Below are 108,643 nucleotides of genomic sequence, written 5' to 3' on the forward strand. Positions count from 1 at the left end.
AGGGCAGGAGAGCCCTGCCTGATCGGGATTGTAAAGGAAGTTTGCGCTGTGTGTCGCTGGCTTGATGAAGTTGTTGTGAAGAGGCCCTACGCCCTTTTGGCGGCAGCGCTTGTTAGCGTCCCGAAAGCCTCATGGCAGCTGACGTGGCACCACAACAAGAACGGGTGTTGCTGGTACGGCTGCCCTGCAATCCGATCTTTCCGATCGGGCCGATCTATCTAGCCGACCATCTGCACAAATGCTTCCCGGAGATGCCTCAGCGCATCCTGGATCTCGCTGCTCTGCCGGTGCTGGATGTCCATCGCGTGCTGGACGCCACAGTTGACCAGTTCCAGCCGACGCTGCTGGTGTTCTCGTGGAGAGACATCCAGATCTATGCGCCGGTCGATGGGCGGGGGGGCAACCCTCTTCAGAATTCGTTCGAGGTCTTTTACGCCCGTAACCCTCTGAAGCGTCTGCATGGAGCCTTGGGTGGGCTTCAGTTAATGAGCAGTCATTACGGCGAGCTGCGCAGGAACCAGCGTCTGGTGCGTCAAGGTTTGAAACGTGCACGCCGCCACCAGCCGACGGCCAGAGCAGTGCTGGGCGGTGGAGCTGTCAGTGTGTTTTACGAGCAACTCGGCAAATCGCTCCCCAAAGGAACGGTGGTCTCTATCGGTGAGGGGGAGCCGCTGCTCGAGAAGTTGATTCAGGGTCACTCCCTCGAGGGCGAACGATGCTTCGTGGTTGGCGAGAAGCCGCGTTCAGGCCTGATCCATGAGCAGCCGGAAAGTCGGCCCAAAACCGCCTGCAATTACGACTACATCGCTTCGATCTGGCCCCAGCTCGACTGGTACCTCGAAGGCGGTGACTTTTACGTAGGAGTTCAGACCAAGCGCGGCTGCCCCCACAACTGTTGTTACTGCGTCTACACGGTGGTGGAAGGCAAGCAGGTGCGCCTTAACCCCGTGGATGAGGTGGTGAAAGAGATGCGCCAGCTGTACGACCGCGGTGTTCGTGGTTTCTGGTTCACCGATGCCCAGTTCATACCGGCGCGGCGCTACATCGAAGACGCCAAGGAACTGCTACGGGCGATCAAGGCTGAAGGGCTGACCGGCATTCGTTGGGCCGCCTATATCCGCGCCGACAATCTTGACCCCGAATTGGCCCAGCTCATGGTGGAGACGGGCATGAGCTATTTCGAGATCGGCATTACATCCGGCTCGCAGGAGCTCGTTCGCAAGATGCGCATGGGCTACAACCTTCGCACCGTTCTGGAGAGTTGCCGGATGCTGGCGGATGCGGGCTTCCGGGATCACGTGTCGGTGAACTACTCCTTCAACGTGATCGACGAAAGGCCGGCAACGATCCGCCAGACCGTGGCTTATCACCGAGAGCTGGAGGCCATTTTTGGCGCTGATTTGGTGGAGCCAGCAATCTTCTTCATCGGTTTGCAGCCCCACACTCATCTTGAGCAGTACGGGTTCGATCAGGGTTTGATCAAGCCTGGTTACAACCCGATGAGCATGATGCCTTGGACGGCGCGAAAACTTCTCTGGAACCCCGAACCGATGGGGAGCACCTTTGGTCGGGTGTGTCTTGAGGCATTTGATCGCAATCCTGCAGATTTTGGTCGCACAGTGATGTCACTCCTCGAAAGGGACTACGGCGTGGCTCAGCTTCAGGAGGCTCTTCGTGCTCCGGTGGAGGGTCGCAAAGCTTTGGCAACGGCGACCCGTTGACTCATCGCCACCATCGGCGTCTGATCAGGATGAATCCCCCCAGTCCGGCCCAACCCAAAAGACCACTCACCGGGTTGGGATTTGCGCCACCTCCCCCAAGAAGCCAAGTTGGGCTCGTTCCAGGCAGGGTGATCAGACCGGCTTGAAGGGCGAACCACCCACCAACAAGCCCGCCGTGCAAGCCAATTGATCCCCAGAGCACTCCGTTGTCGGCTCTGCGTTGCAGGGCTAGGGCAAGACCCAGCAATACCAGGCCGATGAGCAGTGCAATGGCTTCGGTGGGAGGCAGCTGGTACCAGGGATGCACTAGGGCAAATACAGCCGCCTGAATCCCGATCGCCCGCTTTCGCCCTGTCAATAGCTCCAATTCGCCCCAGAGCCAACCACGAAAGAGCAGCTCCTCTGCAAAACCCACCAGAAGCATCAGGGCAATGGCATTGGCAAGATCACCTGTTGTGATTCGGCCCTGCCATAAGCCGTGTCCGCTGAGCAGGAGGACAGCAACCACTCCGAAAAGAAGGGCTGCGGCTTTCGTGAGACCACGCAGGAATGCGTGCAAGGCTTTGACGACTGGTCGAACCACTCCAAGTTGCTGCCAAGGGTGATTAACGCCCCAGGTCCGTCGCAACCGCCAAGGCAGTGAAATCAGCATTGCTGCAACGCTGGGGGCCGCCGCTAAGGAAGCCAGCTGAGCCGGGGGAACACCTGCGAGGCCAAGAAGTCCTTGCAAGCTCAGAAACAACGCCACCAAGGACGCCGGATACAGAAGAGTGCCTCGCCAGCAGGGCCTCATGCCTCAGGCTCGATGGAGCTGGTCAGGCCTTTGGATTTCAGCGTCTCGCAGTAGAACTCAGCCGGTTCGATGTCGCAGACGATCACCAAGCCCACGCCAGTGTTGTGGGCTTCTAGCATCACGGCCATGCAGTCCTGCTCGCTGAGTTGAGGCACAACCTGCTGCAGGGTGGCCACCACGTATTCCATGGAGTTCACCGGATCGTTGTGGAGCAGCACCTTGTAGCGAGGCGAGCGCTTGCGAACCCGTTCTGGCGCTTTGTCCAGAACAGCTGCACCACCTGGTTTTTGGCTGGGAGAGTCCATCGCCATGGCCATTGATCCGAAGCGATTGAAATCTAAAGGCAATGCGAACGGGGAGCGGCTCAAAGCGCCTTGATGCGAGCCATGGCTTCATCCACATTGGCCCGGCTGTTAAAGGCCGACAAGCGGAAATACCCCTCTCCAGCTGCACCGAAACCGCTGCCGGGTGTGCCCACCACGTTGGCTTTGTTGAGCAGATGGTCGAAGAATCCCCAGGAATCCATGCCCTCTGGGGTCTTGATCCAGACGTAGGGAGCGTGTTCGCCGCCATAGACGGTGAGGCCTGCAGCACTGAGTTCGCGACGAATGATCGCGGCGTTCTCCATGTAGAAGCTCACCAGGGCCTTCACTTCGGCCTGACCGGCTTCGGAGTAAACAGCCTCAGCTCCGCGTTGAATGATGTAGCTCACACCGTTGAACTTGGTGCTCTGACGTCGGTTCCACAGCCCCCAGAGTTCCACCGCTTCGCCGTTGGCCGCTTTGCCTTTCAGCCCTTTGGGCACCACGGTGAAGGCACAGCGGGTACCGGTGAAGCCAGCGTTTTTGGAGAAGGAACGGAATTCGATGGCACAGTCCCGGGCTCCTTCGATCTCGAAAATGGAGTGGGGGAGTTCAGGGTTCTGGATGAAGGCCTCATAGGCAGCATCGAAGAGGATCAGTGCGCCATTGGCGCGGGCGTAGTTCACCCAGGCCTGGAGTTGTTCCCGGGTGGCGACGGCACCGGTGGGGTTGTTGGGGAAGCAGAGGTAGATCAGGTCGACCGGTTCACTGGGAATCTGCGCTGCAAAGCCGTTGTCCGCGCTGATTGGTAGATAGGTCAGTCCCGCGTAGCGACCGATCTCTCCGGCTTCCCCGGTGCGGCCAGCCATCACGTTGCTGTCCACGTACACCGGGTAGACGGGGTCCGTGACGGCCACCTTGTTGCCCTCGCCGAGGATGTCGAGGATGTTGCTGCTGTCGCACTTGGAGCCGTCGGAAACAAAAATTTCCTCGGCACTGATGTCGCACCCTCGGGCTTGGAAGTCGTTTTTGGCGATGGCCTCCCGCAGCCAGCCGTAGCCCTGTTCCGGGCCGTAGCCATGGAAGCCTTCGGCGGTGCCCATCTCATCGATGGCGGTTTTCATGGCTTCACGGCAGGCCAGCGGCAGGGGTTCCGTGACATCACCGATGCCCAGGCGGATCAGCGCTGCCTCGGGATTGGCGCTGCTGAATGCTTTGACGCGTCGACTGATCTCAGGGAACAGGTAGCCCGCTTTGAGCTTGAGGTAGTTGCCGTTGACCTGAACCACGGAATCGGGAGCTATTTCTGCGGGGCATCCTGCCGTGTCGGCAGCTCCATACGATGACCTCAGGAGTCAGGACATCCGACGTGGTCGTCTCATCCCTGGATCACCCGGTTGATTTTCATGCCCTGGTGGACAGCGGTATCAACAAACCGGCCCGCTACATGGGGCACGAGTTAGGGGTTGAACCACGGGACTGGCAGACAGCGTCGGTTCGCTGGGCGCTCACCTACCCCGAGATCTATGAGGTTGGCTCCAGCAACCTGGGCCACATCATTCTCTATTCGATCCTCAATGCCGTCCCCGGGCAGTTGTGTGATCGCGCCTATCTTCCAGCGGCTGATCTGGCAGGCCGCTTGCGGGAACGCTCCCAGGCGTTGTTTGCCGTGGAAAGCCGTCGGCCTTTGCCGGCCTTCGACATCCTGGGTTTCAGTCTCAGTTACGAACTGGGCGCCACCAACATCCTTGAGATGCTGGATCTGGCGCAGGTGCCCATCCGCGCCGCTGATCGGGGCGACTTGCCCCTGAGTGATCCTGCAGCACCTCCTCTGATTTTCGCTGGTGGGCCCACCGCCACCAGCAATCCAGAGCCCTATGCCCCGTTTTTCGACTTCATCGCTCTGGGTGACGGTGAGGAGCTGTTGCCCGAAATCGGTCTGGTGGTGGCGCAAGCCAAAGCGGATGGATTGACGCGATCGCAATTGCTGCGGGATCTGGCCCAGGTTCCCGGCGTTTACGTTCCTGCGCTTTATGGAACGGGCGCCGATGGGGTCACCCTCGAGCCGCTTCATCCTGATGTCCCGGCACGGGTTCTTCGCCGTGTGGCGACGCCAATGCCCCACTACGCCATGGGTCTCGTGCCCCATGTGGAAACGGTGCATGACCGTCTCACGGTGGAGATTCGCCGCGGTTGCACCCGGGGTTGTCGCTTCTGCCAGCCCGGAATGTTGACGCGACCGGCTCGGGATGTGGAACCCGAAGCTGTGATCGAGGCAGTGGAGACCGGCATGAAACAAACTGGCTACAGCGATTTCTCGCTGCTCTCCTTGAGCTGCAGCGACTATCTGGCGCTGCCGGCGGTGGGGGTGGAGTTGCGCAACCGCCTGGCGGATCAGAACGTCACGCTTCAACTGCCCAGCCAGCGGGTGGATCGCTTCGATGAAGACATTGCCCACATCCTTGGTGGCACGCGGAAAGCGGGTCTCACCTTCGCCCCGGAGGCCGGGACACAGCGCCTCCGCGACATCGTCAACAAGGGCCTCACCGATGACGACCTGCTGCATGGCATCCGCACGGCCATGCAGAACGGATACCGCAAGGTGAAGCTGTACTTCATGATCGGCCTCCCCGGTGAGACGGATGCCGATGTTCTCGGCATCGCCGAGACCTGCGTGATGCTCCAGCAGCGCTGCCGTGACCTGGGTCGGCTGAATCTGAACATCACGATCAGTAATTTCACGCCCAAGCCCCACACCCCTTTTCAGTGGCACAGCGTCTCCACGGCTGAGTTTGAGCGGCGCCAGGTGCTGCTCAAGGAGGCCTTCAGGCGTTTGCGCGGCGTGAAGGTGAATTTCACCGATGTGCGGCTTTCGGCCATGGAGGATTTTGTGGGCCGCAGCGATCGGCGCCTTGCCCCGGTGATCGAAGCGGCCTGGCGAGCTGGTGCCGGCATGGATGCCTGGTTCGAGTCGCTGGATCGCACTTACGCCGCCTGGACCGGAGCCATCGCGGACGCCGGCCTGGAGGGGCGTTACCGGGAGATGGAGGTGGGGGGGTGGAGTGCTGTGGCTGCGCTGGATCGGGAGGATCTGAAAGCGTTCTGTGCTCAGCCACTCCCCTGGGATCACATCGACACCGGCATCGACAAAGCCTGGCTCGCGGACGATCTGCAACGGGCTCTGGCAGCGGCGGTTGTGCCCGACTGCTCCTTTGATGGTTGCAGCAGTTGTGGGGTCTGCGGCCCGGATCTCGGACACAACGTGGTGGTTCCCGCTCCTGAGGTGCCACCCCAGGTGCCAACCCAGGCGCCGCCCAGTGACCGGCTGTGCCGGATCCGGGTGCAATTCGCCAAAACGGGATCGATGGCGCTGCTCAGCCATCTTGATCTGATGCGCATGCTGGAGCGGGCCCTGCGTCGCAGTGCGCTTCCGATCAGCTTCACCGGTGGGTTTCATCCACTGCCGCGGGTTCAGATCGCTTTGGCACTTCCCCTCGGTGCTGAGGCCCAGAGCGAGTGGATGGATTTGGAATTCACCGAGGCCCTGGATCCCAACCACTTCCGTAAGACGCTTCAGCCGTTGCTGCCGGAGGGCATTCAGCTGCTGGCGGCAGCCGAGGTTCCCGTCAGTGGCAAGAGCCTTTCGCAAGAACTGACGGGGGCTATTTGGTGTTTTGATCTCGTGCCGCAGGAGCAGGACCCGATGTCATTGGATTGGAATGCGGCGGTTGATCAGCTCCTGCAGGCCACAACCTTGGTGTGGCACGACACCGATAAGAAGGGCCGCCCTCGGGAACGGGATTGCCGCCCCGCGTTGAAGGCGCTGCAGGTGACGGATCAGAACGCCAATGGATCCGTTCGGCTTCGCTTGGAAGCGGCGGTGGATGAGATGGGTCGAAGCTTGCGCCCTGCTCAGATTCAGCACTGGCTGGCTGAGACCGTTGGTCAGCCCTTGCAGGTGCAACGCTTGGCGCGAGAGGCCCTGCTCCTCAGTGCGCAGTGCTAATTTGGCTACAGAACAGGTGTTTCGTCCGTCGGGACCAACCTTGTTCCGGTCTTGTCTGATCCAATACGGATATCGAGGTCCACATCACGGCTTGCATGGCGGTCTTTTTTTGAAACCCCCAAGCCTGAGTCATAGGAGTTCTTGCTCCACAACCTTTTGGTCTTGCTGACCAGCTCAGATCTTTCCATCAACCCGTGAGGGGGAACCGGCAGGTTCCTCAACGGATTTGGCCCTCAATCGGGCTCAACCAGTCCTGTTATGCCCCAGCAAATTGTCATCGCGGAGCAGCTGCGCATAGCAGCAGTGCTGACCGATGAACGCGTTGATGAACTCATCGTCGCGCAGGGTCGCTATCAGATCGGAGATGTCTATTTAGGAACGGTAGAAAATGTTCTGCCAGGCATTGATGCCGCCTTCGTCAATATCGGTGAAAGTGAGAAAAACGGGTTCATCCATGTCACCGATCTTGGGCCGCTGCGTCTGAAGAAAGGTTCAGCAGGGATCACTGAACTTCTGGAGCCTCGCCAGAAGGTTCTGGTTCAGGTGATGAAAGAACCGACCGGCACCAAAGGCCCACGGTTGACGGGAAATCTTGCTCTGCCAGGTCGCTACCTGGTGCTTCAGCCCCATGGCCAGGGGGTCAACATCTCCCGGCGCATCAGTTCTGATGCAGAACGGAACCGACTGCGTGCCCTTGGTGTTCTGATCAAGCCGCCTGGAGCCGGTCTGCTGATCCGTACGGAAGCCGACGGCATCAGCGAAGAGCTGTTGATTGAGGATCTGGAATCCTTGCTGCGCCAGTGGGAGGCGATTCAGCAAGCCGCTGAAACGGCTGCACCGCCGGTGCTGCTCAACCGCGATGAAGACTTCATCCATCGGATTCTGCGGGACCACATGGGCCCGGATCTGGCCCGGGTTGTGGTGGACGATGCCGCAGCTGTGAACCGTGTGAGCAGTTTCCTTGGTGCCGAAGCCGGCAATGTGCTGGTGGAAGCCCACAGTGAACCCAGCGAGTTGCTGGAGCACTACAAGGTCAATGCCGCCATCCGCGATGCGCTGAAGCCGCGGGTTGATCTGCCGTCCGGTGGCTACGTGATCATCGAGCCCACCGAAGCGCTCACGGTGATCGATGTGAACTCGGGCTCGTTCACACGATCGGCCAATGCGCGTGAAACCGTTCTGTGGACCAACTGTGAGGCGGCGATCGAAATCGCTCGCCAGCTCAAGCTTCGCAACATCGGTGGGGTGATCATCATCGACTTCATCGATATGGATTCCCGTCGTGATCAGCTCCAGCTGCTGGAGCATTTCACGACAGCCGTCCGTGACGACTCAGCCCGCCCGCAGATCGCACAGCTCAGCGAACTGGGCCTAGTGGAACTCACCCGCAAGCGTCAAGGGCAGAACATCTATGAACTGTTCGGTCGGGCTTGCCCCAGCTGTGGTGGTCTGGGCCATGTGGCCGTTCTTCCCGGTAAAGACCTGCTTCAACCTCTGGCAACGGCCACAGGATTGGTTCGCTCGGCGGCCTCTGCCCGCGCCGAAGTTGTTGCGCCCGGAGAGAGCGGTGGCAATGGCCGGCGGCGGCGCGGTGGTCGAGGGCGTGGCAGTCAGGATGCCGTCCTTCCTGTCGAGACGTCCGACACCACTGCCCCTGAGGTGTCGACCCAAGAGGCTCAGGAGCCCGCAACCGCCCGTCGTCAGGACCCTGAATTGGTTGCCGTCCCGATGACCGACGAGCAACAGCAGCTGTTTGGTTGGCTGGGATTGAATCCTGCCCTGTTGCTGGAGGAGCCCCCTGCATCCGACAACGTCGTGGTCCGGGTTGTGCGTCCTGGCGAGGACGAGCAAGAGGTGCTGGAGGCGGCGCGTCAGCAATTGGCGGCCAGTTCCGGACGCCGCCGTCGTCGTGGCGGACGGGGTGGTCGTTCAGGATCACGCAACGGTGCGAGTCAGTCCACTGCGACTCCTGCCGCTGAGAAGCCTGTTCTCGTCACCTCGTCCGCCCCGGATGAGTCGGCTCCCCTGATGGTGGAGATCACCCCCTTGGAGGCGGTGACCAACCTGACGATCACCGAACCAGAACCTGCCCCCATCAGCGAAGCAGCTGAGCCCGAGCCTGTGGCCGTGGCGGAAACAGCTGAGCCTGATGAGCCTCGCCGTCGCCGTCGCCGCTCCTCGGCTGTCGCCACGGTCTGAGTCGGATGACCGCGCAGGACTCCCTCCCCCTCGGGCGGGACGTGGCTGGTGTGGATGAAGTCGGTCGCGGTTGCTTGTTCGGTCCTGTGTTTGCGGCTGCTGTTGTGCTCGAGAGCGCAGCGGCTCAAGAGCTGTTGAAGGCAGGGCTGACCGATAGCAAAAAACTGTCAGCCAAGCGTCGGGCTGCTCTGGTTCCGGTGATCCAGTCGCTGTGTGTGGCATCCGGTCTGGGCCAGGCGTCAGCGCGCGAAATTGACGCCTGCGGCATCCGCGTTGCCACGGAACGCGCCATGTTGCGGGCGCTGCAGCGATTGCCGCAGCGCCCCGGGCTCGTGCTGGTGGATGGCAACCTTCCCCTTCGGCTGTGGAAGGGCCCGCAGCACACGGTGATCGCAGGGGACAGCCGATCAGCGGCCATTGCTGCGGCGAGTGTTCTGGCCAAGGAGGCCAGGGATGCACTCATCCGGCGCTTATCGGCTCGCTTCCCTGGTTACGGCCTTGAGCGCCATGCGGGCTATGGCACTGCGCAACATCGTCAGAGCTTGATGGCCTCAGGCCCCACGCCCCTGCATAGGCACACGTTCTTGAGGCGTCTGCTCGGTTGAGCCTTGCCCGTCGGTGTCCCGGCACCAGCTGCGGTAGTCGTCGATCAGTTGCTGGCCAACCCGGGCTTTGATGCCGATGAGGATGCCACTCAAGATTGATTCGCCCGTTGATTCCAGCACCCGTTTAGGGATCAGCTTGAGCAGCGATGGCTGGCTGACGCTCACCGAAAGATGGGCATGTCCCTGAAGTCCGTCGGGTGTGGACGTCAGCCGTGCTTCCAGATTCAGGGCGAAGTCATCAACAATCCCCAGACCCTCCAGTTCGCAGTCGAGGGCCTGCATTACCAATGTGTCGCCTTCCATGTGGATCTGGAGGGACACCACGGGTTTCACGTGGAGCTGGAAGACCTGAAGGCTGGTCACCACATAGCGGTAGCGCCCTGACTGCAGGCGGGTGAGCTGTTTGGCGTCCAGCAGGGCCCCGAGGACGCGCTCCTCCTCCAAAAGGTAAGTGGGAAGCCGCTCTGCTCCGGTTCGGACAGGCAGATCAAGCTTTTGACTGGCTTCGAAGGCCAGGGGCATGGTCTTCACCTGACGCGGCATGATCTTATCGAGTCCATCCAGTGCGGCTTCGATGCCTACACGTCTCGCATTCCTTGGCCCAGTCGGGACCTATGGCGAGCAGGCCGCCCGGGTGTTGATCGAACAGGACGCACTCGAGGATGTTCAGCTCGTTCCCTGCGTGGGGCTCCGATCGGTGGTGGAACAGCTGGCTGGAGGGCAGTGTGATTCAGCCGTTGTCCCGATCGAGAACTCGGTTGAAGGGGGGGTGACAGCGACCCTCGATGCGCTGTGGTCCCATCCGGAGCTCTGTATCCGCAGGGCTTTGGTGCTGCCGATTCAGCACGCTCTGCTGGGGAGTGGGCCGCTCAGCAGAGTCACCGAAGTGCTCTCCCACCCGCAGGCTCTGGCCCAGTGCAGTGGCTGGTTGGCCCAGCATCTGCCCGACGCCTTGCAACTGCCCACCTCATCCACGGCTGAAGCAGCTCGCATGGTGGCGGGCAGTCCCTTCCGGGCTGCGATCGCCTCCCAGACCGCTGCCCGGGAACACGGGTTGGATCAGCTGGTGTTCCCGGTGAACGATGTTGCGGGCAATCGCACCCGTTTTCTGCTGCTGCGCCGTGGGCAGCGCAGTGAGCATGGCGATGTGGCCAGTCTGGCGTTCTCGCTGCATCGAAATGCGCCGGGAGCTTTGCTGGAGGCTCTGGCCTGTCTGGCTGAGCGTGGCCTGAACATGAGCCGGATTGAATCGCGACCGTCCAAACGGGAGCTGGGGGAATACGTCTTTTTTGTGGATGTGGATCTTCCGCCGGCTCCGTCAACGGCTCTGCAGGATCTGATCGCCCAATTGCAGCCTCTGTGTGAGCATCTCGCCCATTTTGGTGCCTACCCCAGCAGCGATTTGAGCGGCTGTTAAGGATCAGCCCTTTCTGATCCGGAAGACGCCGAACCGCATCAGACCGGTGGCGAAGGCCCAGTGCATCAGCAGCAACGTCGGCGTTTCTCTCAGGCCTTGCAGAACAGCTTTCGGTCCCAGGCTGAGCACCGCCCAGGGACGGCGGACGCCCTCGATGATCGAGTCAATCCATGAGGGAAGCGTGGCCTGGGTCCAGTCACCGGTGACGATCTCGCCACGGTGGTGCACGCTGTTGTCGAGGTTCTGGCGGAACCCGTTGATGCTGGCGAATTCAGGGTGGGCCCATTGGTTGAGCAGCTGACGCATCACCCAGCGTTCGGTTCGCGTCATGCCGCCGTCAGATGGATCCCGGCGGTTCCAGTCGGCCACTGCAAGCAGACCCCCCGGTCGCATCACCCGCAGCAGCTCATCGGCATAACGCTGCTTGTCCGGCATGTGGGGCCCGGCCTCCACACTCCAAACCGCATCAAAGCTCTGATCGGGCAGTTGAAGATCCAAGGCGTCCATCACCTGGAAGCGGCAGCTCAGACCTGATGGGGTGAGTTGTGTGGCTCGTTCCACCTGGGCAGGGCTGATGCTGATGCCGAGAACGTTCAATCCGTAATCCCGCGCCAGGATTCGGGCACTGCCACCGATGCCGCATCCCACATCCAGCACCCGGCTGCCGGCGGGGAGTTGGTCCAGACCGCTCCATCGCACCAGCTCGTGGACGAAGGCTTCCTTGGCTTCGCGGAAGTCGCAGGAGCCGGGCGGGTTCCCGTAATGGCCGAGATGGACATGCTCTCCCCAGAGCTGCTCCAGCAAGCGGTCTTCCGTCCAGGCGTCGTAGGCGGAGGCGACACTCTCCGACGATTCGTAGCGCCGGTCGCGGCGAAGCCACAGCGCAACTCCGGTGGCTCCAATGGCCCCGGCCACCACTAACAGAGATCCCAACATCACTTCAGATCCATCAACACAGTGCGGGCTGCCAGTTGGCGTCGGGTGTGATCCAACATTTCAAATTGCTGACTCAACCGTTCGTGGGTGTCGGTTAGTTCCAGAAGACTCTGCTGCTCCGAAGCTGCCTGATCCAGATGGGCGCTGATCCAGAAGGAGAGTTCCCGCGGTAGATCAGGCAGATCGTCAGGCAGTTCCACCTCTCGGTTCTGCAGTTTGCTGGTCAGCTGAACGACGTCGCTCAAGGCTTCGCTCACCTTGTCCCTCAGGCTGTTGAGCTGGTCGGTGTCGGCCACGGGCTCATCCTCCAGCCAGCTCACCATCCCTGTTCGGTAGGGCGTTTCACGCGTGATGTTGAGCAGCCGGAACCGCTGTTGGCCCAGCGAAACGATGTAGCTGCGACCGTCTTCGGTTGTTTGGTGCTGAAGCACCTCAGCGCAGCAACCGATTTCGGCCATTTCGCCGTTCTCGGGGTTGATGCGAACGATGCCGAATCGTTTGTCGGTCTCCAGAACCGTCTGGAGAAGCATCCGATAACGCGATTCAAAAATGTGCAGCGGCAGGAGCTGCTGCGGGAACAACACGACGTCCGGCAGGGGGAACAGGGGAAGCTCCCTCACAGAAAAATCGGACACGAACGCCGTGTTGTAGGCAACTGAATCCTAGGAAAATGAAGTTCTGATTGAACGGATCAGAGCTTCACTTCGATGTCCACACCACTGGGGAGATCAAGCTTCATCAGCGCATCGATGGTTTTGGCCGAGGGGCTGTAGATGTCGATGATCCGACGGTGGGTGCGGGTCTCGAAGTGCTCGCGGGAGTCCTTGTCCACGTGGGGAGAGCGCAGAACGCAGTAGATCTTGCGTTTCGTGGGCAGGGGGATCGGACCGATCGCGGTTGCAGCGGTGTTATCGGCCGTTTCAATGATTTTCTCGCAAGAAAGATCGAGCATGCGGCGGTCGAACGCCTTCAGGCGGATGCGGATCTTCTGCTGAGCGATGGCAGTGGACATAGGAAGGGAGCGAAAAAGCTTCGAGATCGAAGCAGGACTTCAGTTGTCGAGGTTCTGAGAAATGTAGGAGATGGGGGGCTGAGCCCCTCCATCTCCTGCCGTGTGGTTCAGCTTGCGCTGATCACTCGATGATCTTGGAGACCACGCCAGCACCGATGGTGCGGCCGCCTTCGCGAATAGCGAAGCGCATGCCTTGCTCGATGGCGACGGGGCAGATCAGCTCACCGGTCATCTGGATGTTGTCACCAGGCATCACCATTTCCACGTTGGAACCGTCTTCTGCGGTGAAGGCAGTGATTTGGCCGGTCACGTCCGTTGTACGGATGTAGAACTGCGGGCGGTAGCCAGCGAAGAAGGGAGTGTGGCGGCCGCCTTCTTCCTTCTTGAGCACGTACACCTGACCCTCGAACTTGGTGTGAGGGGTGATGGAACCGGGCTTCACGAGCACCATGCCGCGCTCGATGTCTTCCTTCTGGATGCCGCGCAGCAGCAGACCAACGTTGTCGCCAGCCATGCCCTCATCGAGCAGCTTGCGGAACATTTCCACACCGGTGACGGTGGTCTTGCGGGTGTCCTTGATGCCGACGATTTCGATCTCTTCGCCGACCTTGACGATGCCGCGCTCGATACGGCCGGTGGCCACGGTGCCGCGACCGGTGATGGAGAAGACGTCTTCCACTGCCATCAGGAAGGGCTTGTCCACTTCCCGCTCAGGCTCAGGGATGCTGGCGTCAACAGCCGCCATCAGTTCCTCGATCTTGGCTTCCCACTCAGCCTCGCCCTCGATGGCCTTCAGGCCGGAGACCTGAACCACGGGGATGTCGTCGCCGGGGAAGTCGTAGCTGGAGAGCAGTTCGCGGATCTCCATCTCCACCAGTTCGATGATCTCTTCGTCATCGACCATGTCGCACTTGTTGAGTGCAACCACCAGAGCGGGAACGCCCACCTGCTTGGCCAGGAGGATGTGCTCCTTGGTCTGGGCCATGGGGCCGTCGGTGGCGGCACACACCAGAATGGCGCCGTCCATCTGAGCGGCACCGGTGATCATGTTCTTCACATAGTCCGCGTGGCCAGGGCAGTCCACGTGGGCGTAGTGACGGGTCTCGGTCTCGTACTCAACGTGAGCGGTGTTGATGGTGATGCCGCGCTCACGCTCTTCAGGGGCGCCGTCGATGTCGGCGTAGTTCTGAACTTCAGCCTGACCCTTCTTTGCGAGCACGTTGGTGATCGCAGCGGTGAGGGTGGTCTTGCCGTGGTCAACGTGGCCGATAGTGCCGATGTTGACGTGGGGCTTGTTCCTTTCGAACTTCTCGCGTGCCATGGGTGTTTAAAGAATCGAGGGTTGGATTTGGAGGAGTTTAGAGATCAGGAATTGCCCTGATTCTTGGAAATGATGGCCTCGGCCACATTGCGAGGAACTTCGGCGTAATTGTCGAATTCCATCGAGAAAATGCCCCGGCCCTGGGTCATGGAGCGGAGCTCGGTGGCGTAACCGAACATCTCGGCAAGGGGCACCTTGGCCGAGATTTTGGACGTGCCGTCTTCGACGGACTGGCCCTCAACCTGACCTCGACGGGAGGACAGGTCGCCGATGATCGAACCGAGGAAATCCTCGGGAGCTTCGACCTCGACCTTCATCATCGGTTCAAGCAGCACTGGGTTGCACTTCTTGACGCCGTCCTTGAAGGCCATGGATCCGGCGATCTTGAACGCCATCTCCGAGGAGTCGACGTCGTGATAAGAGCCATGCACCAGGGTGCATTTCACATCGATGAGGGGGTATCCGGCGATCACACCGGATTCGCAGGTCTCCTTCATGCCCTGCTCGGCGGGCTTGATGTATTCCTTCGGAACGACACCGCCCACGATCTTGTTGACGAATTCGAAGCCGGAGCCGGGCTCGCCCGGTTCCATCTCGATCACAACGTGGCCGTACTGGCCCTTACCACCGGTCTGACGGGAGAACTTGCCCTCGCCACCTGCGGAACCACGGATGGTTTCGCGGTAGGACACCTGAGGTGCGCCGATGTTGGCTTCCACCTTGAACTCACGCAGCATGCGGTCCACCAGGATTTCCAGGTGGAGTTCGCCCATGCCGGCGATCACGGTCTGGCCGGTCTCGGAGTCGGTGTTAACGCGGAAGGTGGGGTCCTCTTCAGCCAGAGCAACCAGGGCCTTGGAGAGCTTTTCCATATCGCCCTTGGTCTTCGGCTCAACAGCCACGGAGATCACCGGTTCAGGGATGAACAGGGTCTCGAGAACGATCGGATCGTCCTGGGTGCAGAGGGTGTCACCCGTGGTGGTGTTCTTCAGTCCGAGCACCGCACCGAGGTCGCCGGCACGCAGTGCGTCGACTTCCTCACGGTCGTCAGCCTTGAGCACCACGAGGCGGGAGATGCGCTCCTTCTCACCTTTGGTGGAGTTGAGCACGTAGCTGCCCTTCTCGAGGATGCCGGAATACATCCGAACGAAGGTGAGCTTGCCGTAGGGATCTGCCATCACCTTGAAGGCGAGGGCGCTGAAGGGGGCGTTGTCGTCGGACGGACGCACCGCTTCGCTGCCGTCGGGGAGCACACCCTGGATGGGGGGAACGTCGACGGGGGCAGGGAGGTAGTCGATCACAGCGTCGAGCACCAGCTGCACACCTTTGTTCTTGAAGGCGGAGCCGCAGAGCATGGGCACCAGGCCGTGCTTGAGCACGCCCTCACGGATGCCTTTCTTGAGCTCGTCAACGCTGAGTTCGCCGGTTTCGAGGAACTTCTCGATCAGCGCCTCATCGGTTTCGGCGACGGTCTCCATCAAGGTGTTCCGCCATTCGGCCACCTCATCGGCCATGTCGGCCGGCACCTCGGCTTCTTCGATGTCGGTGCCGAGATCGTTTTTATAGATGTAGGCCTTGTTTGCAACGAGATCGATGATGCCGCTCAGCTCACCTTCAGCACCGATCGGAAGCTGGATTGGAACAGCGTTGGCCTTGAGGCGATCCTTGATCTGGCCGTGAACCTTGAGGAAGTCCGCACCGGTGCGGTCCATCTTGTTCACGAACACCATCCGGGGAACCGAATAACGATCGGCCTGACGCCAGACGGTTTCCGATTGGGGCTGAACCCCACCAACGGCGCAGAAGACAGCGATCACACCATCCAGCACACGCATGGAGCGCTCCACCTCAATGGTGAAGTCCACGTGGCCAGGCGTGTCGATGATGTTGATCCGATGGTCCTGCCAGGACGTCGAAATGGCAGCTGCGGTGATCGTGATGCCACGCTCCCGTTCCTGGGCCATCCAGTCGGTCACGGCGGCGCCGTCATGCACCTCGCCGATTTTGTGAACCACACCGGAATAGAACAGGATCCGTTCTGTCGTGGTGGTTTTGCCGGCATCGATGTGAGCAGCGATACCAATATTTCTGACGCGTTCCAGGGGGAAGTCGCGGGCCACAGGAAATTCTCCGGGGGTGGGGCGTGAAAAGGCGGGGAGACTCTACAGGCCAGCCATGAACATCTGTGTTGATGGCTGGCCTGCGAGGCTCAGTAGCGGTAGTGGGCGAAAGCCTTGTTGGCTTCGGCCATCTTGTGGGTTTCTTCGCGCTTGCGAACGGCGTTGCCAGCCTCGTTGGCGGCATCCATCAGTTCGCCAGCCAACTTCTGGGCCATGCTCCGGCCGTTGCGGGCACGGGAGAAGCTCACCAGCCAGCGCAGAGCCATAGCGGTGCCGCGCTCCTGGCGCACTTCCATGGGCACCTGATAGGTGGCACCACCAACACGGCGGGCGCGCACTTCCACTAGGGGGGTGGCGTTCTTAACAGCTGTTTCGAACAGTTCGAGCGGATCTCCGCCGGTGCGCTCGTTGATCAGGCCGAACGCGTCGGACAGGATCCGTTGCGCTGTCGACTTCTTGCCGTGCTGCATCAGGCGCACCACCATCATCGTGGCGAGGCGGCTGTTGAACTGCGGGTCGGGAAGAATCGGGCGCTTCTCAGCGGCGTTGCGGCGTGACATTAGGGATCAGAACTTGATGGGGATGAGGAAGAAACCGGTGATCACTCCTTCGGAGCCTTGGCGCCGTACTTGGAGCGGGACTGACGCCGGTCTTTCACGCCAGCGGTATCCAGGGTTCCGCGGATGATGTGGTAGCGGACGCCAGGGAGGTCTTTGACACGACCGCCGCGGATCAACACCACCGAGTGCTCCTGCAGGTTGTGACCGACACCGCCGATGTAGGCCGTGACCTCAAAGCCGGAGGTCAGGCGCACACGAGCCACCTTGCGCAGCGCCGAATTCGGCTTTTTGGGCGTTGAGGTGTAAACGCGGGTGCAAACACCGCGACGCTCAGGGCAGGACTTCAAAGCCGGGGACTTGGTCTTGGCCTTGAGGCGTGAGCGCTCAGTGCGGATCAGCTGTTGGATGGTTGGCATCGATGGTCGGTGAGCGGTCGGACTCCCGACCTGATTCGACAATCGACCACGATACCGGGTGACGGTCCCCCCTCAAAGGCGGCTGAAGGCACTGCCGCAGGCACAGGGTTCAACCCCATCGCTGTTGCGGATCAGAAAACCACCACCACTGAGGTCGCCGCGGTAGTCCAGGCAAAGGCCTTCAAGCAATTTGAGCTGTTCTGCAGGGGCGTGCAGGGTCACGCCATCGGCCCTTGCGATCGCAACGCCAGCCAGATGTCCTGCCCGGATGCGCAGCACATGTTGTGCGCACTCGCCGGGCGTGAGATCGAGATGCATCTGCCCCGGTGTTCCCGCAACGGCCGCCTGTCGCCCAAGCTCGGCAGCAGCGGCAGCGGTCAGCCGCAGATTGGCAGCCATGCTCAGTTCTTCGGGGCCCCCACTGTCGCAGGTCTCAGAGGGGGATGAGCCCCAGGCCGTTGTGGACTCTCGGGGTGCTGCTTCGGCCATTCATCACGGTGCGTCCGGCCACCACGAGGGTGGTGGAGCTGCCGCCATCCATGTTCAAGGCATCGCGCAGCCCCAGTTGCTGGGCTGCCAGGGCTGTTTCCACAAGGGTGGGATCACTGCCGGCAGCGCCACGCAAGGTCATCAGCCACTGACCGCTCGGCCCCTGGGCCACCACCGTTCTTGGTGCCGCCAAGCTCATGAAGCCAGGGCTGAATCCCTCCTGACGTCCATTTAGCACCACGTTGCCGTTCTGCATCAGCAGTGGACCGCCGCCCAGAACATTGGGTTGTTGCGCGAGGGGGGAGAGTGATCTTTCTGTCACCTGGATCCGATCACCAGGCCGTGCTGGCAGCGGCGTGCGTCCCCGGGCCACCACCAATTCAGCGTCTTTGGGGATGGCGATGCCGCGTTGCAGACTGTTCTTGTCGACCGTTGCTTCGACGCGGCCGCCGCGAATCAACAGTGCTTCCTCCTCGCCGCTCAGGGCCCGGTAGCGGGGCCCCCATGCAGGTGTGTAGAGGCTCAGCCCCTTCTGGACGTAGCCGCTGTTGAGGGCCATGAGGCTCCAACGGCGACCGTTGTTCACCTGCAGCGTCTGATTCAGACGCAGCCGGCCGAACTGCAGATCCCCTGAGGATCCCCAAGCGATCACACCGCGGTTCAGGATCGGACCGGACAGCCAGACCCCCTGATGCCGCACGGCCCCCAAGGGGAGTTGGTTGATCCGGTTGAAAAAGCCTCCGTTCACTGCGACCAGTGCCCCGGCGGGTTGGGAGAGCTGAGGCAGAAAACGCAGACCCTGTTGCTGCTCGGCTTTGACCAGAGGCTGAAGGGTGATGCCGAGACGGCTCAGCCGTCCGCCGGCACGGAACACCTGAATGGGTTTCACCCCCACCTTGATAGTGCGTTGCTCCAGGACGAAGCCCCGCCTCAGCCATTCGGCCACGGCTGGGTTGCGGAGGGGGAGACGTGCGCGCTGGACCGGGCGGCGACCACCGGTCTGCACACCATCCAGCACCACCCGCCAAGGGGACGCCATGCTCAGGCTCCTCAGCTTGGTGGCTTGTCCCTTCAGCACAAGGCCGCCGTGGAGATGCAGCTGTGGCGAGAGCCCCCATGCCTTGAGTTGACGTTGCTGGGTCCGCGACAGCTTGAGCTCCAGCAAAAGGTCGCCGTTCAAGCGCTGCACCAGGGCGGGACCGTTCAGGTCCAGCACCAACCGATCGGCTGTTGAACCCTTGCCGCGGCGCAGGTTGTTCACCTTTGGTAGGGGCAGCCGAAGCTCCAGGGTGTTTCCCCTCACTTGGGCGCGGACGCCAGTCGCGGCCAGCCAGTCGCTCACTTCGAGGCCGACCTCATCACCGAGTGAACGGGTCGCCAATGCGGTCAATGCGACCGTTCGACCAAACCATTCCAGTGCTTCTCCATCGAGACGGGACACCCGCCGGAACCCCAGACGGGATTCCAGAACCTCCAAGGGCAGCCAAAGTTCCTCCGGTTCTGCGTCGCTGCCCCGCCAGAGCCAAACCGCTTTGCTGCGCTCTCTCCCGATCAGCACCTCCTCACCGCTCTGGTTCGGCACAGGGCGAAGCTCAGGCGGTGGCGCGGGAAGTGGGGCAAAGGCCAGCATGAAATGCCTTGGCGGAGAGGCGCCTGCCTAGGATCGTCCCTCGAGATGGATTCTGCAGAGCTCGAAGCTGCAGGCCCATGCGATCGTCCGGTTGAGTTCCCTATGTCTGACGCCATCCGTTCCGCTGTCTGGCCTTACAGCGACAGTCCTGCACCCGATGTTGTTGCGGGCGAGAAGGATGCGTGTGGCGTTGGTTTCCTGGCCCAGCTCCAGGGGCAGGCCAGTCACTGGGTGCTGGAGCAGGCCCTGCGTGGTCTGGGATGCATGGAGCACCGTGGCGGTTGCGGGGGAGATGGCGACTCCGGAGACGGCGCGGGGGTGTTGTGTGAAATTCCCTGGTCGTATCTGAAAGCCGTCTGGCCCGAGGCGGCTGCAGCACGGGGCCTCGGCATGATGTTCATGCCGACCGATGCCAGCCGTCGTGCTGAGGTTCGGGGCCTGTGTGATGAAGAGGCCAAAGCCCTTGGCTTGCAGCCTCTGGGGTGGCGAACGGTGCCTGTCGACCCTGCGGTTCTCGGGCCTTTGGCTCGTGCCACAGCCCCCGTGATCGAGCAGTGGGTGCTGAATGGTGATGCCGACGACGCAAGCTTTGATGGCCAGCTGCTGCGGTTGCGGCGCCGTATCGGTGCCCGTGTGCGGGCCGCTCTGGGTGCTGAGGTGGCCCAGGACGTTTATGTCGCCTCCCTGAGCAGCCGGACGGTTGTTTACAAGGGAATGGTGCGATCCGAGGTGCTGGCGCAGTTCTACGCCGACCTGCAGGACCCACGATTTGAGGTGAGCTTTGCGGTGTACCACCGCCGTTTCAGCACCAACACCCTGCCGCGTTGGCCCCTGGCTCAGCCGATGCGGCTTCTGGGGCACAACGGCGAAATCAACACGCTGCTGGGCAACCTCAACTGGGCCAAGGCTTCAGAAGCCAGCCTCGAGAACGTATGGGGTGATGCGGCTGATGACCTGATTCCGGTGGTGAACCCTGCCTTCAGCGATTCCGCCAACCTGGACGCCACTCTGGAATTGATGGTGCGCAGTGGGCGGTCGATCACCGACAGCCTGATCACACTGGTGCCCGAAGCGTTTCGCAATCAGCCCGATCTCGACAGCCGTCCCGATGTGACGGCGATGTACGAATTCAACGCGGGCATTCAGGAACCCTGGGACGGCCCGGCCCTGTTGGTGTTCGCCGACGGCAAGCGAGTGGGTGCAACGCTCGATCGCAATGGGCTGCGTCCGGCGCGTTGGTGCACCACCGCTGACGGCTTCGTGATCATGGGATCGGAGACCGGCGTGGTGGATCTCAGCGGCAAGACGATTGTTCAGAAAGGTCGTCTTGGCCCGGGTCAGATGGTGGCCGTCGATCTCGAACGCGGCGAGTTGCTCGACAACTGGTCGGTGAAGGAAGACGCAGCGCAGCGCTTCCCTTATGCCGATTGGCTGCAGAAGCATCGCCGCGGCGTGGCCCCCCAGCCCTGGACCCAGGACCGGCAGGTGGGTGAACTCGATCTGCTGCGGTTGCAGACCGCGATGGGGTTCACCGCCGAAGACTTCGATCTGATCATCGAGGACATGGCTGCCCTCGGCAAGGAGCCGACCTACTGCATGGGCGATGACATCCCCCTGGCGGTGCTCTCCGACAAGCCCCACCTGCTTTACGACTACTTCAAGCAGCGTTTCGCCCAGGTCACCAACCCTCCGATCGATCCCCTGCGGGAAAAGCTGGTGATGAGTCTGGAGATGCACCTTGGTGAGCGCCGGCCCGCCCTGAAGCCCCAGCCGGAAGCTGCCTCCGTCATCCATCTGGAGACGCCCGTTTTGAACGAGGCGGAACTGGCGGCCATCAGTGAGCAGGGTTTGCCCTTCAAGACGGTCTCCACCCAGGTGGCTGTGGAGTCGTGTGCGGGAGGCCTGCAACAGGCCATCGCGGCGCTGTGCAGCGTTGCGGAACAGGCGGTGCGTGACGGAGCCCAAGTTCTGGTGCTGTCCGACCGGGTCGATGGCACGGGGGCGGCTGCCCCGCTGACCCCCACCACGGTGGCGATGCCTGCCTTGCTGGCCGTGGGTGCTGTTCATCACCATCTGCTGCGCCAGAAGCTGCGGCTGCAGTGCTCTCTGGTGGTGGATACGGCCCAGTGCTGGAGCACCCATCACATGGCCTGCCTGATCGGTTACGGCGCCAGTGCCGTCTGCCCCTGGCTCACCTGGGAGACCACCCGCCACTGGCTGGATCACCCCAAGACCAAGAAGCGGATCGAACAGGGCAAGTTGCCCGCCCTGGATGCCAATCAAGCCCAGGCCAACGTTCGTGAGTCGCTGGAGAACGGCCTGCGCAAGATCCTCTCCAAGATCGGAATTTCGTTGCTGGCCAGCTACCACGGCGCTCAGATCTTTGAAGCGATCGGCTTGGGAGCGGATGTGGTGGAGACCGCCTTCACCGGAACGACCAGCCGTGTTGCCGGCATGACGTTGGCCGAGCTGGCGAACGAAACCCTCTCGATGCACGCCAAGGCTTTCCCTGAGCTCAACCGCAGCAAGCTCGAATTCATGGGCTTCGTTCAGTACCGCAGTGGTGCTGAGTACCACCGCAACAATCCCGAGCTGTCGAAGGCGCTCCACAAGGCGGTGGCTCAGGGCCCTGGTTACGACCACTTCTCCACTTACCAGGCCTTGTTGGAGAACCGACCGGTGATGGCCCTGCGGGACCTGCTGGAGTTCAAGTTGGCTCCTATCCCAGTGCCCCTGGATCAGGTGGAGAGCGTCGAGAGCATCTGCACCCGCTTCTGCACGGGCGGCATGAGCCTGGGCGCTTTGTCCCGCGAAGCCCATGAAGTGTTGGCCGTGGCGATGAATCGCATCGGCGGCAAGAGCAACAGCGGTGAAGGCGGCGAAGACCCTGCCCGCTTCCAGATCCTCAAGGATGTGGATGGCGAGGGCCGTTCCGCTTCATTCACCAGCATTGGTGGTTTGCGCAATGGGGACACCGCCTGCTCGGCAATTAAGCAGGTGGCTTCAGGTCGTTTCGGTGTGACGGCGGAATACCTGCGCAGCGGCAAGCAGCTGGAGATCAAGGTGGCCCAGGGCGCCAAGCCCGGTGAAGGCGGTCAGCTGCCAGGGCCCAAGGTCGACAAGTACATCGCCTGGTTGCGCAACAGCAAGCCAGGTGTGGCCTTGATTTCACCGCCGCCACACCACGACATCTATTCGATTGAAGACCTGGCGCAGTTGATCCATGACCTGCATCAGGTGCATCCCGCTGCCCCCGTGAGCGTGAAGCTGGTGGCCGAGATCGGGATTGGCACCATCGCTGCGGGTGTGGCCAAGGCCAACGCCGATGTGATCCAGATCTCCGGTCACGACGGTGGCACTGGTGCCTCTCCCCTGAGTTCGATTAAGCACGCCGGTAGCCCCTGGGAATTGGGCCTCACCGAGGTGCACCGCTCCCTTGTGGAGAACGGTCTGCGCGATCGGGTTCTGCTGCGTGCCGACGGAGGCCTGAAAACAGGCTGGGATGTGGTGATCGCTGCCCTTCTGGGGGCGGAGGAATACGGCTTCGGCTCGATCGCGATGATCGCCGAGGGCTGCGTCATGGCTCGCGTCTGTCACACCAACAACTGCCCTGTGGGTGTGGCCACGCAGAAGGAGAACCTGCGCAAGCGTTTCACCGGCATTCCTGAGCATGTCGTCAATTTCTTCTGGTACGTCGCCGAGGAAGTGCGTCAGCTGATGAGCCTGCTCGGCGTCAGCCGTCTCGAGGAGCTGATCGGTCGCACCGATCTGCTCCAGGCCCGCTCGGTTGATCTGGCCAAGACCAAGGGTGTGGATCTCTCCAGCCTGCTGGCCCCGATCAGCGGCGCCGAAGATCGCTCTTGGCTTCGCCACAGCGACGAGGCCCACGGCAACGGACCGATCCTTGAGGATCAGCTCCTCGCCGACGCTGAACTGATGGCTGCCCTGGAGAACCACGGTTCCATTAGCCGCAGCATCGAGATCATCAACACCGATCGCAGTGTCTGTGCCCGTCTGGCCGGTGAAATCGCCCAGCGCCATGGCAACCGCGGCTTCAAGGGACAGCTCGATCTCACCTTCCGGGGGGCAGCAGGCCAGAGCTTCGGGGCCTTCCTGGTGCAGGGCATGCAGGTTCGTCTGGAAGGCGAAGCCAACGACTACGTGGGCAAGGGCATGAACAGTGGTTGCATCACCCTGGTGCCATCAGACGGTTGTGCCTCTCCCGGTGACCAGGTGATCCTCGGCAACACCTGTCTTTACGGGGCCACCGGCGGTGAGTTGTTTGCCCATGGCCGGGCAGGCGAGCGCTTCGGTGTTCGTAACAGCGGTGCCCGCACGGTTGTGGAGGGAGCTGGTGACCACTGCTGTGAGTACATGACGGGTGGTGTCGTCGTCGTTCTCGGCAGCACCGGCCGCAATGTCGGCGCTGGTATGACCGGCGGTGTGACCTTCCTGCTGGATGAAGAGGAGGGTGTCGCTCCTCGGGTGAACCCGGAGATTGTTGAGGTCTGCACCATCACCACCCATGAGCAGGATTCGCTGCTGAAGGGTCTGCTGGAACGGCATGTGGCGCTCACGGGAAGTGAGAAGGCTGCTGCTCTCCTGGCCGATTGGTCTGCGGCGAAGGGTCGCTTCAAGGTGTTGGTCCCCCCCAGTGAGCGGGAGGCGATGGGATTGGCTGACAAGCAGGCTGTGGCGGCCTAGCGCCGTCCCCAGTCCGTGGCCTGGTTCGTCAAGACCGAAACCTTCACGGCCGTCGCCGCCGCTCTCTCCGTTGAGCAGCGGAGACCCACCCTGGAGGCTCACCGCCATTGGGTTTCGGAGGAAGCTGCAGCAGGCCGCCGTCTACGCAGCGGCTACCTGGTGGATGGCGATCGGCGTCCGGGCGGCGGGGGTTTGTTGATCTTTGAAGCGTCGTCCTATGCCGATGCCCTGGCGTGGGTGCAGAACGACCCGATGATCCGCGATGGCCTTGTGGACTGGCAGGTGCAGGAATGGATCCCCGTCAGCGGGGATGGCTGGCCATGAGCCGTTGCACTTCGCCGGCGTGGTAACTGCTGCGGGTGAGTGGTGTGCTGACCACCTGGAGGAAGCCCAGCTCCTTTTCGCCCACGGTTCTGTAGGTCTCGAATTGCTCCGGGGTGACAAAGCGGTCGACGGCCAGGTGCTTGGGGCCAGGTGAGAGGTACTGACCGATGGTGACGATGTCGACCTTGTGTTTGCGCAGATCCCGGAGCGTCTCGATCACCTCTTCATCGGTTTCTCCGAGCCCCACCATCAGGCCCGACTTGCTGTAGGCCTTGGGCCATTGGTCCCGCACCCGTTGCAGCAGCTCGAGGGAGCGTTCATAGATGCCCTGGGGCCGCGCCAGGCGGTACATCCGCGGCACCGTTTCAATGTTGTGGTTCAGCACGTGGGGGGCGGCGGCCATCACCGTTGCCAAGGCATCCCAGTTGCCGCAGAAGTCGGGGATCAGCAGCTCAATCGTGGTGAGCGGTGAGCGTTGCTTCACCTGTTCGATGCAGGCCACGAACTGGGACGCTCCACCATCGGCGAGATCGTCGCGGTTCACTGAGGTGATCACCACGTGCTTCAGGCCCAGACGGGCCACTGCCTCCCCAAGCCGTTGCGGCTCGGTGGGATCGAGCTCGCGCACGCTCTTGTCGAAGTCGATGTCGCAGTAGGGGCAGGCGCGGGTGCAGCCGGGCCCCATGATCAAAAACGTGGCGGTGCCGCCTGCAAAGCATTCGCCGATGTTGGGGCAGCTGGCCTCCTGGCAGACCGTGTTCAGGTTCAAGTCCAGCAGCAGGTCGGCCACGGCGCCGATTCGCTCGCGCTGCGGAGCCTTAACGCGCAACCACTCCGGCTTGAGCACGGCGAAGCATCTTCAATCCATGACCCTAGTCGCTGCTGAGATCCGCCTGGATTTCGCTTCACTGCGATCTTTTAGGATTGCGTTGCCGGGATGTGGCGCAGTTTGGTAGCGCACTTCGTTCGGGACGAAGGGGCCGCAGGTTCGAATCCTGTCATCCCGATTCTTGGTTTGCATGGCACTGCCTGGTCTTGATGAAGGCCTGAGCTAGGCCGAAAAAGACTTGGCGCTCATTGGAGACTCGCCCCGGGGTAGCCCCGCGGCGTCACCATCCAGCCATCCTCTGCACGGCTGCTGCTGTTCCCGATCAGAACCAGCGTGAGCATGTCCACGGATTCCGGCTTCAAGCGCTCAAGGCTCGTGAGCTCACGGGATTCCTCTGCGCGGCCCAGCTGCCGCGCCAGCGTCACCGGGGTTGTGGGGGGGCGGTGTTTCAGCAGGATTTCCTTGGCGTGTCCCAGCTGCCAGTCCCGGCCCTTGGAGCGTGGGTTGTACAGAGCGAGCACAAAATCTCCAGCGGCGGCGGCCTCCAGTCGCTTTTCGATCACGGCCCATGGCGTGAGGCGATCGCTGAGGCTCACGCAGCAGAAGTCATGCATCAGTGGCGCTCCGGCCCGGGCGGCGGCCAGCTGGAAGGCTGAAATGCCTGGATGCACCGCGAAGCTGGGCCGCTCCTGCTCGGGTTGCTGAAGCAGCAGCTCCAGAGCCAATCCCGCCATGCCGTAGATGCCGCTGTCGCCGGAGGAGATCAGAGCAACCTTGGCCCCTTGTTGGGCCAAGCGCAGCGCTTCGGCACAGCGGTCCCATTCCCGGGTGAGCTGGCCATCGAATCGGACCTGACCCGGACGGCGCAGGGGCTCCAGAAGATCGAGGTAGAGGCTGTAGCCAACCCAGGCGCAGCAACGGGAGAGGGCCGCTTTGGCGTCTCCGCTGAGCAGGGACAGATCCCCTGGACCGCTCCCCACCAGATGGAGTTCGCCCCTCTCTGGCGCGTGGGGGAGGGCCGCCTCGGCAATGGCCACCGTCACGGCACCCTGCTCCCCTGTTGCCGGACGGCTGATTCGCTTGGGCTGGATCAGATGGCCTTGTTCGCCCGCAGCCAGCAAGGCCGCTGCTTCAGCCACCGACGCGGTCCCCATTTCCTGGCGCACCACTTCGGAGGGATTGGGCACGTCGATGGATGCAAGGGCATGCTCCGCAAAGGTTCGGAACGGCCATGCCCGGGTCTGGCTCAGATGCTGCAGGGCCGGTTCATCGGATTTCCGCGCTGCGCTGGCGATGCCGGCGATCGCCTCCTCCGCCAGTCCTGCTGTTGCCAAGGCCTCGGCAATGGCCTTCTCCACCAGCGAAACACTGGTGTTGCGCTCACAGCCGATGCCGATCCAGAGCGTGGCTGGATGCCACTGGCAATCACCCCGACGGCGCGCTCCGATCACGAGATCAGCGGCGTCTGGCACATCCTTGGGATCGATGTTGTGCAGCAAGGGATGGCCTTCAGGGCCACGCCAGGTGGTGGATCCACTGCTCTGGTGAACGCTGATGCTGGATCCCTGGGATTGCCGCACCATCAGATCGCGCCAATGGGCCACCGATCCGCTGCGTTTCCAGCCCCAGCCCTCGCCAAAGGCATCCAGGGGGAGACGTCCTTCATGGGCGCAGGCGCCCGTGATCACCGCCTGCCCGCCGAGATCCATGGCGATTTCCCGGGCGCGTTGTTCGGCCCCTGCGGAATGGCCTCCCAACAGCGGAATGATGAATTCTCCTTTCGGGTCAAGCACCAGAACGGCTGGATCCTTCTCCTTGCCTTGGATCCGAGCTGCAATCAGGCGCGTCACTGCTCCCACCGCGCCCACGAACAACACGACGTTCTCTGCCGTCCAGTGCCCATCAAGGGCGATGCTGATGTCTTGATCGACTGGCTTGATCCGGTCGATGTGGCCGCGCAGCAGCAAACGCTCCAACAGCGGCATGGCGCTGGGGCTCAGTCCTAGGCCCAGAGCGGGAGCGGCAGATGTGGGGTTCAGGGCAGGAAATCCGGATCAGGGCTTGCGCAAGCGCCCATCGCTGTTGAGCAACTCACGGGCTGATCCTCCCAGGCTGCTGCTTGGCTTCAGCTTGGGTTCCTCGTCGGCTGGCTGCTGAGGCTCCGCTGGCTCACCCGGGGCGGGAGTGGAAGGAGTGGGCCGAGCAGTTTTTGCTTTGGACGGCTGTTCAGCAGGTGGCTGCTCAGCAAGCTGCTGTTCAACAAGGGGTGGCTCAGGATCCTGCTCTTCGTTTTCCTCTGGTGCCGCGGGCTCGGGGGTGGCCTTGGGCTTGGTTTCAACCTCGTCCTTGACGACGACCTCTGCTTTGAGCTCAGCCTGAGGAAGGTCTCGGGGCTGTTCTGTCTTCTCCTGTTGTTTCTCCACAGTTTTTTGAGGAGGCTCTGGCGAGGATTCGACCACCTCCAGAACGTCAGGCTCAGGGGAGCCGCTCAGGCGCGCGAGCTGGCTTTCGGTGAGGTGTGGGCGCATCCAGCCCGGCTTGGCACCGGATGCGGCTTTCAGATGAATCAGCTGGTTGTTGAAGACCGGTGTGATTGGCTCGCCCAGCCCATTCAGCAGTTCCATCTGAATGTCGTGGCTGCCTGAGCCGTTCGATCCTTTGAGCCAAAGGGCTTCCTGGTGATCAACCAAAAAGCTGTCCCCATCAATGCTGATGCGGAGTCGCCAGCGTCCATCGCCCTCCCGCAGGTTTTGCAGCGGAGCATTCCAGATCAGCCAATCCACCAACAGGGGTTGCAGGCCCTGCTCTCCGGCCGGTGAGACAGGGACCAGCCAGGGGGCATCACGTTCGGGTTGTGTGCCCTGCAGTTTTTGCCAGAGGTGCACGCGTCCCTGGACTGAGGCCCCCGGTGCTTGAACGGCTTCTCCCCAGGGGTAAGCGGCCCAGGCGCTGAACCGGTGACTGCCCGCCTCCAGGTCATCGATGCGGACCCTCAGGCGGTTTCCATCGCTTTTGCTCAGTCGTAGGGGAGCACGGTTGTCGATTTGGAGCACCACATGGGGCCCCAGGCCCAATTCGGGGTCGCTGCTGAGGGGCCAGTCGTCGATTTCGAAACGCAGCTCAAGGGCGTCAGAAGAAACGATGCTGTCGGTGCTTGGATCGATCAGCCGCAGGGAGGGGCGGTGCTGTTGCAGGTTCTGGCGTAGCTGTTGCACTGCCCCTGGAGGAGCCACTTCCTGGAGCTTCCCGCTGGGGGCTGAACTCGGCAGCGGTTTGGCAGCGGACCCTGCATCGCGATTGAAGAATCCAGGGCGCGCATGAACAGGTAAGCCGGCACCAAGAAGCAGCACTGCTGCCAGCAGAACAGCCCATATCGACTTCAGGCCAGGGCGACGCATCGGGCATGAACAGATCCGATCATTCTGAACAATCCGCCCTTCAGCGGCAGAGTTTTAGTTATTTAGGAAGGAAATATGCGTGAAATTGTATTGCTTACTGCCTGAGATCTTTGTAGTTTCGCTGATTCTCAGCCTTCTGCAGACGCCTGTCGCTGACTGGCTCGCCACGGGATTGAACCTTTGTAACTCAGGGCCCTTTAACCCCCTTCTCCGCCCCTATGCTTCCGCCAGCGGTCCCCTCTTTGGGGCCCCAGCTTCAGTGCAGGCAAGGGGTTTCGACCTCTTCGCCGTACTGACGCCCGAACGCCGATTCCTTGCGAATCCTTGTTCGGGGCCCCGATTGGCTTCGGCCCTTCGGAGGGGTGGCCCACCACCTCGAAACCCGTCCCTCGAGGAACGACTCGATGACCATCAGCCCACCTGAGCGTGGGAGTGACGCGAAAAGCCAGGTCGAGAAGGTTGACAATCCAGCAACCTTCGAGCTGTTCGGCAAGCCCGGACACTTCGACCGAGCTCTCGCGAAAGGTCCCAAAACCACCACCTGGGTTTGGAACCTTCACGCCAACGCTCACGACTTCGACGCTCACACGAGCGACCTTCAAGAGGTCTCTCGGCGGATCTTCTCCGCCCATTTCGGCCACCTGGCCGTCATCTTCATCTGGCTCAGCGGTGCCTTCTTCCATGGCGCCCGCTTCTCCAACTATTCCGGTTGGCTTGCTGACCCCACCCATGTGAAACCAAGCGCCCAGCAGGTCTGGGCCGTCTTCGGCCAAGAAGTCCTCAACGGCGACATGGGTGCCGGTTTCCAAGGCATCCAAATCACTTCAGGCCTCTTCCAGATGTGGCGGGCCTGGGGCATCACCAGCGAAACCCAGCTCATGGCTCTGGCCATCGGTGCCCTGGTGATGGCCGGCCTCATGCTCAACGCCGGTGTTTTCCACTACCACAAGGCTGCGCCGAAGCTGGAGTGGTTCCAGAACGTTGAGTCGATGCTGAACCACCACCTGGCAGGTCTGCTGGGTCTCGGTTCACTGTCCTGGGCTGGTCACGTCATCCACGTGTCTGCCCCTGTCACCAAGTTGATGGATGCCATCGACGCCGGCCAACCGCTGGTACTGAATGGCAAGACCATCGCTTCGGCTGCAGACATTCCGCTGCCCCACGAGTTCTTCAATCAGGACCTGCTGGCGCAGCTGTATCCCGGCTTCAGTGCTGGTGTCGGTGCCTTCTTCTCCGGCAACTGGGCTGCCTACAGCGATTTCCTCACCTTCAAGGGTGGTTTGAATCCTGTTACGGGAAGCCTCTGGATGACCGACATCGCCCATCACCATGTGGCGATTGCCGTGATGTTCATCGTTGCTGGTCACATGTACCGGACCAACTGGGGCATCGGTCACTCCATCAAGGAGATCCACGAAGGTCAGAAGGGTGATCCCCTCCTGTTCCCTGCCAGCAACGGTCACGATGGTCTTTACGACTTCATGACCAATTCCTGGCATGCCCAGCTGGCGGTCAACCTCGCCATCGGCGGTTCCGTGAGCATCATCGTTGCTCAGCACATGTACGCGATGCCTCCGTATCCGTACCAAGCGATCGATTACCCCACCCAGATCGGGCTCTTCACCCACCACATCTGGATCGGCGGCTTCCTGATCGTTGGTGCCGGCGCTCATGCCGCCATCGCCATGGTTCGCGATTACGACCCCGCCAAGCACATCGACAACGTGCTGGATCGGGTGCTCAAGGCTCGCGACGCCATCATTAGTCACCTCAACTGGGTCTGCATCTGGCTCGGAGCCCACAGCTTCGGCCTGTACATCCACAACGACACCATGCGTGCCCTGGGTCGTCCCCAGGACATGTTCAGCGATTCGGCGATCTCCATTCAGCCGATCTTTGCTCAGTGGATTCAGAACGTGCACGCCGCAGCTGCTGGCAGCACAGCTCCCAACGCCCTCGCGGGTGTGAGTGAAGTGTTCAACGGTTCTGTTGTCGCCGTCGGCGGCAAGGTTGCCGCTGCTCCCATGCCGCTCGGCACCGCCGACTTCATGGTTCACCACATCCACGCCTTCACGATTCACGTGACGGTGCTGATCCTGCTGAAGGGTGTCCTGTACGCCCGTAGCTCCCGCCTCATCCCTGATAAGGCCAACCTGGGCTTCCGCTTCTCCTGCGATGGTCCTGGTCGTGGTGGCACCTGCCAGGTTTCCGCTTGGGACCACGTGTTCCTGGGCCTGTTCTGGATGTACAACTCCCTGTCTGTTGTGATCTTCCACTTCTCCTGGAAGATGCAGAGCGACATCTGGGGAACGGTGAATGCCGACGGTTCCGTCGCGCACATCACCAACGGCAACTTTGCCCAAAGCGCCATCACCATCAATGGCTGGCTGCGTGACTTCCTGTGGGCTCAGGCCGTTCAGGTGATCAACAGCTATGGCTCGAACACGGCCGCCTACGGAATCATGTTCCTCGGCGCTCACTTCGTGTTCGCCTTCAGCCTGATGTTCCTCTTCAGTGGCCGCGGCTACTGGCAGGAACTGATCGAGTCCATCGTCTGGGCTCACAACAAGCTGAAGGTGGCTCCCGCCATCCAGCCCCGTGCTCTTTCCATCATCCAAGGCCGTGCCGTGGGTGTTGCCCATTACCTCTTGGGCGGAATTGCGACCACGTGGGCCTTCTTCCACGCCCACATTCTTGTGGTCGGCTGACCTCACCTGACCTCTCCCTCTAATGGCAACGAAATTCCCTTCGTTCAGCCAGGGTCTGGCCCAGGACCCGACAACCCGCCGTATTTGGTACGGGATCGCCACGGCTCACGACTTCGAGAGCCATGACGGAATGACGGAGGAGCGCCTCTACCAGAAGCTCTTCTCCACCCATTTCGGTCACCTCGCGATCATCGGCCTGTGGGTTTCGGGAAACCTGTTCCACATCGCCTGGCAGGGCAACTTCGAGCAGTGGGTCGCCGACCCCCTGCACGTGCGCCCCATCGCTCACGCAATCTGGGATCCCCACTTCGGTCAAGGCGCCATTGACGCCTTCACCCAAGCGGGTGCTTCCTCCCCGGTGAACATCGCCTACTCAGGCCTTTATCACTGGTTCTATACAATCGGCATGAAGACGAATGCCGAGCTGTATCAGGGTTCCATCTTCATGATGATCCTGTCGGCTTGGGCCCTCTTCGCCGGCTGGTTGCACCTGCAGCCCAAGTTCCGTCCTTCTCTGGCCTGGTTCAAAAACGCTGAATCGCGTCTGAACCACCACCTCGCTGTCCTCTTCGGCTTCAGCTCCATCGCCTGGACCGGTCACCTGGTTCACGTTGCGATCCCCGAAGCCCGCGGTCAGCACGTTGGTTGGGACAACTTCCTTAACGTTCTGCCTCACCCCGCCGGTCTTGGACCCTTCTTCACCGGCAACTGGGGTGTTTACGCCGAAAACCCCGATTCTCTGAATCAGGTCTTCGGTAGTTCCGAAGGTGCCGGCACCGCCATCCTCACCTTCCTCGGTGGCTTCCACCCTCAGACAGAAGCTCTCTGGCTGACGGACATCGCCCACCACCACCTGGCCATCGGTTGCCTCTTCGTGATCGCCGGCCACATGTACCGGACCAACTTCGGTATCGGTCACTCCATCAAGGAGATCCTCGAAACCCACAACCCCCCGAAGGGCACCCCTGGTGACCTCGGCGCTGGCCACAAGGGTCTCTACGACACCATCAACAACAGCCTGCACTTCCAGCTTGGTCTGGCTCTCGCCTCCCTTGGCGTGGTCACCAGCCTCGTGGCGCAGCACATGTACTCGATGCCGTCGTACGCCTTCATCGCGAAGGACTACACGACTCAGGCAGCCCTGTATACCCACCACCAGTACATCGCCATCGCGCTGATGTGTGGTGCCTTCGCCCACGGTGCGATCTTCTTCATCCGTGACTACGACCCCGAAGCCAACAAGGACAACGTCCTGGCCCGGATGCTGGAGCACAAGGAAGCGATCATCAGCCACCTGAGCTGGGTCTCCCTGTTCCTCGGTTTCCACACCCTCGGCCTCTACGTCCACAACGACGTGGTTGTTGCCTTCGGTACCCCCGAGAAGCAGATCCTGGTTGAGCCCGTGTTCGCACAGTTCGTTCAGGCCGCCTCTGGTAAGGCCATGTACGGAATGGACGTGCTGCTCTCCAACGCCTCCAGCTCCGCCAGCCTTGCTGCCCAGAACATTCCTGGTGAGCACTACTGGCTGGACGCGATCAATGGCAACACCGATGTGTTCCTACCCATCGGCCCTGGTGACTTCCTGGTTCACCACGCCATTGCTCTGGGTCTGCACACCACCACCCTGATCCTTGTGAAGGGTGCCCTGGATGCCCGCGGCTCCAAGCTGATGCCCGACAAGAAGGACTTCGGCTACTCCTTCCCCTGCGACGGCCCCGGCCGTGGCGGCACCTGCGACATCTCTGCCTGGGACGCCTTCTACCTGGCTGTCTTCTGGGCTCTGAACACCGTGGGTTGGCTGACCTTCTACTGGCACTGGAAGCACCTGGCCATCTGGTCCGGCAACGTGGCCCAGTTCAACGAATCCAGCACCTACCTGATGGGCTGGTTCCGCGACTACCTGTGGCTCAACTCCTCCCAGTTGATCAACGGCTACAACCCGTTCGGCAGCAACAACCTCGCCGTCTGGGCTTGGATGTTCCTCTTCGGACACCTGGTTTGGGCCACCGGCTTTATGTTCCTGATCTCCTGGCGGGGTTACTGGCAGGAACTGATCGAGACCATCGTCTGGGCTCACCAGCGCAGCCCCATCGCCAACATGATGGGTTACCGCGACAAGCCTGTGGCACTGTCCATCGTTCAGGCCCGTGTCGTCGGCTTGGCTCACTTCACAGTTGGCTATGTCCTGACGTACGCCGCCTTCCTGATTGCCTCGACTTCAGGGAAATTCGGTTGATTCCTTCCTGAATTAACCCGCGACGAGTCGTTCCTCGTTTCAAACGTCCCCATCCGGTTCGCCGGGTGGGGATTTTTGTTGTCTGTGCCTCGCAGTGGTTCTGTTTGACCGCGTTGTTGTTCTCGTCTTGCTCTGGGCCTTCTCTAGCCTCAGGCCTCGATCGGGATCGGGCTGAACGTGGGCGAATGGGAGCACCTGCAGCGCAACGTTGGTGAGTGGCGCGGCTGGTTCGACAGCCTGGACCGGACACTTCAACGCACCAAGCGTCAGCCCTCCCTGCTCACGCTCGAACCGGCCCCCTCCGGTGTGCCACTGAATCTGACCCTGCTGCTCTGGCCTGAGGGAGCGGGATCGAGTTCTCCCCATCAACCGCCTACCGGCGAGCCTGAAAAGCGGATCGTTCAATGCTTCACGCGGCTGGATCCCGACATGGGGGTCTTCGGTAGCGGCAGTTTTTCAAGGGGGACGCTGCACCGCTCCACCTGGACCAAGCTCTATGCCGAGTTCGGGTTCCTGCATGAGCAACGCCGTCATCGCTTGGTGCTGCTTTGGGATGGTGCGGGGCAATTGGATCGGATTGTGCTGATCCGTGAGTTCCTCGCCGGAAGTACAGCGGTGGAATGCCCACCCCTGGAGCCAGATCAGCTGGTCGGTGACTGGCGTTGCGAGCACCCTTCGCCAGAGGACAACATCTGTTTTGCCGCAGACGATCTTGATCGCTGGATTTGTTTGCCGGATGGAGGAGCCTTTCTGGCGCCGGCCCAGATTGATCCCCATCAGCCCTTCAGCATCGAAGCGCTTTGGCTGTCGAGTGCAACGCGCCTCGAGCGCATTTCACGTTGCTATTCAGAACACGGTGCCCTGACCTCGGTGAATCATCAATTGCTCACCCGTTGAGGTTGGGTTGGCTATGGGGTGTTGCTTAAGTCAGCCCGGCCCCTGTTGCTGAAGGCAATGTCGAGAGTGCGCAGATAGGTGTGCAGGCCGGCATCCTGAATGGGCAGCACGTAGGCGTCGGCGCCGGATTCGTTGTGGTGAGAGTGCCAGTAGCCGGGCGGGGTCACGAAGGCTGCGCCGGCTGCCCAGTCTTCCCGGTGCCCATTGCGGATCATTCCGTTCTCATCCAGCTCGGTGCCGATCATCGTGTAGCAACCCGGTTGGCAGGCCACCGCAAAATCAAGGGCGATCGACTGGTGTCGGTGGGGCCGCTGCACCTGGTCTGCGGGGAGGATGCCCAACATGGCCCAGAGGGTGTGGGTGACGGTGCGCGTCTGAGGGAAGGCGTTGTTTCCCAACAGCACACTCACGCGATTGGCGTTGGCTCCGCGGGGATTGCTGGCGATGGCATCCAACTGCGCGCGAGCATCCTCATGGCTGTAGAAGCAGGGTTCGAACACCGGTTTCACGGTGCTCACCCCCAGATAACGAAGCAAGGGGGCATCGTGCACCCAATACAGGCCTGCATTGGTGTCGCTGCTGTGAATGGCTTCACCGCCCGCCGGAAGCACGAACGTGTCTCCCTCGCTCCAGTGAAAAACCTGATCGCAGGCTTCAGTTTGCCCATGGCCTCGGGCCACGAAGAACAGCTGACTGGTCGCATCCGCATGGGTGCGCAGGGATCCCTGATCCAGTCGGATGAAGTTGCCGCAGAGCGATGGACCGGTGGCCGGACCTTCGCAGTGCAAGTCGGTACTCAAATCAAGAGGTTGCAGGGCCGTTCCGGCTTGATCAAAAAAACTGGCCGAAAAGCTGCGGTAGGGGATCGTGCTGATCAGCCCCTGTTGCAGGGGATTGGCTGCTGAGGCGTAATCGAAGAACTGCGCCTGGGAACTGGTTGCCGTTGTCGCCCGTGGGGTGATGGTCATCGTTCCCTCCAGCAGCAGAACCATTGGATCGAGATCGCACCCTACGCGGTGGGCCTTCGATCGCGTTTCAGCATCAGATAGACGGCAGGGACGGCAAACAGGGACAGCAACGAGGCCACCAGCAGTCCGCTGAATACCACGGTGCCAATGCTGACCCTGCTGGCTGCTCCCGTGCCCTGGGCAAAAAGAAGGGGCAGGAAACCCGCCAGGGATGTGACCGCCGTCAGCAGGATCGGCCGCATCCGGTTCACGGCTGCATCCACAACGGCCTCGCGCAGGGCCAGGCCTGCCGCCACCCGCTGGTTGGCGAATTCCACGATCAGAATTCCGTTCTTGGCCGCCAGGCTCACCAGCACCAGGAGTCCCATCTGGCCGTAAACATCCAGTGGAAGGCCCCGCAATTTCAAGCCGATCAGAGCCCCGAGCAGGGCCATCGGCACCGTGAGCAGGATGATCAACGGGTCAATGAAACTCTCGTAAAGAGCGGCCAGCAGCAGATAGACGACCGTCACGCCGAGAGCGAACAGCACCCAGGTCACCTGCCCAGCCCGTTGTTCCTCCAGCGCCAGGCCCGTGAAGGCCAGGCCGATGTTGCTGCCTCCAATGCGATCACCGGCCTGGGTGAGGGCATCGATGGCTTCACCGCTGCTCACCGTTGGCGCCGGGATGGCCGTGATTCTGATGGCCCGGTTGAGTCCGAAGTGGCGAATGTTGTTGACGCCCTCCTCGCGGGTCAGGCTGGCCACGCTGGCCACCGACACCAGCTCACCGTTGCGGTTGCGCACCATGAGTCCGGTGAGATCTTCCGGCCGACGTCGTTCGCTGCCTTCGACCTGCAGAACGATCGAGTGGATGCGACCGTCGTCGTAGGTGTCATCGATGTAGCGGCCGCCGAAGGCGGTGCCTATCTCCCGCAGGGTTGCGCCGTAGTCGAGATCGAGAGCAGCCAGTTGGTCGCGATCGAGCTCCAGCCGCCAGCGGGGGAAGCTGGCATCAAAGCGGGTGCTCACCCGTTCAAATCGGTCCGTCGCCTTGGCCGTCTGGATGAAATCGTCGGCGACTTGGCCGAATTGCTCCAGGCTGAGTTGCCCTCCGCTGCGGTCCAGCAGTTCCAGCGAAAGTCCTGATTCACTGCTGAAGCCCCGCACGGTTGGTGGGGTGATCAGCACGACCCTGGCCTCACCAACCCGTTGCTGAATCTTGCGATTGAGACGGCGTTTGATGGCGTTGCTGCTCTGCTCTTTGCCAGGTCGATCCTTGCGTGGCTGGAGGCGCAGGTAAAACGAGCCACGGTCTTCTCCGCTCTGTCCGAAGGAGCTGCCGGCATAAAAGTTGCCGGTGCGCACCAGGGGCTCTTCGCTGACGACCCGTCGGATGTCGTCCATTACAGCCACGCTGCGCTCAAGGCTGGCGCCATCGGGGAGGGTGAAGTAGCCGCGGATCTGGCCTTGGTCGTCATCGGGAATGAACGCCGTTGGCATCACCGCCAAGCCTGAGGCCGTGATGACAAGGCCGCTCAGCAGCACAAGGGCGATGCGTTGCTTGTGCTGCAGCCAGTGCTCGAGTTGTTTTGCGTATCGGGATTGCAGGGTTTGCATGCCCTGCCGAAGCCAACGGCTGAGCTTGCCGATGGCCCCAGGAAGACGGCCGCCCCCTGGGCCCAACACCCGGGCGCAAGCCATGGGGGTGAAGCTGAGCGCATTCAGGGTGGAGAACAGGATCGCTCCGCTGATGGCCAGGGCGATCGGTTGATAGAGGCGTCCGATCGATCCAGGAATGAGCAGCACGGGCAGGAACACGGCTGCCAGCACCAATGAGGTGGCCACAACGGCCGTCGCCAACTCAGCCATGGCGCCTTCGGCCGCCTGTTCGGGGGGTGTGCCCCGTTCGATGCGTCCGGCGATGTCTTCGCTCACGACGATGGCGTCATCCACAACGATCCCGGTGGCCAGCACCAGGCCAAACAGGATCAGGCTGTTGAGATTGGAACCGCTCAGTTTCACCAGGCTGAGGCTTCCCACCAGCGCCACCGGCACGGCTAGGCCAGGGATCAGGGCGAGACGCCAGCGGCCCAGAAACAGCACCAGCACCACCAGCACCAGCAGCACGGCATCGCGCAAGGTAATGAAGGTGCGATCGAGGTTGGCCTGAACCGTGTCGGCCACATCCACGACCATTGAGACCTCGATGCCCGGGGGAAAGCTCGCTTCCAACTGCTTCAGCTTGCGCTTGATCGCCCTGCTCACCTCCAGGGCATTGGCCCCATCGCGCTGGTAGATGCCCACGGCCACCGAACGCTCGCCAGCCAGATTCATGGCCTCGCGTCCGTAGTTGCGCTGTCCGAGGGCAACCCGTCCCACATCCTTCAGGCGCAGCAGTCCGCCGTTGTCGAGCCGGCGCAGGACGAGATTCTCGAAATCCGATTGGCTGCGAAGACGTCCTTCCGCTTCCACCGGAAGGCTCAGCATTTGGCCCGCTGGAACTGGGGCAGCCCCGATGCTGCCAACGGCAGCCAAAACGTTTTGTTCAGCCAGGGCTCGGCTGACATCGCCAAGGGTGAGGTTGGCCTGTTCGAGGCGTTGCGGATCCAACCAGAGGCGATAAGAGAGTTCACTGCTGCCGAAGATCCGCGCATCACCGATGCCTGGTGTGCTGAGCAGCGCGTCCCGCAGGGTCTGGTCCAGCCAGCCCGTGAGAAAGGTGGGGACGTATTGATCCGGCGGGTGGCTGAACCCCAGGATCATCAACAGGTCTTCCGAGGAGCGCCGCACCTGGAGCCCCTGGCGCGTCACGGCCTGGGGCAGCCGGCGGCTGGCCAGGTTCACCTCGTTCTGAACCTTGATCGCATTCAGCTCGGGATCACCCGCGTTGAAGCGCAACGAGATGCTGGCGCCGCCCTGCCTGCTGGTTGAGCTGATGCTTTCGACCCCTTCCAGGCCATTCAGCTGTTGTTCCAACACCCGGGTCACGCTCTGCTCCACCACCTCCGGTGAAGCCGCCGGGAAGCTGGCGCTCACACTCACGCGGGTGGGAGCGAGGGGCGGAAGATCCTCCAGTCCCAGGCCGAACAACGCCGTGCAGCCCGCCAAAAGGATCAGCAGGCTGCAGACGACCGTCAGAACCGGCCGCCGAAGAAACGGCTGGGAGATCGACCGCACCGGGGCGTCTCAAATGTGAATGAATCCTGCCAGGAAAAATCCCCCGATCGCCTGGAATCAGGCAACCGGGGGATGAAAGGTTTTAGTCAGAGGGTTCAGTGAACTACTTCAGCCGACGCTCCAGACACCAGCAGCAATCTTGAACAGTTCCTGCACGTGAACGGTGTTGCAGAGGAACCAGGCGAAAACGGCACCGCCGCAACCACCCAGCCAGAACCCACTGGTGAAGTCAGCCCAGCCGGTGCGGGTGAACAGGTCGGCGGGGGGATTCTCAACCGTCACATCTGCAGGGGGGATGTTGGGTTGCTTGCCGGGCTGGTTGTAGAGCAGGAACAGCAGGCTGAGGATGTGCACGGCGCCAATGGCAGCCAGCAGACCAGCGGTTTGCTGGTACTCAGTGGCACGCAGGGGACCACAGATGGTGAAGGGGCCGTAGAGCAGATAGCCGAAGGCCGCACCAGTTTCCAGACCACGGAAGTTCGGAGAAATTCCGGGGCGGTACAGGGGCAGGTTGTTGATCAGGCCCTTGATGAAATAGCCGCTGTTGACGGGTGTCGCAAGGTTGCCGACGCAGGGATCAGCAGCAGGAGTGACGGTCATGAGGTACGAGTGCTGAGGGGTTGAAACGGTCCGCAGGTCGCGGTCACTCGGCAGCGGTGATCACTCGACCAACAAGGACGATGAACACTGCGGGGAACACGATTCCGGTGATGGGCACGAAAATCGCAGGCAGCCAGGCAGCAGCGAAATCTCCAGTCATGTCGAGGCCAAAAGCTTCGCAGCTACTGTAAGTAGGACCGTTCTGAAGGCCTGCTTTAGGTCCCGACGGCGACATAAAAGTTCAATCCGCATGCAGAACGTTCTCCTCCCCGGTGCCGTCGTGCTGCTCACGGTGGTGCTGTGGTTGCGCAGGAAGCCGGTGAAGCCGATGCTTTCCAGCACGGATGCCAGCCGTGTCGCACAGATCAATCGTGCCCAGTTGGAACTGGTGATTGAGCACGCTGCTGATGGGGAATCCGCCGATGCTTCCCTGGAGTCCTGGACGGCGCCGAGCAGCCCCTTGGAGCGTCTTGCCCTGGAGCGTCGTCTCAAGGCTGATATGGAGGCTGGACCCGAGGAGCGTTTGCGCGCTGTTCGTTTGGCCGCCCGATGGGGACACCGTTCGGCGCTGCCCCTGCTGCGCCAGGCGCTGCGTGACAGCGATGCGCGTGTGGTGGAAGCAGCTGCCGCTGCGATCGCACCGTTCCGCGGCGCGCCGGCCGCTGCCCCGATCCGTCAGCAGGCTCGGCCGCCGCGCAATGTTTCGCGGATGCGATAAATCGGGCGATCCTGGCTTTCGTGGTAGGTGCGGATCAGCAGTTCGCCCAGCAGTCCGAAGCAGAACAGTTGAATGCCAGCCAAGCCAAGCACCACCGCCAGGGTGAGCAGTGGGCGATTGGCAATGTCGCCTCCCATCACCTTGATCACCAGCAGATAGGTGCTGGTGATCAGGCTGGCGGCGATGGCCAGCAGCCCCCCGAAGCCGAACACGTACATCGGCCGGGTCAGAAAACGCTTCATGAACCAGACGGTGAGCAGATCCATCAGCACACGGAAGGTGCGATCGATCCCGTACTTGCTGCTTCCGAACTGACGCGCCCGGTGGTTCACCTTCACTTCGGTGATCCGTGCACCCTCGATGAAGGCCAGGGCGGGAAGAAAGCGATGCAGCTCCCCATAGAGCCGCATGTCTGAGAGCACCTCGCGGCGGTAGGCCTTGAGGGAGCAGCCGTAGTCATGCAGCCGCACACCGGTTACCCGGCCGATCAAGCGGTTGGCGATCCTGGAGGGAAGTTTGCGCTGGAGGGCGGCGTCCTGGCGCTGATGGCGCCAGCCACTGACAAGGTCGTACCCCTCTCGCAGTTTGGCCAGCAGCATGGGGATGTCGGCTGGATCGTTCTGCAGATCTCCATCGAGGCTGACGATTACCTCTCCGCCAGCCACATCAAACCCAGCCGCCATGGCTGCGGTCTGGCCATAGTTCTTGCGCAGAAGCACAGCCACCACTTCGGGCACTTCGGCGCTGAGCTTGGCCAGCACGTTCGCGGTGCGGTCGCTGGATCCGTCGTCGACCAGAACCAGCTCAAACGCCTCATCGGTTGGACGCAGCGCTGAAAGGAGCTGCTCAACCAGATGGGGCAGGCTTTCCTCTTCGTTGTACAGCGGCACCACCACCGAGAGATTCAGGGGTGCACTCATGCCGGTCGCGCCGCGTGTTGCTCAACTTAAGCAGGGGCCCGGTCGATTCTGCTGCCAGCGTCAGGAGAGATGCGATCCGTCATGGCAACGCACCACACGGCCGGCGCCGCGGAATTCAGCCCTGTAGTGGCAAGCCACCGGGTGCTGATCGCTGCTGTGAAGGCTGTCGATGCCGATCCCATTGCGCCCATGGTCCTGGCCTGAGCTGTGGCGGTAGCGGCCCTCGCCGAGATGGAGCCCCACATGGGTGCAACGCCGGCGTGTGCCAAAAAACAGCAGATCTCCCGGGCGCAGCAGGCTGTGATCGTCGGGCAGAGCGGCAACAGGTTGGCAGAACCGCTCCTGTTGATAGGCATCTCGCGGAATCCAAATGTCCTGGCTGGCGAAGGCCATCTGCATCAGACCGGAACAATCCATGTCCGGTTCTGTGGTGCCTCCCCAGAGGTAGACATTGGGGCGTTGCTGGGCGGTTTCGCTCCAGGCGAGCACGCTGGGCAGACGTCGTTCAATCTCCGTTGCGCTCAGCGGCGATGGTCGCCAGGCTGCGCATCGCTCAGCTCGCCCCAGAACCGCATCGAGTTCGAGCCAGCAGCGGTAGCCATCCTCCAGCAGCTGAACAGCGATCCTCTTGGGCTGCCTCTCCAGAATGCGAAATCGGCGTCCATGACAGGCCTGGGTGGTCAGACTCGCGCCGGCAGATCGCGAATAACCATTCACGTCAGCGCACAGCTGCCAACAGGAGCCCGTCTGAATCAGGTCCGGGGCCAGCAGGGTGCCTAACGTCGCCATGGCCCAATCGAATCGCTATGGCGTTCTACCGTCCCGATCTCGCCATGGCGGCTCGGCTTGAGGCGGCCCTCGATGGGCTCGATGCCGACGGTCGCCCGGGGCTGCGCAACAGCCTGGCGATCACCTGGGTGCGGTACGACGACGCTGCACCGGAGGCGGGTCAGGGCCGTGGTGCTTCCTGGAACCAAGACCGGATCCTCTATCCGGCCAGCGTGGTGAAGTTGTTTTATGCCGTCGCCGGTGAGCAGTGGCTGCAACGGGACCTGATCCCTGAGAGCGAGGAATTGCGTCGGGCGATGCGCGACATGATCGCCGACTCCAGCAACGATGCCACGGGGCTGGTGGTTGATCTGCTCACAGGCACCACCAGCGGCCCTGCCCTCCATGGCGAACGCTGGGAGCTTTGGACGCAGCAGCGTCGCTTGATCAATGGCTGGTTGCAGAGCCTGGCCTGGCCGGAACTTGAGGCGGTGAATTGCTGCCAGAAGACCTGGGGTGATGGTCCCTATGGCCGGGAGAAAATGTTCTATGGGGCCGACAACGGCAACCGCAATGGCTTGTCCACGGCTGCGACAGCCCGGATGCTGGAGGCGGTGATGACCGGTGCGGTGGTGTCGCCACCGGCCTGTCGTCGGCTGCAGGGTCTGTTGCGGCGCTCGCTCGATCAAAAGCAGCGTCGCGCTGATCCTGAAAACCAGGTGGATGGCTTCCTCGGCGAAGGCCTACCTGAGGACGCTCTGCTGTGGAGCAAGGCCGGCTGGATGAGTCAGGCCCGTCATGACGCCGCCTGGTTTCAGGCGTCTGAACAGCAGCCGCCCAGCTTGCTGGTGGTGTTCACCACGGGGCCTGATCGCGCCAGGGACGCATCCCTTTTGCCGGAGCTGGCACGGCAACTCAACCTGTTCACCAGCTCAGAGGAGCCGGCGGATTGAGTTGATGGACTTGGAACGGAGAGGGAGGGATTCGAACCCTCGACAGAAGTTGCCTCCTGTAACTCCTTAGCAGGGAGCCGCTTTCAACCACTCAGCCACCTCTCCAGCGGCGCACCCAGAGTACCAAGTGCTGGGCAGGTGGTCAGACTTCAACGCGGGGCAGACGTCGTTTGAAACCACAGAGGATCTCCCAGGGAATCGAGCCGCAGTGGTTGCTCCAGCTTTGAGGGCTTAATTCCAGGTCGCCGTCCTGGCCCAGCAGGGTCACGATGTCGCCTTGCTCCAGCTCAGCTGCATCGGTGGCATCCAGCAGGAGCTGGTCCATGGTGATGGCTCCCACCTGAGGCAGCTGGCGATTGCGATGCAAGGCGTGGATGTGCCCGCTGAGGGACCGCAGAACACCATCGGCATAGCCGATCCCCACCACCGCAAGCCGCGTGGGGCGCTGGGTGATGAAGCGATGGCCGTAGCTGACTCCAGTGCCGGCGGGCACGTCGCGGATCAGGCTGACCCGGGCACGAACCGCCAGGGCGGGTTGCAGGGGAATGACGTTGCTCAGATGACTGGCGGGGGCATGGCCGTACAGGGCCAATCCAACGCGCACGAGGTCGTGGTGCAGCTCCCGGTTGAGCAGGGTCCCTGCCGAGTTGGCCAGATGGCGGGTGATGCCGGCACCCGCTTGGGGCAGGGCCGAGAGCATGCTCACGAAGCGCTCCTGCTGGAGGCTGGTCAAGGCATCGTTCGGCTCATCGGCACAGGCCAGATGGCTGTAGATGCCCTCCAGATTGAGGTGTTCCAGGCTGTTCAGCTCTGCCGCGGTCTGATGTCCCTCGCTGAGGGAGCAGCCCAGCCGTGCCATGCCGGTGTCGATCTTCAATTGCACGTCGAAACACCGACCGCTGTCGGCTGCCAGAGCGTTGCAGAGCTGGGCATCCCTGAGGCTGCTCAGGGTGGGCATCAACCGCCAGTGCAGGCAGGTGCGCAGCTCCTCCGGTTCATTGAGGTTGCTGAGCAACAGCACTGGTGCTTCCAGGCCGGCCCGCCGCAGCTCAAGGCCTTCCTGCAGCGTGGCCACGCCAAGGCTGGTGGCTCCCCCCTGAAGGGCAGCCCAAGCCACTGTCTCGGCGCCGTGGCCATAGCCATCGGCCTTCACCACCGCCATCAGTTGGGTACGAGCACCGAGGTGTTGGCAGAGCGCCCTGGCGTTGGCCCGAATCGCTGCAGGTGAAACCTCCACCCAGGCGCGCTGACGTGGATTCAGCTCCGGAATCACAGGCGGTGCTCGGCGCTACCGAGACAGCTTCACATCGCCGATAGCATGACCATTATTGAGTGAGCTGGCATGGGCCAGGTTCTCGTTCTCAATGCGTCCTACGAGCCGCTCAATATCACCACCTGGAGACGGGCTGTGGTGATGATGCTGAAGGGCAAGGCCGAGAGTCTGGAACACGACCCCTGTCGGCAACTGCGTCAGGGCACCCACCTGCCAACTGTGATCCGCCTGCGCCAGTACGTTCGCGTTCCCTTTCGTCAGCTGCCCCTGACGCGTCGCAACCTCTTCCAGCGGGACAACCACACCTGCCAGTACTGCGGCAGTCGTGACAATCAGTTGTCCATCGACCATGTGATGCCTCGCAGTCGGGGAGGTAGCGACACCTGGGAGAACGTGACCACGGCTTGCCTCAGCTGCAATGTGCGCAAGGGCAATCGAACTCCGAAGGAAGCCGCCATGCCTCTGCGCCATGTGCCGCGGCGACCGGCCAGCAGCCTCAGTTTTGAGGCCCGGCGCCAGATCCATTCCGGTCATCACCAGGAATGGGCGAAGTACGTGATCGGTGCTTGACCGTCAGGCCTCGGCCTGATCGCTCAGCGCTTCGAGTTTCTGACGTTGCTCTTCGGCGATGCAGGCACCAATCAGGTCTTCTAGTTGGCCCTCCAACACAGGTTCCAGGGTGAAGTTTCGGCCCAGCCGGTGATCTGTGGTTCGGTTGTCTTTGTAGTTGTAGGTGCGGATTTTTTCAGAGCGGTCACCACTGCCCACTTGGGCGCGTCGGTCGCTGCTTTCGCGTTCTGCGGCAGCCGCCTGCTCCCGCTCCAACAATTTGGCGCGCAGGATCTCCAGGGCCCGTTCCCGGTTCTGCAGCTGGGAGCGTTCCTGGGTGCAGAACACGCGGATGCCCGTGGGTTTGTGGAGAAGGTCCACAGCTGTTTCCACTTTATTGACGTTCTGCCCCCCAGCACCGCCTGAACGCGCGGTGCTGATATCGAGATCCTTCGGGTCGAGCTGAACTTCCACGGCATCGGCTTCGGGCATCACGGCCACCGTGGCTGTTGAGGTGTGGACCCGACCCTGGGATTCCGTGGCCGGGACCCGTTGCACCCTGTGCACTCCCGCTTCAAATTTCAGTTGGCTGTAGACGCTGTCCCCACGCACCGACAGGATCAGTTCGCGAAACCCGCCCAGGTCGGCCTCGGTGCAGCTGATGGATTGCACGGCCCAGCCCACTTTTTGGCTGTACCGCTCATACATCCGTGCCAGATCACCGGCCCAGAGACAGGCCTCGTCGCCGCCTGCGCCGGCACGAATTTCCAGCATCACACTGCGTTCATCGCGGGGATCCCGCGGCAGCAGAGCCAGGGTGAGCCGCTCCGTCAGCGTTGCGTGCTGTTCCTGGAGGCTGGCCAACTCATCCTGCGCCAGTTCCTCCATTGCAGCGTCACCGCGACTGTCTTTCAGCAGCTGACGCGCGGAATCACGCTCGGATTCGAGCTTCTGGAGTTCCTCGAAGTCGAGCACGAGTGGCTCAAGTCTTGATCGCTCCCGTGCGATCGATTCAAGCCGCTTCGGATCAGCGGCCACATCAGGATCGGCCAGCTGCCGCTCGAGGTTGCGGAAGCTGGCTGTGGCTGTTTCCAGCCGTGTGAACAAGGTCGAGGCGTCCATGCCCCGTTCTCACCCTCAGGCCTTGGACTCGGCCTTGGCAGAGTCGGCACCTTTTTTCTTGGTGCCCATGCCGTACTTCTTCATGAAGCGGTCCACACGACCCTCGGTGTCGAGGATCTTCTGGGTGCCGGTGAAGAAGGGGTGGTTGCCGCTCCAGACGTCGACGTGGATCTCCGGCTGGGTGGCGCCTGTGGTCATGACCACTTCGCCGTTGCAGATCACCTTGGCGTCGGGATACCAGGTGGGATGAATGTCGGGCTTTGGCATCGGTAAAAAAATCAGCGCTTGGAGAACTGAGGAGCCTTACGGGCTTTCTTGAGGCCGTACTTGCGGCGTTCCTTGGCACGGGGGTCGCGGCTGAGGTGACCTTCCGTCTTCAGCGGCTTGCGGTTGTCGGCCGACAGTTCGCACAGGGCGCGGGCTGCACCTTGCTTGATGGCGCCGGACTGACCGGTGAGTCCACCACCGTGAACGTTGACGAGGATGTCGTACTCGCTGCTGAGGCCGAGGGTCTCCAAGGGAGCCTTCACCGCTGCGATGTACGAGGGGTTGTAGTTCAGATAGTTGTCACCGGGACGACCATTGATGGTGATCGTTCCATTGCCGGGGACGAGACGAACACGGGCGACAGAGGTCTTGCGACGACCGGTGCCCCAGTAGACGACGGAGTTGTTGCTCATTGGGCGGATGCGGAGGGGTTGAGCTGAAGAGGCTGGGGCTTCTGAGCGGCGTGGGGATGCTCTGTGCCTTTGTAAACCTTGAGCTTGCGGAACATCTGGCGGCCCAGGGCGTTGTGGGGGAGCATGCCTTTGATGGCCTTCTCCACGATCCGCTCGGGGATCCGTTCCTGCAGAGCTTCGAAGGTTTCCACCTTCATGCCGCCGGGACGACCGGAGTGACGGCGGTACAGCTTCTGCTGGGGCTTACGGCCGGAGACTTTGATCTTCTCGGCGTTCACGACGACGACAAAATCACCGGTGTCCAGATGGGGGGTGAAGCTGGGGTTGTTCTTGCCACGCAGCACGGCGGCCACTTCAGTGGCCAGACGGCCGAGGGTTTGATTCTCAGCGTCCACCACGTACCACTGGCGGTCGATCGAATCAATCGGGGGGAGAGAGGTCTTGTTCATCGCGCCGGCATGCCGGTTCGGTTATGTCCCGCCTGAAGAAGCGGAACTGGGCAAAGGGGTCGGTCCAGAACTGGACCTGACGGGGCTCAAGATCGAGCTTACTCTTCGGCCCTCCAGCTCCAGTGAGTTGGGCAGCTTTCGAAGTAGAGGCCCGTTTATACCGGCGTTGAGGGTGGATCCGGAGGCGGATCGCTCTCGGCCAGAAAAAACCACGGCTGACAATCGTACCAGCCGGCTTTGGTGAAGATGGGCTCGGCATAGCCAGCCCGAAGCAGGCAGAGGCCCGTGGCCGGCGCTGCCTCTTTCACCTCATGGCGTCGTCGTTCCCTCCAGCGCTGTTCAAAGGCGGCAACACTGAGACGGTGCTCGCCAACGGCCACTAACTGGGCCATCAGCAGGCGAACCATGCCGTACAGAAAACCACTGGCCTGAATCTCAACCCGCAGAAGATCGCCTTGGCGCTCCACGAGCACCTCCTGCACGGTGGTTCGGGCATGGGCGCGACGGCTGCCTTCCTTCATGAAGGCGCTGAAGTCGTGCAGACCAAGCATGCTGCTCAAAGCGTCCCGCATGCGGGACTCATCCAGCCTGTGTTGGTAACGGTGCCAGCTCCAGGGGCTTAAAAACAAATTGGGGCGGCGCCCGTTGTGAATCGTGTACCGGTACCGCCTGTAGGTGGCGGAGTAACAGGCATGCCAATCCAGGGGACGGGCGACGGATTCGCGCACACGAATGGTGCTCGGCAGGCGTCCGTTCAAGGCCGGGGCCCATTTTCGAGCTGGGATCGGTCCACTGCAGTCGAAGTGCACCACCTGACCGGCGGCATGAACGCCGGCATCGGTGCGACCGGCGGCAAAGGTATGCACCGGTCGGTGCGGATCAAGCTGGGCGATGGCGTCCTCCAGCACGGCCTGAACACTGCGACCGTTGCGTTGGCGCTGCCACCCACAAAACGAAGAACCCTCGTACTGAAGGCTGAGCGCGATCCGCTGAAGGGACGCTGGCTCAGGACCTGCAGACGAGGGTTGGGTGTTCAAACGTCAGAACTGACGTGAGGTCTGATCAGACCAGTTCAATGATGGCCATCTCGGCGTTGTCGCCACGACGGGGAACGGTGCGGGTGATGCGGGTGTAGCCACCCTTGCGATCGCTGTAGCGGTTGGGAGCCTTGTCGAACAGTGCATGCACCAGCTGCTTGTCGTAGATGTAACCCATGGCCCGGCGACGGGAGGCGAGGCTGCCGTCCTTGGCCAGGGTGATCATGCGCTCGGCTTCGTCGCGAAGCGCTTTGGCCCGTGCCTTGGTGGTGGTGACCCGACCTTCGCGAATCAGCTGGGTGGTCAGGGCGCGCAGCATTGCCTTGCGCTGGTCAGCTGGACGTCCCAGCTGAGGAACTCGGCATTGATGACGCATGGTTCTGTCGGTGACGAAGACGAAAAAGGACGTTCAGGCCGTTCTGCAGTTATGCAGAAGTGCGGCTCTGGGGGATGGAGATGCCGATGCGCTCGAGGGCTTCGATCACTTCATCAGCGGATTTGGAACCGAAGTTCTTGATCTCCAGAAGATCCTCGTAGCTGAAGCCCATCAGGTCAGACACGGAGTTGACCTGGGCCCGCTTGAGGCAGTTGTAGGCGCGAACCGAAAGGTTCAGTTCCTCAAGAGGAATCTGTGCTTCCGCCGAGGGCTCGGGTTCAGCAGGAACTTCCTCCACGAGAGTGACCGTGGCCAGCGGCTGGAACAGCTCAATCAATTGATTGGCTGATTGAGCCAGGGCGTCGTCGGGGGTAATGGAGCCGTCGGTGACGATCTCCATCCGCAGGCGCTCGCGGGCCGAACCGCCTTCGGCAACGGCGGTTTCGTCGATGGTGAAGTTGACCCGGGTCACGGGCATGAACACGGCATCGATCTGGAGCAGATCGATGGCACTGGTTTCTTCGTTGTGACGATCCACCGGGCGATAGCCAACGCCGCGCTCGACGTGCACTTCCAGCTCGAGGCTGTGGCCGTCGGCCACGGTGGCGATCGGACGATCGGCGTCCACCACCTGCACCTGAGAGGAGAACTGAAGATCTCCAGCCTTCACTTCCGCGGGACCAGCCACCACGAGACGACCAATCTCGAGTTCGGCCGAACGGCTGTTGACGGTGAGCTCCTTGCAGTTCAGCAGGATGTCGAGAACGTCTTCACGGACCCCAGGAACCGTGGCGTATTCGTGATTGACACCTGCAATCCGGATGGCGGTGACAGCACTGCCTTCCAGCCCACCCATCAGCACGCGACGCAGCGCGTTGCCCAGGGTCGTGGCCTGGCCACGCTCGAGGGGACCGATCAGGAAAACGCCGGACTGGGCGCGATCCTCGGCCACCTGATGCTCAATGCGATCAATCTGGTACTGCAACACGGTCTGAATCGGGGTAAGGGGTGAAACCGGACGGAAATCAGCTCGGTTCAGACGCGGCGGCGCTTGGGCCGGCGGCAACCGTTATGGGGCAGGGGGGTGACGTCTCGAATCAGAGTGATTTCGAGGCCAGCAACCTGGAGAGCACGGATGGCGGTCTCACGGCCTGAGCCAGGACCCCTTACCAGCACTTCGATCTGACGCATGCCTTGGTCAAGGGCGCGACGTGCTGCTGCTTCTGCAGCGGTTTGAGCCGCGAAGGGGGTGACTTTGCGAGCACCTTTGAAGCCACTGGCACCTGCAGACGACCAGGAAATCACCTCACCGGCGGTGTCGGTGATGGACACGATGGTGTTGTTGAAGGTGCTCTGGATGTGAGCGACGCCGTTCGGGACGTTGCGCTTGGCCTTCTTGGGGCCGGATTTTTTGACGGTTTTAGCCATGGCCGTATGCAGTCAGGAATAGGGATGTAGAGGACTTACTTCTTCTTGCCGGCCACAGTTTTCCGCGCGCCGCGGCGGGTGCGTGCGTTGGTGCGGGTGCGTTGGCCACGAACGGGAAGGCTCATGCGGTGGCGACGGCCACGGACGCAGCCGATGTCCTGCAGGCGCTTGAGGGCCATGCCCTCCTGACGGCGCAGATCGCCTTCGAGGGTGTATTCCTCCATGGCGTTGCGGAGCTTCTGAAGATCTCCGTCCTCCAGATCTTTCACCCGGATGTCGGGGTTCACGCCGGTTTTGGCCAGGATGGCCTGTGAGCGGGTGAGACCAACTCCGTAGATGTAGGTGAGGGACACTTCGATCCGCTTGTCGCGGGGAATGTCAACGCCGGCGATCCGTGCCACGTTCGTTTAGTTGAAAAGGACAGATGCCTCCGTAGTCCTGGAGGCGAGGAATGTTTCAGAACAGCGGGGGATCAGCCCTGGCGCTGTTTGTGCTTGGGGTTGGCGCAAATGACCATGACCTTGCCGTGGCGACGGATCACCCGGCACTTGTCACACATTTTTTTCACTGAGCTGCGCACCTTCATGAGGCGTGGCTCTCCAAATTTCCAAACGGCAACGTTACCATGCCGGTCAACCGAGAACGGACTCGATCCGCTTGGTGATCTCCTCGACTGTGCCCTGGGCGGGGACGGAAACGAGGAGACCCTTGTCGCTATAGAAGCGAATCAGGGGTGCGGTTTTCTCGCGGTAAACCTCCAGGCGATTGCGGATCACCGCTTCGTTGTCGTCGGCGCGACCGCGGGCCAACAGCCGTTCAATCAAAACGGCGTCATCCAGCTCCAGCAGAACCACGGCCTGGATGGGTTGCTGCAATTCGGTCAGCAGGGGTTCGAGTGCTTCAGCCTGGGGCACCGTGCGCGGGAACCCATCCAGCAGCCAGCCATCGGTGGTGAGAGCCTTCATCTGGCTTTCCACAATCGCCAGCACAAGGGCGTCGCTCACCAGTTCGCCGCGGTTCATCACCGCTTCAGCTTCTTTGCCCAGATCGCTGCCGGCTGCCACTTCAGAGCGCAGCAGATCGCCTGTGGACAGATGCTTCATGCTGTTGGCATCGCACAGCCGAGCGGCTTGGGTGCCTTTGCCGGCTCCGGGAGGGCCAAGAAAGAGCAAGCGATTTTTCATGGTTGCGTAAGCGTGAGGTGACGTGAACGGAAGGTGCGCTGCCCAGCAGCGCTCACTGGCGAACGAGGCCTTCGTAGCGTTGTGAGATCACATAGGTCTGCACCTGCTTGGCCGTGTCGATGGCCACACCGACAAGGATCAGCAGTGATGTGGCGCCAAGCCCCTGGAAGGTCTGCACATTCGTGGCGCGTTCGACGGCCGCGGGAATGATGGCGACGGCGCCGAGGAACAGACCACCCAGCAGGGTGAGGCGGTTCTGGACTCCTGAGAGATAAGTGGCCGTGGCGCTGCCGGGGCGAACGCCTGGAATCGCCACACCACCCCGTTTCAGGTTGGTGGCGATGTCAGCGGGATTCACCGTGAGAGAGGCATAGAAATAAGAGAAGCCCAGGATCAACGCAAAAAATGTGAGTGCGTATGGCCAGGGGTTAGCTGCCCCAGGATTCAGGGCACTGGCCGCACGGATCAACCACTCACTCTTGGTGAGGTTGGCGATGGTGACCGGCAGGAAAATCAGGGCTGAAGCGAAAATGATCGGCATCACACCGCCGGCATTCAGCTTGAGCGGCAAATAGCTCTGACGCGTGGGGAGCACACCTGCTCCACCCACCTGGCGCTTGGCGCTGACGATGGGGATACGGCGAGCTCCCTCCTGCACGAAGATGATTCCAACGATCGTGGCCAGGAACACCAGCATCAGAACAATGATGCCCAGCACGGTGTCCCTATCACCGGTTTGAGCGGCTTCGATCGTGGCGCCGAGGGTGCGCGGCAGGGTGGCGACGATGTTCAGAAAAATCACCAGGGAAGCCCCCTGGCCGATGCCTCGCTCCGTGATCACTTCACTCAGCCACATCACCACCATCGAGCCGGTCACCAGGGCCAGTGCCGTCTGCACCACAAAGGTCACTTCGCTCAGACCTTCCACGGCGTATTGGCGCAGGATCATGGCGAAGACGACGCTCTGGACGAGACCCCAACCGAGCGCCACATAACGGGTGATCTGGGCGATCTTGCGACGGCCAGCCTCGCCTTCATTCTTCTGGAGGTCTTCCAGCTGCGGCAGCGCTGCGGTAAGCAACTGGAGGATGATCGAGGCGTTGATGAAGGGCAGGATCCCCAGGGCAAAGATGCCCAGGGTGGAGATCCCGCCGCCGGTGAAGATGTCGAGAAAACCGATCAGCTGTCCGCCTTGATCGATGAATTGCTTGAACGCTTCCCGATCGATTCCGGGCATTGGGATGTAAATCCCAAGACGCACCAACAACAGCAGGCCGAGTGTGGTGAGCACGCGACTGCGGAGCCCAGGGTTGGTGATCAGCTGGCCGATCACTTCGGAGGCGTTGGGGTTGCGACCCCGACTGACGAGCATGTCCGGAAGAAAGTGAAGTTGGGCGAAAAGCCAAGAAGCCGCCCGTGGATCGAAATCCAGCGGACGGCACAGACCCTAGGGCTGACTTGGGGACGAGCCCTTGATTAGTCGAGGATTTCGCAGGTTCCGCCTGCGGCTTCGATCTTGGTGCGGGCCGAGGCGGTGAACGCCGCGGCTTGCACTGTCAGCTTTTTGGCTTTCAGTTCACCGTTGCCGAGCATCTTCAGAGGATGCTTGGGGCTGGTCACGATGCCGTCCTTGACCAGGGAATCCAAGTTGACGGTGCTGCCGTCCTTCAGGTCGCTTAACGCAGAAACGTTGAGCACGGTGAAGAACTTGGGATTCACCAGGGGGAAGTGCTTCAGCTTCGGCACCCGGCGGTACAGAGGCATTTGGCCACCCTCGAAGCCGGGGCGCGTGGGGCGACCCGAACGGGATTTCTGGCCGCGCATACCGAAGCCGCAGCTGGCACCCTGACCAGCGGCGATGCCGCGGCCCTTGCGCAATTTGCGGCGACGAGCGCCCTTGTTGGATTTGAGGGAATCGAGTCGGAGAGTCATCGCGAATCAGGAATAGATCTGTTCGAGGGAGATTCCCCGTTCCTTCGCCGTCTCCTTGTGGGTGCGGAGAAGCGACAGGGCCACCATGGCAGCCCGTGCATTGTTCAGGGGGGTCTTGCTGCCCAGGCGCTTGGCCAGGACATTCTTGATGCCGGCGAGTTCGAGCACTGTGCGGATGGAACCGCCAGCGATCACACCGGTACCAGGGGCTGCAGGGCGGATGAGCACGCTGGCAGCACCATCACGACCATTGGAGAGGGTCGGAATGGAGTTGTGGCGGGTCAACGGCACTTTGACGAGGTGCTTCTTGCCATCGGCAACACCCTTGCGGACGGCACCGATCACATCACCGGCCTTGCCGACGCCAACGCCGACCTGGCCTTTCTCGTTGCCGACAACCACGATGGCCCGGAAGCTCATCTTCTTACCGCCTTTCACGGTCTTGGAGACGCGGCGGATCTGAACCACGCGCTCTTGCCATTCGGAATCGCGTTCCTGGCCGCGACGGCCACCACGCCGGTCGCCACGACGACCATCACGGTCGCCACGGCCGCGGCGCTGTTCCTGTTGCTGCTGCCCTTCGGCTGCCGCTGGAACGTCGGCCGCACCCGGCACGGCGTTGGGATTGGATTGGGGGGAGGAATCTGTCATGGGTTGAGCAGGAATCAGAACTGAAGGCCCGCTTCCCGGGCGGCATCGGCGAGGGCTTTAATCCGGCCGTGGTACAGATTTCCGCCGCGGTCGAACACCACCTGCTGGATGCCTTTGGCGATGGCGCGCTTGGCGACCAGCTCGCCGACGGCGACAGAGGCGTCGCAGCTGCCAGCCGGAGCCTTGAGGCCGGCGCGCAGCTCCTTGTCAACGGTGGAGGCGGAGCAGAGTGTGCTCTGGGCCGCGTCGTCGATGACCTGGGCGTAGATGTGGTTGTTGGAGCGGAACACGGCCAGACGCGGACGGTCTGAGGTTCCGGTGATGTGACGACGCAGACGCCGGTGGCGTTTTTGCGTCTGCTGTTTACGGGACAGTTGGGACATGGTGGGTGAAGGGAAGGAACGTCAGGACAAGGCTTATTTCTTGCCGGACTTGCCTGCCTTGCGCAGGATGCGCTCGCCCTCGTACTTGATGCCTTTGCCCTTGTAGGGCTCGGGCGGACGGATGGCGCGGACCTTGGCGGCTTCGTTGCCCACCAGCTCCTTGTCGATGCCGGAGACGATCACCTTGGTGTTGTTCTCCACCTTGAAGGTGATGCCTTCAGGGGCTTCCATCTCGACGGGATGGCTGTATCCAGCACTCACTACGAGAGTTTTGCCTTTGACCTGGGCACGGGAGCCCACACCAACGATCTCCAGGGCTTTGCTGTAGCCGTTGCTGACACCCTCGATCATGTTGGCGACGAGGGTGCGGCTCAGGCCGTGGCGCTCACGGGAGATGCGCTTGGTGCTCGTGGGGGAGACCACGATGGTGTTGTTGTCCTGGCTGACGCTGACGCCTTCAGGAAGGGTGCGCTCCAGTTCGCCTTTGGGTCCTTTCACCTTGACGGTGAGACCGTCGAGGGAAACCGTGACCTTTTCGGGGACGGGAACAGGGTTTTTGCCGATTCGTGACATGGTTCAGCTCCGGATCAGTAGACGTAACAGAGCACTTCGCCACCGACGCCCTCACGACGGGCGTCGCGGTCGCTCATCACACCTTTGGAGGTGGAGATGATCGCCACGCCCAGTCCGCCGAGGACTTTGGGCAGGCCGCGAGTGTTCTTGTAGATGCGGAGACCGGGCTTGCTGACCCGCTGCATGGAGCGGATGGTGGGCAGCCTGTGCTTGCCGCTGTACTTGAGGGCGAGCACCAGTTCGGTGCGAACGCCTTCACCCTGCTCGCTGATCTCGGAGATGAAGCCTTCCTGCTGCAGCACCTTGGCGATGCTGCGGGTCATCCGCGAAGCGGGGATCTTGGTGGTTTCGTGACGTTTCTCACTCGCATTGCGAATGCGGGTGAGCATGTCGGAAATGGGGTCGTGGTTGGCCATAGGTGTCGACGGGGAGGGCTCAGTTGCTCTGGAACGGCATTCCCATCTCGCGGAGGAGGGCCCGGCCCTCTTCGTCCGAACGGGCAGTGGTCACGATGGTGATGTCCATGCCCCGGATCGCATCGATCTTGTCGAAGGAGATCTCAGGGAAAATGATCTGTTCGCGCACCCCAAGGGTGTAATTGCCGCGGCCATCGAAACTCTTGGGGCTGACCCCGCGGAAGTCGCGGATGCGGGGCAGCGCCAGGTTGATTAGGCGCTCGAGGAAGGCATACATCCGATCGCCACGGAGGGTGACGGCACAGCCGATCGGCATGCCCTGCCGAATCTTGAAGCCGGCGATGGCTTTTTTGGCACGGGTCACAACGACCTTCTGGCCGGTGATCTGTGCCAGCTCATTCACCGAAGCCTCGAGGGACTTGGCATTGGCGGCGGCTTCGCCGAGCCCCCGGTTGACGGTGACTTTCACCACCTTGGGGACTTCATGGATGTTCGTGAGGGAGAGATCCTTCTGCAGCTTGGGCTGGATGGTCTCCCGGTAGCGCTTCTTGAGTGACATAACGGGTTGGGGTGCTTCTGGGCGTGGTCAGAAGTCGGGATCAGTCGAGGACTTCACCGGTTTTCTTCAGCCGGCGCTTCTTGGTGCCGTCCTTCTCGACGACGATTTCAACTCGGCTGGCCACCTTTTTGTCGGTGGAATACAGCATCACGTTGGAGGCATGCAGGGAAGCTTCCTCCGTCACGATGCGGCCGGTCTCGCCCTCCTGGGTGGGCTTTTCGTGGCGGGTGCGCATGTTCACGCCCTCCACGACGACACGGTTTTCGTTGGGCAGGGTGCGCAGAACGGCACCGGTTTTGCCCTTGTCCTTGCCGGCGATCACCTGAACGGTGTCGCCCTTGCGGATGCGCATCTTGATGCGCTCGGTGGCCTTGGCCTTGGTGGTTGCAGTCGCCATGGTCAGATCACCTCCGGAGCGAGGGACACGATTTTGGTGAAGCTGCGGTCACGCAGCTCACGGGCCACCGGTCCGAAGACGCGGGTGCCTTTCGGGTTTTTGTCGTCGTTGATGATGACGGCGGCGTTGTCGTCGAAACGGATCGAGTTTCCGGTTTCACGACGCATGGTGGCTTTGGTGCGCACCACAACGGCCTTCACTACGTCGGACTTTTTGACGCCCATGTTGGGGGCGGCATCCTTCACGGCGGCAACGATCACGTCGCCCACGTGGGCATAGCGACGGTTGGTGCCGAGGACGCGAATGCACTGAATGCGCTTGGCGCCGCTGTTGTCGGCAACGGTGAGATAGGACTCCTGCTGGATCACTGCTTCACCTCCTGAGCTTCAGCCTTGTTGGCTTCCTCAGCTGCAGCTTTCGGGCTGTGGCTGAGAACCTCGGCGATGGCCCACCGCTTTTGGCGGCTCATCGGACGGGTTTCAGTGATGCGAACGCGGTCACCGACGCGACAGGTGTTGTCTTCGTCGTGAGCCTTGTAACGGGTGGTACGGCTGACCGTCTTTTGATAGATGGGGTGTGGGAAGCGGCTTTCCACCGCGACCACCACCGTTTTTTCCATCTTGTCGCTGACGACGGTGCCGATCCTTTCCTTGACTGCCATGGTTACGGAGTGGGGGATCAGGAGGCGGTGGAGCGCTGGCGCTCCGACTGCACCGTCAGCAGCTGGGCCAGCTTGATGCGGACCTCTTTGAAACGGTGCGTGTTAGCGAGCTGGCGCGTGGCCTGCTGGAAACGGAGTTGGAACAGCTCGCGGCGCAGGTTGTCGATCTGTTCGTTGATGTCCGAATCGGACAGGCTGCGCACATCGGCGGCGTTGGGACGGGCCATGGTCAGGACTCCACGGTGACGGCTTCAGAAGCTGCCGGAGCCTTGGCACCAGCTGACTTCTCCTGCTCATCCAGTTGGATGAACTTGGTCTTCACGGGAAGCTTGTATTGCGCGAGGCGCATGGCTTCCTTGGCGATTTCGGGGGTGATTTCATCACCGCCCATCTCGAACAGGATCCGGCCGGGCTTGATCACCGCCACCCAGAATTCTGGGTTGCCCTTACCGGAACCCATCCGGGTTTCGGCAGCGCGCATGGTGACCGGCTTGTCGGGGAAGATCCGGATCCAGATTTTCCCGCCACGCTTGACGTAGCGGGTCATGGCACGACGGCTGGCCTCGATCTGTCGCGAGGTGATCCAGCCACATTCCTGTGCCTGCAGCGCGAATTGTCCGAAGGCAATGGTGTTGCCCCGGGTGGCGACGCCGCGCATGCGGCCTCGCTGCTGCTTACGGAATTTGACGCGTTTTGGACTCAGCATGGTTCAGGCCTCCTGTTCAACCCTCGTTTGAGCGGTCTTCGAACTGTTGGGGCCGACGGCTGGCCCGGCGCCGGGGGGCAGCACCCACCGGCATGGGCTGAGCCTGTTCGCTCAGCACTTCGCCCTTGAACACCCAAACCTTGATGCCGAGCACGCCGTAGGTCGTGCTGGCCACCTTGGTGGCGTAGTCGATGTCGGCACGCAGGGTGTGCAGGGGCACCCGACCCTCGCGGGTCCATTCCGTCCGGGCGATCTCAGCACCGTTCAGGCGACCGGACACCTGGATCTTCAGACCCAGAACGCCGGCACGCTGAGCGCGCTGCACAGCCATGCGGATGGTGCGGCGGAAGGCCACACGCTTCTCCAGCTGCTGGGCGATGTACTCGGCAAGGAGAAAGGCATCACCGTCGACGCGTTCGACCTCGACAACATTGATTCGCACCTGACGACTGGAGTCGCCGATGGTCTTCTGAATGCCGGAGCGAAGCTCTTCGATGCCGCTGCCTTGACGGCCGACTAGCACGCCGGGGCGTGCGGTCTTGAGTTCAACCTCCAGTTGATCGGCCTTGCGGGCGATCAGCACATCGCTGATGCCGGCGGAGCCGTACTTCTTGTGGATGAACTTGCGAATCCGGTCGTCCTCCTGGAGGAGGGCCGGATAGTTCTTGCTGGAGGCGTACCAGCGTGACCGGTGTTCCTGGGTGATCCCCAGGCGCAGACCGGTTGGGTTGATTTTGTGTCCCATTGGGTCAGAGTCCTCGGGGGTCAGGAATCGGTCTGAGCCGCCACAGCAATGCTGATGTGGCAGGTCTGTTTCTTGATCTGGTAAGCCCGGCCCTGGGCGCGGGGGCGATAGCGCTTCATGGAGGGGCCCATGTCAGCGGTCGCGCTCGAGATCACCAGAGATGAGGGGTCGAGACCGAGGTTGTGCTCAGCGTTGGCCACCGCAGACCGGAGCACCTTGGTGATCGGGCCAGTGGAGCGGTAGGGCATGAACTCGAGCATGATCAGCGCGTCGCGATAGGTGCGGCCACGGATTTGGTCGAGCACACGGCGCACCTTCGACACGGAGCCTCGGATGAAGCGACCGTGAGCCTGGGCGGTGGGTGCCGTTTGGGTTGACGATGTCATGGTTTAGCGGCCTCCTTTCTTGTCTCTGATGTGGCCCTTGAAGGTGCGGGTGGGAGCGAACTCTCCCAGCTTGTGGCCCACCATCTGCTCGGTGATGAACACCGGCACATGGGTGCGGCCGTTGTGAACCGCGATCGTGTGGCCGATCATCATCGGCAGGATCGTGGAGGCCCGTGACCAGGTCTTGATCACAGACTTGTCGTCGTTGTCGTTCTGCTTTTCAACCTTGCGAAGCAGGCTGTCGGCAATAAACGGACCTTTTTTGAGTGAACGTCCCATAACGGTTTAAGCAAGCGGATAAGTGATGGTTTGCATCAGGAATCGCGTCCGCCACGGCTCCGCTTGGAGGTCTTGCGACGCTTCCGGAGCACGTATTGGTTGCTGGGTTTGTTCCGCTTGCGGGTCTTGAGACCGAGGGCGGGTTTGCCCCAGGGGGTCACCGGTCCGGAACGGCCGATCGGTGCACGACCCTCACCACCACCGTGGGGGTGATCGCAGGGGTTCATCACACTGCCTCGAACCTGAGGACGGCGACCGAGCCAGCGGCGACGACCGGCCTTACCCAGGCTTGTGTTGCGCATCTCGGAGTTACCGACCTCGCCGAGGGTGGCGTAGCACTCGCGGCGAACCAGGCGAACCTCAGTGGAGGGCAGCTTCAGAGCGACGTAGTCGCCTTCTTTCGCCATCACCTGGGCACTGGCACCGGCGGTACGGACCATCTGGCCACCACGACCGGCGTAGAGCTCAACGCAGTGAACCGCCGAACCGAGGGGCACCGAGGACAACGGCATGGCGTTGCCGTTTTCGATCGGGGCATCAGGGCCGGAGACCACGGTCTGGCCCACCTGAACTCCTGCAGGAGCAAGGATGTAGCGCTTCTCGCCATCGGCGTAGAAGAGCAGTGCCAGACGCGCGTTGCGATGCGGGTCGTAGTGAATCGCGGCCACCTTGGCGGGGACACCGTGCTTGTTGCGACGGAAATCCACCACGCGATAGAGGCGCTTGTGGCCACCACCGCGGTGGCGGCAGGTGATCACACCGCGGTTGTTGCGGCCCTTGCGGCGGTGTTTGGCCACCACCAGGGTCCGCTCCGGCTTGCGGCTGGTGATCTCACTGAAATCAGTGACCACCCGGGTGCGGGTACCGGGGGTGTAGGGGCGGAAATTACGGATTGCCATGACGATTCAGACCCCTCAGGACTCAGGGAAGAGTTGGATCGAGTTGCCCTCCGCCAGGCGCACCACGGCTTTCTTCACCTGGGCACGTTTGCCGGCGAAGCGACCCATGCGACGGGAGCGTCGCGGGGGATTCATGGTGCTGATGCCGGTGACCTTCACATCGAAGAGCTGCTCAATGGCGGCCTTGATGTCGGGCTTTGCGGCGCGGTGGTCCACCTCGAAGGTGTACTGGTTGATTTCGAGGGCGCGGGTGGCCTTCTCGGTGATCAGGGGACGGCGGATCACATCCGCCAGGCGTCCTTGGAAACGTTCAGTCATCGCCGTAGACCTCCTGGATGGTTGCGAGAGCTTCCTCGCCCAGCACCAGAGCATTGGCGTGGAGCAGGTCGAAGACGTTCAGCTGATCTGCGGAGATCAACTTGACTTTCTCCAGGTTGCGCACAGAACGGCGCACAACATCGGAGGGGTTCGTCAGAACGATGAGCACCTTGGAGCCGGCAGCAACACCGAGGCGACCCAGAGCATCTGTGATCTCACGGGTCTTGGGGGCCTCCAGCGAAGCACCGAAGTCCTTCACGACGGTCACATCGTCAATGCGGGCCATCAGCGCGGTGCGCAGGGCCAGACGACGCTCCTTGCGGTTCATCGCAAGGTTGTACGTGCGGGGCTTGGGTCCAAAGATGATGCCGCCGCCGGGTTTCAGAGGAGTGCGGATCGATCCCTGACGGGCCCGACCAGTTCCTTTCTGCTTGTAGGGCTTGCGACCACCACCGCGCACTTCTGAGCGGGTGAGGGTGCTGGCGGTTCCTTGGCGTGCATGGGCCTGCTGACGCAGAACGGCCCGATGCATCAGGTCAACGGCGGTGGTCTCTTTGGCCACCTTCAGGTCCAGGGTTGCCTTGCCGGCTTCCTTGCCCTGCCAATCACGAACGACACAACTGGCCATCACTTACCTCCTTTGGCGGGCTTGGCGCCCACGCGCAAGGCCGGGCGGATGTTGAGCAGCGCACCAGGCTTGCCGGGCACGGATCCCTTCACCACCAGCAGGTTGTGCTTGCTGTCCACCTTGAGGATGGTCAGGCCGCGGGTGGTGATTTTCTTGCCGCCGTAGCGACCGGCCATCCGCTTTCCGGGATAGATGCGGCCCGGGGTCGTACCGGCACCGGTCGAACCGGGCTCGCGGTGGTTCTTCGAACCGTGGGTCATCGGACCCCGGCTGAAGCCGTGGCGCTTCTGGTAGCCAGCGAAGCCGCGGCCGACGGTGTCACCGCTGACGTCCACCTTTTGGCCGGCTTCGAAATCGCCGACGGTGATGGCGCCACCGAGTTCAAGACCTTCAACGCTGTCGACGCGGTATTCGCGCAGATGACGCAGAAGGCTCTCACCGGATTTGTTGAGGTGACCCTGGGCGGGCTTGTTGATCAGCTTCTCGCGGGTTTCGCCAAAGCCGATCTGCACTGCGGAATAACCGTCAGTGTCGTCGTTTTTGAGTTGGGTGATGCGGCAGGGGCCGGCTTCGATCAAGGTGACCGGAACAGCTCTGCCCTGCTCGTCGAAGAACTGGGACATACCCAGCTTCTTCCCGAGGATGCCGATGGACATGGATGGGGAGGAAGCGCCAGCGTGGACAACCACCAGGCGGAGAACCGCATGGGGTCAGGTGCTGATCGATTGGACGCAGACGTGGTTCGAAGCGGAACTCCCGAAGGAGTGGATTCGAATGGGCTAGCGAACGATTCAGCGAGGCTGGGACTTGCATCTGCACGATGTGCTGTTGCAGTTTCCCGACGGAGATTTCCGAAGAAAGCTTCCGTACTGGCCTGGGGATTCGACGCAATCGTCGAATCTGTTCTGCCGACTGGAGGCCCGGCTAGCGGACGGGCACAGAAACACAGAACAAACAACGAACCTACAACACCGACCTTCCCCCTCCCCTGATCCCTCTGCCTGCTGCCAGAATCTCCTCCAATCCCTGTAGCTGCCATGCCTCTGCTTCTCACCGGTCAGGCATTTCGCCGTGATCTCGAAGCCAATGGCTGTCTGGCGGTTCAGGCTCCGCTCGAAGGCGGTGCAGAAACCCGTCTATTAAGACGTCTGCGCGGCGCCGGTTACAGCACCCGCATGACTTCGGCCCGTGGTCTTGGTGACCCGGAGGTGTTTCTCACCCAGAAGCACGGCATTCGTCCGCCCCATCTCGGCCATCAAAGTGTTGGTCGTGGTGCTGCTGTGGGAGAAGTGCAGGAGGTGGCTCCCCAGCTCGGCGACCTGTTTGAAGGTGATGCTCCCGTGGCTCTCTGGCTGCTGGAAGGCCAGGTGCTCTCGCGCTCCGAACTTCTTTCGCTCTGCGATCTCTGCAAGCGCGAACCGCGTTTACGCATCATCGTGGAGATGGGTGGTGCTCGCAGCCTGAAGTGGGAACCGATGACCACATATCTGAAGGCCTGACGCCTGACGACGCCCTCGTTCAGGGCCGCTGGGTCAAGCTGATCTGTGGAGCAAGCAACCAGGATCTGCCGGCCATTGCCGACCTGACCGCAGTTTTCGCGGCTGTTGGCGTTCATTGCGTTGATGTGGCGGCCGATCCAGCGGTTGCCCTGGCAGCGCGTCGCGGCCTGGACTGGGCTGAGGCGCAAACAGGGCGTCGCCCCTGGCTGATGGTGAGCCTCAGCGATGGCACCGATGCTCACTTCCGCAAGGCCTGGTTCGATCCTGGCCGCTGCCCTGTGGACTGTCCGCGGCCCTGCGAAAGGATTTGTCCGGCGTCAGCGATTCCTCCCGCTGCTGGCATCGACCAGCAGCGTTGCTATGGCTGCGGCCGCTGCCTGCCGGCTTGCCCCCATGGGTTGATCGAGGAGCGCGACCACCGTTTGGCCCCTGAGCAGGTGATCTCCCTGCTCCAATCGATTCAGCCCGATGCTGTGGAGATTCACACCGCATATGGGCATGACGAGGGGTTCGCAACGCTGATCCAAAGCCTTCAGCAGCACAAGGTTCCCTTGCGGCGCTTGGCTGTGAGCTCCGGCTTGGAGGGCCACGGCGTGAAGGCCGATCAGTTGGCTGATTTGCTTTGGCGTCGCTATTCCCGCCTGCGGCAAGCCGGGTACAGACCCCTCTGGCAGCTGGATGGGCGTCCGATGAGCGGCGATGTGGGGGCTGGCACCGCGCGGGCTGCAGTTCAGCTCTGGCGTGCCATGCGGAGTCTGGCCCCGCCAGGCCCGCTGCAGCTGGCCGGTGGTACCAACGCCGCAACGCTGGAGTTCTTGCGTCCGACGGAGCGGCCGGCTGGCATCGCCTTTGGTGGTGTGGCCCGTCGCTTGCTGATGCCTGTGCTGGATGAGGCGCAAACCCGTGGCCTTGCCCTGTGGCAATGGCCCGAGGGTTGGAAGCGTGCCCTCTCCCTCGCGCGTCCATTGGTTGCGCCATGGCTGCAGCGCTCTTGCTAGAAGGCTGAAACGCGCAGATCCCATGGGCACGCAACGGGTCACCGACGATCTGGATCGCCTTCTCGAGCTCCTGCCGGATGCCGTGCAGGAGCAGTTGCGGCCGGAAGAAGCGCGAGAGCAGTTGCTTGAGGTGGTGCTCGATCTGGGTCGGGTTCCAGAAGCTCGTTATCCGGGCCGTGCCCTGGCGTTGGGTTCCACGCTTTTGTCCCGCGAGGATCTAACAGCTGTGGTGGCCAGGCTCGGTCAGTTCGGTGGCGACAACCGGGCGGGAATTGAACGAACGCTTCACCGGATCAGCGCGATTCGCAATCGTCAGGGTGAGGTGGTCGGTTTGACCTGCCGGGTGGGCCGAGCCGTGTTCGGCACCGTTGCCATGGTGCGGGACCTCCTGGATGGAGGGCAGTCCTTGTTGTTGATGGGGCGCCCGGGTGTTGGCAAGACAACGGCGTTGCGCGAGATCGCCAGGGTGCTTGCCGATGAGCTGGAGCGGCGCGTTGTTGTGATCGACACGAGCAATGAGATCGCCGGTGATGGCGATATCCCCCACCCCGCGATTGGTCGGGCCCGCCGCATGCAGGTGGCCAGGCCTGAGCTGCAGCACCAAACCATGATCGAGGCTGTGGAAAACCACATGCCCGAAGTCATCGTGATCGATGAGATCGGCACGGAGCTGGAGGCGCAGGCCGCGCGCACCATCGCTGAACGTGGTGTTGTGCTCGTCGCCACAGCCCACGGCAATGCTTTGGCCAACCTGATCAAGAACCCCACCCTCAGCGATCTGGTGGGGGGCATTCAGGCGGTCACCCTCGGGGATGAGGAGGCCCGGCGGCGGCGCAGTCAGAAGACGGTGTTGGAGCGCGCCGCCGAACCAACGTTTTCGGTGGCGGTTGAAATGCACAGCCGGCAGCGCTGGGCCGTGCACACCGACGTTGCCGCCACCGTGGATCAACTGCTCCGGGGCCTGAAGCCAAGGGTTCAGGAGCGCGAGCTGACGCCTGAGGGGGGCGTTCAGTTGGTGGACCCGCCTCAGGCTTCCGGTTTGCTGCGGCCTCCGTCTCTACGGTCGTTTGCGGATCAGCCGGTCTCCGCTCCCGTGCCCATGCCTGCAGCCAGTGCCCAAGGGGCCCGTGCGGCAGAGGAACCACCTCCGCAGGAGACCAGCTCCGAGCATCTGCAGGTTCTCTGTTGCGGGGTTCCACCTCGTGTTGTGGAAGAGGCCATCCGTTCCCACGGTTGGAAGGCGCGGGTGGTGGAGGACTTGAGTGAGGCTGATGTGGTGTTGAGCGTTCGGCTGGGCCTTAGTCGTCAACCATCACTGCGCCGTCAGGTCAGGGATCTGGGGATCCCGATCCTGGTGATCAAGTCCGACACCCTGCCCCAGGTGACCCGTGCCATGGCACGTCTTCTGCGCCGTCAGGCCACCGAAACAGCCGCAGAGGTCACTCCGCCGGATCGGGCGTCTCAGGACGATGAATTGGCCGCTCTCGAGGAATGCCGGCTTGCGGTGGAACAGGTGGTGATGCCGCAAGGCAGGCCGGTGGAGTTGCTGCCTCGCAGTGAGCGTGTTCTCCGGATGCAGGCCGACCTTGTGCGCCGTTACCGATTGCGCAGTGATGTCTTCGGTGAGGCTGAAATGTCACGCCTGAGAGTTTTCCCCCGCTGATCGGCCGTCGGTTGGTTCGCCCGGTGGATTGACGAAGGGTTGGCTGCTGTGGGTAACTATGTGTACTCCGGTGATCCGCAGGTCGCGGTTCAAACGGATTAATGGGCCGTCGCCAAGTGGTAAGGCAGCGGGTTTTGGTCCCGCCATTCCTAGGTTCGAATCCTAGCGGCCCAGTTTTCGTCCATGAATGATCGCCCCCTCCTGGTCTTCGACTTCGACGGGGTCGTCGTTGATGGCATGGCGGAGTACTGGTGGAGTGCCTGGCATGCCTGTCGTCGTCTTGAGGCTGCTCCAGAGGGCTTGACGCCTGATCAGGTGCCTGACGCTTTCCGACAGCTGCGGCCGTGGGTGCATCACGGTTGGGAGATGGTTCTGCTGGCCGCAGAGCTGCCGGTGCTGAACCTTCAGGTTTGGCTGGAGTCCTATGGGGACGCGCAGGCCTCGGCACTGCAACGGCGTGGATGGCGGCCGGAGCGGTTGCAGGCGGCCCTCGATGACGCCAGAGATCAAGCCGTTCGGCAGAGCCGTTCGGCTTGGTTGGCGCTGCATCGACCTTTCCCCGGCCTGGTGGAGCGGCTGCAGCAGTTGGAGGCTGAGGGGGTGGACTGGTCTGTTCTGACCACCAAAACCCAGACCTTCACAGCTGAACTGCTGAACAGCCTTGGCCTGCACCCTTGGCGCCTGGATGGCCGTGAGGCTGGCGCCAAGCCTCAGGTTCTGCTTCAGCTTCAGCAGCAGCGAAGGCTGTGTGGCTTTGTGGAAGACCGCCGGGCGACGCTGGAGGCGGTGCGCTCAACGCCAGGGTTAGAAGAGTTGCCCTGTTTTCTGGTGAGTTGGGGCTATCTTCGCCCGCAGGATCAGAGCGGTCTTCCCTCAGGGATTGCCCTGCTCCATCCAGATCGTTTTCGGGCCCCCCTGGCGCAGTGGCCCTGATTCGTTACGGTACGCTTGTACTACCTGAGACGATTCGGCGCTTCTGTGGCATTGGATCTCTCGTTCCTTAGTTTCAGGTCCTTCTCATGCCTGCAGATATGAAATCCGGCGCTTCCGATCCCCGTTCCTCCGGCGAGAGGGACAAGGCGCTGAATCTGGTGCTGGGTCAGATCGAGCGCAATTTCGGCAAGGGATCGATCATGCGGTTGGGCGATGCCTCCCGCATGCGGGTGGAGACGATTTCCACCGGTGCGCTGACCCTTGACCTCGCCTTGGGTGGTGGTTACCCGAAAGGTCGTGTGGTGGAGATCTACGGCCCGGAAAGTTCCGGTAAAACCACGCTCACCCTGCACGCGATTGCTGAGGTACAGAAGCGTGGTGGTGTTGCGGCCTTCGTGGATGCGGAGCATGCCCTGGATCCCGTTTATGCCGCTTCTCTGGGCGTTGACGTCGAGAACCTGCTGGTCTCTCAGCCCGACACCGGCGAGATGGCGCTGGAGATCGTTGATCAACTGGTGCGATCAGCAGCGGTGGATCTGGTCGTTGTCGACTCGGTGGCGGCCCTCACCCCTCGCGCTGAGATCGAAGGTGAGATGGGAGACCTGGCGGTTGGCAGTCAGGCGCGTCTGATGAGCCAGGCGATGCGGAAGATCACCGGCAACATCGGCAAGTCGGGTTGCACCGTCATCTTCCTCAACCAGCTGCGTCTCAAGATTGGTGTGACCTACGGCAACCCGGAGACCACCACTGGAGGCAACGCGCTCAAGTTCTATGCCTCGGTTCGCCTCGACATCCGTCGGATTCAGACCCTCAAGAAGGGAACCGAAGAATTCGGCATCAGGGCCAAGGTGAAAGTGGCGAAGAACAAGGTGGCGCCCCCCTTCCGCATTGCCGAATTCGACATTCTCTTTGGCCGCGGCATCAGCACCCTGGGCTGTCTGCTGGATCTGGCTGAAGAGACGGGTGTTGTTGTCCGCAAGGGCGCCTGGTACAGCTACGAGGGAGACAACATCGGTCAGGGTCGCGACAACACCATCTCCTGGATGGAGGAGAACCCGGACGCAACAGCCACCATCGAAACGTTGGTGCGTCAGAAGCTGACAGAAGGTTCTGAGGTGAAGGCGAATTCGATGCGCCCCCTAGCCGCCGCTGCGAAGACGGCTGCTGCTGATAAGTCGGCTCCTGCCAAGGCCTCAGAGGCGGCGGCCTGATTTCAGGCGGCCTGGGCCAGGGACTGCATGGCGCGGACCTGGCCTTCCTGGGCCAAATCGGCCATCCGCTGCAATTCCTGGATGGCTTCTGCTCCCTCCAGCTTCACCAGTTCTCGGCCGTTGCGGGATTCAACCCAGCTGATGCCGAAGTCGGAGACAAGAAAGCGCACCATGTGGCCATCGCCGATGTCAGCCACAAACGAAGCTCCATGGCCATCGCGGCCGTCGCCACAGGAATAGCAAGTGGCTGTGAAGCCTGCGCTTTGAAGGCTGCTGGCGAGGGCCTGCAGGCTCATCACCAGGTCTTCAACAACGGATCGATAGTGTTCGGCGAGGCGCGGAAACATAACTGAGTCTCCATTGAGACCCAGCCTAAAGGTTTTCTTTTGTTTTCGTTTGTTGGGTTGAGCCGGTTGCTCAGGGGGTATCCGCCAGCGTCCACCATCCGGCCGCTGGGCCAATGAAGCGCACCGTGATCCAGAGCACCACCATCCCTCCGATTCCGATCCAGGCGCCGCGGGTGGTCACCGCCATGAACTGCTGCGTCTGATTGCGGGTGAGCGGAAGCCAGGACACCACCCGTGGAGAGGTGTCCACGGCTTTGGTGCTGGCTTTGGGTTGACGAGGGGGTAAGCCTTGGGCTGCCCGGCGGCGTGCTTCTCCCATGCACTTCTGAGCGTTGCAAGGAGGCTAAGCGTTGTTCACTCCGGCAGCAGTCGCTGCAATGGAATCCAAGGTTCCAGTCGATTCAGCACCTGATCACCCCAGCTGCGCCCTCGCAGGCGGCCATCGAGGATGGCCAGGCGACCACCGCTGCGGCGCAGGGGCGCAATGGCGGTAGGGATCAGGCTCAGGGCTTCTGGCAGCAGCAGGGTGCGGAACCAGTCCTCTCCCTGCTGTTTCATTCGCTCCACTCGAGCCGAGGTGAGCGGATTGTCCAGGCTGGCGATGGGGAGCATGCCGACAATCAGCTGTGCTGGGGCCGGCAGTTGCTCCTGATGCTCCAGCCACCAGTCCCAGTTGCAGGTCACCACGCCATTGCTTTCGGGTGCTGTCGACTCATGCATCACACGGCGTCCGAATTCCGCAGCCAGGGAGCTGGTTAGCTGCCGACGCAGCTGGTCGTCATTGATCAGAACAAGGGTGAGCCCCGCCTGGCCAAGGATGAGTCTTCTGCTCTCCTCCAGGAGGTGTTGGGCGTAGATCCGGGTGTTCGGCAGCGGCTGGCGACGCGGGGCATAGACGCGGAGCGGTTCATTCAGCTCCCGTTCCCGCAGTGTTGCCCGCACGTCGGGGACAACGCCGGCCTGTTCAAATTCCAGATCAAGCCTGGCGTTGTCACCATTGCTGCTGAACATCAGGCAGGGGTGATCCAGCAGCACCCCCCGCAGCAGTTGGAGTGGTTCGAGGGGGGCCAGCTTCCAGCGCCACTGGAGCAGCCGGTGATCCAGTTCAGCCCATTGACTCCACTCCGCCGGGTTGATGCTGCGGAGGCTGTTCCACGGTTCAGGGCTGGCTGGCATCAGCTGGAGCAGGTCACGCAGGGCCTGCCCGGCTGAGCCTTCGAGTCGCACGGCGCCATCGGGCCTCGTGGCATCAGCGAACAGCTGCCGGCTCATGCGGTCATGCAGTTCCAGCAATCCGGATTCCGCTTGGGGACAGGCCTGGCGCAGCTCATCCCAGTGCTGATGCTCGATCTCCAAGGTGAGAGCGTTGCGCATCCGCCGGCTCAACTGATCCATCTCCGGGATAAGCAGTTGCCGTTGGCCCAAGTGCCCGTCGCGATGGGCCCGAATCAGCTCGCCAACATCCATCAGCCAGAGCTGTGGACCCTCCGGAGGGGTCGGTCCCTGCCAGCAGGGGAGCCTCAGGCCTTGGTTGCGTAGACGGGGCAATTCCAGCTGGAGCAGACGCCGGCGCTGGGGGGGCGTCAGCACCAGCGCCCCCGCTTCGGGAGCCAGGCACAGCGGCACCAGCAGACCGAGCCACCAGCGTTCGCTGCTGCTGGGGGGGAGCTGAACGAGTGTTGTGTCGCGACGCCTCAGGCTTCGTGCCACCAGCCGGCTCAGGGTCAGGTGGTGGGGCCAGTCCGATTCCTCCTGACGGAGCAGGGTTTTGATCTGGTGGTGGGCCTGGGCTTCCAACATCGTTAAACCCTAAGCAGGGTTCCCCTGGCGATTGGTTCATGGCAATCCATCCATCAACATGGCTTCACGACCCTGCGGGAGAGATGGCGGTGCAACCGGGACGTGTGGGGATCGTTGGCCTTGGTTTGATCGGGGGATCCCTTGGTCTGGATCTGCAGGCGCGGGGCTGGACGGTGCAGGGCCTTGTGCATCGTCAGGCCACGGCGGATCGCGCCATGGCCCGAGGGCTGGTGGGCGCGGTGTCGACCGATCCCAGCTGCCTCTCGGGTTGCGACCTTGTGATCCTGGCGTTGCCCATTCCCTTGCTGCTGAACCCACCGGATGAGCTCATTGCGGCCCTGCCTGAAGCAGCGGTGATTACCGATGTTGGTTCGGTCAAACAACCTGTGTTGGAGGCTTGGCGCCTGCGACATCCCCGCTTTGTGGCCAGTCACCCCATGGCAGGCACAGCTCAGGCGGGCGTTGAGGCCGGTGTGCTGGATCTGTTCCGCGGCCGCCCTTGGATCGCGACTCCCAATGCGTCGACAGACCCCGCTGCCCTGGCTCAGGTTCGTGATCTGGCCGTCAGCGTGGGTGGTCATTGGCTGACGGCCACCGCGTCACAGCATGACCAGGCTGTGGCTCTGATTTCCCACATGCCGGTGCTGGTGAGTGCTGCACTGCTGCGGGCAGTCGGCGATGAACGGGATCCGGAGATCCGTCAGTTGGCCATGGTGCTGGCGTCCAGTGGCTTTGCCGACACCAGTCGTGTGGGTGGCGGGAATCCCGAGCTGGGGGTGGCGATGGCTTCCACCAATCGGGATGCGGTGTTGCGTGGCTTGGCGGCCTACCGCTGGAGCCTTGAGCAGCTCGAAGATGCCGTGCTCCAGCAAAACTGGTCTCAGCTCGCGTTGGAACTGCGCCGAACGCAGACCCTGCGCCCGGATTTTTTGAAGGCGCCTTGGGAGGTCAGCTCCGAAAACTGAGCGGTTGACCCCGTTCGGCCCTGAGCTGCCGGCAGGCATTGAGGGCTGACAGGCTCACCCCCGCTGTGCCCTCGCCCGGATGGAGGCTGTCGCCGCAGAGCCAAAGCCCCGGCATGGGCGTTCGTCCTGCCAGGCCGAAGGGGCCGAACCGGCTTGGATGCTGTCCAAGGCCCCCGACCATGCCGTTGGGACGGCCCGTCCAGCCGGCGAAGCCCCGTGGTGTTGCCAGTTCAGCGTGCAACCAGGCGTCGTCTTCGAGCGAGAGCCAGCGGTTCAATTCGGCTTGGATCAAGTTCAGCATCTCTGTTTTGCGCTGCTGGTACTCCGGCTCCGGCAAGCGGCACCAGTCACCTGTTGGGGTGAACACGCTGGCAATCAAGGTGGCCTGCCCCTGGGGTGCACGCCCATCGCCCTCGCGGCTGATGGAGACGAACAGAGGCCCTGGGGATGCGCAGCCCCGCTGGAGATGGCCTGGGCAGGAATCTGGCAGTGCATTACGCCGCACCGCTCCGTAAAGCACCAGCGCACCACTCGGTTCATGCAGGTTGTCCAGTCGCTTGCGGTACCCCTGGGGCAGTTGATCCGGTTCGATCAGCTCCTGCAGGCACTGGGGCGGCAGGCTGCAGACCACATCGCGGCTGTTGCGTTGGTGTTCCGTGCCCTTGCCGGTGCTGATCGTCACTTGCCAACCGGATGAGCTGGGCTGCAGCTTGGTGACCCGATGCTTCATCAGCACCGTTCCGCCGTCGCGCTCAATGGCTGCCACCAGCTGATTGCTCAACACCTGCATCGATCCCTTCAGATGCCAGAGCCCGAGCGGTGCTTGGGCCATATGCAGGACGGTTGCGCCGTACAGCGCCGCTGTGCGATCGGCTGGTTCTTGGGAGTACAGCTTCAGCTGGAGGTCGAGAAAGCGCCGCAGCCGTTGATCGTCACCGCACCCGCACAGCTGCAACAGATCAGCGATGGTCAGACCTGTGAACAGTCCCGATGCCAGCGTTGCGGGCCGAAGGGCCCGCAGCAATGTGCCGAGATCCCAGAGGGAGCGCGGCGTCACCACAGGGTCCTGGCTGGCGAACTGCCAGTTGCTGGAATGCAACTGATGGCAAAGGCTCCAGAAGCGCTGGCTGCCTGGGAATTGACGTTCACGCTCGGCGGCCCAGGCGTCCGGGTCATGCCAGAGCGAAATGGGAGGGGAACCATCGCCCAGGTCGACCACACAACCTGGGTCCAGAAGCTCTGCGCTGGGCAGAGGCATGTCCAGATGCTTCAGCAGTCGCGCATGACTGCCTCCGGGCTCCAATCCAGCCACCTGGGTCGCCCCAACATCGAACACCCATGGACCACGCCGGAATGTTCCCGCACATCCCCCCGGTTGTTGATGCGCTTCCAGCAGCGTGACCTTGACGCCATCGCGGGCCAGGAGTGCTGCTGCGGTTAAGCCAGCGATCCCACCGCCCACCACGATCACGCTGGAATCGCTCACGATGCCCTGAAGAATCGGGCCATGCTGGCAAGACAGGGGGCCTGCTGAGGATGAACAGCGAACTGCGCCGGGATCTCACCGCGAAGGATGGGCCATTGGCGGGGGCTGTGATCACAGACGTCTCCCCCGTTGGTGGGGGCTGCATTCATCAGGCCTGGAAACTTCGCCTCCGTGATGGCCAGGTGTTGTTTGCCAAAACTGGTGGCGCCAGCGCCCTACCCCTGTTTGAGGTGGAGGCGGAGGCCCTCGAGGCCCTGCATGCCCAATCTGATGCCTCGTTCCTGGTTGTGCCGCAGCCCATCGCTCTGGCAGCACTGCCCCACGGTGCGGTGCTGCTGTTGCCTTGGCTGGATTTTGGTGGCAGCGACCAAACAGCCCTTGGCCGGGGTTTGGCCTTGCTGCACCAGTCGTCGATGGCCTCCAGCCCAGCTCGTTTCGGCTGGCACCGGGATGGCTTCATCGGCGCTGGGTCTCAACCCGGTGGGTGGCGTGATGACTGGGGATCGGCCTTCGTGGAGCTCAGGCTGCGCCCGCAGCTCGACATCCTTGATGGGTTGCAGCAGGATTCGATGGACCTCAATCCGTTGTTGCTGCGCCTCGCCGAGCACTTGAACGAGCATCAACCGTGTCCTGCGTTGGTGCACGGCGATCTCTGGGGTGGGAATGCTGCCAGCCTCAGCGATGGACGGGGGAGCATTTTTGATCCCGCCAGCTGGTGGGCTGATCGGGAAGTTGATCTGGCCATGACCCTGCTGTTCGGCGGCTTCGGTGAAGCCTTCCGCTCGGGTTATCGGGAGGTGATTCCCGAGGCTTCAGGCGCTGACGGTCGGGTGGAGATCTACAACCTGTACCACCTGCTCAACCACGCCAATTTGTTTGGGGGGAGTTATCTGAGCCAATGCCGAGCCAGTCTCAAAGATCTGGCTCGGAGGCTTTGAGGCTCAGCCCAGATACTCCTTCCGGAGGGTTTGAACACGCTGAACCAGTGCATTGCGCTTGTCGCTGGTGGTGAGGTTCTTCCAGCTCCATTGGCCCACCACAACCACGCCGAGCAGTTCCAGCAGGCCCGGAACGATCGGCAACAGGTTGATCGTGTCGAGGATTCCCTTGATCAGGATCTGGGCAATGATCACGGCAGCAAAGATGCCGACGATCTTGCCGATGCGTCCCATCTGGCTCCAGTCGACCTGATCGAGCGTGTCGTTCACCTTGCCCAGTACGTCGCTGTAGCGCTCAGCGAAGGAGGTGGTGTCCTCCTGTTCAGGGGTTTCGAGCGGTGTCGTCACGGTTGTGGCGGCATCCTTAACTTCAGTGGTGGCGTCACTCATGAGAACGACTAAATCCTTCACAATTTCAGCTGAGCGTATCGGTGCGACGGGGTCTACGCCATCCGTGCTGCAAATTGATCACCGATGCCACACGGATCTGGCCCGGATTTTGTTGGCGCCCCACCCCGAAGAAGGCTGCGCCTTGCTGCTGGGACAACGGACGAATTCAGGCTGTTTGAGGCTGACCACGACCTGGCCCTGTTGCAATGTCTGGGGACGGGGTGCATCCGGTCAGCAGCCTGTCCACGACCGTCGCAGCAGGTTTCTGGTGGATCCGAGGGAGCAGTTGGCAGCCCAGCGATGGGCGCGGGATCGCCATCAACGTTGTCTTGGCGTGGCCCATTCCCATCCGGCGTCCGCGCCCGTTCCCTCGCCCCAGGATCGGCGCTTGGGACAAACGGAGAGTCTGATGTTGATCCTCTCTGCCTCGCTTGGCCTGCGGGCCTGGTGGCTGCATGGGGACCGCAGTGTGGATGAAATCCCGATTCAGCTCTGGGACACTCAAAACCATGCATGACCACGCGATGCTGAGTGCCGATGAGCGGGGGCGCTACGCCCGCCATCTGATCCTTCCCGAGGTTGGTGCTGCCGGTCAGCTCCGGTTGAAGTCTGCTTCTGTGCTTTGTGTTGGCAGCGGTGGGCTGGGATCCCCCCTGTTGCTGTATTTGGCCGCGGCAGGGGTTGGTCGTATTGGAATCGTGGATGGAGATGTGGTGGAGCTGTCCAATCTCCAGCGGCAGGTGATCCACAGCTCCAGCGGGGTTGGCGGCTCCAAGGCCCGCTCAGCCGCAGCGCGGATCCACGACCTCAATCCCCACTGCAAGGTGGAGGTGCATGAACATATGCTGGATGTGGGCAATGCTTTGGATCTCATCGGTGCCTATGACCTGGTCTGTGACGGCACCGACAACTTCCCCAGCCGGTATCTGATCAACGACGCCTGTGTGTTGCTCGGCAAGCCCCTCGTCTACGGCTCCGTGCAGCGCTTTGACGGTCAGGTCAGCGTGTTCAACCTCACGCCGACGAGCCCCAATTACCGCGATCTGCTGCCGGAACCCCCTCCCCCGGACGCTGTTCCGTCTTGCTCGGAGGCTGGGGTGATGGGTGTGATGCCGGGGTTGATCGGTCTGCTTCAGGCCACCGAGGCGATCAAACTGATCACCGGCATTGGTGAGTGCCTGGACGGTCGGCTGTTGGTGGTCGACGCCCTGGCGATGCGATTTCGCGAACTTACCCTCCGCGTTGATCCCGACCGACCGAAAGTCGAGAGCCTGATTGACTACCGCCAGTTGTGCCGTCCGGCGTCATCGGAGATGGAAGCCATCACTGTCATGGAGCTGAAGGCCCTGCTCGACTCCGCTCCAGACGAGATTGCGCTGGTTGATGTGCGCAATCCTGCTGAAGCAGAGGTGGCTTCGATTGAAGGAAGCCACTTGGTGCCGTTGGCTTCGCTGGAGAGTGGTGAGGCGATCGATCGCATTCGTGCATTGGCAGAGGGACGGCGCCTTTTGGTGCACTGCAAGCTCGGGGGGCGCTCTGCCAGGGCCGTTGAGCTGTTGGCTAAGCAGGGCATCGCGGCAACGAATGTGACCGGTGGAATTGATGCCTGGTCTCAGCAGGTGGATCCTGTAATCCCTCGCTACTGAACCCCAGAATTAGTAATCCACCCCACGCTTCAGGTCCACGCCCTGTTCGGCGTAGTGCTTGTGGCACACCATTTCGGAATGGATGCTGGCCAGATCGAAGTAGGCGGGCGGGTTTTTGCAGCGCCCCGTGATGATCACCTCGGTTTCCGCCGGTTTGCGCAGCAGGGTCTGCAGGATCGGCTCAACGGGGAGCAGCTCCAAATCGACCGTGGGGTTTAACTCATCGAGGATCACAGTCTTGTAGAGGCCGCTGGAGATGGCGGCTCGAGCGATCTCCCAGGCCCTCTCAGCCTCCACGTAATCGATCGGTTCCTGCTGGCCCCGCCAGACGATGGCATCGCGGCCGGAGCGGAGGTGGTCCACCAGATGGGGATAGCTCTCGCGAAGGGCAGCGATGGCTGCATCTTCGGTGTAACCGCTGCCGCCTTTGAGCCACTGCAGGATCAAGACCCGATGGCTCTTGTCCTGGCTGATGCCCCTCCCGATGGCCTGCAGCGCTTTGCCCAGCGCACTGGTTGATTTGCCTTTGCCTTCACCGGTGTAGATCTCGACGCCGCTGCTCACATTGAGAGGCACCACCCGGGTGTCGTTCATGCCCGGACGGCGATGGGCCCGCATCTCGGAGTGGAGGTCGGCCTCACGCACCAAGGGGGCCGGTGCAGCCCGACCGGTGACGATGATCTCCATCCCCTCCGGCCGGTTGCTGAGGGTGCGCACCACGTCCTCCAGGTCCAGCAGGCCGAGATCGAGCACAGGATTCAGCTCGTCCAGAACCACCACCGAGTAGAGGGCGCTGGCGATCGCGCCCTTGGCGATCACCCAGCCCCGCTGGGCTTCGTCGCGGTCGAACCGGGTGGCTTCATCAGCGGTGAAGTGATCGGCCCGTCCGGTGCGCAGGTGGTCGATCAGATGGGGGAAGCCCTGTTGCAGAGCTTCGATGGCCGCATCCTCGTCGTAGGCCCGGCCTGGGCCTTTGAGAAAGCGCAACAGCAGCACCCGGGTCTGGCGTTGTTCGCAGATGCCGAGCCCAATGGTGCGCAACACAACCCCAAGGGCTGCCTGGCTTTTGCCCTTGCCCTCGCCGTCATAGATGTGCAGCTGTCCATGGCTGCGCTCGCGGCTGTCCGCTGCGGTGACGATGCCAATGCTTCGAGGCATGGGGACAGCTCTTACCGTTGGAGCCTACCTAGCTCAACTGGTTTTCCCCGCTGATGTTTCGGTTGCAGGAGCCTTTGGCGGATCGAGAGCAGCAGCTGCTGGCGAACCTGCGGCAGTGGATGGCAGACCAATCTGCCCTTTGTGTGGCCTATTCCGGTGGAGTCGACAGCACCCTGGTGGCGGCGATGGCCTACGAAGCCCATGGCGATGCCGCTCTGGCGGTAACAGGTGTCTCCCCGGCCCTGGCACCGCATCTGTTGCGGGAAGCCCGTGATCAAGCCTCCTGGATCGGCATCCCGCATCGGGAGTGTGCGACGGCCGAGTTGAACGACCCGGACTACAGCAGCAACCCTGTGGATCGCTGCTTTGCCTGCAAGCGTGAACTGCACCAGCACCTTCAGCCCATTGCCGCAGCGGCTGGAGACGCGTTGGTGATTGATGGAGTCAACCTTGATGACCTAGGTGATTACCGGCCTGGCATTGACGCGGCCCGCCAGGCGGGAGTTCGCTCCCCCCTGGCGGAATTGTCGATCGACAAATCCACGATTCGTTCGCTGTCGAGGGCCCTTGGTTTTCCCTGGTGGGACAAACCGGCGCAGCCCTGCCTGGCCTCCCGCTTCCCCTATGGCGAAAGCATCAGCGCCGAGCGGTTGAAGCGGGTGGGTCAGGCGGAAGCCTGGTTGATGGCCAGGGGATTCGGCTCCGTCCGTGTGCGATCCCATGGTCTCGCCGCACGGATTGAGGTGCCCAGCGAACAGATCCGCGCTGTGCTCGCGCTGGCGGAGAGCGAGCCTCTGGTGGAGGCTTTTCGCTCCCTTGGCTTCACCTCCGTCAATCTGGATCTTGAAGGTCTGGTCAGCGGCAAGCTGAACCGCCGCTGATTTCGCCTGGGCCGGATCAGCTGGGGAGCTGGCTCGGCATTTCCACAGGCTCTCTCACCCCAGTGGCAATGGCCGCAGGTGTTTCACGCAGAAAGCTTTTCAGCGCATGGCGTTTCGCTTGAAGCTCACTGCAGAGAATCGCGCAGGCCTGTTCCGGCATGGTGTGGTCACCACAGGTGAACACATCAACCGCGGCGTAGCCGGATTCCGGCCAGGTGTGGATCGAAATGTGGGATTCCGCCAGCAGGGCCAGGCCCGTGACGCCCTGGGGTTGAAATTGATGGGTGATCAGGTTCAGCAGCGTCGCACCAGCGCCTTTGGCTGCTGAGGTGATCGTTGTGCGGATGAATGCTTCGTCGTCGAGCCGGCTCGGATCGCAGTCGTAGAGCTCGAGAATGCAGTGTTTGCCGACCATGTCGGTGGCATGAATCTCAGGTGCCCCCCATCCCGGGTTGGGATGCAGTTCAGAGAGGGTCTGCTCCATCAGGCGATGAGAGAAAAACAGGTCCGCCACCTTATCCGATCTTCAGGTCGGGTCTCAGCTCTCTTGCGCCGAGAATTTGGGCCTGCTGCTGCCATCCGCCGCCAAAGCCCTCGAGGTGGGTGGCGCTTACCAGGCATTGATGCGATTCGCCCACGGCCTCAAGCAGAAGCTGCTGGCGGGTTGGATCAAGTTCGGCCAGTACATCATCAAGAAGTAGCAGGGGTGGCTCCCCACACAGCTGGGTCACCAGCTCCAGTTCGGCGAGCTTCAGGCCCAGCACCAGCGACCTCTGCTGGCCTGCGGAGCCAAACCGTCGTGCCGGGCTGCCCCCCAGCAGCAGGGCGATCTCATCGCGGTGCGGGCCCACGCGGCAGCTGCCGAGCCGTTCCTCCTCTCCCCGCTGCTGGCGCAGTTGCTCCTCGATGGCGAGTCGCCAGGGTTCTTCGGCATCCTCCCCGCCAAGCTTGCTGCCGGGCTTGTAGTGCAGTTCCAGTGCTTCTGTGCCCCCGCTGAGGTGGGCCTGCCAGCGTTGGGCGATCGGTTCCAGCCGATGCAGGGCCCGTTGCCGTCGCCGGTGAATTCGGGTGCTCACCAGCGCCATCTGAACGTCAAAGGCATCAAGCAGTGCATGGCGTTCGCCACTGGAGACCTGCCGCTGGCGCCAGAGCTGGCTGCGCTGCCGCAGCAACCGGTTCAGCCGTGCCATCAGATCGGCATACACCGGTTCGAGCTGCAGCACGACGCGGTCCAGCCACTGGCGTCGTAGGGCGGGTTCGCCCCGCACCAGATCAAGATCCAGAGCGCTGAAGCCGATGCAGCGCAGCGGACCAATCAGGTCCAGCTGCCGATCCAGCAGCTTGCCGTTCCGTTTGGCCTGACGGCCACCTTGGCGGCGCAGTTCCAGCTCCAGACGATCCCCATCCCCCACGTCGGCCCGGATCAGGGCCTGTGGAGCGTCCCACTGGATCAGATCGCGATCATTGCTGCAGCGATGGGAGCGCAGGCTGCCCAGCAGCTCAACCGCTTCGAGCAGGTTGGACTTGCCGATGCCATTGGGCCCGATCACCAAAAGGCGTGGCTGCGTCAGTTCCAGCTGCAGAACGGTGTGGTTCCGGAAGCCCTGCAGTTGGAGCCTGTGGAGCCGGATGGGTGCTGGGGCGACCAGTGAGTAAGGTACCTGTATCGGGACGGTTGCCGCTCGATATCACTGCGGCTTAACGCCGATCGGTGGGCATGTAGCTCAGTTGGATAGAGCATCAGATTCCGGTTCTGAGGGTCGGGGGTTCGAGTCCCTCCATGCTCGTGTTTGAACTCAATGTCTCAGCTCAGGCTGAGGCCCATGGCGCGAATGCCATTGGGATCAATCAGGAAACCCTGCTGTTTGAGAGCTTCCAGTGCATCCGCAGGGGCCGAGATTGAAAGGCTGCAGCCCGGCAGATCCCGGCGCAGAATCTGCAGGGCACGGTGCACCAGAACGGCGAAAAGGGCCCCTTGGTTCGGCCCTGGTTTGGCGGCGAGGTTCCAAAGATTGGCGTTGAGGGCCAGATCACTGGTGGCCCGCACAAATCCGATCAGTTCCCCTGTTGATTCTTCCAGGATGCTGATCTGCCACAGGCTGCGCTGAAGGGCGAGCTCCCAGCGTTCCTCAGGGTGGGTTGATTCCCCGCAGGACATCAGCAACGTGTTGAGCTGGTGGGAGGTGGGAGGGGTTGATGTTTCGAGTCGCGTTCCCTCGGGCAAGGGTGGAATCGAGGGTTGTTGAAGGAACGACAGCACTGTGGATTAGCCGGTGTTGCGCATGCCGGCTGCAATGCCGTTGAGGGTGAGCAAGGCTCCCCGCAGCAGTTCACTGCGGCTGTAGGTGCGGGTGTCTTCGGGGGCGCCTGGCGTCTCACTCATGGGCGGTTGCCGGTTCTGATCCCGCAGCCGCTTCAGCAGCGCAACCTGCAGGAAGCCCAGGGGAACGATGGTGCGGTTCCGCAGATCAACCGACAGCTGCAGCCCTTGATCAGCGCCCAGCAGTCTGTTTTGGCCCGTGATTTCAAGAACCAGTTTTCGGGTGAGTTCGTATTCCTTGGCGATCACCTCGAAAATCGCTTCAAAGGCTTCCCGCTGTTCCGGGTGCCCCAGGCTGTTCATGTAGTGATGGGCCAGGTCGAGATCCACCTTGGAGAGGGTCATTTCCACTTTGGAAATGAGCATCCGGAAGAACGGCCAACGTTGATGGAGGCGCCGCAGCAGGTCGAGCTGTTCGGAGTCGCAGCCCACTTCTTCCGACAGCGCCGTGCCGAAGCCAAACCAGCTCGGCAGTAGGAAACGACTCTGGGTCCAGCCGAAGACCCAGGGAATGGCCCGCAGGCTGGAGAGGTCCTTGGCACCGGTTTTGCGTCGGGCTGGTCGACTGGAGATCTGCAGCTTGCTGATTTCCTCGATCGGTGTGACCTGCTGGAAAAACGCCACCAGATCGGGATTGTCGTGAACCAGAGCCCGGTAATGGTCCCGTGAGCGGGTGGCTAGGCGACTCATCAGCTGGTTCCAGCTCGGTGTCGCATCAAGCTGGTTGGTCACCAGGCTGTTCTGCACCACGGCCGTGGTGACGGTCTCCAGGTTGTAGAGCGCCAACTCGGGCAGGCTGTACTTCGAGGCCAGCACTTCGCCCTGTTCGGTGATTTTGATCCGGCCCTGCAGTGTGCCGCTGGGTTGAGCCAGGATCGCCTGATAGGCCGGCCCACCCCCACGACTGACGGATCCACCGCGGCCGTGGAAGAGGCGAAGCGCCACGTCCTGGCGGCTGGCGAGTTCCTGAAGGGCGATCTGAGCCTGATGAATTTCCCAGTTGCTGGAGAGGAAGCCGGAATCCTTGTTGCTGTCGGAATAGCCCAGCATCAGCTCCTGCAGCGGCTGCTTCTGCTGCCCCACAACGGGGAGGAGTTCGCGGTACAGCGGCGTTTTGAACAGCCCCTCCATCACTTCGGGGGCCCGTTGGAGATCCTCCACGGTTTCGAACAGCGGCACCACCAACAGGGAGGCCCGTTTGTTGGGCGGGTCTACAAGGCCCGCCTCCTTGGCCAGCAGCAGGACCTCCAAGAGATCCGAGGCCGTGTGGCTCATGGAGATCACGTAGGAGTTGCAGATCCGCGGACCGAACTCCTCCTGGAGGCGCTGCAGCATTCGGAACACCGCCAGCGTCTCGGCTGTCGCTGCCGACCAGCTGGCGGCAGGCGGGATCAGGGGGCGACGGGTCTGCAGTTCCTGCAGGAGCCATGCCATCCGCTCCGTCTCATCCATGTCCCCATAGGCCTGGGGCAGTTCAAGGCTGCGGGTGAGCTCGTCGATGGCATCGCTGTGGCGGGTGCTCTCCTGACGGATGTCCAGGCTGGCCAGTGAGAACCCGAAGATGTGCACCTGGTGCAGCAGGGTGTCGAGCTGTTCGCAGCTCAGTTCGGTGCTCACGAGGCTGTTGCGCACCAACTCCAGATCACTGCGGAACTGGTCCACCGAGGTGTAGTGGAGAACCTCAGCGTTACCGAGCCCATCCTTGGGATCGGCCAGCGCCTCACAGGGCATCTGCCAGCCCGCTTCCGACAGTTGGTTGTTGCGGGCGAGGGTGCGCTCCAGTTTTTCGAGCACATAGCAGAGCTTCAGGCGGTAGGGCTCCAGTCGGTATCGCGCTGCTCTGCGCTCGTAGATCTCAGGGAACCGGAGCCGATCCATCTCGAGCGACTCCAGCAGTGATGGAGCCACCTGACTCCACTGCATGGAGATGCTCAGCTGCTGCCGGAGCGACTGCACAGAACTGATGTAGAGCTCCAGCATCAGCTGTCGCTGGTAACAGGCGGTTCGCCAGGTGATCTCGGGTGTGACCGAAGGATTTCCGTCCCGATCGGAACCCACCCAGGAGCCGAAGGTGCAGAACGACGCCTGGGGGACCTGGACATCGGGGTAGTGGCGATGCAGGGCGGAAATCAGCCTTCGGCGCAATTGCGGCATCGCGTCAAACAACACCTGCTGGAAGTAGTGCAGGGTTGAATCCACCTCGTCGATGACGGTGGGTTTGAACTGGTGGAGTTCATCGGTGCGCCACCACAGGCGGATTTCCTCCTCCAGTTGGTCGCGGCAGTCCTCCCGCAGCTGATGCGCCAGAGGGGCGTCGGATTGAAGTTGCTGGAGCAGGTTGGCCACCCGCCTCTGTTTGTGCCGCACCGTGTGCCGCACGATCTCCGTCGGGTGCGCGGTGAAGACCAGCCGGATGTCCAGTTCCCGCAGCAGTTGTTCCACCTGCGCGGGGGGAACGTTCATCCGCCGCAGCCGCTCGAACACCTCTCCAAAGGTGGCTGGATCGGTCTGGTTGGCGAGGGGCGGGGCGAAGGGATCAAAGGCGTCTCGTTGCGCCGCGTCAGCACTGGCATTGGGTCTCAGGCTGTCGAGATAGCTGTCTTCCTCGATCCGTTGCTCAAGGATGTTGATGAGCTGGAAATACAGCGAAAAGGCACGGGCGGCCGAGATGGCCTCCGAAAGGTCCATGGCCTTGATCAGCTCGACGATCGCCTCGCTCGTGCTGTCGCCATCTCGCCCTCCCATCGAGACGGGGTCGCTGAGTTGTTTGAGCCTCAGTAGGCGTTCGCTCTGCTCCGGTGGGCACTCGCTGCGCAGCACCGACTTCCAGAGGTCCTCAATCAGGTCCAGCCGGTGCTGAAGAAGCTGTCCTGCGCCGGATCCGCCACCGCTCAAGCGTGCAGTCTCTTGCTCGGAGACAGGGGTGGTGGACTCGGGCATGAAGTCTCCACGCTGCGACGAACTCGACATGATCATCCCAAACAGGCTTCCCCGGTGGAGATCCGTTCCTCCTCCTCCATCCGCTGGATCCCTTCCTGAAGCAGGTTTTCGATGGATTGCCCCTGGCCATGGGCCGCTTCCCAGCGCATAGCCTGGTTTCCATCAACAAGCAGGGAATCCAAGGGCTTCAAGCAGTCGCTGAGCTGGAGCGATTTGGCCAGGGGAGTGAGCTGATCAATCAGCTCCAGCAGCCAGTCTTTGCAGTTGATGACACGGCCGTCCTGCCAATGCCTGAGTTCAGCATTCAGGCTGGATCGGGCTACGGCGGCGTCGTTGCTGTCGGCGAGCTGGACCAGTTCAGCGGCGCTCAGCCAACTGCTGCGGAGTGGATCGAGGCTTTCGATGTTGTTTTTGAGGGCCAGCAGCCGCAGCTCCAGCAGACAGGTGATCGCCAGCAGCTGATCGGGATTGGTGACCAGATCACAGATCCTTAATTCCAACCGGTTGAGGTCGTAGGGGCGCCGCGGACCATTGGGCCGAACCGACGTCCACAGGTGACGCTCGTTGCGCATGGCACCCGTGGACAGCTGCTCCTCCACCCACTCGATGTAGTGCTGGTGATCCCTAAAGAGAGGAACTGCAGCGGGGGTGAGCGGGAATTGATGCCATCGCTGCGAGTGGTGGCTGGTGCTCTGCCCGTCCAGGAAGGGAGAACTTGCACTCAGGGCAAGCAGCAGAGCCGCTTCGCAGCGCACGAGCCGCACTGCTGCAAACAACCAGTTGAGATCGGTGATCCCAAGGTTGATATGGATGCTGGCTGTCACGACCCTGGTGCCATAAAGCTGTTCAATCAGCGCGTGATAGGCGTTTTCAGGGTCGGAGCGTTCGAATCGGCTGCTGTCACCCAGGCTCATGGCGCTGCCGGGGAGCAGCGTCAGCTCCCGCTTCTGCAGCCACCGCCGCAGCGTCCGCCGGGGAGCGAGCAGCGCCTCGGGCAGTTCGGCGTAATCCCGGATCGGGTCGGTGACGTATTCGAGGTTGCGACGGTCCGGTTCCGTCACGAAGCCAGGCAGGTCCCTGGCTACCTCGGGGGCGACGCCCACGTTGGCTCCGTTGCTCCGACCGGTGAACAGTTCAACCTCGAAGCCTTTCAGCAAAAGGGGGTGCGCTGTCATCCCGGTGGATTCAGGCAAGCCAGTGCGGTCAGCATTCCCCGGGCTTTGTTGAGGGTCTCCTCAAACTCCGCCGTCGGCCGTGAATCTGCCACAACGCCGGCTCCGGCCTGCACTTTCACCCGGCATCCCCCGCCATCACGGGGTTGCACCACCATGGTGCGGATCGTGATCGCCGTGTTGAGGGCCCCAGCCAGATCAACGGATCCGTACACCCCCGAATAGGGCCCGCGGGCATCGGGCTCCAGCACGTGGATGAGTTGCATCGCCCGGATTTTCGGTGCGCCGCTCACGGTGCCGGCGGGGAACGCCGCCATCAGCAGATCCCACACGTCGTGCGTCGGGCCGAGGCGTCCTTCGACTTGGCTGACGATGTGCATCACGTGGGAGTAGCGCTCGATCACCATCAGGTCTTGCACGGCCACGCTTCCGGGCTGACAGACCCTGCCGAGGTCATTGCGGCCAAGATCCACCAGCATCACGTGCTCAGCCCTTTCCTTGGGGTCGGCCAGCAGGTCAGCTTCCAGTTCGCGGTCTTCCAGGGGCGTGGTGCCGCGCGGCCGAGTTCCGGCGATGGGGCGAAGGCTGGCGTGGATGCCATCAGCAGCGGGTTCGGCTTGAACCATCACTTCCGGACTGGAGCCAATCAGTTGCCAGTCCCCAAAGTCGAAGAACGCCATATATGGGGAAGGATTCACCATCCGCAAACTGCGGTACAGCTCCAGGGGCGATTGAGGCACCTCGGTTTCCAGGCGCTGACTGATCACCAGTTGGAACACATCGCCGGCTGCGATGTGTTCCTTGGCGGTGTCGACGGCGGCTTCGAATTCATCGCGGCTGCGGTTGGAGCGCACCGCGGGAAGCTCTTTGCTTCTCGCGTCCCAGGTGAGTGGTTTGACGGCCGGCAGAGGTGCGTCCATCCGCTGGCGCAGGGCCTCAATCCGTCCGATTGCGGTATGCCAGGCCTGCTCCTCATCCGCTCCGTTGGAGAGGTCGCCAAAGGCAACAGCGGTGATTTGTCGTTTCACCTGATCAAAGATCAGGATCGCGTCCATCAACATCCAGATCCCATCCGGGGGATCGGCAGCGGCGCGGGGATGAACGGCGACGGTGGGTTCGATCCACTGGATGAGTTCGTAACCCCAAACGCCATACAGCTGCCCAAGTGGAGGGAGGCCCGGCAGGTTGACGCAGGAGTACGGCGCCAAGCAGTCGCGCAGGGATTCGAATGGATTGCCGTTGAAGGTCTCTTCACGACCGTCTCGCCAGGTGCGCGTCAGACGATCGTTGCGCGCAGACGCCGTCCAGAGCGGATCGCAGGCGATCACACTCCAACGCCCCAAGGTTTCACCACCCTCGACGGACTCCAGCAGCACGCCAGGAGGCCTTCCGTCACCCACCTTGATCCAGGTGGTGAGGGGTGTTTCAAGATCTGCGGGCCAACTCTGAGCCAGAGGAATCAGGTTGGCACCACTGCAAACAGCCTGATGAAAGGCGTCGCGATCGGGACTAAACATGACCTGATCATCGCAGCCGGGACCCGGAGATCATGACCTCCGGGCATCGGTTTTGAGAGATCAGGCGTCGAAGGTGTTGCGGCCGCTGAACTTGATGTTGGCCGGGTTGACGTTCTGGCCAATGCGACGTGGGTTGTGGCCCACCATGGGACGACCTTCGTTCACCTTTTCGGAGAACACACCATCCTTGGGATGCAGGAACTCGGTGTCGCCACCGGGGTAGATCCGGTAGATCTTGTAGTCCTCGATCCGGGGCTTGAATTTTGTGCGCAGCTGGGTGCCGAGGGCTAGGCACTGTTCCTTGCGAGCGAAATACATCAGGTTTTCACCTGAGTTCATCAGAGCGGCGCCACCGGTGGGCAGCTCAAAAGCCTGCTCTGTCTTGCTGGTCCAAGTGATTGCGTATTTCTCTTCAGTCTCCGCTGAATTCAGAAGGCCGCCAGTGCTGGCGATGTGCTGGGGAAGTTGACCGTTCAACGCCGTTGCTGCCATGGCTGAAAGAATCCACAAGAGCCGTTATGGCTGGAAAGTAGCACCGTCATTGGGGCCTGTTTTGAGCTCCGACAGCAAGCTTCACACCCGTCAACAAACCCATCACTCTCCGGGCGTATGCACCGGGAAAAAAACGGTGATGTCGCGGTCGCGCCTGGGCTGATAGCGGCCTCCCAGGCTGGCCATCATCTGGCGGGTCGCATCCTGGCTTAACTGCAGGCTCCCGGTGCTGGGATCCCAGCTCAGGACGGTGCCCACGTCCTCGCGCTGGGGAGACGGGCCGGCCTCCGCGGCCTGGCTCCTGTCGGGATGCTCCACATGCAGCTGAAGCTTCACCCGTGGACCGGCTGCCTGGAGGTGAAGTGTGAGCTGACTGCCGGAGGGGAGCCCCCTGGTGCTGCGGTCGATCAGACCCCCCAGCATCGGTTCCAGTCGACGGGAGTCACTGAGGATCGCCGGTAGGTCGGCGCTGAGATCCAGCTCCAGGGCGATCCCGCGACGGTTCAGCTGCTCCGTCCAGCTGGGTGCAAGGGCGCTCAGCATGGCCTGCAAATCCGTGCGGGCCAGATTGGCCTCGTTGGGTTCCCGTTGCAGTTCAGCGGCATGGAAGATCAGGCCAAATCGATCGATCTGCTCGCTGCATTCCACATCGATCTGCCGCAAGCGATTCACAACGACATCAGCCAGATCCTTTCGCCGCAGCAGAGAGCGGATCAGTGTTCGGATCGTGGCCAGCGGGGTGCGCACCTCATGGGTGATCGCTTCCAGCAAATTCAGATCTCCATGGCTGGGCGCTTCCGGTGGGCGCTCAGCCTGGATGGGTTGCAGCATCAGCCCGGGGGCTGTGCCGGTGAGCCGCTCCGTGAGACGGGGCCAGAACTGTTCTGACCAGGCTGCATTGCTCTGCAGGGAGCCGATCGATTCGAGCGCTTTGCGCAGCTGCTCGGCCTGCGCTGGTGACTGGTGCTCCAGCCGTCCTCCCAGCTGCACCAGCACATCACTGAGCGTGGCCGGGTCGCATCGCATCAGCAGCTGCCGCTTCTGGGGCGGCCCATGCAGGGCAAGGGCCACCTGGACCTCGGGTGTGATCACCAGCAGCAGTGGGTCATCTCCGTCGTCGGGGCCTAGGGACAAGCGTTGAAATCCCCGCAGGGAACCGGACTCATCGCTGCTGGACCGTCCCGGCAGTGCCGTTGGATGCGGACTCAGTTGATCCATTTGATCTGGAGCCCACACCCATCCCTGCAGATGTTGCAGTAATTCCGGTTCGTAGAGGGCTGGCAGGGGGGCAGCCAGCCAGATGCCGCGTTCCAGGCCTCGCTCAAGCAGGTCCTGTTGCAGGGTTTCCAGGGCCGCCCACCAAAGCCGCCGCACACCAATCTCATCGCAGCGGCCCTGGGGCACGTCCTGTGCCAGCCGTTGCCGCAGGTCTGTGAAGGAGGGGCCGGTCAACGGAGGTGCGCCAAGGAGCGACGGCTTTGCCGGACTACCGACAAGCAGAGGCCGAGCGCTATGAAGTTCACCACCATGGCTGAGCGCCCATAACTGAGGAAGGGCAGGGGGATTCCTGTGACGGGGCCCAAGCCGATGGTCATGAAGATGTTGACCACCACCTGGAACATCAGCATCGTGCCGATCCCGATCACCACGAGTGATTCGAAGTCGGTGCGGGCATTGCGTGCGATCTGGAGCAGCCGTGCCATCAACGCGGCAAAGCCAAGAACCACCAAAAGGCAGCCAATAAAGCCGGTTTCCTCACCCAGGGCGCTGAAGATGAAATCGGTGTGTTGTTCAGGGATGAAACGAAGCTTGGTCAGTTGTCCTTGAAGAAGACCTGTGCCCAAGACGCCGCCTGAACCGATGCCAACGGTGCTCTGGAGCAGGTGATAGCCCCCGCCCAATGGATCCTGACTTGGGTCGAGGAACAGCACCAAACGGTCCCGTTGATAGTCCTTCAAACCATGCATCCAGAGCCATGGCGTCACGGCAGCCATGGCGCCGTGGATGGCCAGGGTTGCTGTGGCTGCAGGACGTTTCCAGGGCAAGGAGCGGTATGCGAGAACTCCCATCAGCGGGATCCAGAGGGCCATGGCCCAGGGGAGAAGGCCTGAGAGCAGGGCCGTCACCAGCGGTGACAACAACAGAATCACCCACTCGACCGGCATCCCCGACCAATAGAGCATGGTGAGCATCAGGGCGCCGAACACAAGCGATGTGCCGAGATCAGGCTGGATGAACACCAACAGCCACGGCACTGCAATCACCCCGAGCGGGCGCATCAGATCAACCGGTCGTTCCACCGGGTGTCGCGACAGGACTGCTGCCACGAGCAGGATCGCCGCGATCTTGGCGAACTCCGATGGCTGAACATGAACCCCGCCAATGCTGATCCAGCGTTGGGCGCCCAGCGCTGTGGTTCCAATCACGCGCACCGCCACCAGGCTGATCACCGTGAGGGCGTAGACGGGAACCAAAAGAGGCCGGAGACGCTGCAACGGCAGCCGTTCCAGTCCCAGCGCCAGCAGCACTCCGAAGGCCGCGGTGATCCAGTGGTGATACCAGTCGGCATAGTCCGCCTGGCGTTGGGTGCTGGCGATCAGCACCCCGGCGATGGTGATCATTCCGAGCGGAACACCCCAGAGCACCCACTCCCGGTGCGATCTGCGGCGGTCACGTCGGCTGAACATCGTCAGATGGGCTGGGTGACGGCCTTGAGCACCGCTGTCGCAAGGCCCTTGAACTCAGCGGCGCTGGCGGAGTCGCTGCGGTTGATCACGATCGGTCGCCCCGTGTCACCGCCTTCCTGCACGGGCATTTCCATGGGGATCTGAGCCAGCAGGGGTACGTCGTAATCCGCAGCGAGTTGGGCGCCGCCGCCACTGCCGAAGAGGGCGTAGCGGCAGTCGGGACGGTCCGGAGGAATGAAGGCGCTCATGTTCTCCACCACGCCCAGGACGGGAATGCCCATCTGCCGGAACATGGCGAGCCCCCGTCGCGCATCCTGCAGCGACACCTGTTGTGGGGTGGTCACGATCACAACGCCCGCCATCGGCACTGCCTGGGCTAGGGAGAGCTGTGCATCACCGGTGCCCGGCGGCAGATCAACGATGAGAACGTCCCGCTCACCCCATTCGGCCTGATACAGGAACTGTCGAATGATGCCGTTGAGCATCGGGCCGCGCCAGATCACAGGCTGGTGATCGTCGATCAGCAGACCCATCGACACCATGGCGATGCCGCAGGTCTCGATCGGGACAATCCGCTGCTGATCGCCGCTGCCCTGCACCTCAGGTGTTTGGTCAGCGACGCCCAGCATGGTGGGTGCGTTCGGCCCGTAAATATCGGCGTCCAGAAGTCCGACCCGCAGGCCGGTCTGGGCGAGGGCGCAGGCCAGATTGACCGCGACGGTGCTCTTGCCGACGCCGCCCTTGCCGCTGCTCACGGCAATCACCTGGCGGACGCCGGGGATCGATTGGCGTTCCGCCGGCTGACCATGGCCGGCCTGGCCAATGCCCCCTTGGCTTGGCGGTTGGCCGATCTCGATCTGCACGTCGTCAATGCCATCGAGCGCCATCAGAGCGCCCCGTGCTTCGGCCACGATGCGGTCTCGCTGGCTTTGGGCGAAGCCTGGAAGGCTGAGGCGAAACACAGCCCGCGGCGGGGTGATGCGGATCTGTTCGATCCAGCCGAGCTCCAGGGCCGTTTTGCCACTGCCGGCATCTTTGACTTGCTGGAGGGCTTGGTTGGCCTGCTCGACCGGGGTCATCCGTTTCATCAAGGCAAGCCGGATCCTAGGGGGGCCGCCCGTGACAGTCCCTGACGGATGCTTGTCCAGGCCTGGGGTGACCTGGTTAGGTTTCGATGTCTTCAGTCTCTGACACATGGTCCGCTCCCTGATTCGCCGCGTCCTCGGACGCCAGGACGTGGGTGTCAGCAAGGCTCCCCTTGAGCTGCCCCCCAGCGATTCCAGAGAGCGGGCCCGGGCGATGGTGATGGGGCTGCAGGACGAAATCTGTGCGGGCCTGGAAGCCCTCGACGGTGAAGGCCGCTTCGTTGAGGAGAGTTGGGTCAGGCCTGAAGGGGGTGGTGGGCGCTCCCGGGTGATGAGTGAGGGGCGCGTCTTTGAACAGGGCGGCGTGAATTTCTCCGAGGTTCAAGGCGAAGAACTGCCCCCGTCGATCCTCAAGCAGCGTCCTGAGGCCAAGGGGCATCCCTGGTTTGCCACGGGAACCTCGATGGTTCTGCATCCGCGCAATCCATACATCCCGACGGTTCACCTCAATTACCGCTACTTCGAGGCTGGCCCGGTGTGGTGGTTCGGCGGCGGTGCCGACCTCACGCCCTACTACCCGTTCCTCGACGACGCCCGTCATTTCCATCGCACCCACCAGGCGGCCTGTGATTCAGTTCACCCGGATCTGCACAAGGTGTTCAAGCCCTGGTGCGATGAATACTTTTATTTGAAGCACCGTGGTGAAACCCGCGGCGTTGGCGGCATCTTTTACGACTACCAAGACGCCAACGGCACTCTCTACAAGGGCCAGGATCCCTCCGGACCTGCGGCTCAGGTGTCAGCCCGTTTGGGGGCTCGGCCGTTGAGCTGGGAGCAGCTGTTCTCCTTGGGTCAAGCCAATGGCAGAGCCTTTCTTCCCGCCTATGCCCCCATCGTGGAGAAGCGCCACCCGATGGCCTATGGCGATCGCGAAAGGGACTTTCAGCTCTATCGCCGGGGACGTTATGTGGAGTTCAACCTGGTGTGGGATCGCGGCACGATATTCGGCCTGCAGACCAATGGACGCACGGAGTCGATCCTGATGTCTCTGCCCCCGCTGGTGCGTTGGGAGTACGGCTACACCGCCGAGGCCGGATCAAGGGAAGCCCTGCTGACCGAACTGTTCACTAAGCCGCAGGACTGGCTCGGTGATGCCTCGCTGGATGAGCGCTGCCGCCCCCATGGAGCGATTAACTAAATGACGCCTTGAACGAGCGCGTTCACCACGCGCTCGGCCAGGCAATTCACCGTGTGACCTCTGGAGCGTGGATCCCTCAGTTTCGTCTCGAGAGGGGGCTCCAGCATGGCGATTTCAAGAATTCCGATCCCGCGCCGCGGACCGCCAAGGCCTCCGCGGAACAGGCGTGGGTAGCGCCCAAATGCCTGGGCCAGGCTTTCATCGACGACATTCAGTTCGCGCACATTTGGGAGCACCGGAATCAGGCCGGAACCGAAGCCATGGGGCCGGTAGGCATCGAAATGGATCTCCAGGACATATTCACCACGCTCTGAAAAGACCTTGGCCTTCGACCAGTTGGTGCTGGGGTCGTCATCGTTCGCGATGCTGATGGACGGCGGGATGTAAGCGCGGATGTTCAAGCCACGGGCCTGGCCTTGGGTCACCACAGCGGCCTGAACTTCGCGGTTCCAGAACAGCTCATCGCGAATGCCCGGTTGCATCGGCGCTCGCGTCTGCTTATCCACGGCATATCCAGGGGTCCCTGGACTGGCAGTGCCCTGGGAGTCGGCGTGTCCTGCCATGACGACGATTGGCAGGTTGCTCTGCACAGGGCTTCTGCCAACCCAGCTCCCGGGTTTCTTTGTGCGTGGGCCGAGCAAGGGATCTGGCGTGCCGGGCTCAGGACAGGGGGCTGGCTGTTTCGGTGCTGTTTTTTTGCTGGGCTCGGCTGTGCCAAGCCAGTTGTGCTGTTCCGCAGCCTTGGTCATCGCCAGGGTTGCCAGTGACAGGCCTGCGATGGCAAGTCCTGAGGCCAAGCGACGCCGTCGCATCCAGGCCGGCAGATGCATGGTTTAGATGGGGGAGGAGAGCAGGGATCCGTCACTGGCGAGTTGCAGGGTCTCAGCCAGTTCCAGTTCGATGGCGATCAATTCGTCCCGATGAGCCCGCAGACGAATGGCGCTGCCGTCTCCCTTGGGAGCAGGAAGGAGTTGCAGTTCAAGGGCTTCTGTGCGAGCGGCCCGCCGTGTGTAGACAGCTCCTGCCAGAGGGCCGAGGCCGATCAGTAGCAGAGGCCACCAGTGCAGTTGCGGTGCCAGCTGACGCAGGACCAGGCCGAAGCAGGCGGAGCCAATGGCCGCCAGTACTGACAGCAACACCGCAAGGGGTTGGCTGGAGGCCACTTTCCCCTTGAAGCGGAGCACCTGGCGCTCAGCATCGCCGCCATCCCGGCTCCAGCCGCGCTCTTCCAGCCAAGTGCTGAGCCCGTCAAGCACGGTGATGGGGGGTTGGGGGGACATCACGTCCACCACTGTGGTTCGGTCTTTGCTGGCTGCACGCAGAAAGAAGACCAGACCAATCGCCAGCAGAACAGTCAGCAGGAGGGTGGATTGGAATCCTGCAGGCATGGCATCCCGTTGATGTTCAACCTTTTTAAGCCTTGCGCCGGCTGAATCGCTTAGTTCAAGGCGAACCGGTGGGAGTCCAGCCAGCTGCGCCAGGGCTGCATCAGTCGCTCGGCTTCGCCGCGTGCATTGGATTCAAGGTGCAGCATGCGCCGTGGCCGTCCGCGGCTCGGGCAGCGTTGGGTGTAACTGCTGATCGAGCCCTGTTGCTCAAGGAACTCCAGGGCCTGTTGCAGCACGGTTTCAGAAAGCCGCAGTTGGGGCTCCTCCCGGATCAGTTTTTGCAGGAGTCCGGAGGGGTAGTTGTCGTCTTTGAGCAAGCACTCGAGGATCCAGCAGACAGCCAGCTCGAGATCGAGGAACTGCGGCGGCGGCTGATGGAAGTACTGCTCGATGTCTGCCAGACAGGTGCGCGAAGGCTTTCTTCGAGAGAACACAGGCGCGGGACGACTTCACCAATCAAAAGCGATCCCATTTCGAGATTCAAGAGGAGAGTATTGAGATTTGCTGTGGAGGCGATTGGCCACACTGGCCCTATCCCTTCCTGAAGTCATGGCTGAGAAGTCGTCATCCCCAGCGGAATTCGCCGTCTTTGATCGCGACCTCGATGCAGCTTGGACGGAGCGCTATCTGCAGTCCCCGCGGCTTGCGGTTGATACCGAAGCGATGGGGCTGATCCATGGGCGTGATCGGCTTTGCCTGGTTCAGATCGCCGACGCCGAAGACCGTGTGGCCTGCGTCCGCATTGGCCTGGGCCAGACCGAGGCGCCGAATCTCAAGCGCCTGTTTGAGGCGCCCACGGTGGAGAAGGTGTTTCACTTCGCCCGTTTTGATGTGGCTGCGCTTGCCGCCGGTTTGGGGACCGAAGTGAACCCCGTGTTCTGCACCAAGGTCGGCAGTCGGCTCGGCCGCACGTACACCCCCCGCCATGGCCTCAAGGATCTGGTGATGGAATTGGTCGGCGTTGAGCTGGACAAGGGCGCCCAGAGCAGTGACTGGGGCCGGGTGGACGAACTCACGGATGCCCAGCTGGCCTACGCCGCCAACGATGTGCGCTATCTGCTGCCAGCCCGTGAGCGCCTGGAGCAGATGTTGCGGCGGGAAGGGCGCTGGGATCTGGCGCAACGCTGCTTCCAGTGCGTTCCGGTGGTAGCCGAGCTGGATCGACTGCGCTTTCACCAGATCTTTGAGCACTGAGGTTGGGGCTCAGTCTTCCAGCATGAAATTGCCGTCGCCTTCGCTGTTCTCGAGCAACGCGTCCAGCTGACGGGAGTGGTCACCGTTGTCCTTGTCGAGGGCGGCCAGCATGGATTCAGCCATTGCTCGCCGTCCCTCCACATCGCGATGTCCTTCTCGGGCCGCGGCTTGTTCCACCTGGCGCCGGGCACTGGCAAGGCTGATGCTCAGTCGACTCGCCAACTGGGCACAAAGTTTGACGAGGGTGGGGTCTTGAATCGCGGCCATCGCAACCAACCGAAGATCTTCAGTATCCGTTGAAGCGATCCAGGATCAGGCGTGCCAGCTGATCGCTTCCCCCTGCTGGCCCCATCCGCTGCGTGCCGATCCGTCCCAGGTGGGAGCGGAGTGTCGGGTCGTCCAGGAGAAATTCGAGCCGTCTCGTAAGCTCGGATTCATCAGAGCAGGGACGAACCGCACCCCCCAGCAGGCGGCTTTGACGGCGAGCGAAGCCCGGCTTGAACTGCGGTCCTGTTCCCGGCAGGGACAGGGCCGGAATGCCCAGCCCCACCAGTTGTTCCGTTGCCGTTCCGGCGGTGGCGATGCCGGCTTCTGCCCAGCCGGCCCATTGGTCAAAGCAACCTCGCCCGATCAGCACCAGGCAGGCTCCTTTCACCCAGCAGGCTTCGGCACCCAGTTGGTCTGAAGGCGGAAGGCTGCGTCGAAACCCCAGTTGTTCAAGACTGTTGCTCAGGGCCTCTGCATCGGGTTGGGCGCCCACGGCCACGAGCAGTGCCATCGGCACACGGCCGGGAAGCGCCATGGCACTGCGAACCAACCGCTGCAGGTTTCGCTGGGCCTCCGGCATGCGACTTCCGCATAGCAGGAGCACTCGGCGGCAGCGGTCCAGGGCCGATGGCAGCGGTTGGACCTGAAGGCCATCCATCATCGGATTGCCCGGCGCAAGGGCGCTCACGCCCTTGCGTTGCAAGCCTCGTGCCGTGAGCCGATCACGCATGGCCACCAGTTCACAACGGCGCGAGCGCATCAGGCGCCATTCCCAGGGATCCCACTCACTGCCTTTGAGCCGGTGGTAGCAGTCGCTTTTGGCTCGTCCGGGACCGCTGAGCCAGGTGTAGTCGCTTTTGGGAGTGCCGATGAAGCCGAAGGGGGCGCCACTGCTCCAGGCCATCAGCAGCGGCAGCAAATCACCCACGGCAACGATGGGTTGGCGCTCATGTCCCAGGCGTCGTACCAACTGCCATTGACTCCAGCTCAGGCTGGGGAGTCCAGCCCTGACGTCTGCCAGCAGCCCTCTCAGGCTTTGGTTGCTGAAGCCACCACTGGGCAAGGCCGCTTTTGGCCCCAGGCGTGTCAACCATCCCTGCTGAACAGCAGCATCAAACACCCGTCCGGCACCCACCAGAGGAAGCACGGTCAGGGGGCGTCGCGGTGCGCGCCGATGCACGGCCTGGATGATCCGCAGGGTGATCAGGTCTTCTCCGTGGCCGTTGCAGAGAAACAGCAGAGAGCCAGGGGCATGACTGATACGATCCCCTGATGGGGACGGCTGTTCCCGGGCGGCGGCATGGCCAAGTGGTAAGGCAGAGGATTGCAAATCCTTTATCCCCAGTTCGAATCTGGGTGCCGCCTTTCAATCCTCATCACAGTTGAGCCTCCGCGCTCATGCCGGCAACGTTGCGTGAGTGACTCTCGCAGCTCACCGTGTTCGCATCAATCCAGCAACGCCCCTGGGCTATACGGGTTGTAGGAAGGCCCTTGGGGAGGCCTCTGGCATCAAAGCGAACCCATGACGTGCTGAGCAGGGTTGCGCTCCAGCGGCGTGAATCCACGCGGCAGCCTGAGTTATTGCAGCTGAGCGGACTGCCTTGATCTCCATCCAGGCTGACGAAGCTCAACTGGTAGCTGCCCCCCGTTTCTTGATCTTCTCCGATGAATCGAAGCCGCAGGCCACGGCTCCCGTTCGCGTTGATCTGCAAGCGCTCGCATGCCAAAGAACGCCCACCGACGACGATGCGGCAATGCGCAGGCCTGTGCTCCAGACGGCCAAAAGCCTGAGCTGGATTGACCGTTGCTGGCACGGCAAGCAGCAGTGGCGCCATCCAGAGATGAAGCATCAGTAATCGCTGTCGGCAACGCACATGCCCAGGCAGCGAATGCCATTGCTGGCGGTTCTGCGGCAGTGGTTGCAGAGGATGCGTTCCGCGTCCGCAGTCGATCCCTCCACGGCTTGATCGGTCGATCGCGCAGGTTCCTGCGCGGGGGATGCGGTCATGACGCAACGGGACGGGCTGGTGGCGATCATGGCTGGCAGCAGCATCGCCCCGTTGAACGGCATCGGTTTCGGCACCTGGGCCTGGGGCAACAAGGCGGTTTGGGGATACGACGCCCAGCGGGACGACGCTCGACTTCGTGCCACGTTTCGTCAGGCCCTCAGCTCTGGGCTCAACTTGATCGACACGGCGGATTCCTATGGAACGGGGAGCCAAAGTGGACGCAGTGAGGCGTTGCTTGGCGACTTCATGGCCGAGTTGCCATCCCTGCGTCGATCCCAGTTGACGGTGGCCACGAAGTTGGCCCCATTCCCCTGGCGATGGGGGCGTCGGGGCTTTGATGCCGCCTTTGAGGCCAGTCGAACGAGGCTTAAGGGGCAGCTTCGGCGGGTGCAGCTGCACTGGAGCACAGCGCGCTATGCCCCCTGGCAGGAGACAGGCCTTCTTGATGGCTTGGCTGATCTTGTTCTGTCTGGCCGGGTTGAGGAGTTGGGCCTGTCCAACCTGGGCCCCCAACGCCTGTTGTTGATCCATCGCCGTCTGTTGGAGCGGGGCGTTTCCCTACGCAGCGTTCAGGTGCAGTGCTCGCTCTTGGCACCTGCGGATGATCAGCTGCGCGAGTTGATTGCCGTCAGCAGGGAGCTTGGCGTGGAGGTGTTGGCCTACAGCCCTCTGGCTTTCGGCGTGCTGGGTTGTGCTCCCGGGTCTGAGGAGAGGCGTCCTGTCACCTGGTTGAGACAACGCCTGTTCCAGCGCCTGCTTCCGGCAAGTCTTGAGTTGCGCAGTGCGATGCAGGCCATCGCGATCGATCGCGGGGCATCGATGGTTCAAGTCGCTTTGAACTGGTGCAGAGCTCTTGGCACAACGCCGATCCCGGGGCTGCGAACTCCAGAGCAGGCCAGGGATGTCGCCGCTGCGCTGCAGTGGTCGTTGTCACCGCAGGAGTTTCAGCGGTTGGATTCGGCCCGGCTCCATTGCAGCGAGCGGATGCCCGCCAATCCCTTCCAGAGCCGCTGAGTGTTGTGCTCAGGCCTCCGAGGCGGATTCAGGGGCTGGACTCACCACCACCGGGAGGCTGTCGCCGTCATTGCGAATCGGAACGACTTTGTCCTGCGAGGGTTCCAGGCGAGTGGGGGCTGGGGCAGTGTCCTGTTGCTGGGCACAGGCGGCGAGGGCTTCCTGCAGCAAGGAATCAAAGGTTGCCCCAGGCAGTCGATGCCGGGCGACCTCCAGAAAGGTGCGCGGAAGCGATTCGCCAGCAGCGCTCCTCAGAGCGGGGTTGTTCTGGCGATGTTCCTGCTCGTCCTGAATTGCCCGGATGAACCTGCGTGTGACATCGCGCTTGGTGGACGCCTTGATCAGGGTGTCGCGCTCCTGAGGACCATGACTGAGCTCCTGCTCCATGTCTTGAATCCGCCGTTCGAGGCTTTCCAAAACCTCCTGGGCTTCCTTGCCGATGTGAGCCAGTTGCCCATCCGAAAGGTGGGGCATGTCGGCCACGAACACCTTGCCGTGATCCCGGAGCGTGAGAAAAGTTGGTCGTGGACCCTGCCTGTAGCCCTGTTGCCTGTCCTGGCCTGATGGCAAAGGACGCCTCGGAGGAACAGGACCTGCAGACGATCGACGGCGCGTAATGCGCTGGGGCTTATCAAAAGGCATTGAAAAAAAATGTATTGACGCCGCTATCGGAAAAGGTTCCGATGTGCTTCAGGGCAGCTTATTCGATCCCTTCTGGGGCGTGGTCGACTGCTTTAAACCTGTCTGAAACTGACGTAATCAGGCGGGAACACCTTCCAGAACAGCGGTGCTGCCTGGGGTGTTGGAAGTCACGTTGCCAATCACCCAAGCCCGATGGTTCTTGCCGCGGCAATGCTCGATCACAGCGGTTTCGCTCCCAGCCGGCACCACCAGGCAGAAACCGATGCCGAGGTTGAACGTGTGCCACAGGTCTCTTTCGGGAATGTCTCCGGCCTCCTGCAGCCATCGGAACAGGGGTGGTCTTGTCCAGCTGGAGGCATCGATGCGCGCAGAGCAGCCATCCGGCAGGCAGCGCGGCAGGTTTTCCGGGAGTCCTCCGCCGGTGATATGGGCCATGCCGTGGAGCTCGCATCCGATCTGCAGCAGGTGCTGCACCAGGTCGGCATACAGGGTTGTCGGCGCCAGCAGGTCGTCGATGAGAGGGCGCTGGTCGTCGCCATACACGGTGTTCGCATTGGCGTTGGCCTTCTCCAGCACCTTGCGCACCAGGCTGAAGCCGTTGCTGTGCACGCCGCTGCTGGCCAGACCGATCACGCTGTCGCCAGGTTGGATGCGCTGGCCATCAATGAGCTCGTCTTCTTCGACGACGGCTACACAAAAGCCGGCGAGGTCGTAGCGCCCCTTCGGGTAAAACCCCGGCATCTCTGCCGTTTCGCCGCCGAGTAGGGCGCAGCCGCTCTGCCTGCAGCCATCGGCGATTCCTTCAACGACCTCGGCCATTGCCGATGGCGCTAAGGCCCCGGTGGCCATGTAATCCAGGAAGAAGAGCGGCGCGGCTCCTGAGGTGATCACGTCGTTGACGCACATCGCCACCAGGTCGATGCCCACGCCGTGATGGCTGCCATGCTCCTGGGCCAGCTCAAGTTTGGTTCCGACACCATCGGTGCCTGAGACCAGAAGGGGCTTGCGCAATCCGGCTGGAAGTCGCATCAGCCCGCCAAAACCGCCAAGGCCGCCGATGACCTCCGCTCGGTGGGTGGCTTCCACAGACGCCTTGATGCGTTGCACGAACGCGCGCCCGGCCTCAACGTCAACTCCAGCGCTCTTGTAATCCATGGAACGAATCCGATGCATTGATCCTGCAATGCCACGGAACCTGTGCCGATTAGCTTGTCGGCACAGCAGCTGATTATCTGTGCTTATCGACTATTCACTCTCGGCTTATGCCCGGGGGCTTGCGTTCCGGCGTTGATCTGCCAGTCGGCACGCGGATTAGCGAAAGAGGCGGGCCTGGGTGGCTGTGCCGATCGCTCTGATGGCGCCCAGTTTCTTTCCAAGAGCACCCTTTTTAAGTTCGCAACAATCTTTTTTGTGAGGCCTGCCAACGGCCGAGAGCTGCGCGCTCAGTTCCAAGACCTTGGCCACGCCGTTCTGCATGCGAGTCCTCCTGACGTTGGCCACGCTCTCCGGAGCGATCTCAGGCAGTGCGGCCCTCCTGCCGGTCGTGGCCAGTGATTTCCTTTCGGTCAACGGTGCAGAGCCCCTTGACCCTCTGGATCTGATGGTCGAGCCCCAGGCCTCTGGGCTGCAGGCAACGCTTTCTACGGCGGAGGTCAAACCGGTTCTTGCACCTCCTTCCCCTGAGGTCCCCAAGCCGAAGCTGAAGGTCGTGCCCGAGGTGGTGAAGGTCATCACTGGTGAGGCCAGTTGGTACGGCCCCGGTTTTTACGGCAACCTCACGGCCAACGGTGAGGTTTACAAGCGCGGCACGATGACGGCGGCCCACCGCACGCTTCCCTTTGGAACAAAAGTGCGCGTCACCAACCTCTGGAACGGGCGCACGGCCGTGATCCGCATCAACGATCGCGGACCTTTCATTGATCACCGGGTGATCGACCTGGGCCACGGCGCCGCCTCTGACCTGGGGCTGACTGCCTCTGGAATTGCCCAGGTCAAGCTTGAGGTGCTCCGCTGAGCTGCGTCGTTCTCTCCACCCAGGTCGAGCTGGAACGTTTCCGGGGCAACCTCGGTGGACCTCTGCAATTCGTGCCCACCATGGGGGGGTTGCACCAGGGTCATGGTGAGCTGATCCGCCTCGCTGCGGCACAGGGTCCTGTGCTCGTGAGCGTGTTCGTTAATCCACTCCAATTCGGGCCAGCTGAAGACTTTGATCGCTACCCGCGAACCCTCGAAGCGGATCGCGATTTAGCCGAACGTTGTGGCGCCCATGCCCTTTGGGCCCCGAGTGTCGTCGCCATTTATCCAAGTGGCCTCCAGTCAGCGGTGTCGCGTTCAGCACCGGCTGACCTGCAGACCCATCTGTGTGGACCCTCCCGTCCTGGTCACTTTGATGGGGTGGTCACTGTCGTGGCCCGACTGCTGCAGCTGGTGGAGCCGTCTTGCCTTTGGCTGGGTGAGAAGGACTGGCAGCAGCTGGTGATCCTGCGCCGGCTCGTGGCCGATCTTGATCTGGGCGTGGCAGTGCAGGGCGTTCCCACCGTTCGTGAATCCGATGGTCTGGCGTTGAGTTCCCGCAACCAATACCTCTCCTCTGCTGATCGGGCTCGAGCCGCTGCTCTGCCGGCGGCACTGCGTCGTGCCGATCCCAGTGATCCTGAGACTTCGGTGCGACAGAGCCTCGCTGAAGCAGGGCTTGAAGTGGAGTATGTAGAGAGGGTCGATCCCCGCACCCTTCAGCCCTGTGGCTCTGAAACGGCCATCTCACTTTTGGCCGCGGCGGTGCGTTGCGGGACGACCCGTTTGATTGATCACGTATTCCTGATGACCCGCCAGCCTCTTGTTGCCATCGATGGCCCTGCCGGTGCTGGCAAAAGCACCGTGACTCGGGCCTTTGCTGAGCGGATGGGGCTGGTTTACCTCGACACCGGTGCGATGTATCGGTCGGTGACCTGGTTGGTGCAACAGAACGGTGTGGACCCCCAGGATGCGGCGTCGATTGCACCGCTGTTGAACGACCTTGACCTTCAGCTGCGGTCGCTGCCCGGTGGTGGCCAGCAGGTGTTGGTGAATGGGCAGGACGTGAGTGACGCGATTCGCTCGCCGGAGGTCACCGCGTCGGTTTCGGCTGTAGCCGCCCACCGTTGCGTCAGGCAAGCGCTGACGGCTCAACAGAAAGCGATGGGTGCCAAGGGTGGTTTGGTGGCAGAAGGCCGCGACATCGGCACCGCTGTTTTCCCGGATGCGGATCTGAAGGTGTTCCTCACGGCCACGGTGGGCGAACGGGCCCGGCGCCGGGCTCTGGATCTGGAGCAGCGGGGCTTCCCGGTGCCTGAGCGATCTGAGCTTGAAGCACAGATCGCCGAACGGGATCACCTCGACAGCACCCGTGAGGAGGCTCCTCTGGTGCAGGCGGACGATGCCGTTGAGCTCGTGACCGATGGCATGAGCATCGAGGCTGTGATCGATGCCCTGGTGGGGCAGTTCCGGTCTCGGGTGGCTGAAGAAGCCTGGCCTACGCCGGCGGGCTGAGCTCCTCGAGCAGGTTGGCGCAGGCATCCTCGAGCAGGTCGAGCACATGCTCGAAGCCCGCCTCGCCCCCGTAATAGGGATCCGGTACTTCCGTTTCAGAGAACCGGCCGGCGTAGCTGAGCATGGGCTTGATGCTGGCCGTTGCTTGGGGCCCGGCTTCGCGAGCCAGTCCCTGGACGGCCGCGAGATTGTCGTCGTCCATGGTCAGCACCAGATCGAAACTCGAGAAATCGTCGAGGCTGATCTGCCTTGCTCGGCTGGGGAGGTTGATGCCGCGGCGGTTGGCGGCAGCCTGCATGCGTCGGTCTGCCGGGTTGCCCACATGCCATCCGCCCGTTCCGGCGGAATCCACCACGAACTGATCACTGAGGCCACGCTCTTCAAGCAGATGCAGGAAGACACCTTCGGCTGCCGGTGAGCGGCAGATGTTGCCGAGGCAGACGAACAACAGTTTCTGGGTCATCCGGCGTTGAGGCGTTGTAGGGCTTTCAGAGCCCGCAGCTGCACCACCCTGACACCTTCCGCATCGGATGCGAGCTGGTTCAGTGCGGCCAGGCCCTGTTCGGCGAGGTGCGCTGACACAGCTGCGCTGTTCAAGCGTTGCTCGAGTCCGTAGGCCGCTGCATAACGCACCACCCACTCGTCGTCTCGCACGGCTTTGAGCAGTCCCTCGAAACAGCGCACAAGCTGATCGTGCGCTGCGTCTTCACTTAACTCCAAGTCCGCTAGGCCACGGGTTGCGGAGCGCCGCACGCTCGGAGCGATGTCGGCCTGAAGGGCATGCTCCAGGAGGTCAAGACCCCGTGGATCCCGCAGGGCGGCAATCACCTTCACCACCCAGGCCCGTGCGCCGTAATTGCGGGCATCCAGGCTCACCAGAAGGATGGGAATGGTGTCCCGTCCCAGTTGAATCAGCCCCTGTGTTGCCACGGCTGCCACCGCTGGATTGTTGAACCCCAGCACCTTCACGAGCGGTTTGGCGGCCTCAAGGTCGTTCAGTGCACAAAGGGCTTGCGTTGCTTTGACCAGCTCAGGAGTACTGGTGGCCCGCTCGAGCGTCTGAAGCGCCTGGTCCAATGCTGTTGTGGTCATCAGAGCAGTCCGTCCATTGCGTCGAGAACGTCATCGGGGTCGTCGTTGCGTTCCGCCACCTCTCGGAGTGCAACCAGCTTGAGGCTGGGTTCCACCGCCGCCGTGCGGATCGAGGGCACGGCGGCGATCCAGCCGGTGGCGCCGAGGTCGAGCAGCGCGCCGCGGCGCACCAGGGGTTCTGGATGGTTCAGCAGCTTTTTCAGTTCCATCCCCCATTGATCAAGTCCGGTCAGCTGCAGCAATGCTCGGCAGGCCGCTGAACGGATCAAGGGCCGAGGGTGCTCTGTGAACGGATGAATCACCGCGAGATTGCTGCTGCTGCCATCACCGATGTCCCCCAGGGCTTCCAGCAGTGCTTCACAGGGTTCGTTGAGCAGGGGGGATGAGGGTTGCTCAGCTCCTGCTCCCTCCAATCCACTGGCAAGCAAGGCGCGGATGCCCTCAACAGCCCCACAGCTGCCCATGGCACCAAGCGTGCGGACCACCTCCTCTCGCACGGTGTAATCGTTGGAGTGCAGCAGCGCCAGAAGAGGTTGTTCCGCTCTCATGTCCCTGAGTAGACCGAGGGCACGGATTGCGTTGAGAGCGACACCGCGCTGCTCTGGATCAATCGGCGTGGCATCCAGTGCTTCAAGAGCCCTTAGCAGAAGAGGGGTGGCATCGGGATGCTGGCTGCGCATTTTTCCGAGCCACCAGGCGGCGTAGTACTGCGCCGAAGGGTCCTCCGTCTGGCGGAGGTTTTGGATCACCTGCGTTTCACTCAGCGGTTCCATCACACCCAGGCCGATGCCATGTCGGCTGTCCAGCTTTCAGTTCGTTTGAACCGGAACGGTCCCGCCACCGAGCCCCAGCAACGCTCATTGGTTTCTGGGTCATGACCGCGATCGAGGGTCGCAAGGGAGTCTCCCTGCAAATGAAAGCTGCTCACCAGCACGGTGTCTTTGCCATTCCGTTGCACGATGCATTTGCAGCCTGGTTCCATGGCGCCGTGGTAGCCGTCTGGCTGTTCGAGCACTTGGTAGTGGCACTGATCCAGGCTGATCAGGTCGCTGTCCTGAATGGCAAGGCGCAGTTGTGGATCAAACGTGGCTCCGGCGAAGCGTTCCGGATCACGGAAGGTGTGATTCCAGAGCTTGATGGCGCCGGAGGCCTGCTCTTCAGCGCGGATCATGCGCAACCGATAGGGATGCTTGGGATCAACGGCATAGGTCTGTTCGAGCAGAATTGACCCTGGATGGAGCTGTATGAGCGGGCGATACCTCAGAAAGATGTGGGCATAGAGGGGTGGATTGTCGAAGGCTTGCTGCTGGTTGCTGTATTCGCCGCAGAGCAGGTTGAGAAAACGCCGAACGTTTGGGGTGATCACAGCGCTCTGATGGGGCCGAAAAAGAACAATAAAAAAAGCCCCCCGAGGGGGGCTTGGAACGCAACGTCGGCTGATCAGATCAGGGCGTTGATGGCGTAATCGATGTAGCTGTTGGCTTCGGTAGCAGCATCGCCGCTGAGGCCGTGATTGGCCTTGATGTGCTTCAGAGCTTCCACATACCAGGACGGGGAGAGCTCGAAGGTGCGGTTGATCTCGTCGAGACCAGCGATCAGGTAGTCGTCCATGGGGCCGGTGCCACCTGCCACGAGGCAGTAGGTGATCATGCGCAGGTAGTAGCCCACGTCACGGGAGCACTTGGCTTTGCCTTCCGAAGTGGCGGAGTAATTGGACCCCTCCATCTGGGTGGTGTAGGGGAACTTGGTGTAAACGGCCTGTGCAGCTCCATTCACCAGGGAATCAGCCTTGCTGGTGAGAGCCTTGGCAGCCTCGAGGCTGGCCTTGGCACGGTTGAAGCGACCGGAGGCAGCCTGAACTTCGGTGTTGCTCAGGAAGCGGCCCTGGGAATCTGCTGCTGCAACAGCTTCGGTGAGGGGAGTTTTCATTGATCGTTATGTGAATGAAAGACGTCGAATCCAGGCGCCGATCAGGCGACGGAGGCGGCGGCGCGGTCGAAGTAGGTGCCGATTTCGCTGCTCAGGGAGGCGCAGTCACCAGCGGCGATGCCAGCTTTGTCGTTGACGATGGCCAAAGCGGCGTCCTTCATCAGGTTCACGCCGGCGGCGACAGAAGCACCGGGGGTGCCGAGGGCCAGGTAGGTCTCACGCAGGCCGTTCAGGCAGCGGTCTTCCATCACGGAAGCGTCGCCGGTGAAAGCGGAATAGGTGACGTAGCGAAGGATGATCTCCATGTCGCGCAGGCAAGCAGCCATACGACGGGAGGTGTAAGCGTTGCCGCCGGGGGCGATCAGGGCAGGCTGCTGAGCGAACAGCTGGCGGGCAGCGGAAGCAACGATGGTGGAAGCGTTGCTGGAGATGCGGTTAACGGCATCCAGACGCTTGTTGCTGTCGGAAACCATGGCAGCGAGGGCGTCGATCTCGCTGGTGCTGATGAATTGTCCCCGGGCGTCGGCCTGGGCGACAACCTTGGTGAAGGCGTCGAACATGGTTGTTGTTCCTGTGAACTACGTCTGGAAGGGAATTTCAGACTTGGAGGGATGGCAGAAGGCTATTGCCTCGATCCCGACGTCCGCGATTCTGACCAACTGCTCGGGAGCCTCCCGAAAGCTGTTCATAATGCTTAACTCCCTTGCGGCGACAAGGAAGTGGCGGCGGCTTCTTCGAGGTCAAACAGCACGCCGTGGATGTACGACTCCGTCCATTCGCTGCCGTAGAAGCGCGTCAACATGCCGCGGGCTGGATCTTTCTCGGCGCGATAGGCCGTGTAGCGCTTCTGGCCCGAAAGCAGAAGTGCCGCACGCTCATCGTCCACGGCCTGTGCCTCCTCCACCAACGCCAGGTAGAGCTGGAGGTAGTCCGCAAAGGCCGGACGGATCACGCGGTCAATCAGCGCATCACCTTCTTCCCCCAGCGGGATCCGAGTCCAGAGAAAGGCAGGTGAGAAATACGGCTTTGCCTCGTCAGGGATGGGGCCCCCGTCGGGCAGTTCGGCGCGCCAGCGCTCGAACAGGGGCATCAGTCGCTGCCAGACCGGTCCCGTGTGATCGGGATCTGTCTTGTCGACAGGCTGCAGGTCAAGAGCAAGCAAGTGCCCGTTGGGCAGCGTCACCAGATCGGCTCCGAAGAACGGAAGATCAAAACGGCTGCTGGGGTTGATCACGAAATTGAGCACCGATGCAGCGGCACCGGCTTCAACACAGGCACAGCGCACCTGGCGCAGCTTTTCGGTTGAGCAGGCCCAGGTGGCCGTGCTGACGTGGACGGGTTTCGCCTTGGACCCCGTGCTCCCCTCTTTCTGCAGGAATCGTTCTGCTACCGGATAAGGCTTCGGCTGCAGAGGGGCCAGAGCGGCGACGGCGGTGTCGAGAAAAGGCTGCCAGCGCCATCCAGGGATCTGGACGGGTTCAAGACTCGACGTGCGGAGGGGGAGGCTCATGCGGGCTGACTGGCGGGGAAGAGGAATTCGTGCAGGAATCGGTCGGACCAGTCCTTGCCGAAATGGCTGGTGAACAAGCCGTGGGCTGGATCGCGTTCAGCGCTGTAAACGTCGTAGGCGTTTTGGAGTCGTTCCACCTCGGATGCCGCCAATGCTGACTGCCCTTTGGCTTGGTCATGCATCGACCAATAAGCCGAGAGAAAGGCATCGAAAGCTTGGGGAAGCGATCCTTCCGCTTCGTCGGCACCGCCGCGGCAGAACAGCAACCAAGGAGAGAAGTATTGGTTGGGATCGAAGGAGCGCATGGTTTCCTCACCGTTCAGCTCGGGGTACTGCTCGTGCAGAGCCCTGAGCCCTGTGAAGTGGCGCTCCAGGTACTCCTTGTCCTGAATCAGCGGCTGAAAGTCGAGAACGGCCACCAATTTCTGACGGGCGCCGAACCAAAGCAGGTCCACCCCCATGAGTGGGTGGTCCAGGCCGTGTTCGGGATAGGCCACTGAATTGAGAACTTGCAGGCTGTCGCCGGCATCGAGCCGGGTGACGCGCCAACGGCGGAAGCCTGGAACACTCCAGAGCCAGCTTTCGATCTTTCCGCCGCTTTTGCTGGATTGGCAGTGTTGCAATCCCTCGGGTACAGAAGCGGGTTGGCCCCCCCGCTCCTGAATGCCCTGATGAAGTTGGTCGAGGAAGGAATCGAACATCAGTGTGTGGTCTCCAGCACGGGTGAGTCAGCGACCTGGCGGGCCTTGTCGGCCATGGCCTTGATGTCGTCGTCGCTGGGGCAGCGCAGTTCAGTGCAGTACGTCGTCATCGACACGCCATCGAGGCACTGCACGGAACTCACGCGCATGCGCACCTGATCGGTCACGAACCAGCAACGCTCTGTTCCCACATTCGTGTCGTATCGGGTTGTGATGGTGAGAACGCCGTCATCGGCGAAGGTGTAAGTGCTAACCACCGATTTTTTCTCGACGTAACCGACGTCACGAAGCAAAAAGCCCTTACGGGGGTTGCCCTGTTCAGGCACATCGACGATGACTGCGGCGTAGTCATCGTTTCGAACCGCCTTTTTGAGGTTGCTTTCCCACCAGAAGCGGCCTCCACCGGCGGCGCGGTCTGTCGCCACCTGCAGTGCGTCGCAGACCCGCTGCACAACGGGGTCGGAGGCATCGAATGGCTCGATCACCAGATTGGAATCAGCCGCTTCATCGTCCTGATGGTCGAGGTGATGAATCGAGCGGCGGTTCAACCAGGTGCCGCGGCTGGCCTGGAGGAAGTCCGCCATGGTCATTGGCGGCACAAACGACGTCATCGCTCAGGCGTTGGTCATGATCTCTTGCTGCTTGAGCAGTTGCTCCAGCACCTCTTCGAGGCGTTGCAGTTCCGCATGCTCAGCAACAGTGGCGTCGATTCGCTTCTGCGGCAGCTTCAGCTTTTTCCCCATGGCGATCACGTCCTCGCGCAGGCGGTTGCGGTACGCCTCGAGTTCGGCAATCGAATCGTTCAGTTCTTGCAGCGTGGGTTCGGCCATCGGTGCTCTGCGGTGGCACGAGGGTAAGCCGCATCAGGGATCTGCTGGTGATGCCTCTACGGCGACCCACTTATTAATAGATGTGGGTCGAAAAACCTGCATGCAAGCTGAAAAAGCCCTCTGATTCCTCGCCAGATGGCCCTATCGCCGCTGGAGAGTTCTGCATCAACTCGCAATATTTGTCGGCTAAGTGACGAACCGTTGCGTGAACACCCCCCTTCCGCAGGGGTGGCCCGTTGACCCAGTTACTTTTTTAGGGCGCTTCGCAGGCCAAGCCTGAAACGTTCAGCTCGATTCTCTTTTTGAGGAAAGCGCCGTCGTTTCTCACCTGGTAGTCGAGAAGCATTCCCTCCCCCTTGTCTGGCTTTCCAATGCTCGACGCATTCTCCCGTTCCGTCGTCAGCGCTGACGCCAAAACTGCTGCTGTGGGTGCTGGCGATATCGCCGCTCTCCGTCAGTACGTTGCTGAAGGCAACAAGCGTCTGGACGCTGTCAACGCCATCACCTCCAATGCCTCCTGCATCGTGTCTGATGCAGTCACCGGCATGATCTGCGAGAACACCGGCCTGATCCAGGCAGGTGGTAACTGCTACCCCAACCGCCGCATGGCTGCTTGCCTGCGTGACGGTGAAATCGTTCTTCGTTACATCTCCTACGCCCTGCTGGCTGGCGATGCATCCGTGCTGGATGACCGCTGCCTGAACGGTCTCAAGGAGACCTACATCGCTCTGGGGGTTCCCACCCAGTCAGCTGCCCGCGCTGTGGCCATCATGAAGGCCTCCGCCACCGCTCACATCGGCGAGACCAACACCCCGGCTAACGGCGGTTCCAAGTTCCGCAAGATGGAGACCACCCAAGGCGATTGCTCCGCTCTTGTTGCTGAGGCTGCCTCTTACTTCGATCGCGTAATCAGCGCTGTCGCCTGAGTCAATCGGGTTTTCCCATTTCCTCAACATCACCCTCCATCTAAAGGATCTCAACGATGAAATCCGTCGTCACCACCATCGTGACCGCTGCTGACGCAGCAGGTCGCTTCCCCTCCCAGAACGACCTCGAGGCCGTCCAGGGCAACATCCAACGCGCCGCCGCTCGCCTCGAAGCTGCTGAGAAGCTGGCTGCTGGCCTCGACGCCGTGACCAAGGAAGCTGGCGATGCCTGCTTCAACAAGTACCCCTACCTCAAGCAGCCCGGTGAGGCTGGTGAGAACCAGACCAAGGTGGACAAGTGCTACCGCGATCTGGGCCACTACCTGCGCCTGATCAACTACTGCCTGGTTGTCGGCGGCACCGGCCCTCTGGACGAGTGGGGCATCGCCGGCGCTCGTGAGGTGTACCGCACCCTGGGTCTGCCCACCGGTCCTTACGTCGAAGCACTCACCTACACCCGCGATCGCGCTTGCGCTCCTCGCGACATGAGCCCCCAGGCTCTGAACGAGTTCAAGTCCTACCTGGACTACGTGATCAACGCTCTTTCCTGAGCGCCTGTTTCGCGTCACTCATTCATAGGAATCAGGAGGCCGAAAGGCCTCCTTTTTTATGCTCATGTCGACGGATGTCGTTCAACTTGAATGATGTTCATTGGCAGCAGTGCTCCACTTAGGCTGCAAAGAACCCTGATGTTCAGGGGGCTTTGCAGTTTTTAAGTTCTGATGACTTCGCAGTCGCAGGTTGAACGTCCGGATCTGGATGCGTTGTTTGCGGATCTGGCCCATCCCAACCCCCATCTGCAGACCCAGGCCTATTTGGCGATGGTTGACCATTGGCCAAACGAGTCGATGCCACGCCTGATCTCGCTGTTGGATCAACCCGATGTGTCCTTGCGTCGCGCTGCTGTGCGAGGGCTCGGAGCCTTTGGTGCGACAGCACTGCAACCCCTGGCGGAGCTGTTTGAAGCCAGTACGGATGGCACGGTGCGCGCCAGCTGCGTGAAGGCCTACGCCCAGATTGCATCCAACTACCCGGATCAGACCTTCTCTCCTGCCGCGATGGCTGTGCTGGAGAAGGCACTGTCGGACGACTCCCCCGTGGTGTCGCAGTCGGCGGTGATGGCCCTTGGCCAGGTGGGTGTTCAAGCGCTTCCGTTGCTGATTCAGATCTGCAAGGGAGACAACATCGCCCATGTGCAGTCAGCTGCCATGGCGTTGGCTGAAATTCCTGATCCCAGTGCAGAAGCCTGTCTCAGAGAAGTGCTGGCTGATCCCTCTACCGATCCGCTGTGCCGGCAGATGGTGGAAGCTTCCCTCGGCCGGTTGGAAAGCAGCCGCTAGGCAAAAAATACGGGACGAAGGCCCCTCAGCCTTCGTCCCGTAGTTGCGCATGCAGTGCTCGACGCGAACACCACGGATGTGACATTACGTGAACGATGCGTGCAACTGTGTTCAGTCGTCTCTGCTGAGCTGATTCACAGCAAGTTTCAGCACCACAGCGACGGATGGGTCGCTCTCCGTCTCCATGCACTGCTGGAGTAGCCCGATCACGGAAGGGTCCTCCAGTTTCATCAGCGACAACGCGGCATTTTTGCGAACCAGTGCCGCTTCGTCCTGCAGGTTCGGCAGCAGCAGTGGGGTAGCCCATTCGCTTTCGTTGAGCTTGCCCATCAGGGTTGTCGCTTCAGCCCGAACGTCTTCATCTGGATCCCTCAGGGCATTGGTGAGCAGCTGGCGCGCATCCTCATCACCAAGGTTCTGGATTTGATCCCCGAGGGCGGCGATGGCTGCCGTGCGGATCTGGGCATGGGGGGATTGGGCAGCCTTGCGCAAGGCCTCCGGGGCCCGTGCGCCCACGAAAGCCAGGCCCCAGCTGGCCAGGCCCGTCTGCATCGGGGTGCTGCCGGTGTCCACCAGGATGTCGAGCAATCCGTCAACGGCAGCGGGGC

Annotated in this window: 120 protein-coding genes and 5 tRNA genes (1 of these 125 cut by a window edge); 35 read left to right on the forward strand and 90 right to left on the reverse strand. The window is 62.0% G+C overall.

The genetic code is table 11. The annotated features are described in order from the left end of the window. Positions 1-131: 131 nt before the first annotated feature. Complete coding sequence (locus DXY02_RS00010; RefSeq protein ID WP_114987169.1) at positions 132-1,721, forward strand: photosystem II high light acclimation radical SAM protein; 1,590 nt, start codon at positions 132-134, stop codon at positions 1,719-1,721. A gap of 1 nt (position 1,722) precedes the next feature. Here DXY02_RS00010 and DXY02_RS13155 read toward each other — a convergent pair whose 3' ends face one another. The 3 genes from DXY02_RS13155 to DXY02_RS00025 form a co-directional block, all read right to left on the reverse strand. Continuing rightward, positions 1,723-2,229, reverse strand: a complete 507-nt coding sequence (locus DXY02_RS13155; protein ID WP_371639793.1) for a lysostaphin resistance A-like protein — start codon at positions 2,227-2,229, stop codon at positions 1,723-1,725. Positions 2,230-2,510: 281 nt separating this feature from the next. Further along, on the reverse strand, positions 2,511-2,831 hold the full coding sequence (gene clpS, locus DXY02_RS00020; protein WP_170951427.1) for an ATP-dependent Clp protease adapter ClpS: 321 nt from the start codon (positions 2,829-2,831) through the stop codon (positions 2,511-2,513). Between the two features lie 47 nt (positions 2,832-2,878). Continuing rightward, positions 2,879-4,105 carry an LL-diaminopimelate aminotransferase gene (locus tag DXY02_RS00025; protein WP_114987171.1) on the reverse strand — a complete coding sequence of 409 codons (1,227 nt, stop codon included), beginning with the start codon at positions 4,103-4,105 and terminating at the stop codon, positions 2,879-2,881. Positions 4,106-4,158: 53 nt separating this feature from the next. Here DXY02_RS00025 and DXY02_RS00030 point away from each other — a divergent pair, with 53 nt between their 5' ends. The 3 genes from DXY02_RS00030 (at position 4,159) to DXY02_RS00040 (ending at position 9,626) form a co-directional block, all read left to right on the forward strand. Then, positions 4,159-6,822, forward strand: a complete 2,664-nt coding sequence (locus tag DXY02_RS00030) for a TIGR03960 family B12-binding radical SAM protein (protein WP_114987173.1) — start codon at positions 4,159-4,161, stop codon at positions 6,820-6,822. Between the two features lie 258 nt (positions 6,823-7,080). After that, entirely contained in the window at positions 7,081-9,021 is a 1,941-nt protein-coding gene (locus DXY02_RS00035; protein WP_114987175.1) for an Rne/Rng family ribonuclease, read from the forward strand. Positions 9,022-9,026: 5 nt separating this feature from the next. After that, the gene (locus DXY02_RS00040) at positions 9,027-9,626 is read left to right on the forward strand and encodes a ribonuclease HII (RefSeq protein ID WP_114987178.1); all 600 of its coding nucleotides are present in this window, start codon (positions 9,027-9,029) and stop codon (positions 9,624-9,626) included. Here DXY02_RS00040 and DXY02_RS00045 read toward each other — a convergent pair. Then, positions 9,573-10,169 (reverse strand): DUF1997 domain-containing protein, encoded by a 597-nt coding sequence (locus DXY02_RS00045; RefSeq protein ID WP_114987180.1) that lies wholly within the window; start codon positions 10,167-10,169, stop codon positions 9,573-9,575. The genes DXY02_RS00040 and DXY02_RS00045 overlap by 54 nt on opposite strands. Before the next feature lie 31 nt (positions 10,170-10,200). Between DXY02_RS00045 and pheA the strand changes: the two genes are divergently transcribed. Continuing rightward, positions 10,201-11,043, forward strand: a complete 843-nt coding sequence (gene pheA / locus DXY02_RS00050; RefSeq protein ID WP_114987182.1) for a prephenate dehydratase — start codon at positions 10,201-10,203, stop codon at positions 11,041-11,043. 3 nt (positions 11,044-11,046) lie between these two features. Here the strand turns inward: pheA and DXY02_RS00055 are convergent, their stop codons facing one another. The 9 genes from DXY02_RS00055 to DXY02_RS00095 all read right to left on the reverse strand — a co-directional run bounded on the left by DXY02_RS00055 (position 11,047) and on the right by DXY02_RS00095 (position 19,527). Then, complete coding sequence (locus DXY02_RS00055) at positions 11,047-11,979, reverse strand: methyltransferase domain-containing protein (RefSeq protein ID WP_114987184.1); 933 nt, start codon at positions 11,977-11,979, stop codon at positions 11,047-11,049. Next, the gene (locus DXY02_RS00060) at positions 11,979-12,614 is read right to left on the reverse strand and encodes an LON peptidase substrate-binding domain-containing protein (RefSeq protein WP_114987187.1); all 636 of its coding nucleotides are present in this window, start codon (positions 12,612-12,614) and stop codon (positions 11,979-11,981) included. The genes DXY02_RS00055 and DXY02_RS00060 overlap by 1 nt, the downstream gene beginning before the upstream one ends. Before the next feature lie 56 nt (positions 12,615-12,670). Further along, entirely contained in the window at positions 12,671-12,991 is a 321-nt protein-coding gene (gene rpsJ, locus DXY02_RS00065) for a 30S ribosomal protein S10 (RefSeq protein ID WP_011363346.1), read from the reverse strand. Positions 12,992-13,112: 121 nt separating this feature from the next. Beyond that, a complete protein-coding gene (gene tuf / locus DXY02_RS00070; protein WP_114987190.1) occupies positions 13,113-14,312 on the reverse strand; it encodes an elongation factor Tu in 1,200 nt (399 codons plus the stop codon). 44 nt (positions 14,313-14,356) lie between these two features. After that, a complete protein-coding gene (gene fusA / locus DXY02_RS00075) occupies positions 14,357-16,432 on the reverse strand; it encodes an elongation factor G (protein WP_114987193.1) in 2,076 nt (691 codons plus the stop codon). 89 nt (positions 16,433-16,521) lie between these two features. After that, positions 16,522-16,992 carry a 30S ribosomal protein S7 gene (gene rpsG, locus DXY02_RS00080; protein ID WP_006849937.1) on the reverse strand — a complete coding sequence of 157 codons (471 nt, stop codon included), beginning with the start codon at positions 16,990-16,992 and terminating at the stop codon, positions 16,522-16,524. Positions 16,993-17,033: 41 nt separating this feature from the next. Continuing rightward, complete coding sequence (gene rpsL / locus DXY02_RS00085) at positions 17,034-17,408, reverse strand: 30S ribosomal protein S12 (RefSeq protein WP_006850614.1); 375 nt, start codon at positions 17,406-17,408, stop codon at positions 17,034-17,036. 72 nt (positions 17,409-17,480) lie between these two features. Further along, positions 17,481-17,807, reverse strand: coding sequence for an iron-sulfur cluster assembly accessory protein (locus tag DXY02_RS00090; protein ID WP_114987195.1), 327 nt, complete (start codon positions 17,805-17,807; stop codon positions 17,481-17,483). Positions 17,808-17,841: 34 nt separating this feature from the next. After that, positions 17,842-19,527, reverse strand: a complete 1,686-nt coding sequence (locus tag DXY02_RS00095) for a phosphodiester glycosidase family protein (RefSeq protein ID WP_114987197.1) — start codon at positions 19,525-19,527, stop codon at positions 17,842-17,844. A gap of 102 nt (positions 19,528-19,629) precedes the next feature. Between DXY02_RS00095 and gltB the strand changes: the two genes are divergently transcribed. Continuing rightward, entirely contained in the window at positions 19,630-24,231 is a 4,602-nt protein-coding gene (gene gltB / locus DXY02_RS00100) for a glutamate synthase large subunit (protein ID WP_114987200.1), read from the forward strand. A gap of 15 nt (positions 24,232-24,246) precedes the next feature. Further along, positions 24,247-24,555 (forward strand): YciI family protein, encoded by a 309-nt coding sequence (locus DXY02_RS00105; protein ID WP_114987204.1) that lies wholly within the window; start codon positions 24,247-24,249, stop codon positions 24,553-24,555. On the opposite strand, the gene lipA is transcribed toward DXY02_RS00105, so the two are convergent. After that, positions 24,533-25,402, reverse strand: coding sequence for a lipoyl synthase (gene lipA, locus DXY02_RS00110; protein ID WP_114987206.1), 870 nt, complete (start codon positions 25,400-25,402; stop codon positions 24,533-24,535). The two genes, DXY02_RS00105 and lipA, sit on opposite strands and share 23 nt — an antisense overlap. A gap of 86 nt (positions 25,403-25,488) precedes the next feature. Here lipA and DXY02_RS00115 point away from each other — a divergent pair. Beyond that, positions 25,489-25,562, forward strand: a tRNA-Pro gene (locus DXY02_RS00115). A 67-nt stretch (positions 25,563-25,629) separates the two neighbouring features. Here DXY02_RS00115 and cobJ read toward each other — a convergent pair. Further along, a complete protein-coding gene (gene cobJ, locus DXY02_RS00120; RefSeq protein ID WP_114987208.1) occupies positions 25,630-27,369 on the reverse strand; it encodes a precorrin-3B C(17)-methyltransferase in 1,740 nt (579 codons plus the stop codon). A 69-nt stretch (positions 27,370-27,438) separates the two neighbouring features. Beyond that, the gene (locus DXY02_RS00125; protein ID WP_114987211.1) at positions 27,439-28,782 is read right to left on the reverse strand and encodes a hypothetical protein; all 1,344 of its coding nucleotides are present in this window, start codon (positions 28,780-28,782) and stop codon (positions 27,439-27,441) included. 404 nt (positions 28,783-29,186) lie between these two features. Between DXY02_RS00125 and psaA the strand changes: the two genes are divergently transcribed. The 3 genes from psaA to DXY02_RS00140 all read left to right on the forward strand — a co-directional run bounded on the left by psaA (position 29,187) and on the right by DXY02_RS00140 (position 34,623). After that, positions 29,187-31,490, forward strand: coding sequence for a photosystem I core protein PsaA (gene psaA, locus DXY02_RS00130; RefSeq protein ID WP_114987214.1), 2,304 nt, complete (start codon positions 29,187-29,189; stop codon positions 31,488-31,490). Positions 31,491-31,512: 22 nt separating this feature from the next. Continuing rightward, positions 31,513-33,726: a photosystem I core protein PsaB gene (gene psaB, locus DXY02_RS00135; RefSeq protein WP_114987216.1), complete on the forward strand. Its 2,214-nt coding sequence runs from the start codon at positions 31,513-31,515 to the stop codon at positions 33,724-33,726. Between the two features lie 177 nt (positions 33,727-33,903). Continuing rightward, on the forward strand, positions 33,904-34,623 hold the full coding sequence (locus DXY02_RS00140; RefSeq protein ID WP_244276086.1) for a DUF3598 family protein: 720 nt from the start codon (positions 33,904-33,906) through the stop codon (positions 34,621-34,623). An 11-nt stretch (positions 34,624-34,634) separates the two neighbouring features. On the opposite strand, the gene DXY02_RS00145 is transcribed toward DXY02_RS00140, so the two are convergent. The 4 genes from DXY02_RS00145 to DXY02_RS00160 all read right to left on the reverse strand — a co-directional run bounded on the left by DXY02_RS00145 (position 34,635) and on the right by DXY02_RS00160 (position 39,509). Beyond that, positions 34,635-35,591 carry a cupin gene (locus DXY02_RS00145; RefSeq protein ID WP_114987426.1) on the reverse strand — a complete coding sequence of 319 codons (957 nt, stop codon included), beginning with the start codon at positions 35,589-35,591 and terminating at the stop codon, positions 34,635-34,637. Positions 35,592-35,632: 41 nt separating this feature from the next. Then, entirely contained in the window at positions 35,633-38,749 is a 3,117-nt protein-coding gene (locus DXY02_RS00150; RefSeq protein WP_114987222.1) for an efflux RND transporter permease subunit, read from the reverse strand. Between the two features lie 108 nt (positions 38,750-38,857). Next, positions 38,858-39,349 (reverse strand): photosystem I reaction center protein subunit XI, encoded by a 492-nt coding sequence (locus DXY02_RS00155; protein WP_011363361.1) that lies wholly within the window; start codon positions 39,347-39,349, stop codon positions 38,858-38,860. 43 nt (positions 39,350-39,392) lie between these two features. Further along, positions 39,393-39,509, reverse strand: coding sequence for a photosystem I reaction center subunit VIII (locus tag DXY02_RS00160; RefSeq protein WP_006851672.1), 117 nt, complete (start codon positions 39,507-39,509; stop codon positions 39,393-39,395). A gap of 90 nt (positions 39,510-39,599) precedes the next feature. On the opposite strand from DXY02_RS00160, the gene DXY02_RS00165 reads away from it, so the two are divergent. Further along, positions 39,600-40,067, forward strand: a complete 468-nt coding sequence (locus DXY02_RS00165) for a HEAT repeat domain-containing protein (protein WP_114987224.1) — start codon at positions 39,600-39,602, stop codon at positions 40,065-40,067. On the opposite strand, the gene DXY02_RS00170 is transcribed toward DXY02_RS00165, so the two are convergent. Together DXY02_RS00170 and DXY02_RS00175 are read right to left on the reverse strand one after the other, a co-directional pair. Further along, entirely contained in the window at positions 40,025-40,987 is a 963-nt protein-coding gene (locus DXY02_RS00170; RefSeq protein WP_114987227.1) for a glycosyltransferase family 2 protein, read from the reverse strand. The two genes, DXY02_RS00165 and DXY02_RS00170, sit on opposite strands and share 43 nt — an antisense overlap. 60 nt (positions 40,988-41,047) lie before the next feature. Beyond that, on the reverse strand, positions 41,048-41,776 hold the full coding sequence (locus tag DXY02_RS00175; protein WP_114987230.1) for a C40 family peptidase: 729 nt from the start codon (positions 41,774-41,776) through the stop codon (positions 41,048-41,050). Between the two features lie 17 nt (positions 41,777-41,793). On the opposite strand from DXY02_RS00175, the gene DXY02_RS00180 reads away from it, so the two are divergent. Continuing rightward, entirely contained in the window at positions 41,794-42,708 is a 915-nt protein-coding gene (locus DXY02_RS00180; RefSeq protein ID WP_114987233.1) for a serine hydrolase, read from the forward strand. 16 nt (positions 42,709-42,724) lie between these two features. On the opposite strand, the gene DXY02_RS00185 is transcribed toward DXY02_RS00180, so the two are convergent. Both DXY02_RS00185 and alr read right to left on the reverse strand, forming a co-directional pair. Next, a tRNA-Ser gene (locus DXY02_RS00185) sits at positions 42,725-42,813 on the reverse strand. 37 nt (positions 42,814-42,850) lie between these two features. After that, the gene (gene alr, locus DXY02_RS00190) at positions 42,851-43,981 is read right to left on the reverse strand and encodes an alanine racemase (protein ID WP_170951424.1); all 1,131 of its coding nucleotides are present in this window, start codon (positions 43,979-43,981) and stop codon (positions 42,851-42,853) included. Positions 43,982-44,050: 69 nt separating this feature from the next. On the opposite strand from alr, the gene DXY02_RS00195 reads away from it, so the two are divergent. After that, positions 44,051-44,551, forward strand: a complete 501-nt coding sequence (locus DXY02_RS00195; RefSeq protein ID WP_114987236.1) for an HNH endonuclease — start codon at positions 44,051-44,053, stop codon at positions 44,549-44,551. A gap of 3 nt (positions 44,552-44,554) precedes the next feature. Here DXY02_RS00195 and prfA read toward each other — a convergent pair whose 3' ends face one another. From prfA to rplC, 30 genes are all read right to left on the reverse strand, one after another. After that, the gene (gene prfA / locus DXY02_RS00200; protein ID WP_114987239.1) at positions 44,555-45,652 is read right to left on the reverse strand and encodes a peptide chain release factor 1; all 1,098 of its coding nucleotides are present in this window, start codon (positions 45,650-45,652) and stop codon (positions 44,555-44,557) included. A gap of 15 nt (positions 45,653-45,667) precedes the next feature. Further along, entirely contained in the window at positions 45,668-45,919 is a 252-nt protein-coding gene (gene rpmE, locus DXY02_RS00205) for a 50S ribosomal protein L31 (RefSeq protein ID WP_006851595.1), read from the reverse strand. Between the two features lie 11 nt (positions 45,920-45,930). Beyond that, a complete protein-coding gene (rpsI, locus tag DXY02_RS00210; RefSeq protein WP_006849745.1) occupies positions 45,931-46,332 on the reverse strand; it encodes a 30S ribosomal protein S9 in 402 nt (133 codons plus the stop codon). Beyond that, on the reverse strand, positions 46,329-46,781 hold the full coding sequence (gene rplM / locus DXY02_RS00215) for a 50S ribosomal protein L13 (RefSeq protein WP_114987243.1): 453 nt from the start codon (positions 46,779-46,781) through the stop codon (positions 46,329-46,331). The genes rpsI and rplM overlap by 4 nt, the downstream gene beginning before the upstream one ends. A 155-nt stretch (positions 46,782-46,936) precedes the next feature. Next, positions 46,937-47,818, reverse strand: a complete 882-nt coding sequence (truA, locus tag DXY02_RS00220; RefSeq protein WP_114987246.1) for a tRNA pseudouridine(38-40) synthase TruA — start codon at positions 47,816-47,818, stop codon at positions 46,937-46,939. 25 nt (positions 47,819-47,843) lie between these two features. Continuing rightward, positions 47,844-48,194 carry a 50S ribosomal protein L17 gene (rplQ, locus tag DXY02_RS00225; protein WP_006851925.1) on the reverse strand — a complete coding sequence of 117 codons (351 nt, stop codon included), beginning with the start codon at positions 48,192-48,194 and terminating at the stop codon, positions 47,844-47,846. A gap of 49 nt (positions 48,195-48,243) precedes the next feature. After that, positions 48,244-49,182, reverse strand: a complete 939-nt coding sequence (locus DXY02_RS00230; protein WP_114987249.1) for a DNA-directed RNA polymerase subunit alpha — start codon at positions 49,180-49,182, stop codon at positions 48,244-48,246. Between the two features lie 47 nt (positions 49,183-49,229). After that, a complete protein-coding gene (gene rpsK / locus DXY02_RS00235) occupies positions 49,230-49,622 on the reverse strand; it encodes a 30S ribosomal protein S11 (RefSeq protein ID WP_114987251.1) in 393 nt (130 codons plus the stop codon). A gap of 35 nt (positions 49,623-49,657) precedes the next feature. Then, positions 49,658-50,023 (reverse strand): 30S ribosomal protein S13, encoded by a 366-nt coding sequence (gene rpsM / locus DXY02_RS00240; protein ID WP_006850466.1) that lies wholly within the window; start codon positions 50,021-50,023, stop codon positions 49,658-49,660. Between the two features lie 71 nt (positions 50,024-50,094). Then, entirely contained in the window at positions 50,095-50,208 is a 114-nt protein-coding gene (gene rpmJ, locus DXY02_RS00245; RefSeq protein ID WP_006850859.1) for a 50S ribosomal protein L36, read from the reverse strand. A gap of 46 nt (positions 50,209-50,254) precedes the next feature. Further along, complete coding sequence (locus DXY02_RS00250) at positions 50,255-50,806, reverse strand: adenylate kinase (protein WP_114987253.1); 552 nt, start codon at positions 50,804-50,806, stop codon at positions 50,255-50,257. A gap of 52 nt (positions 50,807-50,858) precedes the next feature. Continuing rightward, positions 50,859-52,178 carry a preprotein translocase subunit SecY gene (secY, locus tag DXY02_RS00255; protein WP_114987256.1) on the reverse strand — a complete coding sequence of 440 codons (1,320 nt, stop codon included), beginning with the start codon at positions 52,176-52,178 and terminating at the stop codon, positions 50,859-50,861. Positions 52,179-52,282: 104 nt separating this feature from the next. Further along, on the reverse strand, positions 52,283-52,738 hold the full coding sequence (rplO, locus tag DXY02_RS00260; RefSeq protein ID WP_114987259.1) for a 50S ribosomal protein L15: 456 nt from the start codon (positions 52,736-52,738) through the stop codon (positions 52,283-52,285). A 6-nt stretch (positions 52,739-52,744) separates the two neighbouring features. Then, entirely contained in the window at positions 52,745-53,389 is a 645-nt protein-coding gene (gene rpsE, locus DXY02_RS00265; RefSeq protein WP_011363379.1) for a 30S ribosomal protein S5, read from the reverse strand. A gap of 14 nt (positions 53,390-53,403) precedes the next feature. After that, a complete protein-coding gene (rplR, locus tag DXY02_RS00270; protein WP_114987264.1) occupies positions 53,404-53,772 on the reverse strand; it encodes a 50S ribosomal protein L18 in 369 nt (122 codons plus the stop codon). Between the two features lie 33 nt (positions 53,773-53,805). Beyond that, on the reverse strand, positions 53,806-54,345 hold the full coding sequence (rplF, locus tag DXY02_RS00275; protein ID WP_114987267.1) for a 50S ribosomal protein L6: 540 nt from the start codon (positions 54,343-54,345) through the stop codon (positions 53,806-53,808). 14 nt (positions 54,346-54,359) lie between these two features. After that, positions 54,360-54,761 (reverse strand): 30S ribosomal protein S8, encoded by a 402-nt coding sequence (gene rpsH, locus DXY02_RS00280; RefSeq protein WP_006850769.1) that lies wholly within the window; start codon positions 54,759-54,761, stop codon positions 54,360-54,362. Positions 54,762-54,780: 19 nt separating this feature from the next. After that, positions 54,781-55,320 carry a 50S ribosomal protein L5 gene (rplE, locus tag DXY02_RS00285; protein ID WP_006851706.1) on the reverse strand — a complete coding sequence of 180 codons (540 nt, stop codon included), beginning with the start codon at positions 55,318-55,320 and terminating at the stop codon, positions 54,781-54,783. 40 nt (positions 55,321-55,360) lie between these two features. Beyond that, a complete protein-coding gene (rplX, locus tag DXY02_RS00290; RefSeq protein WP_006852039.1) occupies positions 55,361-55,717 on the reverse strand; it encodes a 50S ribosomal protein L24 in 357 nt (118 codons plus the stop codon). Between the two features lie 2 nt (positions 55,718-55,719). Beyond that, positions 55,720-56,085 (reverse strand): 50S ribosomal protein L14, encoded by a 366-nt coding sequence (rplN, locus tag DXY02_RS00295; RefSeq protein ID WP_114987269.1) that lies wholly within the window; start codon positions 56,083-56,085, stop codon positions 55,720-55,722. Further along, positions 56,082-56,378, reverse strand: coding sequence for a 30S ribosomal protein S17 (gene rpsQ, locus DXY02_RS00300; RefSeq protein ID WP_006850241.1), 297 nt, complete (start codon positions 56,376-56,378; stop codon positions 56,082-56,084). Before rpsQ ends, rplN begins: the two co-directional genes overlap by 4 nt. A gap of 17 nt (positions 56,379-56,395) precedes the next feature. Beyond that, positions 56,396-56,605 (reverse strand): 50S ribosomal protein L29, encoded by a 210-nt coding sequence (rpmC, locus tag DXY02_RS00305; protein ID WP_114987271.1) that lies wholly within the window; start codon positions 56,603-56,605, stop codon positions 56,396-56,398. Between the two features lie 2 nt (positions 56,606-56,607). Further along, entirely contained in the window at positions 56,608-57,084 is a 477-nt protein-coding gene (gene rplP / locus DXY02_RS00310) for a 50S ribosomal protein L16 (protein WP_006851743.1), read from the reverse strand. A 16-nt stretch (positions 57,085-57,100) separates the two neighbouring features. Then, the gene (gene rpsC, locus DXY02_RS00315) at positions 57,101-57,829 is read right to left on the reverse strand and encodes a 30S ribosomal protein S3 (RefSeq protein WP_011363386.1); all 729 of its coding nucleotides are present in this window, start codon (positions 57,827-57,829) and stop codon (positions 57,101-57,103) included. 20 nt (positions 57,830-57,849) lie between these two features. Beyond that, positions 57,850-58,215, reverse strand: coding sequence for a 50S ribosomal protein L22 (rplV, locus tag DXY02_RS00320; RefSeq protein ID WP_114987273.1), 366 nt, complete (start codon positions 58,213-58,215; stop codon positions 57,850-57,852). Positions 58,216-58,218: 3 nt separating this feature from the next. After that, positions 58,219-58,494 (reverse strand): 30S ribosomal protein S19, encoded by a 276-nt coding sequence (gene rpsS, locus DXY02_RS00325; RefSeq protein ID WP_006849645.1) that lies wholly within the window; start codon positions 58,492-58,494, stop codon positions 58,219-58,221. A gap of 35 nt (positions 58,495-58,529) precedes the next feature. Beyond that, positions 58,530-59,393: a 50S ribosomal protein L2 gene (gene rplB, locus DXY02_RS00330; RefSeq protein ID WP_006851794.1), complete on the reverse strand. Its 864-nt coding sequence runs from the start codon at positions 59,391-59,393 to the stop codon at positions 58,530-58,532. Positions 59,394-59,408: 15 nt separating this feature from the next. Then, on the reverse strand, positions 59,409-59,711 hold the full coding sequence (locus tag DXY02_RS00335) for a 50S ribosomal protein L23 (protein WP_006850625.1): 303 nt from the start codon (positions 59,709-59,711) through the stop codon (positions 59,409-59,411). After that, positions 59,704-60,339 (reverse strand): 50S ribosomal protein L4, encoded by a 636-nt coding sequence (rplD, locus tag DXY02_RS00340; protein ID WP_114987276.1) that lies wholly within the window; start codon positions 60,337-60,339, stop codon positions 59,704-59,706. Before rplD ends, DXY02_RS00335 begins: the two co-directional genes overlap by 8 nt. Then, on the reverse strand, positions 60,339-60,995 hold the full coding sequence (gene rplC / locus DXY02_RS00345; protein ID WP_114987279.1) for a 50S ribosomal protein L3: 657 nt from the start codon (positions 60,993-60,995) through the stop codon (positions 60,339-60,341). The genes rplD and rplC overlap by 1 nt, the downstream gene beginning before the upstream one ends. Positions 60,996-61,376: 381 nt before the next feature. Here rplC and DXY02_RS00350 point away from each other — a divergent pair, with 381 nt between their 5' ends. The 6 genes from DXY02_RS00350 to recA all read left to right on the forward strand — a co-directional run bounded on the left by DXY02_RS00350 (position 61,377) and on the right by recA (position 66,643). After that, positions 61,377-61,838 carry an NAD(P)H-quinone oxidoreductase subunit N gene (locus DXY02_RS00350; protein WP_006850745.1) on the forward strand — a complete coding sequence of 154 codons (462 nt, stop codon included), beginning with the start codon at positions 61,377-61,379 and terminating at the stop codon, positions 61,836-61,838. Continuing rightward, positions 61,805-62,836, forward strand: a complete 1,032-nt coding sequence (locus DXY02_RS00355) for an LdpA C-terminal domain-containing domain (protein ID WP_114987281.1) — start codon at positions 61,805-61,807, stop codon at positions 62,834-62,836. The genes DXY02_RS00350 and DXY02_RS00355 overlap by 34 nt, the downstream gene beginning before the upstream one ends. Before the next feature lie 22 nt (positions 62,837-62,858). Continuing rightward, entirely contained in the window at positions 62,859-64,499 is a 1,641-nt protein-coding gene (locus DXY02_RS00360) for an AAA family ATPase (RefSeq protein ID WP_114987283.1), read from the forward strand. Between the two features lie 102 nt (positions 64,500-64,601). Continuing rightward, positions 64,602-64,673, forward strand: a tRNA-Gln gene (locus tag DXY02_RS00365). Between the two features lie 9 nt (positions 64,674-64,682). Further along, positions 64,683-65,432 (forward strand): HAD family hydrolase, encoded by a 750-nt coding sequence (locus DXY02_RS00370; protein ID WP_114987285.1) that lies wholly within the window; start codon positions 64,683-64,685, stop codon positions 65,430-65,432. Positions 65,433-65,518: 86 nt separating this feature from the next. Continuing rightward, entirely contained in the window at positions 65,519-66,643 is a 1,125-nt protein-coding gene (recA, locus tag DXY02_RS00375; RefSeq protein ID WP_025362062.1) for a recombinase RecA, read from the forward strand. 2 nt (positions 66,644-66,645) lie between these two features. Here the strand turns inward: recA and DXY02_RS00380 are convergent, their stop codons facing one another. The 3 genes from DXY02_RS00380 to DXY02_RS00390 form a co-directional block, all read right to left on the reverse strand. Further along, entirely contained in the window at positions 66,646-66,990 is a 345-nt protein-coding gene (locus DXY02_RS00380; RefSeq protein ID WP_114987287.1) for a DUF1815 family protein, read from the reverse strand. Positions 66,991-67,060: 70 nt separating this feature from the next. Then, positions 67,061-67,309 carry a DUF2839 domain-containing protein gene (locus DXY02_RS00385; protein ID WP_114987291.1) on the reverse strand — a complete coding sequence of 83 codons (249 nt, stop codon included), beginning with the start codon at positions 67,307-67,309 and terminating at the stop codon, positions 67,061-67,063. A 35-nt stretch (positions 67,310-67,344) separates the two neighbouring features. Further along, the gene (locus tag DXY02_RS00390; protein WP_114987293.1) at positions 67,345-68,790 is read right to left on the reverse strand and encodes a helicase; all 1,446 of its coding nucleotides are present in this window, start codon (positions 68,788-68,790) and stop codon (positions 67,345-67,347) included. A gap of 83 nt (positions 68,791-68,873) precedes the next feature. On the opposite strand from DXY02_RS00390, the gene DXY02_RS00395 reads away from it, so the two are divergent. Beyond that, positions 68,874-69,755: a prephenate/arogenate dehydrogenase gene (locus DXY02_RS00395; RefSeq protein WP_114987295.1), complete on the forward strand. Its 882-nt coding sequence runs from the start codon at positions 68,874-68,876 to the stop codon at positions 69,753-69,755. On the opposite strand, the gene crtD is transcribed toward DXY02_RS00395, so the two are convergent. Further along, on the reverse strand, positions 69,739-71,241 hold the full coding sequence (gene crtD / locus DXY02_RS00400) for a C-3',4' desaturase CrtD (protein WP_114987296.1): 1,503 nt from the start codon (positions 71,239-71,241) through the stop codon (positions 69,739-69,741). The genes DXY02_RS00395 and crtD overlap by 17 nt on opposite strands. Before the next feature lie 50 nt (positions 71,242-71,291). On the opposite strand from crtD, the gene DXY02_RS00405 reads away from it, so the two are divergent. Then, positions 71,292-72,179 carry a fructosamine kinase family protein gene (locus DXY02_RS00405; RefSeq protein WP_114987297.1) on the forward strand — a complete coding sequence of 296 codons (888 nt, stop codon included), beginning with the start codon at positions 71,292-71,294 and terminating at the stop codon, positions 72,177-72,179. Between the two features lie 3 nt (positions 72,180-72,182). Here the strand turns inward: DXY02_RS00405 and DXY02_RS00410 are convergent, their stop codons facing one another. Then, a complete protein-coding gene (locus tag DXY02_RS00410) occupies positions 72,183-72,569 on the reverse strand; it encodes a CAAD domain-containing protein (protein ID WP_114987298.1) in 387 nt (128 codons plus the stop codon). Between DXY02_RS00410 and DXY02_RS00415 the strand changes: the two genes are divergently transcribed. Next, positions 72,568-73,086, forward strand: coding sequence for a M67 family metallopeptidase (locus tag DXY02_RS00415; protein WP_114987299.1), 519 nt, complete (start codon positions 72,568-72,570; stop codon positions 73,084-73,086). The genes DXY02_RS00410 and DXY02_RS00415 overlap by 2 nt on opposite strands. After that, positions 73,079-74,215, forward strand: coding sequence for a molybdopterin-synthase adenylyltransferase MoeB (gene moeB, locus DXY02_RS00420; RefSeq protein ID WP_114987300.1), 1,137 nt, complete (start codon positions 73,079-73,081; stop codon positions 74,213-74,215). The genes DXY02_RS00415 and moeB overlap by 8 nt, the downstream gene beginning before the upstream one ends. Positions 74,216-74,224: 9 nt before the next feature. On the opposite strand, the gene DXY02_RS00425 is transcribed toward moeB, so the two are convergent. Beyond that, positions 74,225-75,373 carry a cob(I)yrinic acid a,c-diamide adenosyltransferase gene (locus tag DXY02_RS00425; RefSeq protein WP_114987301.1) on the reverse strand — a complete coding sequence of 383 codons (1,149 nt, stop codon included), beginning with the start codon at positions 75,371-75,373 and terminating at the stop codon, positions 74,225-74,227. Positions 75,374-75,426: 53 nt separating this feature from the next. Between DXY02_RS00425 and larE the strand changes: the two genes are divergently transcribed. Continuing rightward, entirely contained in the window at positions 75,427-76,254 is an 828-nt protein-coding gene (gene larE / locus DXY02_RS00430) for an ATP-dependent sacrificial sulfur transferase LarE (RefSeq protein WP_114987302.1), read from the forward strand. Between the two features lie 16 nt (positions 76,255-76,270). Here the strand turns inward: larE and speD are convergent, their stop codons facing one another. Then, positions 76,271-76,738 carry an adenosylmethionine decarboxylase gene (speD, locus tag DXY02_RS00435; RefSeq protein WP_114987431.1) on the reverse strand — a complete coding sequence of 156 codons (468 nt, stop codon included), beginning with the start codon at positions 76,736-76,738 and terminating at the stop codon, positions 76,271-76,273. Between the two features lie 31 nt (positions 76,739-76,769). Next, the gene (gene recF / locus DXY02_RS00440) at positions 76,770-77,864 is read right to left on the reverse strand and encodes a DNA replication/repair protein RecF (RefSeq protein ID WP_244276092.1); all 1,095 of its coding nucleotides are present in this window, start codon (positions 77,862-77,864) and stop codon (positions 76,770-76,772) included. A 103-nt stretch (positions 77,865-77,967) separates the two neighbouring features. Here recF and DXY02_RS00445 point away from each other — a divergent pair. Then, positions 77,968-78,041, forward strand: a tRNA-Arg gene (locus DXY02_RS00445). A 17-nt stretch (positions 78,042-78,058) separates the two neighbouring features. On the opposite strand, the gene DXY02_RS00450 is transcribed toward DXY02_RS00445, so the two are convergent. From DXY02_RS00450 to DXY02_RS00485, 8 genes are all read right to left on the reverse strand, one after another. Beyond that, complete coding sequence (locus DXY02_RS00450) at positions 78,059-78,514, reverse strand: N-acetyltransferase (protein ID WP_114987304.1); 456 nt, start codon at positions 78,512-78,514, stop codon at positions 78,059-78,061. Between the two features lie 6 nt (positions 78,515-78,520). Next, positions 78,521-81,550: a phosphoenolpyruvate carboxylase gene (ppc, locus tag DXY02_RS00455; RefSeq protein ID WP_371639802.1), complete on the reverse strand. Its 3,030-nt coding sequence runs from the start codon at positions 81,548-81,550 to the stop codon at positions 78,521-78,523. After that, positions 81,547-82,689, reverse strand: a complete 1,143-nt coding sequence (gene gshA / locus DXY02_RS00460; protein WP_114987433.1) for a glutamate--cysteine ligase — start codon at positions 82,687-82,689, stop codon at positions 81,547-81,549. The genes ppc and gshA overlap by 4 nt, the downstream gene beginning before the upstream one ends. Beyond that, positions 82,686-84,203, reverse strand: a complete 1,518-nt coding sequence (locus DXY02_RS00465; protein WP_114987306.1) for an anthranilate synthase component I family protein — start codon at positions 84,201-84,203, stop codon at positions 82,686-82,688. Before DXY02_RS00465 ends, gshA begins: the two co-directional genes overlap by 4 nt. Positions 84,204-84,263: 60 nt before the next feature. Continuing rightward, entirely contained in the window at positions 84,264-84,695 is a 432-nt protein-coding gene (locus tag DXY02_RS00470) for a photosystem I reaction center subunit II PsaD (RefSeq protein ID WP_011363412.1), read from the reverse strand. 102 nt (positions 84,696-84,797) lie between these two features. Next, positions 84,798-86,147 (reverse strand): sensor histidine kinase KdpD, encoded by a 1,350-nt coding sequence (locus DXY02_RS00475; RefSeq protein ID WP_114987307.1) that lies wholly within the window; start codon positions 86,145-86,147, stop codon positions 84,798-84,800. After that, positions 86,144-87,382 (reverse strand): rod shape-determining protein RodA, encoded by a 1,239-nt coding sequence (gene rodA, locus DXY02_RS00480; protein WP_114987308.1) that lies wholly within the window; start codon positions 87,380-87,382, stop codon positions 86,144-86,146. The genes DXY02_RS00475 and rodA overlap by 4 nt, the downstream gene beginning before the upstream one ends. 2 nt (positions 87,383-87,384) lie before the next feature. Then, a complete protein-coding gene (locus DXY02_RS00485; RefSeq protein ID WP_114987309.1) occupies positions 87,385-88,461 on the reverse strand; it encodes an Mrp/NBP35 family ATP-binding protein in 1,077 nt (358 codons plus the stop codon). A 115-nt stretch (positions 88,462-88,576) separates the two neighbouring features. On the opposite strand from DXY02_RS00485, the gene hemF reads away from it, so the two are divergent. Further along, positions 88,577-89,665 carry an oxygen-dependent coproporphyrinogen oxidase gene (gene hemF, locus DXY02_RS00490; protein ID WP_114987310.1) on the forward strand — a complete coding sequence of 363 codons (1,089 nt, stop codon included), beginning with the start codon at positions 88,577-88,579 and terminating at the stop codon, positions 89,663-89,665. Here hemF and DXY02_RS00495 read toward each other — a convergent pair. The 3 genes from DXY02_RS00495 to DXY02_RS00505 are packed head-to-tail and all read right to left on the reverse strand — an operon-like array spanning position 89,662 to position 91,487. After that, entirely contained in the window at positions 89,662-90,495 is an 834-nt protein-coding gene (locus DXY02_RS00495) for an N-acetylmuramoyl-L-alanine amidase (protein ID WP_114987311.1), read from the reverse strand. The two genes, hemF and DXY02_RS00495, sit on opposite strands and share 4 nt — an antisense overlap. A 3-nt stretch (positions 90,496-90,498) precedes the next feature. After that, positions 90,499-91,053 (reverse strand): cofactor assembly of complex C subunit B, encoded by a 555-nt coding sequence (locus tag DXY02_RS00500; protein WP_114987312.1) that lies wholly within the window; start codon positions 91,051-91,053, stop codon positions 90,499-90,501. A 50-nt stretch (positions 91,054-91,103) separates the two neighbouring features. Then, entirely contained in the window at positions 91,104-91,487 is a 384-nt protein-coding gene (locus DXY02_RS00505) for a helix-turn-helix transcriptional regulator (protein WP_038556622.1), read from the reverse strand. Positions 91,488-91,602: 115 nt separating this feature from the next. Between DXY02_RS00505 and DXY02_RS00510 the strand changes: the two genes are divergently transcribed. Continuing rightward, positions 91,603-92,247, forward strand: coding sequence for a ribonuclease D (locus DXY02_RS00510; RefSeq protein ID WP_114987435.1), 645 nt, complete (start codon positions 91,603-91,605; stop codon positions 92,245-92,247). Positions 92,248-92,256: 9 nt separating this feature from the next. On the opposite strand, the gene DXY02_RS00515 is transcribed toward DXY02_RS00510, so the two are convergent. Continuing rightward, the gene (locus DXY02_RS00515) at positions 92,257-92,514 is read right to left on the reverse strand and encodes a hypothetical protein (protein ID WP_114987313.1); all 258 of its coding nucleotides are present in this window, start codon (positions 92,512-92,514) and stop codon (positions 92,257-92,259) included. A gap of 19 nt (positions 92,515-92,533) precedes the next feature. Beyond that, a complete protein-coding gene (locus DXY02_RS00520) occupies positions 92,534-93,754 on the reverse strand; it encodes a lipid-A-disaccharide synthase-related protein (protein ID WP_114987314.1) in 1,221 nt (406 codons plus the stop codon). 54 nt (positions 93,755-93,808) lie between these two features. On the opposite strand from DXY02_RS00520, the gene DXY02_RS00525 reads away from it, so the two are divergent. Beyond that, positions 93,809-93,879 (forward strand) — tRNA-Cys (locus DXY02_RS00525). A gap of 11 nt (positions 93,880-93,890) precedes the next feature. Here the strand turns inward: DXY02_RS00525 and DXY02_RS00530 are convergent. Together DXY02_RS00530 and DXY02_RS12310 are read right to left on the reverse strand one after the other, a co-directional pair. Continuing rightward, a complete protein-coding gene (locus tag DXY02_RS00530) occupies positions 93,891-94,364 on the reverse strand; it encodes a hypothetical protein (RefSeq protein WP_244276087.1) in 474 nt (157 codons plus the stop codon). Beyond that, complete coding sequence (locus tag DXY02_RS12310) at positions 94,364-94,522, reverse strand: hypothetical protein (RefSeq protein WP_170950470.1); 159 nt, start codon at positions 94,520-94,522, stop codon at positions 94,364-94,366. The genes DXY02_RS00530 and DXY02_RS12310 overlap by 1 nt, the downstream gene beginning before the upstream one ends. On the opposite strand from DXY02_RS12310, the gene DXY02_RS00540 reads away from it, so the two are divergent. Continuing rightward, complete coding sequence (locus tag DXY02_RS00540; protein WP_170951425.1) at positions 94,521-95,537, forward strand: aldo/keto reductase; 1,017 nt, start codon at positions 94,521-94,523, stop codon at positions 95,535-95,537. The two genes, DXY02_RS12310 and DXY02_RS00540, sit on opposite strands and share 2 nt — an antisense overlap. 9 nt (positions 95,538-95,546) lie before the next feature. Here DXY02_RS00540 and DXY02_RS00545 read toward each other — a convergent pair whose 3' ends face one another. Both DXY02_RS00545 and purM read right to left on the reverse strand, forming a co-directional pair. Beyond that, the gene (locus DXY02_RS00545) at positions 95,547-96,179 is read right to left on the reverse strand and encodes a histidine phosphotransferase (RefSeq protein WP_114987317.1); all 633 of its coding nucleotides are present in this window, start codon (positions 96,177-96,179) and stop codon (positions 95,547-95,549) included. A 117-nt stretch (positions 96,180-96,296) separates the two neighbouring features. Continuing rightward, positions 96,297-97,334, reverse strand: a complete 1,038-nt coding sequence (gene purM / locus DXY02_RS00550) for a phosphoribosylformylglycinamidine cyclo-ligase (protein WP_114987318.1) — start codon at positions 97,332-97,334, stop codon at positions 96,297-96,299. A 319-nt stretch (positions 97,335-97,653) separates the two neighbouring features. On the opposite strand from purM, the gene DXY02_RS00555 reads away from it, so the two are divergent. After that, complete coding sequence (locus DXY02_RS00555) at positions 97,654-98,193, forward strand: septal ring lytic transglycosylase RlpA family protein (protein WP_114987319.1); 540 nt, start codon at positions 97,654-97,656, stop codon at positions 98,191-98,193. Then, positions 98,190-99,707 carry a bifunctional pantoate--beta-alanine ligase/(d)CMP kinase gene (locus DXY02_RS00560; protein ID WP_114987320.1) on the forward strand — a complete coding sequence of 506 codons (1,518 nt, stop codon included), beginning with the start codon at positions 98,190-98,192 and terminating at the stop codon, positions 99,705-99,707. The genes DXY02_RS00555 and DXY02_RS00560 overlap by 4 nt, the downstream gene beginning before the upstream one ends. Here the strand turns inward: DXY02_RS00560 and DXY02_RS00565 are convergent. The 10 genes from DXY02_RS00565 to DXY02_RS00610 form a co-directional block, all read right to left on the reverse strand. Then, positions 99,691-100,170 carry a low molecular weight protein-tyrosine-phosphatase gene (locus DXY02_RS00565; protein WP_114987321.1) on the reverse strand — a complete coding sequence of 160 codons (480 nt, stop codon included), beginning with the start codon at positions 100,168-100,170 and terminating at the stop codon, positions 99,691-99,693. The two genes, DXY02_RS00560 and DXY02_RS00565, sit on opposite strands and share 17 nt — an antisense overlap. Further along, complete coding sequence (locus tag DXY02_RS00570; RefSeq protein WP_114987323.1) at positions 100,167-100,799, reverse strand: HEAT repeat domain-containing protein; 633 nt, start codon at positions 100,797-100,799, stop codon at positions 100,167-100,169. Before DXY02_RS00570 ends, DXY02_RS00565 begins: the two co-directional genes overlap by 4 nt. Continuing rightward, positions 100,799-101,572, reverse strand: coding sequence for a HEAT repeat domain-containing protein (locus DXY02_RS00575; RefSeq protein WP_114987325.1), 774 nt, complete (start codon positions 101,570-101,572; stop codon positions 100,799-100,801). The genes DXY02_RS00570 and DXY02_RS00575 overlap by 1 nt, the downstream gene beginning before the upstream one ends. After that, the gene (locus DXY02_RS00580) at positions 101,572-102,165 is read right to left on the reverse strand and encodes a chromophore lyase CpcT/CpeT (RefSeq protein ID WP_114987327.1); all 594 of its coding nucleotides are present in this window, start codon (positions 102,163-102,165) and stop codon (positions 101,572-101,574) included. The genes DXY02_RS00575 and DXY02_RS00580 overlap by 1 nt, the downstream gene beginning before the upstream one ends. Before the next feature lie 74 nt (positions 102,166-102,239). Further along, on the reverse strand, positions 102,240-102,728 hold the full coding sequence (gene cpcA, locus DXY02_RS00585; protein WP_114987329.1) for a phycocyanin subunit alpha: 489 nt from the start codon (positions 102,726-102,728) through the stop codon (positions 102,240-102,242). Between the two features lie 41 nt (positions 102,729-102,769). After that, on the reverse strand, positions 102,770-103,288 hold the full coding sequence (locus DXY02_RS00590) for a phycocyanin subunit beta (protein ID WP_114987333.1): 519 nt from the start codon (positions 103,286-103,288) through the stop codon (positions 102,770-102,772). A gap of 134 nt (positions 103,289-103,422) precedes the next feature. Beyond that, a complete protein-coding gene (locus DXY02_RS00595) occupies positions 103,423-104,238 on the reverse strand; it encodes a phycoerythrobilin:ferredoxin oxidoreductase (protein ID WP_114987336.1) in 816 nt (271 codons plus the stop codon). After that, a complete protein-coding gene (locus DXY02_RS00600; protein ID WP_114987338.1) occupies positions 104,235-104,939 on the reverse strand; it encodes a 15,16-dihydrobiliverdin:ferredoxin oxidoreductase in 705 nt (234 codons plus the stop codon). The genes DXY02_RS00595 and DXY02_RS00600 overlap by 4 nt, the downstream gene beginning before the upstream one ends. Beyond that, on the reverse strand, positions 104,939-105,550 hold the full coding sequence (locus tag DXY02_RS00605) for a phycobiliprotein lyase (RefSeq protein WP_114987340.1): 612 nt from the start codon (positions 105,548-105,550) through the stop codon (positions 104,939-104,941). The genes DXY02_RS00600 and DXY02_RS00605 overlap by 1 nt, the downstream gene beginning before the upstream one ends. 3 nt (positions 105,551-105,553) lie before the next feature. Continuing rightward, complete coding sequence (locus DXY02_RS00610) at positions 105,554-105,769, reverse strand: hypothetical protein (RefSeq protein ID WP_114987342.1); 216 nt, start codon at positions 105,767-105,769, stop codon at positions 105,554-105,556. Between the two features lie 371 nt (positions 105,770-106,140). Between DXY02_RS00610 and cpeB the strand changes: the two genes are divergently transcribed. The 3 genes from cpeB (at position 106,141) to DXY02_RS00625 (ending at position 108,035) form a co-directional block, all read left to right on the forward strand. Then, positions 106,141-106,695 carry a class 1 C-phycoerythrin subunit beta gene (cpeB, locus tag DXY02_RS00615; protein ID WP_114987344.1) on the forward strand — a complete coding sequence of 185 codons (555 nt, stop codon included), beginning with the start codon at positions 106,141-106,143 and terminating at the stop codon, positions 106,693-106,695. Positions 106,696-106,751: 56 nt separating this feature from the next. Next, positions 106,752-107,246 carry a class 1 C-phycoerythrin subunit alpha gene (gene cpeA / locus DXY02_RS00620; RefSeq protein WP_114987347.1) on the forward strand — a complete coding sequence of 165 codons (495 nt, stop codon included), beginning with the start codon at positions 106,752-106,754 and terminating at the stop codon, positions 107,244-107,246. Between the two features lie 171 nt (positions 107,247-107,417). Next, positions 107,418-108,035 carry a HEAT repeat domain-containing protein gene (locus DXY02_RS00625; RefSeq protein ID WP_114987348.1) on the forward strand — a complete coding sequence of 206 codons (618 nt, stop codon included), beginning with the start codon at positions 107,418-107,420 and terminating at the stop codon, positions 108,033-108,035. A 111-nt stretch (positions 108,036-108,146) separates the two neighbouring features. Here DXY02_RS00625 and DXY02_RS00630 read toward each other — a convergent pair whose 3' ends face one another. Then, a protein-coding gene (locus DXY02_RS00630) for a HEAT repeat domain-containing protein (RefSeq protein ID WP_244276088.1) crosses the window boundary here: on the reverse strand, positions 108,147-108,643 show its 3' portion. It continues 388 nt past the right edge of the window; 497 of the gene's 885 nt are visible here — the last part of the coding sequence; its start codon lies off the right edge, out of view; the stop codon is at positions 108,147-108,149.

It is taken from the genome of Synechococcus sp. N19, from assembly GCF_900474045.1.
Lineage (GTDB): Bacteria > Cyanobacteriota > Cyanobacteriia > PCC-6307 > Cyanobiaceae > Parasynechococcus.

Excerpts from the sequence above, each read along its gene's own strand:
- rplR (WP_114987264.1), bottom strand. The coding sequence starts at position 53,772 with ATGTCCCAACTGTCCCGTAAACAGCAGACGCAAAAACGCCACCGGCGT.
- rplF (WP_114987267.1), bottom strand. The coding sequence starts at position 54,345 with ATGTCACGAATCGGCAAAAACCCTGTTCCCGTCCCCGAAAAGGTCACG.
- DXY02_RS00605 (WP_114987340.1), bottom strand. The coding sequence starts at position 105,550 with ATGACGTCGTTTGTGCCGCCAATGACCATGGCGGACTTCCTCCAGGCC.
- DXY02_RS00160 (WP_006851672.1), bottom strand. The coding sequence starts at position 39,509 with ATGACTGGAGATTTCGCTGCTGCCTGGCTGCCTGCGATTTTCGTGCCC.
- DXY02_RS00515 (WP_114987313.1), bottom strand. The coding sequence starts at position 92,514 with ATGGCCGCGATTCAAGACCCCACCCTCGTCAAACTTTGTGCCCAGTTG.
- rpmE (WP_006851595.1), bottom strand. The coding sequence starts at position 45,919 with ATGCCAAAGCCCGACATTCATCCCACCTGGTATCCCGACGCCAAGGTG.
- DXY02_RS00625 (WP_114987348.1), top strand. The coding sequence starts at position 107,418 with ATGACTTCGCAGTCGCAGGTTGAACGTCCGGATCTGGATGCGTTGTTT.
- DXY02_RS00095 (WP_114987197.1), bottom strand. The coding sequence starts at position 19,527 with ATGCTGGCCTTTGCCCCACTTCCCGCGCCACCGCCTGAGCTTCGCCCT.
- DXY02_RS00175 (WP_114987230.1), bottom strand. The coding sequence starts at position 41,776 with ATGGCGACGTTAGGCACCCTGCTGGCCCCGGACCTGATTCAGACGGGC.
- rpsK (WP_114987251.1), bottom strand. The coding sequence starts at position 49,622 with ATGGCTAAAACCGTCAAAAAATCCGGCCCCAAGAAGGCCAAGCGCAAC.
- pheA (WP_114987182.1), top strand. The coding sequence starts at position 10,201 with ATGCCTACACGTCTCGCATTCCTTGGCCCAGTCGGGACCTATGGCGAG.
- secY (WP_114987256.1), bottom strand. The coding sequence starts at position 52,178 with ATGCTCGTCAGTCGGGGTCGCAACCCCAACGCCTCCGAAGTGATCGGC.
- psaA (WP_114987214.1), top strand. The coding sequence starts at position 29,187 with ATGACCATCAGCCCACCTGAGCGTGGGAGTGACGCGAAAAGCCAGGTC.
- rplV (WP_114987273.1), bottom strand. The coding sequence starts at position 58,215 with ATGACATCGTCAACCCAAACGGCACCCACCGCCCAGGCTCACGGTCGC.
- DXY02_RS00250 (WP_114987253.1), bottom strand. The coding sequence starts at position 50,806 with ATGAAAAATCGCTTGCTCTTTCTTGGCCCTCCCGGAGCCGGCAAAGGC.
- DXY02_RS00180 (WP_114987233.1), top strand. The coding sequence starts at position 41,794 with ATGGCGTTCTACCGTCCCGATCTCGCCATGGCGGCTCGGCTTGAGGCG.
- DXY02_RS00510 (WP_114987435.1), top strand. The coding sequence starts at position 91,603 with ATGGCTGAGAAGTCGTCATCCCCAGCGGAATTCGCCGTCTTTGATCGC.
- rpsI (WP_006849745.1), bottom strand. The coding sequence starts at position 46,332 with ATGAGCAACAACTCCGTCGTCTACTGGGGCACCGGTCGTCGCAAGACC.
- rpsS (WP_006849645.1), bottom strand. The coding sequence starts at position 58,494 with ATGGGACGTTCACTCAAAAAAGGTCCGTTTATTGCCGACAGCCTGCTT.
- DXY02_RS00395 (WP_114987295.1), top strand. The coding sequence starts at position 68,874 with ATGGCGGTGCAACCGGGACGTGTGGGGATCGTTGGCCTTGGTTTGATC.
- rplD (WP_114987276.1), bottom strand. The coding sequence starts at position 60,339 with ATGGCCAGTTGTGTCGTTCGTGATTGGCAGGGCAAGGAAGCCGGCAAG.
- DXY02_RS00600 (WP_114987338.1), bottom strand. The coding sequence starts at position 104,939 with ATGTTCGATTCCTTCCTCGACCAACTTCATCAGGGCATTCAGGAGCGG.
- DXY02_RS00045 (WP_114987180.1), bottom strand. The coding sequence starts at position 10,169 with ATGCCGCGTCAGGTGAAGACCATGCCCCTGGCCTTCGAAGCCAGTCAA.
- DXY02_RS00545 (WP_114987317.1), bottom strand. The coding sequence starts at position 96,179 with ATGCCTTTTGATAAGCCCCAGCGCATTACGCGCCGTCGATCGTCTGCA.
- rpsQ (WP_006850241.1), bottom strand. The coding sequence starts at position 56,378 with ATGGCAGTCAAGGAAAGGATCGGCACCGTCGTCAGCGACAAGATGGAA.
- DXY02_RS00385 (WP_114987291.1), bottom strand. The coding sequence starts at position 67,309 with ATGGGAGAAGCACGCCGCCGGGCAGCCCAAGGCTTACCCCCTCGTCAA.
- rpsG (WP_006849937.1), bottom strand. The coding sequence starts at position 16,992 with ATGTCACGCCGCAACGCCGCTGAGAAGCGCCCGATTCTTCCCGACCCG.
- DXY02_RS00540 (WP_170951425.1), top strand. The coding sequence starts at position 94,521 with ATGACGCAACGGGACGGGCTGGTGGCGATCATGGCTGGCAGCAGCATC.
- DXY02_RS00590 (WP_114987333.1), bottom strand. The coding sequence starts at position 103,288 with ATGTTCGACGCCTTCACCAAGGTTGTCGCCCAGGCCGACGCCCGGGGA.
- rplE (WP_006851706.1), bottom strand. The coding sequence starts at position 55,320 with ATGTCACTCAAGAAGCGCTACCGGGAGACCATCCAGCCCAAGCTGCAG.
- DXY02_RS00035 (WP_114987175.1), top strand. The coding sequence starts at position 7,081 with ATGCCCCAGCAAATTGTCATCGCGGAGCAGCTGCGCATAGCAGCAGTG.
- rplP (WP_006851743.1), bottom strand. The coding sequence starts at position 57,084 with ATGCTGAGTCCAAAACGCGTCAAATTCCGTAAGCAGCAGCGAGGCCGC.
- speD (WP_114987431.1), bottom strand. The coding sequence starts at position 76,738 with ATGGAGCAGACCCTCTCTGAACTGCATCCCAACCCGGGATGGGGGGCA.
- DXY02_RS12310 (WP_170950470.1), bottom strand. The coding sequence starts at position 94,522 with ATGACCGCATCCCCCGCGCAGGAACCTGCGCGATCGACCGATCAAGCC.
- rplC (WP_114987279.1), bottom strand. The coding sequence starts at position 60,995 with ATGTCCATCGGCATCCTCGGGAAGAAGCTGGGTATGTCCCAGTTCTTC.
- DXY02_RS00370 (WP_114987285.1), top strand. The coding sequence starts at position 64,683 with ATGAATGATCGCCCCCTCCTGGTCTTCGACTTCGACGGGGTCGTCGTT.
- DXY02_RS00165 (WP_114987224.1), top strand. The coding sequence starts at position 39,600 with ATGCAGAACGTTCTCCTCCCCGGTGCCGTCGTGCTGCTCACGGTGGTG.
- DXY02_RS00010 (WP_114987169.1), top strand. The coding sequence starts at position 132 with ATGGCAGCTGACGTGGCACCACAACAAGAACGGGTGTTGCTGGTACGG.
- purM (WP_114987318.1), bottom strand. The coding sequence starts at position 97,334 with ATGGATTACAAGAGCGCTGGAGTTGACGTTGAGGCCGGGCGCGCGTTC.
- DXY02_RS00495 (WP_114987311.1), bottom strand. The coding sequence starts at position 90,495 with ATGCATCTGCCGGCCTGGATGCGACGGCGTCGCTTGGCCTCAGGACTT.
- DXY02_RS00125 (WP_114987211.1), bottom strand. The coding sequence starts at position 28,782 with ATGCGTCGCCCTGGCCTGAAGTCGATATGGGCTGTTCTGCTGGCAGCA.
- DXY02_RS00030 (WP_114987173.1), top strand. The coding sequence starts at position 4,159 with ATGACCTCAGGAGTCAGGACATCCGACGTGGTCGTCTCATCCCTGGAT.
- DXY02_RS00380 (WP_114987287.1), bottom strand. The coding sequence starts at position 66,990 with ATGTTTCCGCGCCTCGCCGAACACTATCGATCCGTTGTTGAAGACCTG.
- DXY02_RS00055 (WP_114987184.1), bottom strand. The coding sequence starts at position 11,979 with ATGTTGGGATCTCTGTTAGTGGTGGCCGGGGCCATTGGAGCCACCGGA.
- DXY02_RS00565 (WP_114987321.1), bottom strand. The coding sequence starts at position 100,170 with ATGACCCAGAAACTGTTGTTCGTCTGCCTCGGCAACATCTGCCGCTCA.
- DXY02_RS00195 (WP_114987236.1), top strand. The coding sequence starts at position 44,051 with ATGGGCCAGGTTCTCGTTCTCAATGCGTCCTACGAGCCGCTCAATATC.
- DXY02_RS00350 (WP_006850745.1), top strand. The coding sequence starts at position 61,377 with ATGCCTCTGCTTCTCACCGGTCAGGCATTTCGCCGTGATCTCGAAGCC.
- rpsH (WP_006850769.1), bottom strand. The coding sequence starts at position 54,761 with ATGGCCAACCACGACCCCATTTCCGACATGCTCACCCGCATTCGCAAT.
- rpmC (WP_114987271.1), bottom strand. The coding sequence starts at position 56,605 with ATGGCCCGTCCCAACGCCGCCGATGTGCGCAGCCTGTCCGATTCGGAC.
- rodA (WP_114987308.1), bottom strand. The coding sequence starts at position 87,382 with ATGTTCAGCCGACGTGACCGCCGCAGATCGCACCGGGAGTGGGTGCTC.
- DXY02_RS00530 (WP_244276087.1), bottom strand. The coding sequence starts at position 94,364 with ATGCTTCATCTCTGGATGGCGCCACTGCTGCTTGCCGTGCCAGCAACG.
- DXY02_RS00145 (WP_114987426.1), bottom strand. The coding sequence starts at position 35,591 with ATGACCATCACCCCACGGGCGACAACGGCAACCAGTTCCCAGGCGCAG.
- prfA (WP_114987239.1), bottom strand. The coding sequence starts at position 45,652 with ATGGACGCCTCGACCTTGTTCACACGGCTGGAAACAGCCACAGCCAGC.
- DXY02_RS00415 (WP_114987299.1), top strand. The coding sequence starts at position 72,568 with ATGAGAACGACTAAATCCTTCACAATTTCAGCTGAGCGTATCGGTGCG.
- rplM (WP_114987243.1), bottom strand. The coding sequence starts at position 46,781 with ATGAACAAGACCTCTCTCCCCCCGATTGATTCGATCGACCGCCAGTGG.
- cpeA (WP_114987347.1), top strand. The coding sequence starts at position 106,752 with ATGAAATCCGTCGTCACCACCATCGTGACCGCTGCTGACGCAGCAGGT.
- cpeB (WP_114987344.1), top strand. The coding sequence starts at position 106,141 with ATGCTCGACGCATTCTCCCGTTCCGTCGTCAGCGCTGACGCCAAAACT.
- rpsL (WP_006850614.1), bottom strand. The coding sequence starts at position 17,408 with ATGCCAACCATCCAACAGCTGATCCGCACTGAGCGCTCACGCCTCAAG.
- rplQ (WP_006851925.1), bottom strand. The coding sequence starts at position 48,194 with ATGCGTCATCAATGCCGAGTTCCTCAGCTGGGACGTCCAGCTGACCAG.
- ppc (WP_371639802.1), bottom strand. The coding sequence starts at position 81,550 with ATGATCATGTCGAGTTCGTCGCAGCGTGGAGACTTCATGCCCGAGTCC.
- DXY02_RS00465 (WP_114987306.1), bottom strand. The coding sequence starts at position 84,203 with ATGTTTAGTCCCGATCGCGACGCCTTTCATCAGGCTGTTTGCAGTGGT.
- rplB (WP_006851794.1), bottom strand. The coding sequence starts at position 59,393 with ATGGCAATCCGTAATTTCCGCCCCTACACCCCCGGTACCCGCACCCGG.
- rpmJ (WP_006850859.1), bottom strand. The coding sequence starts at position 50,208 with ATGAAGGTGCGCAGCTCAGTGAAAAAAATGTGTGACAAGTGCCGGGTG.
- rpsC (WP_011363386.1), bottom strand. The coding sequence starts at position 57,829 with ATGGGACACAAAATCAACCCAACCGGTCTGCGCCTGGGGATCACCCAG.
- DXY02_RS00470 (WP_011363412.1), bottom strand. The coding sequence starts at position 84,695 with ATGGCAGCAACGGCGTTGAACGGTCAACTTCCCCAGCACATCGCCAGC.
- DXY02_RS00170 (WP_114987227.1), bottom strand. The coding sequence starts at position 40,987 with ATGAGTGCACCCCTGAATCTCTCGGTGGTGGTGCCGCTGTACAACGAA.
- rpsJ (WP_011363346.1), bottom strand. The coding sequence starts at position 12,991 with ATGTCCACTGCCATCGCTCAGCAGAAGATCCGCATCCGCCTGAAGGCG.
- rplX (WP_006852039.1), bottom strand. The coding sequence starts at position 55,717 with ATGGCGACTGCAACCACCAAGGCCAAGGCCACCGAGCGCATCAAGATG.
- DXY02_RS00425 (WP_114987301.1), bottom strand. The coding sequence starts at position 75,373 with ATGCCTCGAAGCATTGGCATCGTCACCGCAGCGGACAGCCGCGAGCGC.
- DXY02_RS00485 (WP_114987309.1), bottom strand. The coding sequence starts at position 88,461 with ATGACCCCGGTCGAGCAGGCCAACCAAGCCCTCCAGCAAGTCAAAGAT.
- DXY02_RS00155 (WP_011363361.1), bottom strand. The coding sequence starts at position 39,349 with ATGACCGTCACTCCTGCTGCTGATCCCTGCGTCGGCAACCTTGCGACA.
- DXY02_RS00410 (WP_114987298.1), bottom strand. The coding sequence starts at position 72,569 with ATGAGTGACGCCACCACTGAAGTTAAGGATGCCGCCACAACCGTGACG.
- DXY02_RS00595 (WP_114987336.1), bottom strand. The coding sequence starts at position 104,238 with ATGAGCCTCCCCCTCCGCACGTCGAGTCTTGAACCCGTCCAGATCCCT.
- recA (WP_025362062.1), top strand. The coding sequence starts at position 65,519 with ATGCCTGCAGATATGAAATCCGGCGCTTCCGATCCCCGTTCCTCCGGC.
- tuf (WP_114987190.1), bottom strand. The coding sequence starts at position 14,312 with ATGGCACGCGAGAAGTTCGAAAGGAACAAGCCCCACGTCAACATCGGC.
- DXY02_RS00555 (WP_114987319.1), top strand. The coding sequence starts at position 97,654 with ATGCGAGTCCTCCTGACGTTGGCCACGCTCTCCGGAGCGATCTCAGGC.
- DXY02_RS00575 (WP_114987325.1), bottom strand. The coding sequence starts at position 101,572 with ATGGAACCGCTGAGTGAAACGCAGGTGATCCAAAACCTCCGCCAGACG.
- gltB (WP_114987200.1), top strand. The coding sequence starts at position 19,630 with ATGTCTGACGCCATCCGTTCCGCTGTCTGGCCTTACAGCGACAGTCCT.
- DXY02_RS00335 (WP_006850625.1), bottom strand. The coding sequence starts at position 59,711 with ATGACTGAACGTTTCCAAGGACGCCTGGCGGATGTGATCCGCCGTCCC.
- DXY02_RS00040 (WP_114987178.1), top strand. The coding sequence starts at position 9,027 with ATGACCGCGCAGGACTCCCTCCCCCTCGGGCGGGACGTGGCTGGTGTG.
- rpsE (WP_011363379.1), bottom strand. The coding sequence starts at position 53,389 with ATGACAGATTCCTCCCCCCAATCCAATCCCAACGCCGTGCCGGGTGCG.
- DXY02_RS00570 (WP_114987323.1), bottom strand. The coding sequence starts at position 100,799 with ATGACCACAACAGCATTGGACCAGGCGCTTCAGACGCTCGAGCGGGCC.
- cobJ (WP_114987208.1), bottom strand. The coding sequence starts at position 27,369 with ATGCCGCTGTTGGAGCGTTTGCTGCTGCGCGGCCACATCGACCGGATC.
- DXY02_RS00610 (WP_114987342.1), bottom strand. The coding sequence starts at position 105,769 with ATGGCCGAACCCACGCTGCAAGAACTGAACGATTCGATTGCCGAACTC.
- cpcA (WP_114987329.1), bottom strand. The coding sequence starts at position 102,728 with ATGAAAACTCCCCTCACCGAAGCTGTTGCAGCAGCAGATTCCCAGGGC.
- psaB (WP_114987216.1), top strand. The coding sequence starts at position 31,513 with ATGGCAACGAAATTCCCTTCGTTCAGCCAGGGTCTGGCCCAGGACCCG.
- DXY02_RS00090 (WP_114987195.1), bottom strand. The coding sequence starts at position 17,807 with ATGGCTGCCAATCTGCGGCTGACCGCTGCCGCTGCTGCCGAGCTTGGG.
- DXY02_RS00405 (WP_114987297.1), top strand. The coding sequence starts at position 71,292 with ATGAACAGCGAACTGCGCCGGGATCTCACCGCGAAGGATGGGCCATTG.
- larE (WP_114987302.1), top strand. The coding sequence starts at position 75,427 with ATGTTTCGGTTGCAGGAGCCTTTGGCGGATCGAGAGCAGCAGCTGCTG.
- DXY02_RS00360 (WP_114987283.1), top strand. The coding sequence starts at position 62,859 with ATGGGCACGCAACGGGTCACCGACGATCTGGATCGCCTTCTCGAGCTC.
- hemF (WP_114987310.1), top strand. The coding sequence starts at position 88,577 with ATGGTCCGCTCCCTGATTCGCCGCGTCCTCGGACGCCAGGACGTGGGT.
- rplO (WP_114987259.1), bottom strand. The coding sequence starts at position 52,738 with ATGACTCTCCGACTCGATTCCCTCAAATCCAACAAGGGCGCTCGTCGC.
- clpS (WP_170951427.1), bottom strand. The coding sequence starts at position 2,831 with ATGGCCATGGCGATGGACTCTCCCAGCCAAAAACCAGGTGGTGCAGCT.
- moeB (WP_114987300.1), top strand. The coding sequence starts at position 73,079 with ATGCATGACCACGCGATGCTGAGTGCCGATGAGCGGGGGCGCTACGCC.
- DXY02_RS00390 (WP_114987293.1), bottom strand. The coding sequence starts at position 68,790 with ATGTTGGAAGCCCAGGCCCACCACCAGATCAAAACCCTGCTCCGTCAG.
- DXY02_RS00500 (WP_114987312.1), bottom strand. The coding sequence starts at position 91,053 with ATGCCTGCAGGATTCCAATCCACCCTCCTGCTGACTGTTCTGCTGGCG.
- gshA (WP_114987433.1), bottom strand. The coding sequence starts at position 82,689 with ATGACAGCGCACCCCCTTTTGCTGAAAGGCTTCGAGGTTGAACTGTTC.